At 62.8% G+C, this 113285-nt stretch carries 110 protein-coding genes, 1 tRNA gene and 2 rRNA genes (2 of these 113 only partly in view); 57 read left to right on the top strand and 56 right to left on the bottom strand.

Annotated features, from left to right (window positions below; all coding sequences use genetic code 11):
- On the bottom strand, nt 1-279 hold the start of the coding sequence (gene lptC, locus NKI16_RS05965) for an LPS export ABC transporter periplasmic protein LptC (RefSeq protein ID WP_352568226.1). The gene continues 435 nt to the left of window position 1, outside the view; only the first 279 of its 714 coding nucleotides appear in the window; it begins with the start codon at nt 277-279; its stop codon lies off the left edge, out of view.
- 308 nt (nt 280-587) lie between these two features.
- Here lptC and sppA point away from each other — a divergent pair, with 308 nt between their 5' ends.
- From sppA to lhpI, 4 genes are all read left to right on the top strand, one after another.
- Nucleotides 588-1544 carry a signal peptide peptidase SppA gene (sppA, locus tag NKI16_RS05960; RefSeq protein ID WP_352568227.1) on the top strand — a complete coding sequence of 319 codons (957 nt, stop codon included), beginning with the start codon at nt 588-590 and terminating at the stop codon, nt 1542-1544.
- Between the two features lie 81 nt (nt 1545-1625).
- Nucleotides 1626-1910 carry an integration host factor subunit beta gene (locus NKI16_RS05955; protein WP_023675261.1) on the top strand — a complete coding sequence of 95 codons (285 nt, stop codon included), beginning with the start codon at nt 1626-1628 and terminating at the stop codon, nt 1908-1910.
- A gap of 47 nt (nt 1911-1957) precedes the next feature.
- Nucleotides 1958-2290 (top strand): LapA family protein, encoded by a 333-nt coding sequence (locus NKI16_RS05950; protein ID WP_023675260.1) that lies wholly within the window; start codon nt 1958-1960, stop codon nt 2288-2290.
- 52 nt (nt 2291-2342) lie between these two features.
- On the top strand, nt 2343-3311 hold the full coding sequence (lhpI, locus tag NKI16_RS05945) for a bifunctional Delta(1)-pyrroline-2-carboxylate/Delta(1)-piperideine-2-carboxylate reductase (protein ID WP_352568228.1): 969 nt from the start codon (nt 2343-2345) through the stop codon (nt 3309-3311).
- A gap of 136 nt (nt 3312-3447) precedes the next feature.
- On the opposite strand, the gene NKI16_RS05940 is transcribed toward lhpI, so the two are convergent.
- Nucleotides 3448-3816 carry a VOC family protein gene (locus tag NKI16_RS05940; RefSeq protein ID WP_352620272.1) on the bottom strand — a complete coding sequence of 123 codons (369 nt, stop codon included), beginning with the start codon at nt 3814-3816 and terminating at the stop codon, nt 3448-3450.
- 86 nt (nt 3817-3902) lie between these two features.
- Nucleotides 3903-4586 (bottom strand): helix-turn-helix transcriptional regulator, encoded by a 684-nt coding sequence (locus tag NKI16_RS05935; protein WP_352468341.1) that lies wholly within the window; start codon nt 4584-4586, stop codon nt 3903-3905.
- Between the two features lie 106 nt (nt 4587-4692).
- Here NKI16_RS05935 and NKI16_RS05930 point away from each other — a divergent pair, with 106 nt between their 5' ends.
- The 7 genes from NKI16_RS05930 (at nt 4693) to olsB (ending at nt 12138) form a co-directional block, all read left to right on the top strand.
- Nucleotides 4693-5178: a DUF1772 domain-containing protein gene (locus NKI16_RS05930; RefSeq protein WP_352577451.1), complete on the top strand. Its 486-nt coding sequence runs from the start codon at nt 4693-4695 to the stop codon at nt 5176-5178.
- Nucleotides 5179-5266: 88 nt separating this feature from the next.
- Nucleotides 5267-6328 carry an RsmD family RNA methyltransferase gene (locus NKI16_RS05925; RefSeq protein WP_352453977.1) on the top strand — a complete coding sequence of 354 codons (1062 nt, stop codon included), beginning with the start codon at nt 5267-5269 and terminating at the stop codon, nt 6326-6328.
- A complete protein-coding gene (locus tag NKI16_RS05920; RefSeq protein WP_023675255.1) occupies nt 6329-7192 on the top strand; it encodes a TrmH family RNA methyltransferase in 864 nt (287 codons plus the stop codon).
- Between the two features lie 26 nt (nt 7193-7218).
- Nucleotides 7219-7695 (top strand): signal peptidase II, encoded by a 477-nt coding sequence (gene lspA, locus NKI16_RS05915; protein WP_352577458.1) that lies wholly within the window; start codon nt 7219-7221, stop codon nt 7693-7695.
- Between the two features lie 51 nt (nt 7696-7746).
- Nucleotides 7747-8736 carry an acrylyl-CoA reductase (NADPH) gene (gene acuI, locus NKI16_RS05910; protein WP_352577450.1) on the top strand — a complete coding sequence of 330 codons (990 nt, stop codon included), beginning with the start codon at nt 7747-7749 and terminating at the stop codon, nt 8734-8736.
- An 88-nt stretch (nt 8737-8824) separates the two neighbouring features.
- Nucleotides 8825-11113, top strand: a complete 2289-nt coding sequence (locus NKI16_RS05905) for a PAS domain-containing hybrid sensor histidine kinase/response regulator (protein WP_352620267.1) — start codon at nt 8825-8827, stop codon at nt 11111-11113.
- 149 nt (nt 11114-11262) lie between these two features.
- The gene (gene olsB, locus NKI16_RS05900; protein WP_023675251.1) at nt 11263-12138 is read left to right on the top strand and encodes a l-ornithine N(alpha)-acyltransferase; all 876 of its coding nucleotides are present in this window, start codon (nt 11263-11265) and stop codon (nt 12136-12138) included.
- A 142-nt stretch (nt 12139-12280) separates the two neighbouring features.
- Here the strand turns inward: olsB and grpE are convergent, their stop codons facing one another.
- A complete protein-coding gene (gene grpE / locus NKI16_RS05895; RefSeq protein WP_023675250.1) occupies nt 12281-12916 on the bottom strand; it encodes a nucleotide exchange factor GrpE in 636 nt (211 codons plus the stop codon).
- A 236-nt stretch (nt 12917-13152) separates the two neighbouring features.
- Here grpE and NKI16_RS05890 point away from each other — a divergent pair, with 236 nt between their 5' ends.
- The gene (locus NKI16_RS05890; RefSeq protein ID WP_023675249.1) at nt 13153-13356 is read left to right on the top strand and encodes a hypothetical protein; all 204 of its coding nucleotides are present in this window, start codon (nt 13153-13155) and stop codon (nt 13354-13356) included.
- A gap of 127 nt (nt 13357-13483) precedes the next feature.
- A complete protein-coding gene (locus NKI16_RS05885; RefSeq protein ID WP_352620263.1) occupies nt 13484-14506 on the top strand; it encodes a fatty acid desaturase in 1023 nt (340 codons plus the stop codon).
- Between the two features lie 148 nt (nt 14507-14654).
- Here the strand turns inward: NKI16_RS05885 and NKI16_RS05880 are convergent, their stop codons facing one another.
- From NKI16_RS05880 to cysG, 6 genes are all read right to left on the bottom strand, one after another.
- Entirely contained in the window at nt 14655-15275 is a 621-nt protein-coding gene (locus NKI16_RS05880; protein WP_352620261.1) for a DJ-1/PfpI family protein, read from the bottom strand.
- Nucleotides 15276-15412: 137 nt separating this feature from the next.
- Nucleotides 15413-15949 (bottom strand): DUF934 domain-containing protein, encoded by a 537-nt coding sequence (locus NKI16_RS05875; RefSeq protein ID WP_352453969.1) that lies wholly within the window; start codon nt 15947-15949, stop codon nt 15413-15415.
- A 208-nt stretch (nt 15950-16157) separates the two neighbouring features.
- On the bottom strand, nt 16158-16922 hold the full coding sequence (locus tag NKI16_RS05870; RefSeq protein WP_352620259.1) for a phosphoadenylyl-sulfate reductase: 765 nt from the start codon (nt 16920-16922) through the stop codon (nt 16158-16160).
- The gene (locus NKI16_RS05865; protein ID WP_023675244.1) at nt 16897-18567 is read right to left on the bottom strand and encodes a nitrite/sulfite reductase; all 1671 of its coding nucleotides are present in this window, start codon (nt 18565-18567) and stop codon (nt 16897-16899) included. The genes NKI16_RS05870 and NKI16_RS05865 overlap by 26 nt, the downstream gene beginning before the upstream one ends.
- Before the next feature lie 73 nt (nt 18568-18640).
- Entirely contained in the window at nt 18641-18946 is a 306-nt protein-coding gene (locus NKI16_RS05860) for a DUF2849 domain-containing protein (protein WP_023675243.1), read from the bottom strand.
- Nucleotides 18943-20394 carry a siroheme synthase CysG gene (gene cysG / locus NKI16_RS05855; protein ID WP_352620255.1) on the bottom strand — a complete coding sequence of 484 codons (1452 nt, stop codon included), beginning with the start codon at nt 20392-20394 and terminating at the stop codon, nt 18943-18945. Before cysG ends, NKI16_RS05860 begins: the two co-directional genes overlap by 4 nt.
- Before the next feature lie 439 nt (nt 20395-20833).
- Between cysG and NKI16_RS05850 the strand changes: the two genes are divergently transcribed.
- On the top strand, nt 20834-21283 hold the full coding sequence (locus tag NKI16_RS05850; RefSeq protein WP_023675241.1) for a baeRF12 domain-containing protein: 450 nt from the start codon (nt 20834-20836) through the stop codon (nt 21281-21283).
- 90 nt (nt 21284-21373) lie between these two features.
- Here the strand turns inward: NKI16_RS05850 and NKI16_RS05845 are convergent, their stop codons facing one another.
- From NKI16_RS05845 to NKI16_RS05810, 8 genes are all read right to left on the bottom strand, one after another.
- On the bottom strand, nt 21374-22126 hold the full coding sequence (locus NKI16_RS05845; protein WP_352620253.1) for an SDR family NAD(P)-dependent oxidoreductase: 753 nt from the start codon (nt 22124-22126) through the stop codon (nt 21374-21376).
- A gap of 277 nt (nt 22127-22403) precedes the next feature.
- Nucleotides 22404-22952, bottom strand: coding sequence for a hypothetical protein (locus tag NKI16_RS05840; protein WP_352620251.1), 549 nt, complete (start codon nt 22950-22952; stop codon nt 22404-22406).
- Between the two features lie 74 nt (nt 22953-23026).
- Nucleotides 23027-23857 carry a hypothetical protein gene (locus NKI16_RS05835; RefSeq protein WP_352620249.1) on the bottom strand — a complete coding sequence of 277 codons (831 nt, stop codon included), beginning with the start codon at nt 23855-23857 and terminating at the stop codon, nt 23027-23029.
- A 188-nt stretch (nt 23858-24045) separates the two neighbouring features.
- Nucleotides 24046-24297, bottom strand: a complete 252-nt coding sequence (locus NKI16_RS05830) for a hypothetical protein (protein WP_156932376.1) — start codon at nt 24295-24297, stop codon at nt 24046-24048.
- A 499-nt stretch (nt 24298-24796) separates the two neighbouring features.
- The gene (locus tag NKI16_RS05825; protein ID WP_352620247.1) at nt 24797-27049 is read right to left on the bottom strand and encodes a transglycosylase domain-containing protein; all 2253 of its coding nucleotides are present in this window, start codon (nt 27047-27049) and stop codon (nt 24797-24799) included.
- A gap of 488 nt (nt 27050-27537) precedes the next feature.
- Complete coding sequence (locus NKI16_RS05820; protein ID WP_352568247.1) at nt 27538-27789, bottom strand: hypothetical protein; 252 nt, start codon at nt 27787-27789, stop codon at nt 27538-27540.
- 43 nt (nt 27790-27832) lie between these two features.
- Nucleotides 27833-28453: a ribonuclease D gene (locus NKI16_RS05815; protein ID WP_254816792.1), complete on the bottom strand. Its 621-nt coding sequence runs from the start codon at nt 28451-28453 to the stop codon at nt 27833-27835.
- A gap of 103 nt (nt 28454-28556) precedes the next feature.
- Nucleotides 28557-29942, bottom strand: coding sequence for a M20/M25/M40 family metallo-hydrolase (locus tag NKI16_RS05810; protein WP_352922333.1), 1386 nt, complete (start codon nt 29940-29942; stop codon nt 28557-28559).
- Between the two features lie 449 nt (nt 29943-30391).
- On the opposite strand from NKI16_RS05810, the gene polA reads away from it, so the two are divergent.
- From polA to NKI16_RS05795, 3 genes are all read left to right on the top strand, one after another.
- Nucleotides 30392-33340, top strand: coding sequence for a DNA polymerase I (polA, locus tag NKI16_RS05805; RefSeq protein ID WP_352620519.1), 2949 nt, complete (start codon nt 30392-30394; stop codon nt 33338-33340).
- 360 nt (nt 33341-33700) lie between these two features.
- Nucleotides 33701-33979 carry a type II toxin-antitoxin system RelE/ParE family toxin gene (locus tag NKI16_RS05800; protein WP_352577441.1) on the top strand — a complete coding sequence of 93 codons (279 nt, stop codon included), beginning with the start codon at nt 33701-33703 and terminating at the stop codon, nt 33977-33979.
- A 94-nt stretch (nt 33980-34073) separates the two neighbouring features.
- The gene (locus NKI16_RS05795; RefSeq protein WP_352568251.1) at nt 34074-34526 is read left to right on the top strand and encodes a hypothetical protein; all 453 of its coding nucleotides are present in this window, start codon (nt 34074-34076) and stop codon (nt 34524-34526) included.
- A gap of 141 nt (nt 34527-34667) precedes the next feature.
- Here the strand turns inward: NKI16_RS05795 and NKI16_RS05790 are convergent, their stop codons facing one another.
- Complete coding sequence (locus NKI16_RS05790; protein WP_023675234.1) at nt 34668-35072, bottom strand: Fur family transcriptional regulator; 405 nt, start codon at nt 35070-35072, stop codon at nt 34668-34670.
- Between the two features lie 211 nt (nt 35073-35283).
- On the opposite strand from NKI16_RS05790, the gene NKI16_RS05785 reads away from it, so the two are divergent.
- The 3 genes from NKI16_RS05785 (at nt 35284) to NKI16_RS05775 (ending at nt 38669) form a co-directional block, all read left to right on the top strand.
- The gene (locus tag NKI16_RS05785; protein ID WP_352922329.1) at nt 35284-37485 is read left to right on the top strand and encodes a caspase family protein; all 2202 of its coding nucleotides are present in this window, start codon (nt 35284-35286) and stop codon (nt 37483-37485) included.
- A gap of 102 nt (nt 37486-37587) precedes the next feature.
- Complete coding sequence (locus NKI16_RS05780; protein WP_352568253.1) at nt 37588-37968, top strand: hypothetical protein; 381 nt, start codon at nt 37588-37590, stop codon at nt 37966-37968.
- A complete protein-coding gene (locus NKI16_RS05775) occupies nt 37965-38669 on the top strand; it encodes a DUF4760 domain-containing protein (RefSeq protein ID WP_352448354.1) in 705 nt (234 codons plus the stop codon). Before NKI16_RS05780 ends, NKI16_RS05775 begins: the two co-directional genes overlap by 4 nt.
- Nucleotides 38670-38753: 84 nt before the next feature.
- On the opposite strand, the gene NKI16_RS05770 is transcribed toward NKI16_RS05775, so the two are convergent.
- Nucleotides 38754-39836 carry a trypsin-like serine peptidase gene (locus NKI16_RS05770; protein WP_352568254.1) on the bottom strand — a complete coding sequence of 361 codons (1083 nt, stop codon included), beginning with the start codon at nt 39834-39836 and terminating at the stop codon, nt 38754-38756.
- A gap of 391 nt (nt 39837-40227) precedes the next feature.
- Here NKI16_RS05770 and NKI16_RS05765 point away from each other — a divergent pair, with 391 nt between their 5' ends.
- Nucleotides 40228-41325, top strand: coding sequence for a S1 family serine peptidase (locus NKI16_RS05765; protein ID WP_352620238.1), 1098 nt, complete (start codon nt 40228-40230; stop codon nt 41323-41325).
- 67 nt (nt 41326-41392) lie between these two features.
- Here the strand turns inward: NKI16_RS05765 and NKI16_RS05760 are convergent, their stop codons facing one another.
- Complete coding sequence (locus tag NKI16_RS05760; RefSeq protein WP_023675228.1) at nt 41393-41743, bottom strand: hypothetical protein; 351 nt, start codon at nt 41741-41743, stop codon at nt 41393-41395.
- 190 nt (nt 41744-41933) lie between these two features.
- Between NKI16_RS05760 and NKI16_RS05755 the strand changes: the two genes are divergently transcribed.
- A complete protein-coding gene (locus NKI16_RS05755) occupies nt 41934-42263 on the top strand; it encodes a DUF2934 domain-containing protein (RefSeq protein ID WP_352568256.1) in 330 nt (109 codons plus the stop codon).
- Nucleotides 42264-42310: 47 nt separating this feature from the next.
- Here the strand turns inward: NKI16_RS05755 and NKI16_RS05750 are convergent, their stop codons facing one another.
- The 8 genes from NKI16_RS05750 to NKI16_RS05715 all read right to left on the bottom strand — a co-directional run bounded on the left by NKI16_RS05750 (nt 42311) and on the right by NKI16_RS05715 (nt 50561).
- Nucleotides 42311-43003 (bottom strand): molybdate ABC transporter substrate-binding protein, encoded by a 693-nt coding sequence (locus NKI16_RS05750; protein ID WP_352620236.1) that lies wholly within the window; start codon nt 43001-43003, stop codon nt 42311-42313.
- An 82-nt stretch (nt 43004-43085) separates the two neighbouring features.
- A complete protein-coding gene (mgrA, locus tag NKI16_RS05745; protein WP_352588394.1) occupies nt 43086-44132 on the bottom strand; it encodes an L-glyceraldehyde 3-phosphate reductase in 1047 nt (348 codons plus the stop codon).
- 129 nt (nt 44133-44261) lie between these two features.
- Nucleotides 44262-45410, bottom strand: coding sequence for a Gfo/Idh/MocA family protein (locus NKI16_RS05740; RefSeq protein ID WP_352620234.1), 1149 nt, complete (start codon nt 45408-45410; stop codon nt 44262-44264).
- A 12-nt stretch (nt 45411-45422) separates the two neighbouring features.
- Nucleotides 45423-46169 (bottom strand): sugar phosphate isomerase/epimerase family protein, encoded by a 747-nt coding sequence (locus tag NKI16_RS05735; protein WP_352620232.1) that lies wholly within the window; start codon nt 46167-46169, stop codon nt 45423-45425.
- Nucleotides 46170-46275: 106 nt separating this feature from the next.
- The gene (locus NKI16_RS05730; RefSeq protein WP_352539434.1) at nt 46276-47388 is read right to left on the bottom strand and encodes an ABC transporter ATP-binding protein; all 1113 of its coding nucleotides are present in this window, start codon (nt 47386-47388) and stop codon (nt 46276-46278) included.
- Nucleotides 47389-47393: 5 nt separating this feature from the next.
- Nucleotides 47394-48329 carry a carbohydrate ABC transporter permease gene (locus tag NKI16_RS05725; RefSeq protein WP_352620230.1) on the bottom strand — a complete coding sequence of 312 codons (936 nt, stop codon included), beginning with the start codon at nt 48327-48329 and terminating at the stop codon, nt 47394-47396.
- Entirely contained in the window at nt 48322-49215 is an 894-nt protein-coding gene (locus tag NKI16_RS05720) for a carbohydrate ABC transporter permease (protein ID WP_352620228.1), read from the bottom strand. The genes NKI16_RS05725 and NKI16_RS05720 overlap by 8 nt, the downstream gene beginning before the upstream one ends.
- Nucleotides 49216-49322: 107 nt before the next feature.
- Entirely contained in the window at nt 49323-50561 is a 1239-nt protein-coding gene (locus NKI16_RS05715) for an ABC transporter substrate-binding protein (RefSeq protein ID WP_292663281.1), read from the bottom strand.
- 393 nt (nt 50562-50954) lie between these two features.
- Between NKI16_RS05715 and NKI16_RS05710 the strand changes: the two genes are divergently transcribed.
- Nucleotides 50955-52004, top strand: coding sequence for a LacI family transcriptional regulator (locus NKI16_RS05710; RefSeq protein ID WP_254816774.1), 1050 nt, complete (start codon nt 50955-50957; stop codon nt 52002-52004).
- A gap of 327 nt (nt 52005-52331) precedes the next feature.
- On the opposite strand, the gene NKI16_RS05705 is transcribed toward NKI16_RS05710, so the two are convergent.
- Complete coding sequence (locus NKI16_RS05705) at nt 52332-53174, bottom strand: hypothetical protein (protein ID WP_352922325.1); 843 nt, start codon at nt 53172-53174, stop codon at nt 52332-52334.
- Between the two features lie 356 nt (nt 53175-53530).
- Here NKI16_RS05705 and NKI16_RS05700 point away from each other — a divergent pair, with 356 nt between their 5' ends.
- Together NKI16_RS05700 and NKI16_RS05695 are read left to right on the top strand one after the other, a co-directional pair.
- Nucleotides 53531-54295 (top strand): hypothetical protein, encoded by a 765-nt coding sequence (locus NKI16_RS05700; RefSeq protein ID WP_352620222.1) that lies wholly within the window; start codon nt 53531-53533, stop codon nt 54293-54295.
- 148 nt (nt 54296-54443) lie between these two features.
- Entirely contained in the window at nt 54444-55520 is a 1077-nt protein-coding gene (locus tag NKI16_RS05695) for an SIR2 family protein (RefSeq protein WP_352620220.1), read from the top strand.
- A 252-nt stretch (nt 55521-55772) separates the two neighbouring features.
- Here the strand turns inward: NKI16_RS05695 and NKI16_RS05690 are convergent, their stop codons facing one another.
- The 7 genes from NKI16_RS05690 to NKI16_RS05660 form a co-directional block, all read right to left on the bottom strand.
- The gene (locus NKI16_RS05690) at nt 55773-56003 is read right to left on the bottom strand and encodes a hypothetical protein (protein WP_095488311.1); all 231 of its coding nucleotides are present in this window, start codon (nt 56001-56003) and stop codon (nt 55773-55775) included.
- A 187-nt stretch (nt 56004-56190) separates the two neighbouring features.
- Entirely contained in the window at nt 56191-57615 is a 1425-nt protein-coding gene (gnd, locus tag NKI16_RS05685; RefSeq protein WP_352620218.1) for an NADP-dependent phosphogluconate dehydrogenase, read from the bottom strand.
- A gap of 140 nt (nt 57616-57755) precedes the next feature.
- On the bottom strand, nt 57756-59381 hold the full coding sequence (locus tag NKI16_RS05680; protein WP_023675214.1) for a copper resistance CopC/CopD family protein: 1626 nt from the start codon (nt 59379-59381) through the stop codon (nt 57756-57758).
- A 56-nt stretch (nt 59382-59437) separates the two neighbouring features.
- Nucleotides 59438-59956 carry a YcnI family copper-binding membrane protein gene (locus NKI16_RS05675; protein ID WP_023675213.1) on the bottom strand — a complete coding sequence of 173 codons (519 nt, stop codon included), beginning with the start codon at nt 59954-59956 and terminating at the stop codon, nt 59438-59440.
- Nucleotides 59957-59981: 25 nt separating this feature from the next.
- The gene (locus NKI16_RS05670; protein ID WP_023675212.1) at nt 59982-60518 is read right to left on the bottom strand and encodes a copper chaperone PCu(A)C; all 537 of its coding nucleotides are present in this window, start codon (nt 60516-60518) and stop codon (nt 59982-59984) included.
- A 101-nt stretch (nt 60519-60619) separates the two neighbouring features.
- Complete coding sequence (locus tag NKI16_RS05665) at nt 60620-60976, bottom strand: DUF2946 family protein (protein ID WP_023675211.1); 357 nt, start codon at nt 60974-60976, stop codon at nt 60620-60622.
- A 119-nt stretch (nt 60977-61095) separates the two neighbouring features.
- The gene (locus tag NKI16_RS05660; RefSeq protein ID WP_023675210.1) at nt 61096-61998 is read right to left on the bottom strand and encodes a GntR family transcriptional regulator; all 903 of its coding nucleotides are present in this window, start codon (nt 61996-61998) and stop codon (nt 61096-61098) included.
- A gap of 256 nt (nt 61999-62254) precedes the next feature.
- Here NKI16_RS05660 and NKI16_RS05655 point away from each other — a divergent pair, with 256 nt between their 5' ends.
- The 5 genes from NKI16_RS05655 (at nt 62255) to NKI16_RS05635 (ending at nt 68791) form a co-directional block, all read left to right on the top strand.
- The gene (locus tag NKI16_RS05655) at nt 62255-63760 is read left to right on the top strand and encodes a UxaA family hydrolase (RefSeq protein WP_023675209.1); all 1506 of its coding nucleotides are present in this window, start codon (nt 62255-62257) and stop codon (nt 63758-63760) included.
- A 329-nt stretch (nt 63761-64089) separates the two neighbouring features.
- Nucleotides 64090-65085, top strand: coding sequence for an ABC transporter substrate-binding protein (locus tag NKI16_RS05650; protein WP_023675208.1), 996 nt, complete (start codon nt 64090-64092; stop codon nt 65083-65085).
- Nucleotides 65086-65188: 103 nt separating this feature from the next.
- On the top strand, nt 65189-66742 hold the full coding sequence (locus NKI16_RS05645) for a sugar ABC transporter ATP-binding protein (protein WP_352620216.1): 1554 nt from the start codon (nt 65189-65191) through the stop codon (nt 66740-66742).
- Nucleotides 66739-67704, top strand: a complete 966-nt coding sequence (locus NKI16_RS05640; protein WP_352448376.1) for an ABC transporter permease — start codon at nt 66739-66741, stop codon at nt 67702-67704. Before NKI16_RS05645 ends, NKI16_RS05640 begins: the two co-directional genes overlap by 4 nt.
- 70 nt (nt 67705-67774) lie before the next feature.
- Nucleotides 67775-68791, top strand: coding sequence for a zinc-binding alcohol dehydrogenase family protein (locus NKI16_RS05635; protein ID WP_352620214.1), 1017 nt, complete (start codon nt 67775-67777; stop codon nt 68789-68791).
- A gap of 18 nt (nt 68792-68809) precedes the next feature.
- Here NKI16_RS05635 and phnF read toward each other — a convergent pair whose 3' ends face one another.
- Entirely contained in the window at nt 68810-69553 is a 744-nt protein-coding gene (phnF, locus tag NKI16_RS05630; RefSeq protein WP_352620212.1) for a phosphonate metabolism transcriptional regulator PhnF, read from the bottom strand.
- A gap of 135 nt (nt 69554-69688) precedes the next feature.
- Between phnF and phnG the strand changes: the two genes are divergently transcribed.
- From phnG to phnE (NKI16_RS05575), 11 genes are all read left to right on the top strand, one after another.
- Complete coding sequence (gene phnG, locus NKI16_RS05625; protein ID WP_352613115.1) at nt 69689-70150, top strand: phosphonate C-P lyase system protein PhnG; 462 nt, start codon at nt 69689-69691, stop codon at nt 70148-70150.
- Complete coding sequence (gene phnH, locus NKI16_RS05620; RefSeq protein ID WP_352922322.1) at nt 70150-70758, top strand: phosphonate C-P lyase system protein PhnH; 609 nt, start codon at nt 70150-70152, stop codon at nt 70756-70758. The genes phnG and phnH overlap by 1 nt, the downstream gene beginning before the upstream one ends.
- Before the next feature lies 1 nt (nt 70759).
- Complete coding sequence (locus NKI16_RS05615) at nt 70760-71872, top strand: carbon-phosphorus lyase complex subunit (RefSeq protein ID WP_352620208.1); 1113 nt, start codon at nt 70760-70762, stop codon at nt 71870-71872.
- Nucleotides 71873-72137: 265 nt separating this feature from the next.
- Complete coding sequence (locus NKI16_RS05610; protein ID WP_352642452.1) at nt 72138-73037, top strand: alpha-D-ribose 1-methylphosphonate 5-phosphate C-P-lyase PhnJ; 900 nt, start codon at nt 72138-72140, stop codon at nt 73035-73037.
- Nucleotides 73034-73810: a phosphonate C-P lyase system protein PhnK gene (gene phnK / locus NKI16_RS05605; RefSeq protein ID WP_140536281.1), complete on the top strand. Its 777-nt coding sequence runs from the start codon at nt 73034-73036 to the stop codon at nt 73808-73810. The genes NKI16_RS05610 and phnK overlap by 4 nt, the downstream gene beginning before the upstream one ends.
- Before the next feature lie 226 nt (nt 73811-74036).
- Nucleotides 74037-74744 (top strand): phosphonate C-P lyase system protein PhnL, encoded by a 708-nt coding sequence (gene phnL / locus NKI16_RS05600; RefSeq protein WP_352620204.1) that lies wholly within the window; start codon nt 74037-74039, stop codon nt 74742-74744.
- A complete protein-coding gene (locus NKI16_RS05595; protein ID WP_352620202.1) occupies nt 74741-75358 on the top strand; it encodes a DapH/DapD/GlmU-related protein in 618 nt (205 codons plus the stop codon). Before phnL ends, NKI16_RS05595 begins: the two co-directional genes overlap by 4 nt.
- Nucleotides 75359-75635: 277 nt before the next feature.
- On the top strand, nt 75636-76484 hold the full coding sequence (phnC, locus tag NKI16_RS05590; protein WP_352620200.1) for a phosphonate ABC transporter ATP-binding protein: 849 nt from the start codon (nt 75636-75638) through the stop codon (nt 76482-76484).
- Nucleotides 76485-76574: 90 nt separating this feature from the next.
- Entirely contained in the window at nt 76575-77483 is a 909-nt protein-coding gene (gene phnD, locus NKI16_RS05585) for a phosphonate ABC transporter substrate-binding protein (protein ID WP_352620198.1), read from the top strand.
- A 159-nt stretch (nt 77484-77642) separates the two neighbouring features.
- Nucleotides 77643-78599, top strand: coding sequence for a phosphonate ABC transporter, permease protein PhnE (phnE, locus tag NKI16_RS05580; protein WP_352620196.1), 957 nt, complete (start codon nt 77643-77645; stop codon nt 78597-78599).
- A 67-nt stretch (nt 78600-78666) separates the two neighbouring features.
- A complete protein-coding gene (gene phnE / locus NKI16_RS05575) occupies nt 78667-80034 on the top strand; it encodes a phosphonate ABC transporter, permease protein PhnE (protein WP_352620194.1) in 1368 nt (455 codons plus the stop codon).
- 230 nt (nt 80035-80264) lie between these two features.
- On the opposite strand, the gene NKI16_RS05570 is transcribed toward phnE (NKI16_RS05575), so the two are convergent.
- From NKI16_RS05570 to NKI16_RS05560, 3 genes are all read right to left on the bottom strand, one after another.
- Complete coding sequence (locus NKI16_RS05570) at nt 80265-81119, bottom strand: sugar phosphate isomerase/epimerase family protein (protein WP_352620192.1); 855 nt, start codon at nt 81117-81119, stop codon at nt 80265-80267.
- 176 nt (nt 81120-81295) lie between these two features.
- The gene (locus NKI16_RS05565; protein WP_352620190.1) at nt 81296-82483 is read right to left on the bottom strand and encodes a Gfo/Idh/MocA family protein; all 1188 of its coding nucleotides are present in this window, start codon (nt 82481-82483) and stop codon (nt 81296-81298) included.
- Nucleotides 82484-82638: 155 nt separating this feature from the next.
- A complete protein-coding gene (locus tag NKI16_RS05560; protein WP_352620188.1) occupies nt 82639-83694 on the bottom strand; it encodes a sugar phosphate isomerase/epimerase family protein in 1056 nt (351 codons plus the stop codon).
- A gap of 392 nt (nt 83695-84086) precedes the next feature.
- Between NKI16_RS05560 and NKI16_RS05555 the strand changes: the two genes are divergently transcribed.
- The 5 genes from NKI16_RS05555 to NKI16_RS05535 are packed head-to-tail and all read left to right on the top strand — an operon-like array spanning nt 84087 to nt 88324.
- Entirely contained in the window at nt 84087-84974 is an 888-nt protein-coding gene (locus tag NKI16_RS05555; protein WP_352620186.1) for a sugar phosphate isomerase/epimerase family protein, read from the top strand.
- A 54-nt stretch (nt 84975-85028) separates the two neighbouring features.
- Nucleotides 85029-86198: a mandelate racemase/muconate lactonizing enzyme family protein gene (locus tag NKI16_RS05550; RefSeq protein WP_352474076.1), complete on the top strand. Its 1170-nt coding sequence runs from the start codon at nt 85029-85031 to the stop codon at nt 86196-86198.
- Nucleotide 86199: 1 nt separating this feature from the next.
- Nucleotides 86200-86916 (top strand): FadR/GntR family transcriptional regulator, encoded by a 717-nt coding sequence (locus NKI16_RS05545; protein ID WP_292661187.1) that lies wholly within the window; start codon nt 86200-86202, stop codon nt 86914-86916.
- A 1-nt stretch (nt 86917) separates the two neighbouring features.
- Entirely contained in the window at nt 86918-87898 is a 981-nt protein-coding gene (locus NKI16_RS05540; RefSeq protein WP_352783367.1) for a hydroxyacid dehydrogenase, read from the top strand.
- Nucleotides 87899-87940: 42 nt separating this feature from the next.
- Nucleotides 87941-88324: a DUF6748 domain-containing protein gene (locus tag NKI16_RS05535; protein ID WP_352783369.1), complete on the top strand. Its 384-nt coding sequence runs from the start codon at nt 87941-87943 to the stop codon at nt 88322-88324.
- A 14-nt stretch (nt 88325-88338) separates the two neighbouring features.
- Here NKI16_RS05535 and NKI16_RS05530 read toward each other — a convergent pair whose 3' ends face one another.
- Nucleotides 88339-89634: an amidase gene (locus NKI16_RS05530; RefSeq protein ID WP_352783370.1), complete on the bottom strand. Its 1296-nt coding sequence runs from the start codon at nt 89632-89634 to the stop codon at nt 88339-88341.
- A 120-nt stretch (nt 89635-89754) separates the two neighbouring features.
- On the opposite strand from NKI16_RS05530, the gene NKI16_RS05525 reads away from it, so the two are divergent.
- On the top strand, nt 89755-90102 hold the full coding sequence (locus NKI16_RS05525; RefSeq protein ID WP_352783372.1) for a GFA family protein: 348 nt from the start codon (nt 89755-89757) through the stop codon (nt 90100-90102).
- On the opposite strand, the gene NKI16_RS05520 is transcribed toward NKI16_RS05525, so the two are convergent.
- The gene (locus NKI16_RS05520; protein ID WP_352448398.1) at nt 90099-91322 is read right to left on the bottom strand and encodes an MFS transporter; all 1224 of its coding nucleotides are present in this window, start codon (nt 91320-91322) and stop codon (nt 90099-90101) included. The two genes, NKI16_RS05525 and NKI16_RS05520, sit on opposite strands and share 4 nt — an antisense overlap.
- Before the next feature lie 91 nt (nt 91323-91413).
- Here NKI16_RS05520 and NKI16_RS05515 point away from each other — a divergent pair, with 91 nt between their 5' ends.
- Nucleotides 91414-92394 carry an AraC family transcriptional regulator gene (locus tag NKI16_RS05515; protein WP_352783374.1) on the top strand — a complete coding sequence of 327 codons (981 nt, stop codon included), beginning with the start codon at nt 91414-91416 and terminating at the stop codon, nt 92392-92394.
- Between the two features lie 12 nt (nt 92395-92406).
- Here the strand turns inward: NKI16_RS05515 and NKI16_RS05510 are convergent, their stop codons facing one another.
- From NKI16_RS05510 to NKI16_RS05475, 8 genes are all read right to left on the bottom strand, one after another.
- Nucleotides 92407-92688 (bottom strand): hypothetical protein, encoded by a 282-nt coding sequence (locus tag NKI16_RS05510; protein ID WP_352783376.1) that lies wholly within the window; start codon nt 92686-92688, stop codon nt 92407-92409.
- A gap of 246 nt (nt 92689-92934) precedes the next feature.
- A complete protein-coding gene (locus NKI16_RS05505; protein ID WP_352783377.1) occupies nt 92935-94038 on the bottom strand; it encodes an ABC transporter ATP-binding protein in 1104 nt (367 codons plus the stop codon).
- Nucleotides 94038-95141 (bottom strand): ABC transporter ATP-binding protein, encoded by a 1104-nt coding sequence (locus tag NKI16_RS05500; RefSeq protein ID WP_352568289.1) that lies wholly within the window; start codon nt 95139-95141, stop codon nt 94038-94040. Before NKI16_RS05500 ends, NKI16_RS05505 begins: the two co-directional genes overlap by 1 nt.
- The gene (locus NKI16_RS05495) at nt 95138-95359 is read right to left on the bottom strand and encodes a hypothetical protein (RefSeq protein WP_023675179.1); all 222 of its coding nucleotides are present in this window, start codon (nt 95357-95359) and stop codon (nt 95138-95140) included. Before NKI16_RS05495 ends, NKI16_RS05500 begins: the two co-directional genes overlap by 4 nt.
- Nucleotides 95356-96315 carry a carbohydrate ABC transporter permease gene (locus tag NKI16_RS05490; protein ID WP_292661213.1) on the bottom strand — a complete coding sequence of 320 codons (960 nt, stop codon included), beginning with the start codon at nt 96313-96315 and terminating at the stop codon, nt 95356-95358. The genes NKI16_RS05495 and NKI16_RS05490 overlap by 4 nt, the downstream gene beginning before the upstream one ends.
- A gap of 1 nt (nt 96316) precedes the next feature.
- A complete protein-coding gene (locus NKI16_RS05485) occupies nt 96317-97222 on the bottom strand; it encodes a carbohydrate ABC transporter permease (protein WP_254816733.1) in 906 nt (301 codons plus the stop codon).
- Nucleotides 97223-97296: 74 nt separating this feature from the next.
- Entirely contained in the window at nt 97297-98613 is a 1317-nt protein-coding gene (locus tag NKI16_RS05480) for an ABC transporter substrate-binding protein (protein ID WP_352448404.1), read from the bottom strand.
- A gap of 357 nt (nt 98614-98970) precedes the next feature.
- Complete coding sequence (locus NKI16_RS05475; protein ID WP_352620517.1) at nt 98971-99639, bottom strand: TetR/AcrR family transcriptional regulator; 669 nt, start codon at nt 99637-99639, stop codon at nt 98971-98973.
- A gap of 136 nt (nt 99640-99775) precedes the next feature.
- Here NKI16_RS05475 and NKI16_RS05470 point away from each other — a divergent pair, with 136 nt between their 5' ends.
- The 3 genes from NKI16_RS05470 to NKI16_RS05460 are packed head-to-tail and all read left to right on the top strand — an operon-like array spanning nt 99776 to nt 102266.
- A complete protein-coding gene (locus NKI16_RS05470; RefSeq protein ID WP_352456828.1) occupies nt 99776-100972 on the top strand; it encodes a Tm-1-like ATP-binding domain-containing protein in 1197 nt (398 codons plus the stop codon).
- Between the two features lie 11 nt (nt 100973-100983).
- On the top strand, nt 100984-101823 hold the full coding sequence (locus tag NKI16_RS05465) for a phosphoenolpyruvate hydrolase family protein (protein WP_352456829.1): 840 nt from the start codon (nt 100984-100986) through the stop codon (nt 101821-101823).
- Between the two features lie 26 nt (nt 101824-101849).
- Nucleotides 101850-102266 (top strand): cupin domain-containing protein, encoded by a 417-nt coding sequence (locus NKI16_RS05460; protein WP_352620180.1) that lies wholly within the window; start codon nt 101850-101852, stop codon nt 102264-102266.
- A gap of 2 nt (nt 102267-102268) precedes the next feature.
- On the opposite strand, the gene NKI16_RS05455 is transcribed toward NKI16_RS05460, so the two are convergent.
- The gene (locus NKI16_RS05455; protein ID WP_352754559.1) at nt 102269-102949 is read right to left on the bottom strand and encodes a DUF4304 domain-containing protein; all 681 of its coding nucleotides are present in this window, start codon (nt 102947-102949) and stop codon (nt 102269-102271) included.
- A 51-nt stretch (nt 102950-103000) separates the two neighbouring features.
- Nucleotides 103001-104218, bottom strand: coding sequence for a M24 family metallopeptidase (locus NKI16_RS05450; protein ID WP_352783380.1), 1218 nt, complete (start codon nt 104216-104218; stop codon nt 103001-103003).
- A 362-nt stretch (nt 104219-104580) separates the two neighbouring features.
- On the opposite strand from NKI16_RS05450, the gene NKI16_RS05445 reads away from it, so the two are divergent.
- The 6 genes from NKI16_RS05445 to NKI16_RS05420 all read left to right on the top strand — a co-directional run bounded on the left by NKI16_RS05445 (nt 104581) and on the right by NKI16_RS05420 (nt 110447).
- Complete coding sequence (locus NKI16_RS05445) at nt 104581-106191, top strand: ABC transporter substrate-binding protein (RefSeq protein WP_023675170.1); 1611 nt, start codon at nt 104581-104583, stop codon at nt 106189-106191.
- A gap of 156 nt (nt 106192-106347) precedes the next feature.
- The gene (locus NKI16_RS05440) at nt 106348-107334 is read left to right on the top strand and encodes an ABC transporter permease (protein WP_023675169.1); all 987 of its coding nucleotides are present in this window, start codon (nt 106348-106350) and stop codon (nt 107332-107334) included.
- Nucleotides 107331-108161: an ABC transporter permease gene (locus NKI16_RS05435; protein ID WP_023675168.1), complete on the top strand. Its 831-nt coding sequence runs from the start codon at nt 107331-107333 to the stop codon at nt 108159-108161. The genes NKI16_RS05440 and NKI16_RS05435 overlap by 4 nt, the downstream gene beginning before the upstream one ends.
- Nucleotides 108158-109156 (top strand): ABC transporter ATP-binding protein, encoded by a 999-nt coding sequence (locus tag NKI16_RS05430; RefSeq protein WP_352568297.1) that lies wholly within the window; start codon nt 108158-108160, stop codon nt 109154-109156. The genes NKI16_RS05435 and NKI16_RS05430 overlap by 4 nt, the downstream gene beginning before the upstream one ends.
- Nucleotides 109153-109944: an ATP-binding cassette domain-containing protein gene (locus tag NKI16_RS05425; protein ID WP_352783382.1), complete on the top strand. Its 792-nt coding sequence runs from the start codon at nt 109153-109155 to the stop codon at nt 109942-109944. The genes NKI16_RS05430 and NKI16_RS05425 overlap by 4 nt, the downstream gene beginning before the upstream one ends.
- Nucleotides 109941-110447 carry an L-2-amino-thiazoline-4-carboxylic acid hydrolase gene (locus NKI16_RS05420; RefSeq protein ID WP_352568299.1) on the top strand — a complete coding sequence of 169 codons (507 nt, stop codon included), beginning with the start codon at nt 109941-109943 and terminating at the stop codon, nt 110445-110447. Before NKI16_RS05425 ends, NKI16_RS05420 begins: the two co-directional genes overlap by 4 nt.
- A 250-nt stretch (nt 110448-110697) precedes the next feature.
- Here the strand turns inward: NKI16_RS05420 and NKI16_RS05415 are convergent.
- The 3 genes from NKI16_RS05415 to NKI16_RS05405 all read right to left on the bottom strand — a co-directional run.
- Nucleotides 110698-110774 (bottom strand) — tRNA-Met (locus tag NKI16_RS05415).
- A 130-nt stretch (nt 110775-110904) separates the two neighbouring features.
- Nucleotides 110905-111019 (bottom strand): 5S ribosomal RNA (gene rrf, locus NKI16_RS05410).
- A 96-nt stretch (nt 111020-111115) separates the two neighbouring features.
- Nucleotides 111116-113285, bottom strand: a 23S ribosomal RNA gene (locus NKI16_RS05405) (it continues 629 nt past the right edge of the window).

Raw genomic sequence — 113285 nt, 5'->3', positions numbered from 1 at the left:
GGTGAAGCCGTTGAGCTTGGGATTGGCCATCACCAGCTTGCCATCGGCAAAGGCGCCGCCGTCGGCCTGCACCTCGATTGCAGCGGGAGCCATGAGATAGGAATAGACCGGAAACGCGACCGCAATCACGGCAGCGACCAGCGGCACGGCCAGCTTGAGGATACGGACCCGGCGCGAATGACGCTGCGCAACGTCAAACGCGTCGACCCGCGCCCGGCCTGCGGCCTTGGGAGCCAACTCCGTCTCGGTGTTGGTCGGTTCGATTGGTCCCGCTAACATGACTGCTTCTTCTAAACCCCTGCCCGCCAGGCCGCCCTATAGGTGGGGTGCCGGCGCCCTCAAGCAAGCACAAGCCGAGGAAAACCGCAAAAATGTGACAGCCGCCCCTGTACAATGAAAATGGCCCCAGCGCAGCCTGTACCTCATACCAGATATGGGCGCACAGTGTTAGAGCCTGTAGAACGTGACAGGTTGAGGCTTGCCGCGAATGCCTAAGACGGCCTTTGGCGCAAGGCCGTCAGGAAACGGTAGCCGGGCGCGAATGGTTGCTTTAAAAGCATCTGCTCCCACCGACTACGAGGCTGACCATGGCATTGAGAGCCGACGACCTGATCGACCGCCGCCGCTTGCGCCGCAAGCTGACATTCTGGCGTGTTGCGGCGATTATCGTCGCAGCAGCCGGACTGATCGCCTTCTCGGCATGGATCTATGGTGACGACTTCACCGGCGCGGCTGTCGACCACATCGCCAAGGTCAAGATCGAAGGTACCATCACCGAAGACGAAGAACTGATCAAGCGGCTGGAGGCAATCCGTCAGTCGCCGCGCGTCAAGGCTGTGATCCTGTCGATCGATTCACCCGGCGGCACCACCGTCGGTGGCGAGTCGATCTATGAGGCAGTGCGCAAGCTCGCCGCCGACAAGCCGGTGGTGGCCGAGGTCGGCACGCTCGCGGCTTCGGCGGGCTATATGATCGCCACCGCGGCCGACCATATTGTCGCACGCAAATCCTCGATCGTCGGCTCGATCGGCGTGCTGATCCAGTACCCGGACGTCAGCGGCCTCATGGACAAGCTCGGCGTCAAGCTGGAGGAGGTGAAATCCTCGCCCTTGAAGGCCTCGCCTTCTCCCTTCAAGCCGACCAATGACGATGAGCGCGCCATGGTCCGCAAGCTCATCCTCGACAGCTACGACTGGTTCGTCGGCATCGTCGCCGAGCGCCGCAACATGACCAAGCCGGAGGCGCTGGCGCTCGCAGACGGGTCGATCTTCACCGGCCGGCAGGCGGTCACCAACAGATTGATCGACGCGGTCGGCGGCGAGGCCGAAGCAATCGACTGGCTTGCAGGCAAGGGTGTCGATGCCAAGCTCAAGGTGGTGGAATGGAAGGACACGGAAAAACGTGGTGGTTTCCTGTTCTCCAAGGCGATGGCGCAGACCGTCGGTGCTGCGCTTGGCCTGCCCGGCCATGGCGGCGACGTCCTTCACGAAATTGGAGCGGACCGCTTGTTTCTTGACGGTCTCGTTTCCGTCTGGCACCCTTGAGGAACCGCTTGGGACGAGTGAAAAACCAAATAAAATCATTCTGATAATTTCGGCGGCACTGCTTTTACGGGGAGCCTTTTCATGATCAAATCCGAACTTGTGCAGATCATCGCCACGCGTAATCCGCATCTTTTCCTGCGCGACGTCGAAAACATTGTCAGCGCCATCTTCGATGAAATCACCGACGCGCTTGCCGAGGGCAACCGGGTCGAGTTGCGCGGCTTCGGCGCGTTTTCGGTGAAAAACCGCCCTGCCCGTACCGGCCGCAACCCGCGCACCGGCGAATCCGTAGAGGTCGAGGAGAAATGGGTACCGTTCTTCAAGACCGGCAAGGAATTGCGTGAAAGGCTGAACGGAGGCAAATAGGCGCGGCGCCCGCCACCGCTCCCGCCTTTTCTTCCGAACGGAAAAACATGTTCAATCGCTTTCTCCTCATCGTGGTTTTCGTGCCGCTGGCCGTCATCCTGATTGCGTTGGCCGTCGCCAACCGCGAACCGGTCGCCTTCACGCTCGATCCGTTCAACCCCGGCAATCCGGCGCTGACGCTGACCATGCCGCTCTTCATTTTCCTATTCCTGGCGCTGGCCATCGGCATGATCGTCGGCAGCCTGGCTACCTGGACCAAGCAGGGCCGCTACCGCAAGCTGGCGCGCCAGCGCGGCGCCGAGGCAGAGAACCTGCGCCAGGCGGTCAGCCGCGCGCCCACCGCGTCGCAGGGCCCAGCCTTGCCGAAGCCGACGAACTGAGCCGCGGCTCGGGCCTGAAGCACAACCGGCCTAGTTCTCCACGGAGCCTTTCATGCTGACCATTTCCGCCGCCGAGGTCGACCGCGCGCTGACCTTTTCCGGGCTGGTCGAGACGTTGCGCGCCGCTTTTCGCGATGGCGCCGTGCAGCCGGTCAGGCACCATCACACGGTTGAGCGGCCCGATGGCGCCGCCTCGACGCTGCTTTTGATGCCGGCCTGGACCGACTTCAACGCAGCCGGCACCTCGGCCGATGGCCATATCGGCGTCAAGATCGTCACCGTGTCGCCCGACAACAATGCCGTCGGCAAGCCCGCGGTGATGGGGCTTTACCTGTTGCTCGACGGCGCCACCGGCGAGCCTCAGGCCTTGATCGATGGCCAGCGGCTGACACAGTGGCGCACGGCCTGTGCGTCGGCGCTGGCCGCCTCCTATCTGGCCCGCGCGGACGCATCGCGGCTGCTGATAGTGGGCGCCGGCGCGCTGTCGCCGTTCCTTGCAAAGGCGCATTCGGCGGTACGTCCGATCAAGAACATCCGCATCTGGAACCGCACGCCGGCCAACGCCGAAAAGGTCGCGGCAAGATTGCGTGCCGAGGGTTTTGCGGCCGAAGCAGCAGGCGATCTCGACGCCGAACTCGGAAAGGCCGATATCGTGTCGTCGGCGACCATCACCACCATGCCACTGATCAAGGGCGCACTCTTGAATCCCGGCGCCCATGTCGATCTGGTTGGCGGCTTCACGCCGGCGATGCGCGAAAGCGACGACGACGCGATTGCACGCGCCCGGGTCTATGTCGACACCCGCGCCGGCGCCACCAAGGAGGCAGGCGATATCGTCCAGCCGCTGGCCTCCGGCGTTCTGAAGCCGGAAGCCATCGTCGCCGATCTCTATGAACTGGCGCGCGGCCAGAAAAAAGGCCGGCAGAACGACGATGACATCACGCTGTTCAAGTCGGTCGGCGCGGCCCTCGAGGACCTCGCCGCCGGCATTGCCGTGTATCGGGCAAGTGTAGGGCAGTAGGGCAGTAGGGCAGTAGGGCAGTAGGGCAGTAGGGCAGTAGGGCAGTAGGGCAGTAGGAAACTGTACTGATCGTGCGGCGCCGCGCCAGCTATATTTCCTGTCACATACTCCCCTACTGCCCTACTCCCCTACTGCCTTACTCCCTTTGCCAATAAACCCGCAGCCGGTGGCTGTCGGGATCAAGCGCGACGAAGGTGCGGCCGAAATCCATGTCGGTCGGCGTCTGCAGAATTTTCAGCCCGCGGCCGGCCCACTCGGCATGGGTGGCGTCGACGGCACCCGGCGTGTCCAGCGCAAAGACGATCTCGGCGCCACCGCCTGCTGCCGCGGCGGCCGGTTCCACGGTGTGACGCGACCAGAGGCCGAGCTTGAAGCCGTTGTCGAGCACGAACAGCACGAAGGTCGGCGAGGTCTCGACCGGCTGCCGCCCAAGCAGCGCGCTGTAGAAGGCGCCGCTTTGCTCAGGCTTGTCGACAAAGAGGATGACGAAATTGGGCGGTGTCATGAATTGCTCTCCAGATGGTTTCGACTGGAGGAGCATACCGTACGCCACTGCCAGATTCTGGCAGCAGTCTCAACTGAGCAGCAGCCTTAGCTTGGCGTGTCGAGCGTCGCCCGCCATTCTTTGAGCAGCACCTGACGGCGACGCGGATAGCGCATCTCGGTGGCATTGAGGCCGGATATCCGGTCGGCGCGAAAGTGCCTGAAATCCTGGCGCATCTCGCACCAGGCCGCGACGACGCGCACCTTGTCGAAGAAGCCGAGTGCGAACGGCCAGACGGTGCGCTCGGAGGCAGCGCCGCCGGCGTCGCGATAGACAAAGCTCAGCTTGCGCTCCTCGCGGATGGCCTGCCGCACCACGCCGAGATCGATGCCTTCGGTGACCTCGGTGCGCGACCCGACCAACAGCGTCGAGGCGTCGAGCTCTTCGCGCAAATCGTCCGGCAGCACCGCGGCGATCTTGGCCAGCGCGTCGGTGGCGGCGTTCGCAAGCCGCCAGTCCGGCTGCTTGGCCACCCAGCGCGAACCGAGCACGATCGCCTCGATCTCCTCATCGGTGAACATCAAGGGCGGCAGCATGAAACCGGGCCTGAGCACGTAACCCAACCCCGCCTCGCCCTCGATCGGCGCGCCCTGCCCCTGCAGCGTGGCGATATCGCGATAGAGCGTGCGGATCGACACACCCATTTCGCCCGCAAGGCTGCGGCCGCTGACCGGCCGGCGATGCCGGCGCAGGATCTGGATCAGGTCGAGCAGGCGTTCAGCACGGGACATGAATCATGACCTAGTTTCAATCACGATAGAGCCCCAGCACTTTCGGCGGCAAGCGACATGGTGGCGGACGGGAACGTCTGCGCCCTGACGCCGTTGTCTGGCCATTATGGATATACGCGGGTTGCTGTTGTTCTGGTCGGTTTTGACCGCCATCGTCGCTGCGCTCAGCCTCGGACCATCCTTCGCCCATGTGCTGGAATCGGTGCCGCGGCTGACCAGTTGGCCGCCTTCGCTCTGGCGTGAAACCACTGTCTTCAACGCTCAGTTCCAATTCTTCGCGATTGTCGGCGCACCGCTGGACGTGGCCGCGATCGCCTGTCCGGGGCTTCTCGCCTGGATGCTGCGCAGCGACCGCCCGGCATTCTGGTGGATTTTGGCCGCCATCGTGCTTTATCTGATGGCCCTCGTGGCGTGGTTTACCCTGGTCAAACCGGCAAACGATGTCCTGGCCACCTGGGTGCCTGGACCGATCCCGGACAATTTCGAAAGTATCCGGAGCAGCTGGGAAACCGGCCATATGGTCGTCACCGGCTTCAAGGCCGTTGGTTTCATAACGCTCGCAGTCGGCCTGCTGTCGATCAGGCGCGGCTGATCCGGTTGCACACGTCGGCAGCCCTTTTGTTGCGCCGGTCAATGTGCTGTGGCAGAAGCGGCGAGCCGCCGTCCGGAGATGCGCCTTCTTGAAACCTTTTCGCGACAAACGCCGCGACAGCCGCCCGCCCGCGAAGGGCGGGGCGGAGCAGCCGCGACGGCGCGACGCCGGCCTGACCGCCGGTTCGGAGCCTAAACTGCAGGACCGGTCCGAGCCGAAAGCCGCGCCGCGCCCTCTATCCCGCCGCGATGGCGCGCTGCCTGCCGAACATCTGCCGCTGATCCTCGAGGTCGGCCCCAATCAGGACTACGCGCTGCTCGACAGCGGCGCCGGAGAAAAACTCGAGCAATACGGCCCCTACCGCATCGTTCGGCCGGAGGGCCAGGCGATCTGGCAAAAGGCTTTGCCGGCCAGGGACTGGGAGCGCGCCGACGCCATTTTCACCGGCGATACCGACGAGGAAGGCATCGGCCGCTGGCGCTTCCCCAAGACGCCGCTCGGCGAGACCTGGCCGATGAAGCATGACGGCATAGATTATCTCGGCCGCTTCACTTCGTTTCGCCATGTCGGCGTCTTTCCCGAGCAGGCCTCGCACTGGGACCACATGGCCGGACTGATCGCGGCGGCAAAACGGCCGGTGAAGGTGTTGAACCTGTTCGGTTACACCGGCCTTGCCTCCTTGGTGGCGGCGCGCGCCGGCGCCGAGGTCACCCACGTCGATGCTTCCAAGAAGGCGATCGGCTGGGCGCGCGAAAACCAAGAAATGGCGGGCTTGTCGCAAAAGCCGATCCGCTGGATCGTCGACGATGCCGTGAAATTCGCCGAACGCGAGGAGCGCCGCGGCAGCCGCTACGACATCATCCTGTTCGACCCGCCCGCCTATGGCCGCGGACCGAAAGGCGAGGTCTGGCAGCTGTTCGAGGACCTGCCGGCGCTGACCGATATCTGCCGCGCGATCCTGACGCCGAAGCCGCTCGCCGTGGTACTGACCGCCTATTCGATCCGCGCCTCTTTTTTCGCCATCCATGCCCTGATGCGCGACACCTTCGCCGGCATGGGCGGCACGGTCGAGTCGGGTGAATTGATCATCCGCGAGAAATCTGCCGGTCGGGCGCTTTCGACCTCGCTGTTCTCACGCTGGGTGGCCTGAATGAGTGCGTACGAACGGCACGCGGGCGCGCCAGGGCAGGTGAAGGAAGTCACCAGCCTCGCCAACCCGCTGGTCAAGGACATCAAGGCGCTCGCGCTGAAGAAATTCCGTGACCAGCAGAATGCCTTCATGGCCGAAGGCCTGAAGCTGGTCATCGACGCGCTCGATCTCGGCTGGTCGATCAGGACATTGGTCTTCGCCAAGGCCGGACGTGGCAATACGGCGGTTGAAAAGATCGCGGCGCGCACGGTCGCTGCCGGCGGCACCGTCCTTGAAGTTTCGGAAAAAGTGCTGGTCGCCATCACCCGCCGCGACAATCCGCAAATGGTCGTCGGCGTGTTCTCGCAGAAATTCCTGCCGTTGAAGGACATCCGCGCCCGTGACGGCGACGTCTGGGTGGCGCTCGACCGCGTCCGCGACCCCGGCAATCTCGGCACCGTCATCCGCACGGTCGACGCTGTCGGGGCCAGGGGCGTCATCTTGGTCGGCGAGACCACCGATCCCTTTTCGGTCGAAACGGTGCGCGCCACCATGGGCTCGATTTTCGCCGTGCCGGTCGCCAAGGCGTCGCCCGAAGCTTTTCTCGCCTGGCGAACGAGCTTTCCCGGCCTCGTCGCCGGCACCCATCTGAAGGGTGCGGTCGACTACCGCTCGGTCGATTTTTCAAAAGGCCCGGTGCTTTTGATGATGGGTAACGAGCAGCAAGGCCTGCCTGACGAGCTTGCCGCAAGCTGCGATAAACTGCTGCGGATACCGCAGGCCGGCCGCGCCGATTCGCTCAACCTTGCGGTGGCCACCGGCGTCATGCTGTTCGAGATCCGGCGCGGCGCGCTGAAGCTCGGCCCGGAGGACGCCAGATCGTGACATCTCAAACCGTGAAACTGCAAACCATGAAGTCCTGGAGGCCGTATGCTCTTCTGGTCGTCGCCGCGATAGCGCTCGACCAGTGGGTGAAATACCTAGTCGAAACCGGTCTTGCCTTTCAGGAACGGCTCGACCTGCTTCCGTTCCTGGCGCTGTACCGCACCTACAACACCGGCATCGCGTTCTCGCTGTTTTCGTCCTTCGGCGACACCGGCCTGGTGGTCGTCGCGGTTCTGGTGGTCGCTTTCGTGCTCTATCTTGCGGCCCGCACGCCGCCCGGCCACCTGCTTGCCCGCATCGGCTTCGCACTGATCGTCGGCGGCGCGCTCGGCAACCTGATCGATCGCGCAATCTACGGTCATGTCATCGACTATGTCCTGTTCCATACGCCGGTCTGGTCCTTCGCCGTCTTCAACCTCGCCGACGCCTTCATTTCGGTTGGTGCGGTGCTGGTCGTCTTCGACGAACTCATTGGCTGGCGGCGCGGAGCGTCGAGCGATTGACCTCACTCGCCTGGCGCCGCACATTCTGATCTGCAAGCCCGAGGAGAAAAAATGCCCGAAACCTTCAAAGCCATCCTCGTTTCGCGTGACGCCGAGAAAAACCAGTCAGTCGCGGTGACCGAGCTTACCGAGGCAGACCTGATGGAGGGCGACGTCACCGTCGCGGTCGAGGCGACGACGGTGAACTACAAGGACGGTCTTGCAATTACCGGCAAGGCGCCGATAATCCGCCGCTGGCCGCTGGTGCCGGGCATCGATTTCGCCGGCACCGTCATCTCGTCTTCCAATCCCGACTGGCGCGAAGGTGACAAGGTCATATTGAACGGCTGGGGCGTCGGTGAGACGCATTTCGGCGCCTTTGCAGGGCGCGCCCGCGTCAAGGGCGACTGGCTGGTGCCGTTGCCGGACGGCATGAGCCCGCATGATGCGATGGCGGTCGGCACCGCCGGCTACACCGCCATGCTTTGCGTCATCGCGCTGGAGCGCCACGGCATCGTGCCCGATCGCGGCCCGGTGGTGGTGACCGGCGCTGCCGGTGGCGTCGGCTCGGTCGCGGTCTCGATCCTGTCCAGCCTCGGCTATCACGTCATCGCCTCGACCGGCCGCGCTGCCGAAAGCCCCTATCTGATCGACCTCGGCGCCGCGGAAGTGATTTCACGCGACGAGCTCACCCAGCCGGCAAAACCGCTCGCCAAGGAACGCTGGGCCGGCGGCGTCGATGCGGTCGGCAGTCACACGCTAGCCAACGTTCTGTCGATGACCTCCTATGGCGGCGCCGTTGCCGCTTGCGGCCTCGCCGGCGGCATGGACCTGCCGGCAAGCGTCGCCCCCTTCATCCTGCGCGGTGTCTCGCTGCTCGGCATCGATTCGGTGATGGCGCCGAAGGCGGTCCGCCTCGAGGCCTGGCGCCGCATCGGCGCCGATCTCGACCACGCGAAGCTTGCCAGCCTGTCGACGAGCATCGGCTTCGACGGCATCATCGGCGCCGCGCATGACATCGTCGAGGGCAAGATCCGCGGCCGCGTGGTGGTGGATATGTGAGCCCCCAAGGGATAAAAAAGAGCGCGACCGCTAAAATTCGAGCGATCAACCACAACCTTCGATAAGCTCTGTCTGGCAGGATTTCCGTATGATTGCGGAACCCGGCATCAGAGAGGCGGAACCAACCGAACGGGCCGACGGGACGGCCCCCGCGGCGCCAGGACGGCAGCTTGTCGCCGCGCCACCGCTGGCGCCGGAACTGCCGGCCTCCAACCGCGAAGGCCTGCCCTTCCTGACGCTCGTCGCCATCGTGGTGCTGGCAGGCTTTTCGCATCTGACCGGGGCACCGATCTTCATCACTATCGGCCTTTTGGCGACAGCCATCGCCGGGCTCGCCATGCATCTGCGCAACAGGCGCACCGAGCGCCGCGCGGTGGCCCTGCTCGATGCCACGACCGCCCGCAGCCGCGCCGAAATCGAGACGCTGGCCGACCGCATGTGGGAGATGCAGGAGAGCGAGGAGCGCTTTCGCGGGCTGATCGATGCACTCGGCGATCTCGTCGTCCATCGTGACCGCGACGGCCACATTGTCTACGCCAACAAGGTTTTCGCCGACCTTGTCGAGACCGACCAGCGCGACCTTGCCGGCAAGACCCTGGCCGAATTAGGGATCGATGTCGGCATCGTCCCCGACGCCGCGTTTTCCGACCATGAATGCCTGAGTTCCACCGACGTCGCCATTCGCACGCCGGACGGCCCACGCTGGTTCTCTTGGATCGAGCTGTCGGTGCGCGACAAGGACAGCGGCGCCGTTTCGCATCGCGCCATCGCCCGCGACATCACCGCTCGCAAGCGCGCCGAATCCTCGCTGATCACCGCCCGCGAGCGGGCCGAATATGCGAGCCAGGCCAAATCGCGCTTCCTCGCCACCGTCAGCCACGAGATCCGCACGCCGATGAACGGCATCATGGGCATGGCCCGGCTTCTCGCCGACACCAGCCTTTCGCCCGAGCAGCGGACCTATGTCGGCGCCATCTCGACCTCGGCCAGCGCGCTGCTGGCGCTGATCGAGGACCTGCTCGACTACTCCAAGATCGAGGCCGGCCGCTTCGATCCCGAACCGCAGCCAATGTCGGTGCGCGAGATCGCCGACAATGTCATCGAGCTTTTGGCGGCGCGGGCTTTTGCCAAGGATATCGGCCTCGGCTGTCATGTCGAACCCGACGTGCCGCAGCTGATCACCGCCGACCCCGGCAGGGTCAGGCAGGTGCTGCTCAATCTCATCGGCAACGCCGTCAAGTTCACCGACAGCGGCGGCGTCCTGGCAAGCATCGCCCGCGTCCGCACCGAAACCACCGACCGCATCCGCTTCACCATCGCTGATACCGGCCCCGGTCTGCGCGAGGAGGACATGGAGCGCATCTTCGAGGACTTCGAACAGGCTGACGGCACCTCGACCCGTGCGCATGGCGGTGCCGGCCTCGGTCTCGCCATTTCCAAGCGCCTGGTGACCGCCATGGGCGGCACTATCTCTGTGTCGAGCCGGCTTGGCCAGGGGTCCGAATTCGTCTTCGAGATTCCCGCTATTTCCGCCGTCGAGGCGCCGCAGATCCGCCAGGACGCGCTGTCGGGCCGGCATGCGGTGATCGTGTCGAAGAACCTGGTCGAGGCCGAAGCCCTCGCCCGCACCATTCGCGCCAATGGCGGCACGGTCGATCTGGCCACCGCCGCCGCCCAGGCCACCCCTTTCGCCGAGAGCTGCGACGTGCTGCTGATCGATGCTGCCCTGGAGCAAAGCGACGGCAGGCTGCTCAGGCGCCTGCGCCAGAGCGGATTTGCCGATTGCGAGGCAGTGACGCTGATCGCACCGACCGACCGTGGCATGCTTGGCGAGTTCCGTGCCAATGGTTACGCCACCTTCCTTGCGAGGCCGGTGCGCGGCGAGACATTGCTGCGCGTGCTTTTGACCAGCCACGCGCCGGTCATCGCCGAGCCGCAACTGCAAAGGCGCGGCGCGCAGGCGGGGCACGCCATTGGCGCCCGCCAGCAGGGCCTGTCGGTGCTGATCGCCGAGGACAACGACATCAACGCCATGCTGGCCCGCGCCACGCTGCTGAAGGCCGGGCATCGCGTGAAAGTGGTCGGCAACGGCAAGGCCGCCGTCGAGGCGGTCATCAGCACCGGCCACAAGCACCGTTACGACGTGGTGCTGATGGACTTGCATATGCCTGTCATGGACGGCCTGGACGCCATCGCCGCCATCCGCCGCCATGAGGAGGAGACCGCGGTGCCGCCGGTGCCGATCATGGTGCTGTCGGCCGACAGCCAGGAAAAGACCCGCCACGCCGTGCTCGCTCACGGTGCCAGCGGCTTCGTCACCAAGCCGCTCGACCCCGATGCCCTGGTTCATGCGGTCGAAGGGCAAGCGGCCGCCTGAGGCACAACATAGACGGTTGATAGATTACCCAGCCGACGAAGTATTGCCCGCAGAGCCGTATCACGGTACTGTCACAATCCTGTTGCACCTACACCGTATCCCCGTGCCAAGAGGGATGGCTCGAAGGAGAATCACTCGTGCATACAGTCATGCCGGAATGTGATGCTCGGCCGAACGCCAGCGGGCCTTTGCTCGTCGGCCGGAACGCCGATGCCGTCATAAAAGGCGCATCGCTCGGCCGCATCGGCAATCTCGAAGTGCGGCTCGCCCGCAACGAGGCCGAGATCGCTGCCGCGCAGGAAGTGCGCTACCGGGTGTTCTACGACGAGCTTGGTGCCAGGAAGGACCTGTTCCAGATGCAGGACCGCCGCGATGCCGATCGCTTCGATCCCCTCTGCGATCATCTGCTGGTCTTCGATACTTCGCTTTCCGGCCCCGAGCATCGCCGCATCGTCGGCACCTACCGCCTGCTGCGGCAGGAGATTGCCGCGGCCGCCGGCGGCTTCTATTCCGAAGGTGAATTCGAGCTGACCAAGCTGATCGCGCGGCATCCCGGCCAGCGCTTCCTCGAGCTCGGCCGCTCCTGCGTTCTGCCGGAATACCGCTCGAAGCGCACCATCGAGGCGCTGTGGCAAGGCATCTGGGCCTACATCAACCATTACGGCATCGGCGTGATGACCGGCTGCGCGTCGTTCCACGGCACCGTGCCGGCGGCACATGCGGAGGCGCTGACCTATCTTGCCCACCACTGCCGGACGAATTCATCCTGGGACGTGCGCGCCGTCGCCGGGCGCTATTGTTCCATGGATCTGATGCCGATCGAGGCCGTCAATACCAAGGCGGCGATCGCCGCGATGCCGCCGCTGGTCAAGGGCTATCTGCGCGTCGGCGCGCGCATCGGCGACGGTTGCGTCATTGATCGTGAATTCTCGACGGTCGACGTGTTCGTGGTTATGCCGGTCAAGGAGATCGGCGCCCGCTACGTCAATTATTATGGCGGAGAAGCGCAGCGGTTTGCGGCCTGAGTAGTGAATAGTGAGTGAATAGTGAATAGTGAATAGTGAATAGAACCTAGCACTGACTGCTGGAGCAGCAATTGACTACTCACTACTCACTACTCACTACTCACCATTCACTACTAACCATTCACTATTCACCATTCACCATTCACGCATCCTTCTCAGCCTGCTCGTTGACCGGCCCCGGCTCCACTGGCGCTTCGCTTGCGACATGCTTGGGGCCGCCCTTGGCGACGCCGACCATGGCCGGCCGCAGAACACGCTCGCCGATCGAATAGCCGGGCTGCACGACCTGCACGACCGTGTTGGCCGGTACGTCGGGATTGGGCACCTCGAACATCGCCTGGTGGAAATTCGGATCGAATTTCTCGCCCTCGGGCTCGAGCTTCTTCACGCCGTGGCGTTCCAGCGCCGACAGCATGGCGCGCTCGGTGATCTCGACGCCGTCGATCAGCGCCTTGAAGCCGGCATCGCCCGAAGCCTTGGCCTCCTCCGGGATGGCATCCAGCGCACGGCGCAGATTGTCTGACACCGAAAGCATGTCGCGGGCAAAATTGGCAACCGCATAGGCGCGCGCATCGTGGACGTCGCGGGCGGTGCGGCGACGCAAGTTCTCCATGTCGGCCGCGACGCGCAGCGCGCGATCCTTCAGCTCTTCGTTTTCCTTCAGAAGCCGCACAAGCGCTTCATAGTCGCCGTCGACGCCGCCTTCCCTTGGCTCCGCGGCAGCCTCGGTCTTCTCGGCTTCATCGGGCGCGCGTTCGTCTTTTGCCTGGTCGCTCATCGCCGTTTCCCGTCATTTTCGAATGGTGTGGATTTGCGCCCGATATCGAGGTTTAGCGGCCAAAAATCAAGGGGCAAGCGATACTGCAGCCGCTGTCGCTGCTTGATGGCGGACGGCGCAGACCTCTCGATTTTAATTCAAACTTTACCGTACCCGACGGCTTTGCTTGCCAGCATACTACAATGCGGGAACCATTCCTCCCTTGGAAGAGTTTCGAAGCCGACACAGGATTTTGGATGATGCCCCGCAGGAATGGCGAAAAACGCGACGGGCTCGCCGCCGATATCCGGCGCCAGCTCGGCACCGAGGCGACCAAGCGCTTTCTGCGCACCTTGCCGGCCTTCCGCACGGAGTCCGATATTCCCGACCGTCTGAAGGAATTGCTCGACCGCCTGGACGGCGTGGAAGCCAAGGTGGTCGCAGGCGGGCGCCGTCGGTAGACACCATTGCAGGCCGTGCGCCCGGCGACTGCGGCCACCAATTCCTCGCCATCGCGCGACATTTACCCGCAGTAACTTTGCGTGATCGCCGCCTTGCGGCAGCGCCCTGCTCCGCCTATGTTTCATGATGAACATGATTTCCCCCGAAGCTGTGGCAAACAGCAAGCGCGCCTGGTTGAAAATCCTGTCGCGCTATAAAAAGCCCGACAGGCGTCGCAGCGCCGTCGAACTCGCCATCACCCTCATTCCTTTCGCCACGCTGTGGGGATTGTCCTCGGCCGCTTATGCCTATGGCCATTGGTGGGGTCTGGTCCTCATCCTTCCGGCCGCCGGCTTTCTGGTGCGGATCTTCATGATCCAGCACGATTGCGGCCACGGCTCCTTCTTTGCCAATCGCTATGCCGACGACTGGATCGGCCGCGTCCTTGGCGTGCTGACGCTGACGCCCTACGATTGCTGGCGCCGCGCCCACGCAACCCATCACGCCAGCGCCGGCAATCTCGACGAGCGCGGCACCGGCGACATCAAGACACTGACCGTCGCCGAATACCGGCAACTGTCGTGGCGGGGCCGGCTCGCCTATCGCCTCTATCGCCATCCGCTGGTGATGTTCGGCCTTGGCCCGATCTGGATTTTCATTTTCGAGCAGAGACTGCCCTTGGGCATGATGCGGGGCGGCCTCACCCCTTGGGTGTCGTCGATGTCCACCAACCTAGCCATCACGGTCATAGCCGCTCTGCTCATCTGGTTCGTTGGCCCCGGCGCGTTTCTGGTCGTGCATTTGCCGATCGTCATCCTCGCCGGATCGGCCGGCATCTGGCTGTTCTATGTCCAGCATCAGTTCGAAGAGACGGAGTGGACAAAGGACTCCGAGTGGGAATTCCAGCACGCTGCCCTGCACGGTTCGTCCTATTACGACCTGCCGCCGGTGCTGAACTGGATCACCGGCAATATCGGCGTCCACCACGTGCACCACCTCTCGGCCAAGGTGCCATGCTACCGGCTTCCGGAAGTGCTGAGGGACTATCCGGAGCTGCGTGAGATCGGCCGCGTCACACTCCTCGACAGCTTGCGCTGCGTCAAGCTGGCGCTGTGGGACGAGAGCCGCAGCAAGCTGGTATCGTTCCGCGAAGCGCGGATGGCCGTGTAGACGCACCGCCGCACCTAAAGCGCGTCGCGCTCGACCGGCCTCATGCGACGCGCTTTAGGTTCTTGTTTATGCATGCCGTTATCGCAAAACCGCTGAACACTTTTGCGCGACATGCGTTAGGGGTGCGGCGGGGCTCCACATTCCGAGCTTAAGCCGCCTGGCGCTGGTCGCGCATCAGGACATCGCCCTGGCGGATCTCGGTGCCCAGCACTTTCAGGCATTCGCGCATGAACGCGGCAAGGCCCGGCCAGCCCTTGGCCGACACCAGATTGCCGTCGACATGGGCGCCGGTCGGCGCAACATCGATATAGATGCCGCCGGCCAGCGTGACTTCCGGCTCGCAATATTGCAGCGCCGCGACTTCGCGGCCGCGCACCACGCCGTCGACCGCGATCAGGATCTGCACGCCGTGGCAGATGGTGAAGACCGGTTTTCCCGTCTCATGGAAATGCCGCACCAGCGCCTGCACGCGCTTGTCGATGCGGATATATTCCGGCCCGCGCCCGCCCGCCGCGTAGACGGCATCGTAGTCGGCCGGATTGACCTCAGAAAACGTCTTGTTGAGGATGTAGTCGTGGCCGAGCTTTTCCGTATAGGTCTGGTGGCCCTCGAAGTCGTGCAGCGAGGTCTTCAGGATATCGCCGGCCTTCTTGTCGGGGCAAACGACATGGACGGTGTGGCCCACCGCATGCATGGCCTGTTCAAAGACGAAAATCTCGTACTCCTCGCTGAACTCGCCAACGAGCATCAATATCTTCTTGCCAGCCATACCCGGTTCCTCCCTTGTGGCCACATTTATTCGGATCACGAAATAATGGGCCTATCCTAAGGCGGAGAGGCGCAAAATAAAAGGCTGAATCGGGAATGTGGTCCGACCAGATAGGGCTTCTGGTCCCCTGGAGCAGATCAGCCGGCGCGCACCCGCCGCCACGAATATTTCGGGCCTTTGGCCTCCGGCTTCACCGCCGGCTGGTAGGACAGCGGCAGTCCGCCGGTCCGACCTTGCTCGAGCCGCTTCAGCAGCACCGGGTGCGATATCTCGAATTCATCGAAGCCGAGGCGCAGCATATGCGGCAGTTGATCAATCAGCACCTGCCCGGTGGCGCGCATAGCGCCTGCAAAATGATAACGGCTGCGCAGCAATTCGCCCTTGGAGAACGAGCGGCCGTCATTGAACGCCGGAAACGCCAGCGCCACCAGCGACAGCTGATCGAGCAGGCCTGCGATCTTTTCGAGCTGATCGCCGGGCTGCAGCAGCACACCGATGCGCTCCTTCGCCGACCGCCGCACCTCCGGATCGAGGCCGAGAAACGCCTGCAACGGCAGGATGAAACGGCCATTGCCGACCAGCGCCTCGGCGCTTTCGGCATGAACCCACTCGTCCTCGCGGAACCCATCCGGTGTCCACAGCCTCATGGCGTTTTCGGCTATCAAGTCGCTCATCAAGAAAATTCCCAAGTCCAAAGATTCTAAAGTGCAAAACACCTCAGGGTGCGTTGAGATTCAGGTCAGGCCGAGCCGAAGCCGACGGCGGGCGCGAAGCGACCAAACTGGGTGGCTTCCGAGAACCGGAGCGGAGCGTACTTTGGGTACGTGAGCGCCGGAAGCGCAGGAAGCCGCCGTTTGCAGGCCGGCTGAATATCAACATATCCTAAAGCGAGGCGTCGGTCAGCGACCTTTCCAGCCCCGACAAGTGGATGCCGCATTCGGTCTTGGCGTGCCCGGCCCAGCGGCCGCTGCGCGCGTCGTCGCCCGGTTGCACCGGCTGCGTGCATGGGAAACAGCCGATCGACAGATAGCCATAGGCGACCAGCGGGTTCTCACGCAGCGCATGCGCGCGCATGTAGCCGGCCTGGTCCGATGTCGTCCAGTGCGCCAGCGGATTGATGCGGATGCGCGAGCCGACCGCCTCGAACACCGGCAGCGCTGCCCGGGTCGCCGCCTGGAAGCGCTTGCGGCCGGTGAACCAGGCGCGGAACGGCTCGACGCCGCGCGCCAGCGGCTCGACCTTGCGGACGTCGCAGCAGGCGTCGGTGTCGGTCTCGTTCAGATTGCCGGTCGGGTCGATCCTTGCCAGCGCCGCATCGTCGGGCCTGATCACCCGGATATCGCTCAGCCCGAAATCGGCAACCAGCGCGTCACGATAGCCGAGCGTCTCCTCGAAATGCTTGCCGGTGTCGAGAAAGATCACCGGCAGCGTGCGGTCGATCTCGGCGATCATGTGCAGCAGCACCGCCGAATCCGCGCCGAAGGACGAGACGGCGGCGATTTCGCCGTGAAAGAACTCCCGGGCCGACCGCTCGATGATCTCCAGCGGCTTCAGATGGCCGTAGAGCGCGTCGAGACCCGCCGCTTGGGCGGCGATGCCGGCCTCGACGTCGACGATCCGGTCAAGCGGCCTTGGCTTCGCCAGCATAGAGCGCCTCCTTGAACGGCGCGGGACCGACACGGCGGTAGGCGTCGATGAATCTTTCGTTTCTGTCCAGCCGAAGCCCGAGATAGGTCTCGACGATCTGCTCGATGGCGTCGGTGATCTCTTCCGAACTGAAGCCGCGGCCGATGATCTCGCCGACCGAGGTGTTCTCGTCGGCCGAGCCGCCGAGCGTCACCTGGTAGAGCTCGGCGCCTTTCTTCTCGACCCCGAGGATGCCGATATGGCCGACATGGTGATGGCCGCAGGCATTGATGCAGCCGGAAATCTTCAGCTTCAATTCGCCGATCTCGCGCTGGCGCTCCAGTGAGGCGAAGCGCCGCGAGATTTCCTGCGCCACGGGAATCGAGCGCGCCGTTGCCAGCGCGCAATAATCGAGGCCGGGGCAGGAGATGATGTCGCTGATCAGGTTGGAATTGGCCGTCGCCAGCCCGATATCGACAAGCGCGTCATAGACCGCCTTGAGGTCGGCCCGCGCGACATGCGGCAGGATCAGGTTCTGCTCGTGGCTGACGCGCAGCTCGTCGAAGGAATATTTTTCGGCAATGTCGGCGACCGCTTCCATCTGGCTGTCGGAGGCATCGCCCGGCGTCTCGCCGATGCCCTTGAGCGAGATGGTCACCGCCGCGTAGTCGGGATGGCGATGGGTGACCACATTCTGGTCCAGCCATTCGGAAAAGCTCTTCGAGTCGAGGCGGGCAAGCTTGACCGCCTCATCGCCTTCCGGCCGGTCGACAAGCGCCGGCGGCGCGAAATAGGCGTCGATGGCGCGGATGTCTTCTTCCGGCAGCCTCAGCTCGGCGTCCTTCAACTCCTGCCATTCGGCCTCGACCTGGCGGGTGATCTCCTCGACGCCGGTCTCATGGACCAGGATCTTGATGCGCGCCTTGAACTTGTTGTCGCGACGGCCGTAGAGGTTGTAAACGCGCAGGATCGCCGTGCAGTAGGACAACAGATCCGCTTCGGGCAGGAAATCGCGGATCTTCTTGGCCACCATCGGCGTGCGGCCCTGGCCGCCGCCGACATAGACGGCGAAACCGAGCTCGCCGGCGGCGTTCTTCTTCAGATGCAGGCCGATGTCGTGCGTCTGGATGGCGGCGCGGTCGCGCTCGGCGCCGGTCACCGCGATCTTGAATTTTCGCGGCAGGAACGAGAACTCCGGATGCACCGAGGACCATTGCCGCAGGATTTCGGCATAGGGGCGCGGATCGGCAACCTCGTCAGCGGCGGCGCCGGCGAAGTGGTCGGCGGTGACGTTGCGGATGCAATTGCCGCTGGTCTGGATGGCGTGCATCTCGACGCTTGCCAGATCGGCCAGGATCGCCGGGATGTCCGACAGCGCCGGCCAGTTGAACTGGATGTTCTGGCGCGTCGTGAAATGGCCGTAACCTTTGTCGTATTTGCGGGCGATGTGGCCGAGCATGCGCAGCTGCTTGCTGTTCAGCGTGCCGTACGGCACCGCGATGCGCAGCATATAGGCATGCAGCTGCAGATAGACGCCGTTCATCAGCCGCAGCGGCCGGAACTGGTCCTCGGTGATCTCGCCGGCAAGGCGCCGCGCGACCTGGTCGCTGAACTCGGCGACGCGGGCCTTGACGAAATCGTGGTCGAACTCATCGTAACGGTACATATTCAGGTCTTTCCGGGCGCGTCCGCCCGTTATTTTCTTCGTTCGAGCATGATCGGGATCATGCTTGGGTCATCTATGCCGCGCGTGCGGCTTGCGGACGGGCCTGCTTGCCCAGGTCGTTGCGGGTGGTCGGGCCGGCGGCACGGATCTTTTCACGCAGCCGGACCGCTTCGACCGTGCCGTTGGCCACGGTCACGTCTATCAGGTTGACGTCGACCACTTCGTTGGCGGCGGAGGCCTTGGCGCCGATCGCCTCCAGCCGGTCCTCGGCCGCCTTGTCATGGGCGATGTCGGCATGGTCGATGGTCTCGGCCCAGCCGCCATTGGCGTACCAGACGGCTATGCCGTCGGCGAGGCGGTTCGCGGTCAGGACTTTCATTGGTTCACTCCTTGCGCGGCAGCACGGGCCACGCTTTCCTGCCTGTGTGCCGCCAGTGGCTCGGACCGTTCGAAATTGGCGCCGGCGACCGCGTCGCCGATGATGGTCATCACCGGGCCGCTGAGGTCGGCACGCGCCTCCAGCGATGGCAGGTCGGCGAGCGTGCCGTGGAAACGGCGGCGGTTGGCAAGGCTGGCATTCTCGACCACGGCGACGGCCGTATCCGGCGACAGGCCGGCTTCGATCAGCCGGCCGGCGACCTCGGCGGCGACCGAGCGCCCCATATAGACGGCGACCGTCGCGCCGGAAATGGCGAGCTTTGCCCAGTCTGGCAGCGAATTTCCCTTGAGGTCGTGGCCGGTGGTGAACACCATCGACGACGACACGCCGCGCAGCGTCAGCGGCAGTTCGAAATCGGCGGCGGCGGCGAAGGCCGCGGTGACGCCCGGAACCACTTCGTAGGCGACGCCGGCATCGCGAAGTGCCGCCATCTCCTCGCCGGCCCGGCCGAACACCAGCGGGTCGCCGGACTTCAGCCGCACGACCCGCTTGCCGGCGTGGCCAAGCTCGACCAGCAGCGCATTGATCTCGGCCTGGCTCTTGGAATGGCAGCCCTTGCGCTTGCCGACCGGCAGGCGCTCGGCGTCGCGACGGCCCATGGCGACGATCGCCTCCGGCACCAGCGCGTCATGGACGATCACGTCGGCTTCCATCAGCAGGCGATGGGCGCGCAGCGTCAAAAGGTCCTCGGCGCCCGGACCGGCGCCGACAAGCGCGATATGGCCCGATGCCGGTTCTTTCGAAAGCAGCAGGCCGACGGCCGCATCATGCGCCTGCGAAAGCTCGCCGGCCTCGACAGCGCGGGCCGGTGCACCGCCAAAGAAATCGCTCCAGAAGCGGCGGCGGGCATTGCCCTTCGGCAGCAGTCTTTCGGCGGTGTCGCGAAACGATGCGGCGAGAGTTGCGAGCGGACCGAGCGAGGGCGACAGCATGCGGTCGATGCGGCTGCGCAGCATCTGCGCCAGCACCGGGCCGGCACCTTCCGTGCCGATGGCAATGGCGACCGGCGCGCGGTTGACCAGTGCCGGCGTGAAGAAATCGCATAGCTCCGGCCGGTCGACGGCATTGACCGGAATGCCCAGCCGGCGCGCATCCCCGGCAACGCGGCGATCGAGCGCCTCGTCGCCGCTGGCGGCAAACACCATCACCGCACCATTGAGATGTGCTGCATCATAGGCCTCGGCGATGTGGGCGGCCCCCGTCTCGGCGATAAAGGCCAGCAGCTCCGGGCTTGTTTCATCGCTGACGATGCGCAGCACAGCGCTCGACTGCGCGAGCAGCCGCGCCTTGGCCAGCGCTTCCTCTGCGCCGCCGACGATGGCTATGGCTTCGCCCTCGACCCGCATGAAGACGGGAAAGGCATTGAGCTTGGGCGTGGCTTGCGGCATGACGAGCGGAATCCTGGAACCGTTTGTCAGTTCTACGCGGGGGCGCGAAAAACCAGAAGGCACCCACTCGCGCATCGCTTCGTAGCAGGCAATCTCTTTTCTGCAAGCATGAAGGCCAAGAGAAAAATATTCCACATTCAAATGCGGAGCAGATTGAAGCTGCTGTTGCAGCCCTTGATCCGCTGCCTTTTCAGCGGCCGGAGGAGCTAACCACAAAACAGATTTTTCTAAATTCTATCAATTTAGTAGATTAAGCCGCCGGATGCCGACCGAGCCATCAAAGGCAGCCCGGCGCTCTCGCCGGCCCTTGTCGGAATACCGGGTCCGAGTACCGGAACATTCCCGCCTCGGCACGCGTTTGCACTAGGGCCCAAGCCCGGTCATGCCCCTACGGCAAAGGCTTGGCGATGGGCTTGAAAAATCAAAAAAGGAGCGCCCCATGAGCAACGTCAGACTGAAACGCGGACTGTGGATCGTGGTGGCAGATGGCGAAAAGGCGCTGTTTCTCGAGAACCGTGGAGACGTCCAATATCCCGACCTTCAGGTCGTGCACGAGATGGAGCAGGAAAATCCGGCAACCCGAGAACAGGGCACCGACCGCCCCGGCCGCTACAGCGACGGCCCTTCCGTCCACCGCAGTGCGGTCGAGGACACCGACTGGCACCGTCTCGGCAAGGAGCGTTTTGCCGAAGAGATTGCCGACAGGCTCTACAAGCTCGCGCATCGCGGCAGCTTCAAGGAGATCGTGCTGATCGCGCCGCCGCCGGTGCTGGGCGACATGCGCAGGAAACTGCACAAGGAGGTTACCGACAAGATAACGGCCGAAATTCCAAAGACGCTGACCAACCACAGCATACCCGATATCGAGAACCTGCTGCAGGCGACCTGATCGGCATCGGCGGCGTCAACCGCCGCCAGACTTGAACACGCCGCCCGCGATGCTGACAAATCCTGCCGGCTCGCTCGCCTGGAAAGCCTTCTACACGTGCTGGCCGCCATTGATGTGGATTTCGGACCCCGTCACGTAGGACGCCTGCTGCGAGCACAGGAAGAAGATGATGTCGGCGACTTCCGCCGTGGTGCCCAATCTTCTCAGCGGAATCGTCTCGACGATCTTTTCCGTGCCCGGCGACAGGATCGCTGTGTCGATCTCGCCCGGCGCAATGGCATTGACGCGAATGCCGTGCGGGCCGAAATCATGCGCCATCTCGCGGGTCAGCGAACCGAGTGCCGCCTTCGACGTTGCATAGGCGGTGCCGGCGAAGGGGTGCACGCGGGTGCCGGCGATCGAGGTGACGTTGACGATCGAGCCCTTGGCCGATGCCAATTCCTTGAACAGTCCGCGCGCCAGCATGATCGGGGCGAAGAAATTGACCTGGAAGACGTCGCGCCAGACATGCATCGGCGTGTCGATCGAGTTCATGCGGCTGTTGCCGTCCTTGAGCTTGGGCGAGATGCCGGCATTGTTGACCAGCGCATGCAGCTGGCCGCCATGCGCCTCGAGCCGGTGGCGGATTTCCGAGATGGCGATGCCGACATCCTCCTGGTCGGCGAGATCGACCTTGATGTGGTCTTCCGGTCCGGCCGGCCACGGGCAGTCCTCGGCAAAGGCCTGGCGCGAGCAGGTGATGATGCGCCAGCCTTCGCGTGAAAAGCGCTTGACCGTGGCATGGCCGATGCCACGGCTGGCGCCGGTCAGCACGATGGTTTTTCTGGTGTCGCGTTCAGCCATGTCTGTCACTCCGACGACGACATCTAGCCGAATGTGCGAACGGTGGCGAGGGTCGTTCGGGCTTTGGCGAGGATCGACCGCGCAGGCACCCATCGATCGACGCGCGCTATTGGCTTGTCCTTCCGCAAGAAGCGATCGCTGCTAGACCTTGCTCATAAGCAGGTGCCATGTTTGATATGATTGTGGCTCGTGTTTGATGACCTTGGAGGCTGCTTTTAGAAAGGCAGCCTCTTCAATTGGACCGACGCCAGCCGCCTCTTGCTGGCGGATGAAATCCTCAATGCGCCCGGTCTTGATCGCCTGGCTGAGTGTTAAACGATTTTCCATGCGCCACCACGCCCGCAAGGGTGCCTTGAGCTTGATATGGTTTCTGCCTCGTGAGACCGCAAACCGTCTTGAGCCGTTCTGTTCGCGTAGGCTCTGGGAACCATTCCTCGATCCCTAACAATGGTATGCACTTGCCCTCCCAAGTTTTGCCTTTCCCTTGGTCGAGTGTCTGGAAAACGATATCCTTCACGTCTAGCACATCGCGCGCATAGATGCATGTCATGAGCTGGATTGCATCGGGGGTACTAAAAACCCGGGTGGTTGTTGCCTTCGGGTAGGGATTTGTAGATTGAGAATCGCGCAGCTCGCCTGCCCAAACCATCACGTTTGGATTTGCCTCGATCTGCACAAACCGTGGTCCTAAATCCTCGAAGAAATCTAGTGCGCTCTTGAAGTGCGTACCTTTGAAGTGGCTTGGCCTTATCTCAGCTAGGGCCAAAGACGAGTAGTGAATTGTGGGACCGGCCTTATCCTCGACAAACCGAATGATGTCATCCAAGCATTCTGCATCGCTCGGCCCCGATAGGTATCGGATGAAACAGCAAGAATCCCAGAAAAGGTTCTTCGATTCGCTCAATCGTTATCCCCCGGCCAATCGGGGGTATCAAACGGCTCGAATGACCCTCGCCAACGAGACACGTCACCCGCCTCGCGGGTGAGATCAATTCGAGCTACCTCAACTCGTCTAGGAAGGCCGCTCTTTCCGTCATAGATTGCGCGTCCAGATACCCGGACCCTCCGGTTCAGCGCCTCTTTGATTTCTTCAAAATGCTCAGCCCGGCAAATACAATCTATGTCCTTGCCGCCAGCCTTTAGCGTTAGCTTGATTTGCGGAACCGCTCCACGGAGATCGACTGCCTTTAGAGTCCCGTCAAAACTGGCAAACACGTTGCCTTTGAACCAACGAGCCTTGACTGGCGCCGCCAGTTCTCGCTCGAACGCGATTGCTGCGTCGGCACGCTCACGCAAAAATGGATCCACCCGGACAACGCTGTCGTTGTCTGTCCAAATCTCGGCATAGCCAAACGAGTTGCTAGCTCCGGTGGCGAGGGACTTTATTTTCTGGACCGTGCCTCCAAAAATCTCAAGGTCGGGGCGCTCGCCTAAGGCTAACGTGTCGGCGCAACTGTCAAAGGCGGAAATGCCAGATAATAGCGGGTAAGGCACTGCCAGCGCCAAGCGTTCGTTGAGGATTGCGGTTGGCGAGGAAGTATGAAGCTTGGCTATTGTGTATTGATGGGCGGACAGCCCCTTGTTGACTGCCCTGTCAGCCGCCTTTAGCGCCTTAATGAGAGTGGTAAGCTTGGCGGCGAAGACACCTGCATCAACCTCCCCGTCCACCGCTTGCGCATGGACGCGGAAAAGCACCTGTCCCGCTCGCAACGAGTCGACTTTGTGTGCCATGCCACCTTGCCCTCCCGACTTCCTATAGCAGGATATGAGCGGTCAGTGAATCGAGTAATCGATACAGGGTAAAAGAAACGCCGCTCAACCCGAAGGGAGCGGCGTTTGATGAAGGCCAGTGTCCTAACCGCTAGACGACCGCCCCGTGGTAGGGCGTACGGGGATCGAACCCGTGTTTCTGGCTTGTTCTAAGCTACTCTCGCACGAAACCCTAGGTCCCATTCACCGGGTTCATGTTCAGCGTCAAGGATGACTGTCCATGCCGGACGCATCTTATCATATTTTTCTTCCCACTGGGTTTTCTCCAGCACCAAGCACTCGTCGCGCCTCAAGTGGCCCGCTGCGAACATGGCAAGTTCACGATTTATGGCTGACTTCCCTACGTTGGTCGGATCGTTCACTGAGCCAACGCGGTATGTGACGTTCGTATCGTCTTCCATCTTATGTCTGTCCTTGTGTGTGTCGAGGCTGCTGTTGCAGCGTCAACAAGCTATCGAAGGACTGAGACCCTTTCAAGGCTCACTTGTTTGAAGGGGATAATGCCCAACATTATGGTCGCCAGCGACCATAGAACCCACAGGAAGCCGCCACGCGATCTACCCGCGACGCGCCCAATACCCCACGCAATCCCATACGGCACGACGAGCATCAAAATGACTGAAGCTACTATCGCGCCCAGTCTCTCATTGAACAGATAGGCCGGATCGGAAAAATGCAGGTACGGCAAATGCCTCAACACCACGACGCACACTAGCATCGACAGCAAGAGGAGCCATTGCCACCAGCTTAAGCTATTGAATCTGCGTCTGTTTAAACCATCCATTCCGACCTGTCCGTCCACGACAAGATTGAACTTGGTCAAAGCGGAAGGCAAGTGAGTAATGCGCTCCGCGACTGTCGACATTGGACTAGCGTGTTGCGCCGTCAAATACGAGTGCGTCAGCCGCCTGTCAGAATATCGAGGATCGAGGTCTGCCGTTTCTTGACCGGGCCGCCGACATTGCCGGGCGGCACCGGATGCTTGATCGATCCGGTGGCGCTGTCGACGCCCGGCATGGCCAGGCCGCCGGCATCGACCGTCTCGGCAGGACGCACGGGACGCGAAGCCGACTGGGTAGCTGCCGCAGGCGGCGCCGATTGGCCGACGGAAGCGACCGGCGCCGGCGGCGCCGTGTCGGACGGTATGTCGTCCGGGACGATGGTGTCGGGCGGCGTCGACTTCCAGGTTCCAGGCAGCGGCCGCACCGGCACGCCCTCATGCGCGGCGACCATGAATTCGTGCCAGGCCTGCGCCGGCAGTGCGCCGCCGGTGACCTTCTTCATCGCGCTGCCGTCATCATTGCCGAACCAGACGCCGGTGGTCAGATTGGCGGTATAGCCGATGAACCAGGCGTCGCGCGAGTTCTGGCTGGTGCCGGTCTTGCCGGCCGCCGGCCAGGCGAACGCCGCCTTCCTGGCTGTGCCGATCTCGACCGTGCCGGTCATCATCGAGTTCATCATGCCGACGACATCGGGATTGACGACCCGCGGCGCACCGCCGCCATTGTTTTCGTAGAGCACCTTGCCGTCGCTCGTCGTGACGCGGCGGATGAAATGGATGTCGGGCTTATAACCGCCATTGGCGAAGGGGACATAGGCCGAGGTCAGTTCCAGCGGCGTCACTTCCGAGGTGCCCAGCGCGATCGAGGTGTTGGCCGTCAGCTCGGACTGGATGCCCATGCGGTGCGCCGCCTCGACCACCGCATTCGGCCCGACTTCCATGGTCAGCTGCGCGGCCACCGAGTTCAGCGATTTTGCCAGCGCCGTCGCCAGCGTCACCTTGCCGAAATATTTGCCGCCGTAATTGTCGGGCGTCCAGTTGCCGATCTTGATCGGCGCGTCGTTGCGCACGCTGTCCGGCGTACGGCCGGATTCCAGCGCCGCCATATAGACGAACGGCTTGAACGCCGAGCCGGGCTGCCGGCGCGCTTCCGAGGCGCGGTCGAACTGGCTGGTCGAATAGTCGTAACCGCCGACCATCGCGCGCACCGCGCCGGAATTGTCGATCGACACCAGCGCGCCCTGGCTGACATTGAGTTTTTTGCCGCTCTGGTCGATCAGCCGGCGGATCGATTGCTCGGCGAGCTTCTGCAGCGTCAGATCGACGGTCGTGTCGACGACGATATCGCGGCGCACGTCGCCGATCAGGTCGGGCAGTTCTTCCATGATCGTATCGGCGACATAGTTTTCCGAGCCGGTCCAGTAGGACGGCGAACGCGTCGCCGGCGCGCTCATCGCCGTTGTCATCTCCTTGGCGCTGATCTTGCCCTCGTCGCGCATCGCGGCGAGCACCAGCTGCGAGCGCTGCTCGGCCGCCTTCGGGTCGCGCGCCGGCGACAGCCGCGACGGCGCCTTGAGCAGGCCGGCGAGAAGTGCCGCCTCCGACAGCGTGACGTCACGCGCGCTCTTGCCGAAATAGCGGCGCGAGGCCGCTTCGACGCCATAGGCGCCCGAGCCGAAATAAACCCGGTTGAGGTACATTTCGAGGATCTGGTCTTTCGTATGCTTGTGCTCCAGCCACAGCGCCAAAAGCACTTCCTGCACCTTGCGTTCCAGCGTGCGGTCCGGCGTCAGGAACAGGTTCTTGGCCAGCTGCTGGGTCAGCGTCGAGCCGCCTTGTGAGAAATGCCCGCCCAGAACATTGGTCACCATGGCCCGGGAAAGGCCGATCGGATCGATGCCGAAATGTGAATAGAAGCGGCGGTCTTCAATGGCGATAACGGCCTCGGGAATATAGGGCGACATTTCGTGCAGGCCGACGGCCTCGCCGCCGCTCATGCCGCGATTGCCAAGCAGCTGGCCGTCGACCGAGACGATCTTGATGTTGGGGGCGCGGTCGGGAATGGCCCAGGTGGTGGCCGCCGGCATTTTCGCGCCGTAATAGACGACGATGCCGGCAGTGGCGATACCGCCCCAGATGGCCAGCACGAAGCACCAGTAGAACAGCCGGGCAAGCACGCCGAACACGCCGCGCCGGCCTTTGCCGCGCCCGCCGCGCGGCGGCTTGGCCTTGGATGATTTGCGCTTTGCAGCGGCTTTTCGGTTGCTCGGCACGACGCGGTCCTCCTCGCTCACTGAAAAACCGGCCGAGGATCTCGCCCCCGGCGATGCCTCGAAGCTGGGCTCGATGCGGCTGTCTTTCCGGTTCGCCATGCGCTGTGCTGTCTTCCCCATGCCTATGGCGTTGGGGTTGAAGACTAGATGCGGCGGTTTAAAGGCGGGTTAAGTCGGGAGAAATCGAAATAAACTGTATTCAGTCGCTTGCCGAACGGCTGCGGCCCGCGACAGCGCCAAAGCCGGAAATGAAAAACCCGCCTCGGCGGGCGGGTCGTTGGAGCCAATGAGCACCATAGCGAAATTAGTAGCATAGCTGCCGGCACAAAGCAAGAACAAAATGCGCGTTGCCTCAGAATAATCACTTCAGGTCGGCGCTGCCCCTCACCCTTACCTCTCCCCGTGAGGGACGGGGAGAGGGGGTCGCCAGCGTCGCGGCCAAGCCCCTTCTCCCCGTTCTTTACGGGGAGAAGGTCCCGGCAGGGGGTTGAGGGGCAGCGCCGAGATCGGATGAAAAACCTATGCAACACAAACTTTGAGGAGGAAAAAATTCGCCACGATCCCGCCGGCCCGAGACCAGCCCCCCCTCAGTCGTCCGCATCCGCATCGTCGGAGGCCGGCCGCCAGCTGATCGGTTCGATCTTCCTTTGCGTATGGCCGTCAGTATAGGCCCACCAGCCGGCATCGCTTTCGTCCCAGTCGCCGCCGGCCGCCTTCAGCCGGTCGAGCGAACGGTATTGCGCGATGCTCTCGTTCATCACGCCGTCGCTGTCCTGCCAGTAGACGGTGACCTTGGAGCCGTCCCTTGGTGCCGTCTCGATTGGTTTTCGCGCAGCCATTTCAGTTCCTCCCGGCCGACGGCGTTAAAGTGCCAGAGGGCCATCAGCTGTGGGCGAAGATGTCCTCTTCATCCCAGCCCATCAGGTCGAGTTTCGCACGCGTCGGCAGGAAGCGGAAGCAGGCATCGGCCTCCCTGGTCCGGTTGTCGCGCGCCAGCCGCGCGCTCAGTACGTCGCGCAGCCGGTGCAGGTAGAGCACGTCGGAGGCGGCATATTCGAGCTGCTCGGGCGACAGCGTCTCGGCGGCCCAGTCCGAGGATTGCTGCGCCTTCGACAGGCCGATCCCGAGAAGCTCGAAGCAGATGTCCTTCAGCCCGTGCCGGTCGGTGTAGGTGCGCGTCAGCCGCGACGCGATCTTGGTGCAGAACACCGGCTCCGGCATGACGCCGAAGGCGTTGTAGAGCACGGCGAGATCGAAGCGGCCGTAATGGAACAGCTTGGTGATGCTGCGGTTCTTGAGCAGGCTGACGAGGTTCGGCGCCTTCTTCTGGCCGGGCGCGATCTGGATGACGTCGGCCGAGCCGTCGCCCGGCGAGATCTGCACGACGCAGAGCCGGTCGCGATGCGGGTTCAGCCCCAGCGTCTCGGTGTCGATGGCGACCGCCCCGACATCGTAATGCAGCAGGCCGGGCAGATCGTTTTTGTGGAAACGTATGTCGCTCATCGTCTTCTCCGGTCGCGGCCCCGTGCAGCGATGCGCGACGGACCGTGCCCGTCCTTGCCGCGATCCGGCGAAAAATCAACAAAAACTTGAGTCTGGCGCAATTTCAGCGTGTCAGCGCCTCGAGAATGCGCGCCCAGGAGCGCTGGCCCTTGTGGAAGGAGCTCATCTCGTACTTCTCGTTCGGCGAGTGGATGCGGTCGTCGTCAAGACCGAAACCGACCAGCAGCGATTCCATGCCGAGATAGGTCTGGAAATCGCCGACCACCGGGATCGAGCCGCCGCTGCCGGTCACCACCGCTGGCTTCGGCCATTCGTCGGACAGCGCCTGCTTGGCCTTGGCGAGGAAGGGCGAGTCGTAGGAAAGCTGGATTGCCGGCGAGCCGCCATGCGGATGAAATTCGACCGAGCAGTCCGCTGGCACGCGCTGCCTGGCAAATGCCTGGAAGGCGGCGCGGATTTTTTCCGGATCCTGTTTGTAGACGAGGCGGAAGGAGACTTTTGCCGAGGCTTGCGCGGCGATCACCGTCTTGAAGCCCTTGCCGGTATAGCCGCCGATAATGCCGTTGAACTCGGCCGTCGGTCGCGCCCAGGTCAGTTCGAGCACCGAGCGGCCCTTCTCGCCGGACGGGATCGACAGGCCAATCGGACCGAGGAAGGTCTCGGCCGTCTCGCCGAGCGACAGCCACGACTGCAATATCTGCGACGGCGTTTCCTCGACGCCGTCATAAAAACCTGGAATGGTGACGTGACCATCCGCATCGTGGATGTCGGCCAGGATCTTTGCCAGGATGCGGATCGGATTGGCGGCCGCACCGCCATAGAGCCCGGAATGCAGGTCGCGGTCGGCGGCAGTCACCGTGATCTCCTCGCCGACCAGCCCGCGCAGCGAGACGCAGATCGACGGCGTATCGCGGTCCCACATGCCGGTGTCGCAGACCAGCGCGAAATCGGCCCTGAGCTCATCCGCGTTCGCCTCGAGAAACGGTTTCAGCGACGGCGATCCGGACTCCTCCTCGCCCTCGAACAGGATTGTGATTCGGCACGGCAATCCGCCATGCACCTGCTTCCAGGCGCGGCAGGCCTCGACGAAGGTCATCAGCTGGCCCTTGTCGTCGGCCGCGCCGCGTCCGGTGATCACCTTGTGGCCGGGCTCGATCTCCTTGACCGCCGGCGCGAACGGGTCGCTTTCCCACAGTTCGATCGGATCGACCGGCTGGACGTCGTAATGGCCGTAAAACAGCAGATGCGGCGCGCCCGCCGGCCCGTCGTGATGCGCGACCACCATCGGATGCCCCGGCGTGTCGCGCACGCTGGCGTCGAAGCCGATCAGCTTGAGCTCGGCGACCAGCCATTCGGCTGCCTTGCGGCAGTCGGCGGCGTAGTCCGGATCGGTGGAGATCGACTTGATGCCGAGCAGGCCGAACAGGCGTTCCAGGCTCTGGTCGAAGTTCTTGTCTAGGCGGTCGAGAACAGGGGAAACTGCGGACATCTGGCGGGGCCTTTCGATTCTGGCGGCGAATCTAGAGCCCATACGGCGAAACGGAAAGCCCGCGACCGTTAGGCCACAAGGCAGGATCTTGTCGAAAGGCAAAAAAATGCCGCCGTGGTGGAGGGGGAACCACGGCGGCCTTACTCGAAACGATGCGGCAGCCCGGAGAGGGGGGATAGGCTGCCGCAAGTGTCCGGGATAGGCGGGGGACGGGCCTTGCTCCGGACTTCGGCGAAAACTGCCGATGGCGTTTATCTGTGTCTGCGAACGTGGCGATTCAAGGGCACAAAAATTACACTTTTGTAACATAGGCGTGAGCGAACAAAGCTCCGGCCAGGCCGGCAGGGCCGGCCAAGCTCGCACGCCATTTGTCAGGGTGTTGCCGGAACCCTTGGCGGAAGCCGCCTTTGGCATGGACCGCGGCGCTGCGCCGCGCTATCCCTCGTGCCATGAAAAAAGGCGATCATCTCTTCCTTGTCGACGGCTCCGGTTACATCTTCCGTGCCTATCACGCGCTGCCGCCGCTGTCCCGCAAGTCCGACGGGCTGCCGACCAGTGCCGTGCTCGGCTTCTGCAACATGGTCTGGAAGCTGACGCAGGACGCCCGCAACACCGATGTCGGCATCGTGCCGACGCATTTCGCCGTGATTTTCGACTATTCGTCGAAGACCTTCCGCAACGACCTCTACCCCGAATACAAGGCCAACCGCTCGGCGCCGCCGGAAGATTTGATTCCGCAATTCGGCCTGATCCGCCAGGCGACCAGGGCCTTCAACCTGCCATGCCTTGAGACGGAAGGCTACGAGGCCGACGATTTGATCGCCACCTATTGCCGGCTTGCCTGCGAAGCCAGCGCCGACACCACCATCATCTCTTCCGACAAGGACTTGATGCAACTGGTCGGCCCAACGGTTGCCATGTACGACCCGATGAAGGACCGCCAGATCGGCGTTCCCGAGGTGATCGAGAAATGGGGCGTGCCGCCACAGAAAATGATCGACCTGCAGGCGCTGACCGGCGATTCGGTCGACAATGTGCCGGGCGTGCCCGGCATCGGGCCGAAGACGGCAGCGCAATTGCTCGAACAGTTCGGCGACCTCGACACGCTGCTCGCCCGCGCCGGCGAGATCAAGCAGGACAAGCGACGCGAATCGATTATCGCCAATGCCGACAAGGCGCGCATTTCGCGTGATCTGGTGACGTTGAAGAACGACGTGCCGGTGACCGAGGGGCTTGACGAATTCGTGTTGCACGCGCCGGACGGCCCCAGGCTGATCGGCTTTCTCAAGACCATGGAATTCTCGACGCTGACCCGCCGCGTGGCCGAAGCGACCGGAACCGACGCCGGCGACGTTCCAGCCACCCCCGTCACCATAGAGCGTGCCGATACCGCGCATGGCCCCGATATGGGTTTTGGCGCGCCCGCGGCCGCCGAGAGCGCACCGCCGTCGGACGAAGCGGCACTCGAAGCCCCGGCCGCAGCCAAGCAAGGCGACACCCCATCCCTGCTTTCGGCGCTTCGCCTGGAGGCTGCCACCGCCCGCAAGATCGACACCAGCGCCTACACCTGCATCCGCGACGCCGCGACGCTGAAGGCCTGGATCGCCGAGGCGATGGAGAGAGGCGTCGTCGCCTTCGACGTTAAAGCCTCCTCGCCCGATCCGATGCGGGCCGAACTGATCGGCCTTGCCATGGCCGTCGCGCCCGGCCACGCCGCCTATGTGCCGCTTGCCCATAAAAACGGCAATGGCGACCTGCTCGGCGGCGGCGCGGTCGAAAACCAGATCCCGGTCCGCGACGCGCTGGCGTTGCTCAAGCCGCTGCTCGAGGACAAATCCGTCCTCAAGATCGTGCACGACATGAAATACCGCCTTGTCGTCATGAGCCGTCACGGCATCGAGATCGGCCCCTATGACGACACCATGCTGATCTCCTACGTGCTCGAGGCCGGCACCCACGGTGGCCACGGCCTGGAGGCGCTGGCCGATAAATGGCTCGGCCACGCGACCATTCCGCTGAAGGAACTGGCCGGTTCGGGAAGAAGCTTCGTCGGCCTCGATCAGGCCGACCTCGGCAAGGCGACGGCTTACGGGGCCGAGCACGCCGACGTCGCGCTCAGGCTCTGGCAGGTGCTGAAGCCACGGCTTGCCGCCAAGGGCCTGGTCTCGGTCTATGAACGGCTGGAACGGCCGCTGGTGCCGGTCCTGGCACGGATGGAGCAGCGCGGCATCTCCGTCGACCGGCAGATCCTGTCGCGGCTCTCCGGAGAACTGGCACAGGGTGCCGCACGGCTCGAGGACGAGATCTACCAGCTGGTCGGCGAACGCATCAACATCGGCTCGCCAAAACAGCTCGGCGACATCCTGTTCGGCAGGATGGGTCTGCCCGGCGGTTCAAAAACCAAGACCGGCCAGTGGTCGACCTCGGCGCAGCTTCTCGAAGACCTCGCCGCCGAAGGCCACGAATTGCCGCGTAAGATCGTCGACTGGCGCCAGCTGACCAAGCTGAAATCGACCTATACCGATGCGCTGCCCGGCTTCATCCATCCCGACACCAAGCGCGTCCACACCTCCTACGCGCTTGCCGCGACGACGACCGGACGGCTGTCGTCCTCGGATCCCAATCTGCAGAACATTCCGGTACGCACCGTGGAGGGGCGAAAGATCAGGACGGCCTTCATCGCCGACAAGGGCAACAAGCTGGTTTCCGCCGACTACAGCCAGATCGAATTGCGCGTGCTCGCCCACGTCGCCGAAATCCCGCAGCTCAAGCAGGCCTTCGCCGACGGCGCCGACATCCACGCCATCACCGCGTCTGAAATGTTCAACGTGCCGGTCGAGGGCATGCCTTCGGAAGTGCGCCGCCGTGCCAAGGCGATCAATTTCGGCATCATCTACGGCATTTCGGCCTTTGGCCTCGCCAACCAGCTGTCGATCGCGCGCGAGGAAGCCGGCGACTACATCAAGAAATATTTCGAGCGCTTCCCCGGCATCCGCGACTATATCGATGCGACCAAGGCCTATGCCCGCGAGCACGGCTTCGTCGAGACCATTTTCGGCCGCCGCATCCACTATCCGGAAATCAGATCGTCAAATCCTTCGGTCCGTGCCTTCAACGAGCGCGCCTCGATCAACGCACGCCTGCAGGGCACCGCGGCCGACATCATCCGCCGCGCCATGATCCGTATGGACGAGGCGCTGGAAAAAGCCAGGCTTTCTGCCCGCATGCTGCTGCAGGTGCATGACGAGCTGGTCTTCGAGACCGTCGAAGCCGAGGTCGAGGCGACGATCCCGGTCGTCTGCCACGTCATGGAGAACGCCGCCATGCCGGCGGTGTCGATGTCGGTGCCGCTGCACGTCGACGCCCGCGCCGCCAACAACTGGGAAGAGGCGCATTAGGGCGGGGACGGATATCGACTTCCTGTTGAGGAGCCCCAATATTCTGATGTGGCCTACCTTCATCAGCCTACGCGCCCGTTGAGCCATCTTTTCTCAAGGTTCACGAAAAGCAGCGGTGTGGTATACTGCCCCCATGATCACGAAGACACTCGAGAACCTGGTAAAGCACGCGGAAGCTTGGCCTCGCGAAGACCAGGAGGAGCTTGCCGACTATGCCCGCGTCATCGAGGCGCGCCGAACCGGAGTGTATGCCACGTCGGAATCAGAGCGCAGCGCCATCACAACGGGACTCGCAGAAGCCGACCACGGCACTTTCGTAGATGAGGATACGGTTCGCGCGGCAGACACCCGCCGCAGACTATGAAGGTCCGATTTACGCGGCAGGCCTTTGCCGAACGCGAGGCGATTTTCAACTACCTCGACGAGCGGGCGCCCCAGGGCGCCCTTTCAGTTGTTTCTCGGATCCAAGCTGGGATTTCGCGACTTGCCGAATTTCCAGAAAGTGGCCACGCGACCGATATTCCTGGCGTTCGCGTTCTCTTCATAGGTCGCTACCCCTACAAGGTTTTCTATCGTGCCCGTTCCGATGCAATCGAAATCCTGCACATCCGGCATACCTCAAAGAAGCCGGTTGGCTAGGCCGTAAACTAGGTGGAAAGCGGACTTGGGATTTGTGGAAAGCACTCATGGCGTATGTCATGCTAGAACCGCAGTCATCAAGAATGGTTCATGCATGAATTGGGAACAGATAGCATCGGATTTCGCTTGGGACGGCTCATGGCGAGACATCTACGTTCTGAACACGTCTGAGGCAGATTGGCAGGGCGTCTGGAACATCCTCCTGGAATGGACCCCGCCTGCTAGTTTCAGTGTCTCCGGCAAGATCGAGTCGATGCCATTGGGCGTCGAAGCGGCCCTGGAAAGCGAAACAGGCAGCTTACTGTCTTTTTACGTCGGGCCAATTCAGCTTGCATGTCACTTCTTCACCGTTATCGAAATTGAGTTCGACTTCGATCCAAGGCAAGTCAGCGGAAAAACCGAGGTTGAGCACCTTGACCGCTTTATGCGATTGCTCGGTGACGCTACTGGGAAGCAGATAATTCTCACGCAGGAAAATGATCAACAGGCTATCATCGCACGCTACTCTCCCGATCTTGAGAGGGTAGTTTGGACTGCACTTTCATAGCCGAATGTCTGCAACGGGTCGTTTGTTGACTGGCGGCTTCCGCCTCATGGAGGCTATCGCCAAACCATAGGAACCATCGTGAGCCCACCAGCGAGGCGTGAATACTGCCCCGCCGCCTTCGAAGTGTTGCCTTCGGGCTTGCTAAGCCGCTTCAGCCAAACACTTCGCACATGTCCCACGAAACTCGATCACCGCCTTCTTGGCGGCGAAGCCGGTCGAACGCACCCATTCGTCGAGCCGGTGTCCGACATCGTGGTCGGAGAACTCGGTCACCTGGCCGCAGGTGTCGCAGATGGCAAACGCCGTCATCGAATGGCTGTGGTCGTGCGGCTCGGCACAGGCGACGAAGGAATTGAGGCTTTCGAGCCTGTGCACGAAGCCGGATTTCACCAGCGTGTCGAGCGCCCGGTAGACCTGCAGCGGCGCGCGAAAACCGCGCTCGCGCAGTTGGTCGAGCAACGTATAGGCGCTGAGCGGGCCGCTGGCGGCCTCGAGCTTCTCGAGAACGCAAAGCTGGTTCTTCGTCAGTACATCCCTTGCCGCCATGATCCTGTTCCAAGCCGCTCCGTGCCGATCGCTGCCATTTCGCAAGCAGTCGGACCTCTTCCACTGAGATAGCGACGAACTGCCATTTTTGCTACTGTTTCTATTCGCAGCCGGTGGTCGGCTGGCCGGCGGCGCCATATTCAAAATACTGACAAAATCCTCGGCCAGGCTGGCCGTGCTTGGAAATTCGATCGGGCTTGGGGAAGCAATCATGATCAAAGTGACGCGGCGGACGCTGCTTGCCGGCACGTCCGCGCTGGCCGCTGCCGGCCTGGTGCCGTTTCGGGCATTCGCAGCGGCGCGCACCTACCATGCGCTGCTTGTTGCCTGCACCGATTACCCGAACCTGCCGAAGAAAAACTGGCTGATCGGACCGAAAAACGATGCCGGCCTGGTGCGCGATTACCTCCTGGGGAACACGCCCGCGCCGGTAAAATTCCTGGCCGAAAACGTCACGCTGCTCGCCAAGGATGTCGAAGGCGCCAACGGACCGCCGACACATGCGGCGATCAAGGCGGCGTTGGCCGATCTTGCCGCCAAGGTCCAGCGCGACGATTTCGTCTACCTGCATTTGTCCGGTCACGGCGCGCAGCAGCCGGCAGCGAACAAGGGCGACGAGACGGACGGCCTCGACGAGATTTTCTTGCCGTCCGACATCGACAAATGGGTGAACCGCGAAAAGGGCGTGCCCAATGCGCTGGTCGACAACGAGATCGGCACCGCGCTCGACGCTATTCGCGACAAGGGCGCCTTTATCTGGGCCGTGTTCGACTGCTGCCATTCCGGCACGGCGACGCGCGCCGCCGAGGTCGACGACGAGTTGGAACGCAAGGTCGAGTTCGCCGATCTGGTCGGCGGCGACGACGCTGCCAGGGCGGCTGCGGTGAGAGCCTATGACGAGATTGCGTCGGCCGCGCCGCGCGGCTTTGACGAGGACGGGCAGCGCAAGCCGGCCTTCAAGCTGACGCCGACCGGCGCCGAGCCGACCACCAAGGGCAAATTGGTCGCCTTCTACGCGGCGCAGACGGTGGAGACGACGCCCGAGATGCCGCTGCCCAAGGGCACGGCCGATGCACCGCGTTTCGGGCTGTTCACCTTCACCATCCTGTCGAAACTGGCCGAGAACCCCAACATCACTTATCGCCAGCTCGGCCAGGCCGTGCTGCAGCAATATTCGGCGGACGGCCGCACCCGGCCAACGCCGCTGTTCGAGGGAGAACTCGACGCACGCGTCTTCGGCACCGACAAGACCGAGGCGGTCATGCAATGGCCGATCGTCATCGAGAACGACAAAGCCACGATCGGCGCCGGGTTGCTGCATCGCCTCACCCCCGGCAGCAGGCTCGCAATATTGCCGTCGGCGCTGTCGCCGCTGTCCGAGGCGCTTGGCTATCTCCAGGTTCAGTCGGCGAAAAACCTGGAAAGCCGGGTCAAGCCGGTCGAGTTCGGCGGCAAGCCGGCGCTCAAGCTGGCCGACATCCCCGCCAATGCCTATGCGCGGCTGGCCGAGCTCGCCGTCGACTACAAGCTCGTGGTCGCGCGGCCGGCAGCGGCCAAAGGCCTCGAGAAAGAGGCCGCGCTGGCGAACTCGGTTCTCGACGAACTGGCGGCCAGGGAGAACTCAGGGTTCCACATCGCGCTGGTCGAGCCCGGCAAGAGCGCAGATCTGCGTCTCGCAGTGCTGCGCGAGAACGCCATTGCCGGCGCCGCAGAAGATGCCACCGACACGCCGGCGCTGTGGTTCCTGCCGGCTTCGGGCGACATGACGCTCAAGGACGGCAACAAGCCGCCGTTGATCGTCATTCATCCGGACGGCCGCGAAAAGTTGATCGAGGCCGCCGCAGGGAATCTGACGAAAATCTTCCGCGCCATCGGCCTGTCGAGGCTGGCCGCCGCTTCCGATTATCGGCCGGAAGAGGTCAGCGTCGAGTTCCGGATCAAGCGTTTTGACAGCGACACGCTGCAGCCGATCGAACCGTCGACGGTGCCGCGTGTTTCGCCCGACGATCAGGTCCACGTACTGGCCAGGAACGGTTCGACCAACCTGGTCGACATCAACGTGCTCTACGTCGGCTCCGACTATTCCATCCAGCATTTTCTTGCCGAGCGCCTGACCGAAGGCGCCGTGCTCGAGGAAGGCCTGTTCAAATTCACCGACACCAGCTTCGGCATGGAGCGGATGATCGCCGTCTTGACCGAGGCGCCGCCGCAGAGCGAGAAGCAGGATCTGAGCTTCCTGGCGCAAGAGGGGGTTGTCTCGGCAACGCGCGGACTGGGACAGCCAAGCTTCGCCGACATGCTGGCCGATATCAGCATGGCGCCGGCGACGCGTTCGGCCATGCGGCTCACCGACGACAAGGGATCGAAGGGCGCCGTGATGATCTTCCCGATGGAGACGGTGCCGCGCGCCTGAGGCGGGGTCAGGTGCCCGGCCGGGCCTCTTGCCTAATCGGCTGATAATGAACATTCTTCGACCGCCGCTGCCGGCGGCCGAACGGAACGGATGAGGGCGTTCGTGAACAGGATCGTATTTTCGTGGCGCGCAACAACCGCCGGCCTTGTCGCCGGGCTGTTGCTGGCCGCCAATGCTTCGGCGGACGAGGCTTGCGGCCTCTGCGCCAAGGAGGTCGTCATCAACTCCGAACTGGCGAGCTGCTTTCTCGACCAGTACGACCGGATCGCCAAAACCGGCAACACCGCCGTTGTCGTCGATCTCAGCAGCTGCGCCTCGCGCGGCGTGGTCGAACCATTGCCGTCGCCGAGCAAGGCGCAGGTGGCGCCTGACGTGCAGTTCATCGTTTCGCGCACGCAGCTGGATTGCCTGAAGAAGAAGCTGGAGGCGCCGGGCATCGTGCTCGACCCGTCCGCCACCATAGAACTGGACAGCTGCGGATGACGAAAGCGGGGGGCAACGCAACGCAGCAGGCAGTGACGGCGCCGGTACCGCAAAAGAAGCCGGTGTCGCTGCCGGAAACCGTCGAAGGCCTGCCGTGGGTGAGCAATCACGAGGTCAAGAAGGAGGCGAACCCGTTCACCGATCGCGACTGGCGCATGCTCGTCTATGCCTGGTCCGGATTGCTGGTGCGCCTGGCGATCATCTTCACCTTGATCTTTTCGGTCTACCAGTTCCTGGCGAACCAGGAGCAGAAGCGCGTCGAGCAAACGATGTCGCTGGTCGAGCTCTGGGAAAGCAAGGATTACCAGCAGGCGCAACGGGCCCTCAAGCAACGCCTGGCGGCGCTCAACGCCAAATACGGCAATCTGCTCAGTGCCAATCCGACGCCGACCGAGGAACAGGTGTTCAGACAGCGCATCGGCATCGAAGCGATGAGCGCAACCGGCGGCGACATGCCGCTTGCCGAGTTCAGCGACAATTTCGACCGCATCGTCTATTTCCTCAACCGCCTTTCCTTCTGCGTCGAAGGCAGGCTGTGCTCGCGTGAGGTCGCCGACTCCTATTTCCGCGACTATGCCGCTTCCTTCTGGAGCTATTTTGCCGGCTATATCGACAAGGAGCGCAAGGCCGGTTCACCGACTTTCGCCCAGCCGATCGAGAACTATGTCCGCCAGGCGCCACCCTCGGCCCAGTCCAGATAATTCCCGAAAATGCGAAAGCCGGCGACGGAAATGCTCCGCCGCCGGCCGGTTTTCCGCGACGATCGCGGCGGAAACTCTGCAGGCCTATTTGTACAGGCTGTTGATCCACTGGACGTTGATGGCGTTCAGACGCACGGCTGTGTTGGCATCCGGGCTCTCGGCCACGTTCACGCCGGTGATGACGCGCTGCTTGGAGCCATTGTCGTAGGCATAGACCGAGCTGCCGCTCGATCCTGGATACGTGTCGCAGTCGTACTGGAAATACTCGGTGGCGATGTGTTCGGCGAGCACTTCGCAGGTCGCCTTCCACATCGTGCCCATCGGCTTGTCGCCGGGATAGCCGACGATGTTGGCGGTGAAATCGCCGAGATCCACATAATTGGCATAGCCCAGCCAGCCGAGGTTGGTGCCGACATCCTGCTTCAAGGTGACGATGCCGAGATCCCATGGCACGACCGAGCCGTAAAAGCCCTGGTAATTGTCGATGAAGCCCTGGATGATATAGGCGCTTTCATAGGTGAAGGCGCCGAACGGTGCGTCGTCGGCAGTCTTGCCGTTGAGAGCCGGCACGAACAGGATGTCGTCGAGCCAGGCCTTGTCCTCGTGGCTGTAGAGGCAGTGCGCCGCGGTGAGCACCGTGCGCGGGCCGATCAGTGTTGCCGAACAGCTGCCATAGCTGCCGCTTTTCGATTTGCCTTCGAGGTAGCCGATCGCGGTGAACGGGTAGGTTTTGGTATTCTTGATCTGCTCGCGGTCGTCCGTCCCGAACACCTGGCGGCCGGCCTCTTCGCCTCCGCTCAGCCCGGAATTCTCGGACTTCTGTCCCTCGGCGGGCGCGTTCATTTCCTTGATGACAAGGTCCTTCAGCGTCTCGTTCGGATCGATCTTGATGTCCTTGCCATCGGCGGAGCGGCCGACGATGCCATAGGATTTGACGGCCGTTGCTTCGTCGGTGAGCGGCGCGGCGCGGTTGGCCTCGTCCTCGGTCAGTTTCGGCGGGGCGATCGGTTTCGCCCGGCCGGGCTTGTAATCGCCCGATGTCACATCCCGCATGCTTTCGCCGTTGCCGGCATTGGCGGAACCTGGATCGGCTGCCAAGGCAGGAACCGCCCACATTGCGGTGGAAAGCAACGCGGACGCAATAATGCTATATGTCAGTTTTGTCATGGTGAGACTCTCCCAAAAGTCAGCAAGGACTGGATCAAGATACAGAAATATTGTCGAGATCGTGGTGGCGCAGAAAAATGAAATTGGTTACCGGTGCCTTTACCGGGCCATTATTCAGTGCAGCCAGTTTAGGTCCCCGCCAAAAATGCCTGCAACGGTATACTGCCTAAAATAATCCAACATTGGCAACGACAAATTGCTTCCACATAGCCCGTGGGGGGCTATAGGATTTTGGGCGGGTTTGGCTCGACAGCACGACTAGCAGAAATGGTGCTCGGCTTTGTGACGGATCATGCTTCGCCGTGGAGCATGATCTCACCGGCCGGTTCCATTTCAGTGGATCATGCGTCGGCGACTGACCTGTCGGGAACATCGTCTCAGGGGGTTCGAGGTGAAGATCATCCATAGGTTCAGACCGATTGCCGCCGCCGCACTGCTCGGCATCGCGGCGGCCTTGCCGGCCGTCAATTCCGTTCATGCCGGAGACGCGGCCGCCCGGCCGGAGGCGGCGATCTCGCCGATGAAACGCGTGGCCGAGGCCAGGGCAAAGGCCAGGGTGGAGAATCCCGACGGCGCCGATCGCGTCTACGGCGGCAAAGAGGCCGAGAAGGGCGCTTACCCGTTCCAGGTGGCATTGTTGACCACCAACAGACTGGACAAAAGCCCGGCCTCGCAGGCGAATGCGCAGTTCTGCGGCGGCAGCCTGATCGCGCCGCAATGGGTGCTGACGGCGGCGCACTGCCTCAATGACGACGGCGGGCCGATTTCGCCTGATGTGGTCACCGTGCTCACCGGCGCCACCGATCTCAGCGAGGGCAAGCGCTACAAGGCGGCAGAGATCATCGTCAACGAGGGCTATAGCGAGCAGACGCTGGACAACGATCTCGGCTTGATCCGGCTGGCCGCGCCGGCCGATGCCCCGACCATCAAAATTGCCCGTGAGCCGACACCGGACACCGGTAAGACGACGGTCACCGGTTGGGGCAAGATGCAGGACGGAACGTTTCCCACCGCGCTGATGGTCGCCGACCTGGACCTCCAGCCGAACGCAACCTGCAACAGTGGCATCAAGGCGATTTATGCGCATGATTTGAAGGCAGCGCTCGGCGAGCTCGCCCGCCGCATGCGTTACTCGGAAAGGGGCATCGAGGCGGCCTCCAACGCGATTGCAGCTGACATGGCCGATCCGCTGACCGGCAACATGATCTGCGCCGGCACCGCAAGCGGCGAGCGCGACGCCTGCAACGGCGACAGCGGCGGACCGCTGTTCATGATCGGCGCCGATGGTCCGGTGCAGGTCGGCGTCGTCAGCTGGGGCGAAGGTCCGGCCGACGGCAGCACCGCCTGCGGCCACAAGAACGCCTACGGCATCTACACGCGGCTGGCGAATTACACCGGCTGGATCGAGGAGAAGATGAAGACGGCAGCTCCCGCGCCGGCAGCGCCCAAGGCGGCCCTCGGCACGGCGCAGAAGCCCGCCACGCCCTGACCGGTGTCATTTGCTGAATGACGGCGGGAGCAATCCCGCCGTTTCTGCCCGGAACCTTAGATCGGGACTAGAACCAGCGATCGCGGCGCTGGTCTGTGGCGGCCAAGGCGAGGCCCAGTAGCGCCCCTACGGCCGCTCCGAGTATGAAGGCGGACGATATTGTGCCGGGATTCTCCTGGACAACCCCGGACACTGTCTGCGCCCTGTTGCGCAGGGCTTGTGCCGTCCGCGAGGCGCGCTCAGCAGCGTTGCCATACCAATCGCCGGCGTCCTCAATCGCCTCTTCCGCGCGTTCGGCCAAGGTTCGGTTGATCTTGTTGATCTCGCGCCTCAGCTGCGCGACCTGCTTCTCCAGGGCTTCCTGAGCTTCACGTTGAGTCATCTTCGGTGCTGCGGATTCGTTCGGTTCGTCGGCCATTGTAATCTCCTTTGCTCAGGCTCGGCTCAACGGCCGGCCCACTGTGCAGGTTCCTCCGCAAAACGCGTATGTCCGGTGTTTGTTCGGTGAGAAACCGGCTTTTGTCCGGCATGTCTGCGAATTCGGCATCAACATCGGATCGTTCCGGCGCTCCCCGCGTTGGTGAAAACGCCACAAGGGAGGAACCGCCATGGACGACGATCGGCATGAAAAAATTCGGCAGCGAGCCTATGAAATCTGGGTGCGCGAGGGCCGCCCGCACGGCGCACATGAGCGTCATTGGCAGCAGGCGAAACATGAGCTTGACCTCGACGACGCGACAACGGTGCCGGCAGATGATGGCGCGGCCGAGCACGGTCCCACTGGAACGATCGCCAGTTCCGACGTTCTGACGGTCGAGGCACTGGCGATGCGCACCGGGATAACCGGTGATCAGGCGCAAGAGCTGATCGACAGGCTTGGCAACGACAGAGCGACGCTCGAGGAAGCCGCGCGGAACCTCAAGGCAGCCGAAAGTTAGAGCGTGTTTGAGAAGGGGATTCCCAGCGCTGCTTATCAAGCACGCTTTTAGCGGCGCTCGACACCCTTTGCCGCCAGGATGTCATCAACGGCTGCCGACATCAGAAATTCCGACAGCTGCTTGGCCGCTTCTGCGTCCGTCGAATCGGCGCTGATGCCAATGGCGAAGTCGACGTAACTTTGGAGTTCTTCCGGAAACCGACCGACAAGCATGACCTCGGGAGCGGCCGCGAGAATCGAAGTCACGGGAACGACCCCCAACTCGGCTTCCCCACGGCCTACTGCCGACGCTGTCTGCCCTCCTGGTATGGCCACCAGCTTGGGCTTCACCTCATCCGCTATCCCCAAACGTTCCAGCAAACCGGAGAAGTAGCCACCGCTGGTTCCTTCACTGGCGTAGGCGATCGATCTGGCGCTCTTCAACGCCTGTTCGAATGCATCCACGGACCCGATGTCGAGCGGTCGACTGCCTGCCTTGGCTGCCACCCCCATTGCTATCCGGCCAAACGCCACCTGGGTCCCCGCCTTGACCTTTCCCGAGGCAGTCAGATCCTGAACCAGGTCCGGATTGGTGATGACGAGGTCAAAACCTTCCCCAGCTTCAATCTGCTTCTTTACTGTCGGATTGAGCTCCCACCTGACCACAACTGTGAATCCCGTGGCCGCTTCGAACCGAGGTATGAGCGCAACGACGGCGGGGCGGACCGCAATGGCGCCAAAAAGCCGGATTTCCTGATTCATGGCCTAACCCCGAATCGATCGTAACGACCATCCTTAGAATGCGTATCTAAGCCTTCATTCGGCGACCAGATGCCGTCGTCGCCTACTTCCTCGGCGGCCCCTTGCGCTCGGCCGATGCCGCCCAGAGATTGATGTCCGACTCGCGGGCAAAGGTGTCGATCTCGGCGAGCTCGGCATCGCTGAAGTCGAGCGCCTCAAGCGCGCCGACGCAATCCTCGACCTGTTCCGGCCGGCTGGCGCCGATCAGCGCCGACGTCACCCTGCCCCGGCGCAGCACCCAGGCCAGCGCCATCTGCGCCAGCGTCTGGCCGCGGCGACGGGCGATGACGTTCAGCGCCTCGATATTGGCGATCGACTTGTCGTTGATGAATGCCGGGCGCAGCGACTTGCCCTGGCTGGCGCGGCTGCCATCGGGGATGCCGCCGAGATATTTGTCGGTCAGCATGCCTTGCGCCAGCGGCGAGAACACGATCGAGCCGACACCAAGCCCCTCCAGCGTATCGAGCAGGCCATCATCCTCGACCCAGCGGTTGAGCATCGAATAGCTCGGCTGATGGATCACGCAAGGCGTGCCGAGCTGCTTCAATATGTCGGCGGCCTCGCGGGTGCGCTGCGAATTATAGGAGGAAATGCCGGCATAGAGCGCCTTGCCCGAGCGCACCGCGTGATCGAGCGCGCCCATCGTTTCCTCCAGCGGGGTGTCGGGGTCGAAGCGGTGCGAATAGAAGATGTCGACATAGTCGAGCCCCATCCGCTTCAGGCTCTGGTCGAGGCTGGCCAGGACATATTTGCGGCCGCCCCATTCGCCATAAGGTCCTGCCCACATTTCGTAGCCGGCCTTGGTCGAGATGATCAGCTCGTCGCGATAACCGGCAAAGTCCGTCCGCAGGATCTCGCCGAACGCCCGCTCCGCCGAGCCGGGCGGCGGGCCGTAATTGTTGGCGAGGTCGAAATGCGTGATGCCGAGATCGAACGCCCTGCGCGCGATCGCCTGCTTGGTTCTATGCGGCGTGTCGTCGCCGAAATTGTGCCACAGCCCAAGCGAGATCGCCGGCAGCTTCAGGCCGGACCGCCCGCAGCGATTGTAGACCATCTTCTCGTAGCGGTTTTCGGCGGGGACATTCGGCATGGGAAATCCTCAAATCGAAACGAGCCCGACGGCTGCCGCAGCGACAGTGGGGCAGTCGAACTTGCCACCCTTAGCCTCTCCCCGCGCAAACGGGGAGAGGCTTTTTGCGGTGCTTGGGAGGCGCGCCGCCTACTTGGTTTTCTTCTTCGCCAGCAGCTCCTTCGCCGCCTTGACGCCGAGTGCCGCGGGCCGCTCGCAGCTGGTCTGCATGGCGACGAACTTTCCGGTCTCGCCCGAACGCAACAGGCCGGTCATGACGTCGACGGCATGCAGCGCCAGTTCCATCGAGCAGCGGTGCGGCCGACCTTCCCTGATCGCGATCGCCATGTCGGCCAAACCGGCGGTGCGGTAGTTGGCCATCATGCCTTGCGAATGCATCTCGTTAGGCACGCCGAACGGATGCGGCCATTTCCGCAGCTTCTTCACCGGTTTGGCGGCTTCGGTGTAGCGCACTTCGCCGCCGAAGAAGTTCGGATCCGGCACGAACACCGTGCCCGCCTCGCCATAGAGTTCCATCGGCGCGTGGCCATGGCTCCAGACATCCCAGCTGGTGTTGAGCGTCACCATGGCGCCGTTCTCGAATTCCAGCACGCCGTGGATCGTCGTCGGCGTGGAGACCGGGATCTTTTCACCGGCGCGCGGCTTCGAGCTGATGATGCGTTCCGTCATCGGGATCGAAGCGAAGGCGGCGACCCGCTTCACCGCCCCGATCAGCTGGATCAGGTTGGTGATGTAATAGGGTCCGATGTCGAGCACCGGCCCGGCGCCCGGCTGGAAGAAGAAGTCCGGATTGGGATGCCAGTGCTCCATGCCATGGCTCATCACATGACAGGTGCCGCTGGTGATTCTGCCGAGCCTGCCGGTGTCGATCAGGTCGCGGACAAGCTGGTGCGCGCCGCCGAGGAAGGTGTCGGGGGCCGAACCGATGCGCAGCCCCTTGTTTTCCGCGCGTTTCTTCAGGTCGAGCCCTTCCTTGACCGACAGCACGAAGGGCTTCTCCGAATAGACGTGCTTGCCGGCGTCGAGGATCTGTTTCGACACCTCGTAATGCACCGCCGGAATGGTCAGGTTGACGATGATGTCGATATCGTCGGCCTTGAGCAGCCCCTCGACGGTCTCGGCGCGCAGCTTGAACTCTTTTGCCCGCGCTTTCGCCGCTTCCATGTTGATGTCGGCGCAGGCGCGCATCTCGATGCCGCGAAACAGCGGCGCCAGCGAGAAATACGCCTTCGAGATGTTGCCGCAGCCGATGACGCCGATGCCAAGTTTTGTTGCCATGCTGGTGTGCTCCTAATAGGTCTTGGCGGCTGCGATCGAGCGGCGGGCGAAGCGCTCGATATCGTTGGGATTGTCCTGTTCCATGACGTAGTATTTTGCGGCGCTTTTGGCGCGCAGCGCCTTGATCAGGCCGGGCCAGTCGATGGTGCCGTGGCCGACATCCGACCAGCCGTCCTCGTCGAGGCCCTCGCCCGGCTTGGCCAAGTCCTTGACATGGACGGCGACGATGCGATTGCCGTGCTTCTCGATCCAGGGCAGCGGATCGACGCCGCCGCGCACCACCCAGGCGACGTCCATCTCCCAGCCGATGTCGGGCGCGGAGGACAGGATGTGGTCCTGCGGCACCGAGCCGTCGGCAAGCGCCTTGAACTCGAAATCATGGTTGTGCCAGGCAAAGCCGTAGCCGGCTTTCCTGGCCGTCTCGCCGACCTTGGCCAGGCGTTCGCCGAAGCCGCGCCAGCCGGCTGTGTCGGCCGGCCTGAACTCGGCGTTCAGGAACGGGCAGATGAGCAGCGTGATGCCGAGCGCGTCGGCCGTCCTGCGCACGCCGTCGAAATCCTTCTCGAGCGCGTCGATCGAGAAATGCCCGGTCGGCATGGCGAGCCCGTTCTTGTCGAGCTCGGCACGGAACGCCTTGGGATCGTCATAGACGCCGCCGAACCCTTCGACTTGGCTGTAACCAAGCTCCCCCAGCATCTTGAGCACGCCCTCCCAGGGCTGGAAATTGCGGGCGCTGTAAAGTTGGAATGACCAGTTCATCGTCTCTGTCCGTTTTCTCGTGGATGGTTAGTTTTGGGGGGATGAGTCTTGGGGGAGTGGAAGATTCTTGGGGGAGTGGAAGAGTCTTGGGAGGCTAAATCATGCTCTAGAGGCGGTTACCTGTGACGGCGTCGAAAAGCGAGGCGCGCATCGGGTCAAAACCGATGCCGACCGCCTCGGCGTTGTTTGGCGTGCGCTCGGCTGTCACCCGCACCGTGAAATTCTGGCCGGCGAGCTTCAGCCAGACCAGCGTGTCGGAACCCATGGGCTCGACGACCTCGACATTTGCCGTGGCTGCGAACGGCCATCCCGTGCCGCTGTTGAACGCCACGTGCTCGGGGCGGATGCCGAACACGGCCGGCCCTGGCACCGGGTCCTTCTCGAAAGCATAGGTGGCAAGCGGTATCCGCACATCCTCGGCGACGAAGTGCCAGTCGCCTGCAGCTTGCTCCAGTCTGCCGTCGAGGAAGTTCATTGCCGGCGAGCCGAGGAAGCCGGCGACAAACCGGTTGACCGGCCGGTTATAGATGGTCTGCGGCGCATCGAGCTGCTGGATGACGCCGCCCTTCATCACCGCGATACGGTCGGCCAGCGTCATCGCCTCGATCTGGTCGTGGGTGACGTAGATCATGGTGTTCTCGAGCTTGCGATGCAGCAGCTTGATTTCGACGCGCAATTCCGCGCGCAGCTTGGCGTCGAGGTTGGAGAGCGGTTCGTCGAACAGAAAGACATCGACGTCACGCACAAGTGCGCGCCCGATCGCCACGCGCTGGCGCTGGCCGCCGGACAGCGCCGCCGGCTTGCGATGCAAAAGCGGTTCGATCTGCAGGATCTCGGCGGCCCGGGCGATGCGCTTGGCGATCTCGTCCTTGGCGAGGCCGGCAACGCGCAGCCCGAACGACAGGTTCTTCTCCACCGTCATCTGCGGATAGAGCGCGTAGGACTGGAACACCATGCCGATGCCGCGATCCTTGGGCTCTTCCCAGGTGACGTTCTTGCCCTTGATGAAGATGCGGCCTTCGGAAACGTCGAGCAGCCCGGCAATGCAGTTGAGCAAGGTCGACTTGCCGCAGCCGGACGGGCCGAGCAGCACGATGAATTCGCCTTCGGCAACATCGAGGTTGAGCGTCTGCAGCACCGATATCGCACCGAAATTCAGCGACAGGTTCTGGATCGAGACGCTGGTGCCGTTTGCCGCAATGCTGCCGTTTGCGTTCATCGCCATCATCCTTTCACCGCGCCGGCGGCGATGCCGCGCACAAACAATTTTCCGGACAGGAAATAGACGATCAGCGGCACCAGGCCGGTCAGGATGGTGGCTGCCATGTTGACGTTGTATTCCTTCACGCCTTGCACCGAGTTGACGATGTTGTTGAGCTGCACCGTCATCGGATAGGTGTCGGGGCGGGTGTAGACGACGCCGAACAGGAAGTCGTTCCAGATGCCGGTCACCTGCAGGATGATGGCGACGACGAAGATCGGCAGCGACATCGGCAGCATGATGCGGAAATAAATGCCCCAGAAGCCGGCGCCGTCGACACGCGCTGCCCGGAACAGCTCCTCCGGCATGGAGGTAAAGTAGTTGCGGAACAACAGTGTGAGGATCGGCATGCCGAAGATGGAATGGACGATCACCAGGCCGCTGAGGCTGCCGTAAAGGCCGACTTCGCGCAGGATGATGACGATCGGATAGATCATCACCTGATAGGGGATGAAGGCGCCGACGATCAGGATGATGAAGAAGGTGTCAGCACCTTTGAAGCGCCAGTTGGCAAGCGCATAGCCGTTCACCGAGGCGAGCGCGATCGACAAGATCACCGACGGGATGGTGATGCGCACCGAATTCCAGAAGCCACGCGACAGCCCGTCGCAGTTGAGCCCGGTGCAGGCGCTCGACCAGGCCTTGACCCAGGGCTCGAAGGTGATCTCCATCGGCGGCGAGAAGATGTTGCCGAGGCGTATCTCGGGCATGCCCTTGAGCGATGTCACCACCATCACGTAGAGCGGCAAAAGATAGTAGAGCGCCACCACGATGAGCGTGCCGTAAAGGAAGATGTTGCGGCGCGAGAACATATGCCGCGGCTTCGGCCCGCTCGGCCCGTAGGCTTCGAGCCCGCCGGCGCCGGCAATAGCGGGCAATGAAACGGTATGGTCAGACACGCTTCTTGCCTCCGAACTCGAGATAGGCCCACGGCACGATGACAATGATCACCGACACCAGCATCATCGTCGAAGCGGCGAACCCTTGGCCGAGGTTCTGGGCAAAGAACATGTAGTCATAGACATATTTGGCCGGGACTTCGGAGGCGATGCCGGGTCCGCCGCTGGTCTGGGCGACGACAAGGTCATAGATCTTGACGATACCGGCAGCGATGATGACGAGCGTGGTGATGAAGACCGGCCGCATCATCGGTATGATGATGAACAGATAGGTTTTCCAGGTCGGTATCCCGTCGACCCGCGCTGCCTTCCAGATATCCTCGTCGATCCCGCGCAGGCCGGCCAGCATCAGGCACATGATGAGCCCGGTGCCCTGCCAGAGAGCGGCGATCAATATGCCGTAGATGACGATGCTGGAATCATAGAGCGGATTGAAGCTGAAGCTCGTCCAGCCGAGGCTGCGCACCACTGCCTGGACACCGAACTCGGGGTTGAGCAGCCACTGCCAGACGAGACCGGTGACGATGAAGGAGAGGGCGAAGGGATAGAGGAAAATGGTCCGGAACGTGTCCTCGAACCGGATCTTCTGGTCGAGCAGGGCGGCAAGCAGGAAGCCGATCACCAGCGAGAACAGCAGCGACAGCACGCCGTAGATCAGCAGGTTCTCGATCGAGACCAGCCAGCGCGGCACCGACCACAGCCGGTAGTACTGGTCGAGCCCGACGAAATTCAGCCGTGGCAGGAGCTTCGAACTGGTGAAGGAATAAAGCACCGTCCACGCGCTGCCGCCGACAAAGATCACCAGCGCGGTGAGGATCATTGGGATCGAGGCGATCTTCGCATTGAGGTTGCGAAAGAGTTGGCTAGGGCGTTCGCTCTTGCTCATCTGCACAGCCGCGCTGGATCGGGTAAGGGCCGGAGGGTCAAGAGGCCTTGACCCGAGCTCCCGACCCTGCGTTTGCAGGGGCGGGAGTGAGGTGGTTGGTCGATCGCTCAATCGGCCGAACCGACGATGGCGGCGAAGCGCTTCTGCGCATCTTCCACGGTCATGTCCTGCTTGGCGAAGAACTCGGAGAAAAGATCCTCCTTCTGCTTCTGCGTATCCTGCGAAAGCAGCTGGTCGGTCCAGGGCATGACATTGCCCTTGGCGAGAATTTCGAGCCCCTTCTTCATGCAGTCGTTCGCCGCCTTGAGGTCGACGTCGCCGCGCACCGGCAGCGAACCTTTCTTGAGATTAAAGGCGACCTGCGTCTTGGGATCGAGCAGCGTGTGGGCCAGCACTTCCTGTGCCTTCGATTTTTCGGGGTCCTTCAGCAGCGGGAAGTAGAAAGCGTCGCCGCCGGTAGCGATCATCTCGTTGAGACCGAGGCCCGGAAGGCAAGTATAGTCCTTGCCGGCGACCTGACCGGCAACCTGGAACTCGCCCTGCGCCCAGTCACCCATGATCTGGCCGCCCGCCTTGCCGGTGATGACCAGGTTGGTGGCCTGGTTCCAGTCCTGCACATTGGTGTTCTTCGCCATCTTGCGAGCGTCGTCCGCGGCCTTGAAGACCTTGGCGACCTCGGGCCCGGCGGCGAATTCCGCGTCCTTGTCCTTGTAGACCTTGAGGAAGGCGTCGGTGCCGCCGACCGCCGCAAGCAGCACGTCGAAAGCGCCGGAGGCCTGCCAGGGCTGGCCGCCGACCGCGAGCGGCTGGATGCCTGCTTTTTCAAGCGCGGGCGCCGCAGCGACATATTCATTCCAGTTCTTCGGCACCGGCACGCCGGCTTTTTCGAAGGCGGCGTTCGACAGCCACAGCCACTGCCAGGAGTGGATATTGACCGGCACGCAATAGATCTTGCCGTCGAGGGTACAGCCGTCGAGCAGGCTCTTCGGCTGCACGATTTCCGTCCACTTTTCCTTGGTGGCGAGATCGGTGAGGTCGCGCATCAGCCCGGCCTGCACCAATTCTTCCGCCTGCCGGCCGTGATTGAACTGGGTCGCGCCCATCGGGTCGCCGCCGGTGATGCGGCTGATCATGATCGGCCGCGCCGTGCCGCCGGAGCCGGCGATGGCGCCGTCAACCCAGTGATTGCCGGTTGCGTCGAAAGCCTTGGCGAGTTCGGCGACCGCTGCCGCCTCGCCGCCGGAGGTCCACCAATGGGTGACTTCCAGATCCGTCGCGGCCGCCGGGCCGGCAAATTGCAGCGCGACCGTCGCAGCCAGCGCAGCAGTCATGAGTTGGTATCGCATTTCGTTCCTCCCAGAATCTGAAACGTTACAGATTTTCGATACGGCAATTGCTTGAGGCGCGCAACCCCTCAGGCGAAGGTGGCATCAAGTTTTTTCGAAGCGCGAATAAAATCGCGCGGCTCGCCGGCCTACCGCATCGCAACAAGAGGGGTTGCACTGCAAAATGGAATGCTGCGACGCCAAAAAATCGGAAAAGCCCGTTCGAATCACGGTTTTGCACCGACTGCAGCACCGCTCGTTCTGCATCTGTCACCAGTGATATGGCGATGGTCGTGACAATCTGTAACGTTTCAGTATATAGCGGTTTCATTCGGTGAGAGCCCGCGGCGAACCCGCGGCCGGCCGATTGCCGGCCTGTCCGGCAACTGTTATGCGCCTGACGGGGCGGGATGAATGAACAGGCATCAAAAAGAGAAGGCCGACGAAGCGTCGGGCCAGGGCCGGCCGACACTGAAGACGCTCGCCTTCATGACCGGGCTGGGCGTCACCACCGTGTCGCGCGCGCTGAAGGATGCGCCCGAGATCGGCGCCGAGACCAGGCGGCGCGTCCAGCTTGTCGCCAAGCAGATCGGTTATCGGCCCAACCGTGCCGGCGTCCGCCTGCGCACCGGCAAGACCAATGTCATCAGCCTGGTGCTCAACACCGAGCACGAGATCATGAGCTTTGTCTCGGATATCATCTACGGCGTTTCCGAAGTCATTGCCGACACGCCCTACCATTTGATCGTGACACCCTACTCGCGCTCGCAGGATCCGCTCGACCCGATCCGCTACCTCGTGGAAACCGGTTCAGCCGACGGCGTCATCATTTCGCGCACGCAGCCGAACGATCCGAGGGCCCGTTATATGCTGGAGCGCGGCATCCCCTTTGCCACGCATGGCCGCACCGATATGGGGCTGATCCATCCCTACCATGATTTCGACAATTACGCTTTCGCAGCCGAGGCAGTGCGCCATCTGGCCGGCCTCGGCCGCCGCCGCCTGGCTCTGTTGGCGCCGCCGGTCGAGCTGACCTATCACGGCCACACGCTCGCAGGCTTTGCCGATGCGCTGAGCGAGGTCGGCGCCAGCGAGATTCCGTTCAACACCGTTTCGATCGATCATTCGATCGAGCAGATCAGAATGCGGACCGCACAGCTGATGCGCCGCGAAAGCCGCCCCGACGGTTTCATCAGCAGCGCCGCCGCCGCGACGCTCGCCATCGTCGCCGGCATCGAAGACGCCGGCCTCAAGCTTGGCCGCGATGTCGATGTGGTGTCCAAACAATCGTCGGAGCTTCTGCACCTGTTTCGCAGCGAATTGCTGGTCGTCAACGAGAACTTCCGACTGGCCGGCGCCGAACTCGCCCGCTCGGTGCTGGGCTGGATCGGCGGCGCCGCACCCGGCACCCTGCAAAGCCTGAGCGAGCCGGGCGAAGTGCAGGCCTATCGCCGTCCCGACTAGAGCGGGATACGTTCAAATTGAACTGGCATCCGGCTCGTTGAAACTGGCATCCGCATTTCTGCGACGCCAGTGATTCCACTTGGCTGCAAAATGCGCGCTGCTGACTGGCAGCCTTGGGCCGTATGGAGAAAGTCCGCTTTGGGAACCAGCGGTGTGGTTAGCTGTCCTTCAGCTTTCGACCCACAACGGAAGTCTGCGCCAAGAACTCAGATCGATGAAGCAGTCGCTCGAAGGCGGCCGGCAAGGGCGCGGTTAAGATCGGGGCCGATGTGGCCACCACGGTGATCCCCGAGACTGTGAAGCGCTATTTGGGACTAACCTGACCGATCAGCCGTAGGTGGCCGACAGCTTTTTCAGAGCACCCCGCAGGCGCTCGAGGAGAGCCGTGAGGATCGCCTCGAAGTCGGTGAGGTCGGTTATGCCCAGCTTCGCGCAAACGCCCTGCAGCAGCTTGTCTCCCATGTCATGGTCAGCCCACAGGCGCACGTCGTAGAGCATGAAAAACGGCTCGATGAGGTTGGTCGTATCGCCGAGCACGTCGCGATAGACGACTTCGAGGAGCTTGTTGCCCTTCGATCCGTCCTTGAAGGCGACGTTCTTCCCTTTGAGGAGTTTCCGGATCTCATCGGTGTTGACGTTCTCGTTGATGATCTCGTTCAGCTCGCTGATGAAACGGATGAAATCGTCCTCTGACTGGATGATGATGCGACGGCAGCGCCGCACCGCCTCGATGCGATCCTTGAAGGAAGTGGGCTTGTAGAGCCGCAGGCCGTGCTTACCGGCGAAAGCGGCGTTCCATTTCTCCAGCTCGTTAATCGTCTGGATGGCGATCGGGGATTGTGTGAACTGAGCATCGATCTGCGCGTCGTAGAACTCCGACTTCATGTCATGCTGTGCTGGGATGTTATGCTCTCGCCAATGGTGCTGCTCGGCCGCAGGTTGATCTTGCAGATCCCCGAGCCACGCGATCACCGCCCCCTGGGCATTGATCCCGAACGACATGTAGTGGTCCGGCCAATAGATGGTGCCGTAAGTCTCGCTCGCGAACTCCACCGCGTTCGTCTTGCTGTAGAGGTGCTTCACCAGCACCTCGTTGTCGAAATAGACCGGCGTGAGGAAGCCGTCGCCCAGGCCTTCCTTGGGGTCAAAAACGAACGTGACGCTGCTCATCCAGTCGTTCCTATATCGGCCGCCGTTAGGTGCCGCTCTATATAGGCAAGTTCTTCGCCGACTGCCCTTTTTTTCACAAAGCCTGTCGCAATCATCCTGCAAATGCCAGTCTCCACGATATGTCTGCTTCGGGGCGCAGCCGCGGGGCAGAAGGCCGACTGTCCGGTCTTGGGTCGGGTCCATCAGAAACCGAAGTTCCGCTACGCGCGCTCCCGTGCAGAGCGCTGCAGAAGTTCCGCGCTAATATTGCGGTGGCAAAATCTTCACTCCGCGGGCACAAGCCATTATACATAACGTGAGTTCGGTCCGAAGGCGCACTACATGCTAAAGGCAACGGGCCGAAGGGGACAAGACAGATGGAGAGCAGCCCCGACTGGCAACCGACACTCATCCACATTGAACCCGAATTTACCAAATTCGTGCCGACCTTTCGCAACGGTCAGATCGTGCGTGACCTGATGCCCGACCAGCCGGAAATGGTCCTGAATGCAGACTTCTATTTTCCTGACGACCGTGTGATCGTGGAACTGAAGTGCATGGAAACGGACTCTCGCGATGCCTATCCCGAGCGCGTCGCGCGGGCGTTTACGCATTTCGGGCACACGGGCAGCGAATTGATGGGCTTTCTGTTTCGCGGCGAGCCCATGCCGGAGCGAGTCGCGGCCCGCCTCCGCCAGCAGATCGCCAATCCTCTGCGGCAGGCCCTTCGCAAGGCAAACAAGCAAATTGCGGCCACCAAACTTCACCTAAAAATTCCAGATGCCTTTGGCCTGGCGATGTTCGCAAATGACAATAATTTCGGGCTCAGCCCTGCGGACGCACTTGCTATTCTCAGCAATGCCGCTTTGGGGCTTTCGGAATGCCATGTCGATGGCTTCGTCTATATGACACCGAACGTCTATCACCACACAGGAGACGATATCGCCAGGTCCGTATGGGTCCCGCTTTATGCGGAAGGCAAAGAGTCCCTGGCTGATTTCGTCAATCCTTTCGGTACCGCCTGGATCGACTGTGCGGAACAATTCGGCGAGCCGTATTTGGAGCGCTGGAAAGGCGACGAGTACGATGTTGGCTTCCTGACCGGAAAGCCCATCGAACGCTTCCGCCGGAGCCGCAAGTAATCGAGCGTCCGCAAAGTCATACAGCATGACCGGCAGTACGTTTCGGGGTATACTTTTTGAAGGGGGCGCCGATGCCGGACAAGTATAGACTCATTATCCTTGGAGCGGGGTTCTCGCGGCCTGCTCAACTGCCGCTGGCATATGATCTATGGAAGAAATCCGCGAAACGGCTGCGGCCTTTCCTTCCGACCGGCGGGCTTCGAAATTCAACAACGATCTTGAGCACTACATTGAATTTCGCAGAGATGCGGCTGGCGAAAGTCTGACGCCGGAGACGGTGGATTTCGAGGACTTCATGCGCTTCCTCGACGTCGAACATTATCTTGGCCTCCGGGGTGGTGATACGTGGAGTCAGGACGGCAATGAGGGAACCATCGTCACGAAATATCTGATCGGCAGCATTCTGGCGCGGCACGTCAACGCGCTCAACACTGTGCCCGATCTCTACATCGAATTCGCAAAACGCCTCGAGCCGGACGATTACGTCATTACCTTCAACTACGACACGCTTCTGGAACGCGCGCTTGATGCTATCGGCAAACCTTACCGCCTGTTTTCGACCCGGTTCAAGGAAGTGACTCAGTTTGGCGGTACGATCGATAACGACCGGGATGAGGTCGTCATCCTCAAAATGCACGGCTCCATTGACTGGTTCGACCGCACCGGCTTTGAGCGCAGAATTGCCAACCATGCAAAGATGGGCGCGCCGCCTCCAAAAGACATCATATTTTCCGATGAGGCTGGCCTCGGCCTTGAGCGACTGACCGATGGTCCCCGCCAAGAGTCGGACCCGCTGAAAAATATCTATCGCGCGAAGAACCTGAAGGCGCTTTACGATAAAGATCTTCTGTTCATGGCGACGCCGCGCATATTGCCACCATCGGCCACAAAGCTGCTTTATGCCACGCGTCTCAATGATTTTTGGGAGGGGATGGGCAATGGCGGCTACTACAATTTCGGCATGGCGATCGTCGGCTTCTCTCTGCCCGGCCATGATGATTACGCCAGGCAGATCCTCTACAGCCTCGTGACAAACTACCAGCGGCACAAGTGGGAAACCGACGAGCTGGGCCGAAAAAAGACGCCGCTTGCCATCGTCGATTATTTCCCCGATGCCGCATCCGAAGCGAACTTCCGAGAGCGCTATCGCTTCGTGGATTGGTCGCGCGCCGATCTGAGCGGAAACGGCTTCAATCTTGGATCACTCGACAAGATATTCGTATGAGCCCGTTGAGGACGCAGCATTTCAGACTCCGAAGTCAGAATAATGTTTAATAGCGAAGAAGCTATTGCATCCTGATCAATGCGGTTCCGGTTCCGGATGGCGAAGGCATTTTCGCAACGACGGCTTTCGGGCTGTTCGCGCCACGGGTCGAAAGACTGATATGAGGCGCAGTCCCGACGTCCAGATGGCGAACCGCCGGACCGGCCCGAGAACTCCCAACGGCGCGCTTGAGATCACCCGCGCGCGGCTCTACTAGTCCGAAAACCTCACGCTCACGCCGCGCTGCCGAAAATAGGCCTGCATCAACTTGCGCCCCGAGCGGTTGTTCTGCGCCAACTTGGTCGGATCGAACACCGCCTGTTTTATCCCTTCTCGTGTCAGCGCCGCTTTAAGCGTCGCGATATGTGCGTCGATGTCGGCATTATCCGCCCGCAGCGAGGCATAGATACTTTCGGTCGCCTGGGCCACGGTCGGTTCGCTCACAGGTGTCGTCCTTTGGTTGGTTGAGCGGCGGCTTACCACAGATTCGCGGCTCCGCCGATACCGATGAGACCGTCAATCGTCTCTACCGGCATAGCAGGTTCCTGGCGCGACCCGACACCCAGTTGGTCGCTGGAGATATCTGCCTTCTGACAACCGCAAAATTGGACTCTAGGTCCAAGTCGCGACGCTAACCCGCCGCGCCGCTTCCCCAAGGACCATGGAAAGCGCCCTGCCCATCGATGCGCTCGAAGCCGTGCGCGCCGAAGAAATCGCGCTGCGCCTGGATCAGGTTCGAGGTGCCCCGGCCCTGCCGGTAACTGTCGAAATAGGCAAGTGCAGATGACAGGGCCGGCACCGGCGAGCCGGCTTCGGCCGCCCTTGCGACGACACGGCGAAGCGACGGATGTGCCTCCTGCATCAATGAGACGAAAGCCGGCGCCATCAACAGGTTGGTGGCTGCACCGCCGGCGCCGAAGGCCTCCGCCATCGTATCCAGCAATTGCGAGCGGATAATGCAGCCGGCCCGCCAGATCTTGGCGATGACCGGCATCGGCAGGTTCCAGTTGAATTCCTTCGACGCGCCGCTCATCACCGCGAAGCCTTGCGCGTAGGCGGCGATCTTGCCAGCAAACAGAGCCAGCTCGAGATCGGCGAGCAGGGCGTCCCTGTCTCCGGAAATCTTGCTCACGCCGCCGGCATAGACCTTTTCGGCGGCAAGCCGCTCGTCCTTGATCGACGACAGTACGCGTGCCGCCACAGCCGCCTCGATCGCGGTGGCCGGGATGCCGAGCTGCTGCGCCTCGATCACCGACCATTTGCCGGTGCCTTTCTGGCCGGCGCGGTCGAGGATGATGTCGACCACCGGTTTGCCGGTCTTGGGATCGTCGGCGGCCAGCACCTTGGCGGTGATCTCGATCAGGTACGAATTGAGCCTGCCCGTGTTCCACTGGGAAAACACCTCAGCGATCTCTTTCGGCCCCATGCCGAGCCCGTCGCGCAAGATGCCGTAGATCTCGGCGATCATCTGCATGTCGGCATATTCGATGCCGTTGTGGATGGTCTTGACGAAATGGCCGGCGCCGTCGGTGCCAAGCCACGCCGCGCAAGGCTCGCCCTTGAACTTGGCCGAGATCGCGGTCAGCACCTTTTCGACGCGCTTCCAGGACTCTTCGGTGCCGCCGACCATGATAGAGGGACCGTGGCGTGCGCCCTCCTCGCCGCCGGACACGCCCATGCCGATGAAGGTCAGGCCCGAATCGGTAAGTTCGGAGAAGCGCCGCATCGTATCGCGGAAATTGGCATTGCCGGCGTCGATGACGATATCGTTGGCCGACAGCACACCGCGCAATGCCGCGATCTGCTCGTCGACCGGCTTGCCGGCCAGCACCATGATGATGATCGGCCGCGGCGGCCGGATCGCGGCGGCCAGTTCTTCGAGGCTGTAGCAGGGCACCACCCTATCCCGAAGCGCGCCGGCATTTTCGACAAAGGCATCGGTGCGCGCCGCGGTGCGATTGAAGACGGCGATGCGGTGCCCCTTCTCGGCGATATTGAGCGCCAGGTTGGAGCCCATCGTGCCAAGGCCGATCAGGCCTATTTCGGCTTTTTCCATCGTTTCTTCCCTGCTTTCGGATCTTGTTGGTTTGAGCCCGCGATTGGGTTGGACGCCCATTCTTGATGGCGATGATTGACGGGGGTTCGCGGCCGCGTCAACCGCCTCGCCGAATTGTGTTGCGCGGACCAGCGCCGTCTTCACGGCCTGATGTCGATCGGCGCCTCTATCTTCACCATCTCGAAATCCGAGACCAGGATGTCGAGCCGCGCCGTCCACCGGCCGGCGACCGGGATGACGAGATCGTCGACGCGCCAGGTACCGTCGCCGGGCTTCGTCGCCGGGCGCTTGATGGGTTCGATGCCGGAATCGGGCTTTGACAGCACCAGCGTTACCTGCTTGGCGTCGAGCGGGCCGAAATCGCCGGTCATGATGAAGATCGAAGCGGCAACAGCTCCGGCATGGCCGGGCGCAATGCTGAGGTCGGCCATCGCTTGCAGCGTGTGGATATGCACCGACGCCGGCTGTGCCGCGGCGATCGCCAGCGCGCGCGGCGGCGGCGTGAAGCGCCAGCCGGCGGCAACGCCGAAGATCGCCAGCACGATCAGCAGCTCGATGGCGATCGAGCGGGCCAGCCGCCGCTGGACTTCTGTTTCGCCCGCCTCAGCCGGGGCCGTAAGCTTGAAGCGATTGACGGCGGCGAGTGTGAACAGAAAGACGAGCAGCACCAGCTTGAGCAGCAGCAGCCGGCCGTAAGCGGTATGGACCAGCACCGACGTCGTTTGCACCTGGATGACGGTGAGCACGATGCCGGCTGCCGCAAGCACCGCCACGACGAACAGGATCGCTCGTGAAAACCGGCGCAGCAACGGCCCGGCTTTGTCCGGCTGCCGTTTCAAGGCAAGACCGAGCGGCGCCAGCGCCCCGGCCCAGACGGCGATACCAGTGGCGTGCAGAAACACCATCGGCCGGGTCAGCCATTGCGGCTCGGCGGCACTGGCATGCCCGCTGGCGGCAAGTGCTGCGCCAACGCCAACCAGTCCGGCCAAGGCCAGCGGCTTTGCGTCGGCGGGCGGCACGACCAGCGATAGCAGGCCAAGGCCGAGCGCCATCAGCGCGATCAGCACCGTCCAGCCGAAGCTGGTGCCAAGCCCGGTCTGCCAGATGACCGGCTGCGCCAGCCGGGCAAGCGGCGCGCCGAGTGCATCCAGCCCCTGGAAACCGAGCGACAAGAGTGCGGCGGCCAGCCCGCACAGGATCGCGGCGACGATCATGTTCTGGCCGGATCGGCCGCCTTGCGCCAGCCAGGCCTGCGCAAAGGCACCGCCGACGCCGAAAAACAGGCCGATGTATAGAAAAACCTTGCCGATCCAGATCGCCGTTCGAAGCGCCCGGTCGACAGCTTCGGAGGCGGCCGGCGCAGCACTCGGCGCACCGACCGAGAACAGCACCGAGCCGCCGACCGGATGCCCGTCGGCGGAGATTACCCGCCAGCTCAGCACATGCGTGCCCGACGTCAGCGCCTGCGGATTGTCAATCTCGACGGTCTGGCCGCTGAGCCGGAAAGAGCTCAGCGGGATCGACGTCCCGTCGGGCCGCACCAGCGTCAGCACCAGCGGCGAAACCGGCTCGCTGAAGGTCAGCGACATCTGCGACGGGCTCTGCGCCAGCACCGCACCGTCAGCCGGCTCGGCCTTGATCAGCGCCGCATGGGCGAAGGCTGCGTTTGGCGCGGCAATGGTGGCAAGCAGCACAATCGCAGCCAGCAGGCCTATGGCAAGCCGGCCGGTTGTGCAGGCCGTTCGCAGGATCGATGCCGCGCTCATGTCACCGCCACAAAGACAGCGGCGCGCTCTTTCGGATAGAGCGCGCCGCGTAAGGATCACTTCTTCGGCAGCAGCTTGAGGCCGGGCGCCGGAAATTCCAGCGCGTCCTCAGCCTGCCCGGCCGCCGGAATCTCGATCCAGCGATCGGCAACCCCGTCACATTCCTGCACCACCGGGAAATGCAGCGTCTGGCCTGCCGGCAGGTCGGACGCCAGCGTCGCGCGAAAGACGAATTCGTCGTAGAACTCGTCCGGCAGGCTGCCGGCGCTCCAGTCGATCTCCTTGACGCCGCTGGTCACTGCCTGGCCGTAGAGCTGGTAGGACTTTTCGTATTTGCCGTTCTTGACCTGCAGTGTCCAACCCGGCTTCGGCATCGGTTTGACCGAGAGCACCCCTTCCGGGATCTGCACGCGCAGCGCGGTCGTCGCCTTGCCCTCGCAGCCATGCGGCACCCGAAGAACCGCCTTGTAGGTCGAGCCCACCGCCGCCTCCGGCGTTTCGAGCGTGATGTGGGCAAAGGCCGCGCTGGTCCCGAGGGCAAGAAGCACGCAGCCGGGCAAAAGAGATTTCTTCATGATGCTACCTCTCGAAGCGGCCAAGTCAGTCGTCGTCCTGGGGCGCCGCGCTGCCGATGCCTTGCACGGCGAATTCAATCTGCACGGGCCCGGCTTTCTCGAAGGTCAGCGTGGCGGAGAACGTTTCGCCCTCCTTGGGCTGCCGCTTCAAATCCATGAACATCAAATGATAGCCGTTAGGCGCCAGCGCGACCTTGCCGCCAGCCGGGATTTCGAGGCCGCCGGTGACCGGCCGCATGGTCATGACGCCATTGCTGACGCCCATCTCGTGCAGTTCGGCCTTGGCCGAAATGTCGGAGGTGATCGACAGCAGGCGATCCGGCGCACTGCCGGTGTTGGTGATGGTGAAGTAGCCGCCGGCCACCTTGGCGCCGGCTGGCGTGGCGCGCGACCAGGGGTGCCCGATCTCGAGATCGCCAAGCTTGAACTCGTGTGCCAACACCGTCTGGGCGCTGGCGAACAGGAGGGCAAGAACGCAAAGGGCGATGCCGAGACGCTGCTCGAAACTACCCAGTGCGAAGCGCCTGCGGCTGGATGCGGCAGCGCGAAAAGAGTGAGACATGATTGCTCCGTGGACTTTAAGGGGGATCGCGCCGATTGCCGGTCGCGAACGATGTCGATAAACGCGCCGGCAAAGCGCTGCGCGGCGCGAACCAGAACGGATCAGGCCGTCGCCGGTGGTGCACGCGGATTGGACGGAGTGCGGGCGCGGGCGAAATCGCGATGCCGGAAGGCCGGCAGGAAAAAGGCGATGGTTTCGATGGAAAGGCTGCGAGCCAGGCTCCCGGCTGCATCCAGCGGCGCGTAGACCGCCGAAACGAGATTGCAGCCAAGCATGCAGCAAGCCGGCATGTGCTGCTGATGCGGATCGCCGGCGGGGAGTTGCGCCGCACCGTCATGGGTGCAGATCGTGTTGCCGAAAGCATCGAATTGCGAGGCGTTCGGCGCGACGCCGGAAGCAAACGCGCCGAATATCGACTGGAGCATGAAAAGCCACGCCGCGGCGAACGCGACCGGCATGCTCCATCGTCTCCGGCGTATGGTCAAGAACCAGCCTCTTCACGCAGCAACGTCAGCTCTCTAGCACGGAGCCGGCGGCCGGAAAATCGCCAAAACGTTGCTGCGGCAACGCAACACAATCACGCGCGTTGCGGCTGCCTGCCCTCGGGAATGGACGTCAGCAGCGTGTGGCGGGCCGATTTCAGGTGCTTGCGGCAGGCGGCGTCGACCTTGGCGAGATCGCGCGATTTGAGCGCGGCGATATAGGCGAGATGCTCCTGGACCGCGACTTCGTTGCGCTCGCGCTCCTGCGCCTTGTTCCACTGGTAGTGGTAGTGGAAGATCATGGCGATGACGTCGTAGAAATCGACGATGAAGCGGTTGTGCGACGCCCGATGGATCAGCCGGTGAAAGCGCTCGTCAAGCTCGGAGAATTCGTTGAAGCGCACGGCGATCTCGCGCTCCAGCCGGTGATGCTCGTCTTCCAGGCGGTCGAGGTCGGTCCACACCGGGCTGTCCTCGGGCAGAGCGGCAAAGGCTGCGGCCGAGCGCAGTTCGAACATCTCGCGGATTTCGGTCAACTCCAGCGCGAAGGCGCGGGTAAAGCCTTTCAGCACCCAGTGGCTGTTGCGGCGCTTCTCGATCAGCCCGAAGCGCGAGAAGCGGATCAGGAATTCGCGCACGCTGGTGGTGCCGACGCCGATCTCACGCGCCAGTTCGAGCTCGTTGATCTGCATGCCGGCTTCGGCACCGCTGGCAAGCAGCCGCCGCATGAAGGAGCGCTCGATGATCTCGGCCAGCGTGTCGGTTTCTTCCTCGGGGAAGAAATCGTCCGGTCGCGGTTCGCGCAGGACCGTCTTGCTGCGCTTGTTCCAGTCGATCAGCCCGGTTTCTTCCATGCGCGCAAGGATAGTGCGGACCGTCGTGCGGCTGACGCCGAGCAGCGTACCCAGCTCCGGCTCCGAAGGCAGGCTCCTGGTTTCGTCGAGCAGCCTCAGACCGCGATTATAGGCGTCCTTGTAAACGTTGTTGCTCTTCGACATCCCCTGCCCCGTGGCGCATCTGCGTTTGCGGCCAGTGTGAAGCGTTTCTCGCGCATGAAACCGGTACCTTTTCGGAAAACATCATGCGCAACGCTAGTTTTGGTTGTAGAGCCTACTTCTCGCATCCAAAAGACGCGTCGCGCTCTGGCGAAAAAACAATTGACGCAAAAATGTTTTTTCACGATAAAAGACATTATATGTTAAGAGCCGCGTGTCAATCCGCTCGCGCACCCAGGAACACACCCAGGAAGCTCCCGTGAACGCCGCAAACAGCATTCTTCTGTCTCCCGCCGACAATGTCGCGGTCGCCAATGGCCGCATCGAGATCGGCACCGTGCTGCCGGGCGGCGCCGTCGCCGCCGCAGTGATCGAGCCGGGCCACAAAGTGGCGATCAAGCCGATTGCGGCCGGCGAGGCCGTGGTCAAATACGCCCAGGCGATCGGCCGCGCCACGCAAGACATCGCGCCCGGCGAGCATGTCCATTCGCACAATCTGGTCTTCGAAAGCGGGCGTTTGCCGGTGGTGCCGCCGAGCGAGGCAGTGCATGCGACTGAGGCCGACCGCGCCCGCACCTTCATGGGCTACCGCCGCGCCGACGGCCGCGCCGGCACGCGCAACTTCATCGGCATTCTCGCCAGCGTCAATTGCTCGGCCACCGTCTGCCACGCCATCGCTGACGCGGCGAACCGCACGCTTCTGCCGCAATATCCCGGCATCGACGGCTTCGTCCCGATCGTCCACGGCCAGGGCTGCGGCATGAGCGCCACCGGCGACGGCATGATGGTGCTGCATCGCACGCTGGCCGGCTACGCCCGTCATCCGAATTTTGGTGGTGTGCTGATGGTCGGGCTCGGCTGCGAGGTCAACCAGCTCACCCTCTACGGCCAGAAGGGCGTTGCCGCGGGAAAACGTCATTTCAACATCCAGGAAGCCGGCGGCTCGCGCAAATCGGTCGAGAAGGCGTTGGTCGTGCTGGCCGAGATCGCCGAGGAGGTCGGCAAGCTTCAGCGTGAGCCGATCCCGGTCAGCGAGATCGTCGTCGGCCTGCAATGCGGCGGCTCCGACGGTATGTCCGGCATTACCGCCAATCCGGCGCTGGGTGCCGCGGTCGACATTTTGGCCGGCGTCGGCGGTGTCGGCATCCTCTCCGAGACGACGGAGATCTACGGCGCCGAGCACCTGCTCGCCTATCGCGCCGCCACCCCCGAGATCGCCGCCAAGCTCGACGGTTACGTGAAATGGTGGGAAGACCATGTCGCCAAACATGGCGCTTCCATCGACAACAACCCCTCGCCGGGCAACAAGCGCGGCGGCCTGACCACCATCCTGGAAAAGTCGCTCGGCGCGGTCGCCAAGGGCGGCCAGACGCCGCTCAACGGCGTCTTCGGCTATGCCGAAAAGGTCATCGGGCACGGGCTGGTGTTCATGGACACGCCCGGCTACGACCCGGTCTCGGCCACCGGCCAGGTGGCGGGCGGCGCCAACGTCATCGTCTTCACCACAGGCCGCGGCTCCTGCTTCGGCTGCCGGCCGACGCCGTCGATTAAGGTCGCCAGCAACTCGACCATGTATCACACGATGGAAGAGGACATGGACGTGAATTGCGGCGTCATCGCCTCGGGCGAAAAGACCATCGCCGGCATGGGCCGCGAGATCTTCGAACTGATCGTCGAGACGGCTTCGGGCCGCAAGACCAAGAGCGAAGAGTTCGGCTACGGCGACAACGAGTTCGTGCCTTGGCATCTCGGAGCGACGCTCTAAGCCGGACATGCGCAATAGTCGCGAACACCGGACGTGATCGCCAGGCGTCACAGTTCCAACGCTCCCGAAAAAGAATGAACATTCCATATTGACTGGATGATGGAATTAATATTCCATGCGACGTATTGGAGGAGATTGGCAGCGGAGTTCCGAGGGAGCAAGCTTTCCCGCCCAGCCATTCGAGCGGCCATCAAACATCGCTTGCGCCGACCGAGGTGATGCACTATCAAAATGCGGTAAATGTTTTTTATTGATAAAGTTCCGTTTGGGCCGCGCCATCCGAATGGAGCTTCCGTAACATTCACCGGGCGACTTAGGGAGGACTCCTAATGAAATTCGTGACCAGCATTCTCAATCGCCGCGCCTTCGTGGCACTCGCAGCCGCCTCGATGCTTGCCGGCGTGATGCATTCGGCGCCGGCATCCGCGGCCGACGCGACCATTCCGATCATCGTCAAGGACACCACGTCCTTCTACTGGCAGATCGTTCTGGCCGGCGCCCGCAAGGCCGGCAAGGATCTCGGCGTCAACGTGCCGGAGCTCGGCGCCCAGGCCGAGACCGACGTCAACGGCCAGATCTCGATCCTCGAAAATGCCGTCGCCGGCAACCCGGCGGCCGTCGTCATTGCGCCGACCGAAGCCAAGGCGCTCGGCAAGCCGATCGACGAGGCCGCCACCAAGGTCAAGATCATCGGCATCGACTCCGGCGCCGACTCCAAGGCCTTCACCTCGTTCCTGACCACCGACAACATCCAGGGCGGCCGCGTCGCCGCTGACGGCCTTGCCGCAGCCATCGGCGAAGCCAATGGCGGCAAGGTCGAGGGCGACGTCGCCCTGATCACCGCGCTTCCGGGTGCCGGCTCGCTCGAACAGCGCGCCCAGGGTTTCAAGGAACAGCTCGCCGCCAAATATCCCGGCCTCAAGCTGGTCGCCGACAAATACGCCGACGGCCAGGCCACCACCGGCCTCAACATCGCCACCGACCTGATCACCGCCAACCCCAACCTCAAGGGCATCTTCGCCTCCAACCTGATCATGGCGCAGGGCGTCGGTCAGGCGATCGCCGAGAACAGTCTTGCCGGCAAGGTCGGGCTGGTCGGTTTCGACAGCGACGAGAAGCTGATCAAGTTCCTCAATGACGGCGTCATTTCGGCTCTCGTCGTTCAGGATCCGTACCGGATGGGCTATGACGGCATCAAGACGGCGCTCGCCGCCTCGAAGGGCGAGAAGGTCGAGGCCAATGTCGATACCGGCGCCAATTTGGTTACCAAGGCCAACATGAAGGATCCGAAGATCGACGCGCTGCTCAACCCGAAGCTCGACTGAGCATAGCCGCAAGTGAACTGTTTCCGGGGCCTTTCGCCCCGGAAACATCCCACTCGTGCCAATCGCGAGGCCAATCTTTGGGGGCCAATCTGGGAGGATTGTCATGATGTCGACGGCGCAGGAACTCCATCCGGCCCCAACGCTGGAACCGGGCAGGACCATCCTCGAACTCCGCGGGCTGGAAAAGCGCTATCCCGGCACCCATGCGCTGAAGCCGGTCGATCTCGCCTTCAAGGCCGGCGAGATCCACGCCATCGTTGGCGAGAACGGCGCCGGCAAATCCACCCTGATCAAGCTTCTTACCGGCGTCATGCCGCGCACCTCCGGCGACGTCATCTGGGAGGGCAAGCCTGCCGCATTGGCAACGCCGCATGAGGCGATGGCGCTCGGCATCAATGCCGTGCATCAGGAAGTCGTCCTGTGCCGCCATCTCACCGTCGCCGCCAACATGTTCCTCGGCGAAGAGGATTCCCGCTTCGGCATCCTGCAGCAGCGGGCGATGATCAGGCAGGCGCAGAAGATCATCGACGATCTCGGCTTCGACCTGCCGGCGCATGTCATGCTGGGTGACCTGACCATCGGCCAGCAGCAGTTGATCGCCGCCGCCCGCGCCACCGTGCGCGGCACCAAATTCCTGATCTTCGACGAGCCGACCGCCTATCTTACCCGCAAGGAGGCCGACCAGCTGTTCACGCTGATCCGCCGGCTGAAGGGCGAAGGCGTCACCATCATCTACATCAGCCATCGCATGGAAGAAGTGTTCGAGCTCGCCGACCGCGTCTCGGTGCTGCGCGACGGCACGCTGGTCGGCACCAGGAACATTGCCGAGACCAATGACGCCGAGCTGGTCAAGATGATGATCAACCGCTCGATCGAGCAGGTCTACCACAAGGAGCATTTCACCCCCGGCGCGACCATCGTCGAAACCAGGAACCTGTCCGGCAAGGGTTTCGAAAATGTCTCGATGTCCGTCCGTGCCGGCGAGATCGTCGGCCTCTATGGCCTGATCGGCGCCGGGCGCAGCGAGTTCGTCACCACGCTCTATGGCCGGCACCGCAAATCGGCCGGCCAGATCCTGTGGGAGGGCAAGGAGGTCAAGGTCAATTCCGAACATGACGCGATCAGGCTCGGCATGGCGCTGGCCCCGGAAAGCCGCCGCGACCAGGGCCTCTGCCTCAACCTGCCGGTCGGACTCAACCTCAATCTGCCGATCTACAAGCGCATCTCGAGCAATCTGCTGATCTCCCGCGCGCAGGAAAAGGCGCAAGCCGATCGCCAGATCGCCGACCTGCGCATCAAGACGCCGACGCGCGGCGCGCTGGCCTCCAGCCTGTCCGGCGGCAACCAGCAGAAGATCGTCATCGGCAAATGGCTCGCCCACGGCGCCAAGCTATTCATCTTCGATGAGCCGACTGTCGGCGTCGATGTCGGCACCAAGGCCGAGATCTACCGCCTGTTCGGCGCGCTGTTGTCCAAGGGAGCCGGCATCATCCTGATCTCGTCCTACCTGCCCGAGGTCTATGAACTCGCGGACACGCTGCACGTGTTCCGGCGCGGCAAGCTGGTGGCCACGCACGGCTTTCGTACCGCTGACCACGAGGAGATCCTCACCCAGGCGCTGGCCGAGAAACAAGAAAGACCGGGAGGACGGATATGAGCACCGAGGCGATCGCTGCCGAAAGGCCGAAACGCAACTACAACGCCCTGTTCGGGCTGACACTGCTGGCGCTGCTGGTTCTTTTATGGATCATCCTGTCGGTGGCGACGCCGAGCTTCGCCTCCGCCAACAACATCTCCAACCTGTTGCGGCAAGGGTCGATGATCGCCATCCTGGCGGTCGGCCAGACCTTCGTCATCATCACCGGCGGCATCGACCTTTCCGTCGGCGCCGTGGTCGGCTTCGCCACCGTCATCGTCGCGATGCTGATCAACGCCGGCACACCGGTTTTCCTCGCCATCCTGATCACCTTGCTGGTCGGCGTCGCCATCGGCATGTTCCATGGGTTCGGCATCGTCAAGATGGGCCTGCCGCCCTTCATCATCACCCTGGCAACGCTGACCTCGCTGCGCGGCATCGGTCTGTTGATGACCAATGGCAACTCGATCTCGATCAACAACGACGCCTTCCAGACGTTCTCGCGCAGTTCCTTCGCCGGCGTCCCCAATCTGTTCTGGATGGTGATCCTGGTCGGCATCCCAGCCTACATCTTCCTGCACCACAGCCGCTGGGGCCGCTATCTGTTCTCGGTCGGCTCCAACGCCGAGGCGTCGCGCCTGTCAGGCGTCAACGTCCAGCGCACCATCTACATGGCCTACACGCTGTCGGGCCTGTGTGCGGCCTTCGTCGGCGTGCTGCTTGCCTCGCGCATCGGCATCGGCAATCCGACGCAGGCCGAGGGCTGGGAATTGCAGGCGATCGCCTCCTCGGTGATCGGCGGCACCTCGCTGTTCGGCGCTGTCGGCTCCGTGCACGGACCGCTGCTCGGCGCCTTCATCCTTGCCACCATCAACAACGGCGCCAATCTGCTCAACGTCAACGCCTTCTGGCAGCGCATCATCACCGGCGTGCTGATCATCGTCATCGTCTATTTCGACGGGCTGCGCCGCCGCGGCAAATAGACTGCCTCCCAACAACCGCCGGCCTCGCGACAGCAGGGCCGGCGGTGCCATGAACCGACTGGATTGAAGCATGAAAGCCGTCGTCTGCCGCTCGCCCGGCGAACTTGTCCTCGAAGACCGTCCGGCGCCTGGCGCGCCCCCCGCCGGCTGGGCGCTGGTCGCCGTCAGCCATGTCGGCATCTGCGGCACCGACTATCACATCTTCGAAGGCAAGCACCCGTTCCTCGCCTATCCCCGCATCATGGGCCACGAGGTTTCCGGCACCGTGATCGAGGTTAGCGAGGACGTCGATCTCGCCGTCGGCGAAGCGGTGATCGTCAATCCCTATCTCGCCTGCGGCAAATGCATCGCCTGCCGGCAAGGCAAGCCGAATTGCTGCGTCAGGATCGAGGTGCTCGGCGTCCACCGCGACGGCGCCATGTGCGAGCAGATCCTGGTGCCGGCGCAAAATCTTTATCCGGCAAACGGCCTGTCGCTGGCCGATGCCGCCGCCGTCGAATTCCTGGCGATCGGCGCCCATGCCGTGCGGCGCTCGCTCGCTGATCCAGGTGCGCGCACACTGGTCATCGGTGCCGGCCCGATCGGGCTCGGCACGGCGCTGTTCGCCCGCATCGCCGGGCTCGACGTGACGCTGCTCGACATGAGTGCGGAGAGGCTGGGTTTCGCCGAAAGCGAACTCGGCTTCGCGACCCTCGACGGCTCGCGGGGCGCTGCTGCCGACCTGGTGCGGGAAGCAACCGGCGGCGACGGCTTCGACGTGGTTTTCGATGCCACCGGCAACACCCGGTCGGTGCAGTCGGCCTTCGCCCATGTCGCGCACGGCGGGGCGCTGGTCCTGGTTAGCGTCGTCAAGGACGACATCGCCTTTTCCGATCCCGAATTCCACAAGCGCGAGATGATGCTGATCGGCAGCCGCAACGCCCTGCGTGTCGATTTCGACCATGTCGCCGCCTCGATCCGCAACGGCGCGCTGCCGCTGGCAAAGCTGGTCACCCACCGCACCACGCTTGGCGAGACGCCGCACGACCTCGCCCGCTGGGCGCATGAGAAGTCCGGCCTGATCAAGGCCGTCATTCAAGTCGGATGATGCCAGGGCTGCCGCATCTCAGAGCGCCGACAGTTTGAGCTCGATCCGCTCGGCCGGGAAGCGCGACTCCGAAAACTGTATCGGCTGACCGTCGGGCGTGACGTTGACGGCGACCGTCACCAGCACGATGGCGCCGGGCTGCAGCTGGAGGTCCGCAAGGTCGGCGGCATCGGCATGGCGCGCCGACAGCACGGTCGATTGCCTGAGGTAGTCGTCGATGCCGAAACGTGCCAGCGATGCGGTGATCGAACCGGTTTCCGCCATGGCGGCATCGATGCCGGCAAAGCGCCTGGCATCGAACCAGCCGGCCGCGCGAGACACCGGCATTCCATCGGCTTCGCCGCGCGTTTCCAGGCGTATCACATCGGCCCCCGTCGCCAGGCCTAAGCCCTCTGCGACACGACGGTTGGCCGGCTCGATCGATGACGCGAGCAAGGTGATATGCCGCTCGGACGCCTGTCCTTGCAATCCCTCGGAAAAGCGGGTGCGGGCGCCGATCGGATAAGACAGCCGTTTGCGCGACAGCACGAAGGTGCCGCGCCCCTGCTCCGCCCTGAGCACACCCTCCTGCACCAGCGCTGCGATAGCGCTACGCACCGTGTGGCGGTTGACGCCATAGCGTCCGGCCAACGCGATCTCCGGCGGCAGCGCGGCATTCTCGGGAAAATCGCCGGCGGCGATCGAATGCAGGATCTGGTCGGCGATCTGCCGCCACAGCGCGACACCGCTGCGCCGCTCGATGCTGTTGGCTTGTCCGATCATCTCCCGCCCCAATTCCTCGCGCCGATCTTTTGGCCCGTGTCACGTGCCCGTCATGGACACGCGCTAGATAATGGATATAATTTGTATAGTTGTCTATATCAATAGACAAATGAACGCAGACGAGGAGCACCGGCCATGCGAGGACGGGAAGCGCGAGAGCAGGCCGAGCGCAAGGCCGTGATGGCGACGCTGGCGCAATCGGCCGGCGACGACATCGTCCGCCTCTGGGACGAAGCCGGCCTGCCTTGCGAAGCGGAACTTCTGCGTGGCCCCGAAACCGGCCTGGTTACGGTACGCGGCCGCATCGGCGGCGGCGGCGCGCCCTTCAATGTCGGCGAGGCGACGGTCACCCGTGCCACGGTGCGGCTTGCGTCCGGCCATGTCGGCCACTGCTACGCGCTTGGCCGCGACAAGCAGAAGGCAAGGCTGGCTGCAATCGCCGACGCGCTCTGGCAGGATCCTGCCCACCGCAACGAGGTCGAGACCAGGATCGTTGCGCCCTTGCAGGCGGCACTGGCCAAGGCGCGTGAACAGCGCCGCGCCGAGACGGCGGCGACCAAGGTCGATTTCTTCACCATGGTGCGCGGAGAAGACTGATGGATATCGCCACTCAATCCATTGAAGGCGGCTTCGCCGATCCGGTATTCAATGCCCAGACCGTATTCCATGCCGTGATGGACGCGATGGCGCGGCCGGGCAGCGTCCAGCCCTTGCCGGCCCTTGCCCACCCACCGGCGCCGCTGTCGGCCACCGCCGGCGCCGTTGCGCTGGCGCTGTGCGACAACGACACGCCGCTCTGGCTCGACCCGGCTTTGCAGGTGTCGGCGGTGAAATCCTGGCTTGGCTTCCATACCGGCGCGCCGCTGGCCAACACCCCGGCCGACGCGCATTTCGCGCTGATCGCCACGCCGGCCGAGATGATGGCGCTCGACGGGTTTTCGCAAGGCACCCAGGATTATCCCGATCGCTCCACGACGCTGATCCTCGAGGTCGGCGATCTCATCTCCGGCGCTGCGCTGGTGCTCGAAGGCCCGGGCATCGAGAAGACGGCGACGATCGCGCCGGCGCAAATGCCGCGCCATTTCGTCGAGCAATGGAAGCAGAACAACCAGCGCTTTCCCCGCGGTGTCGACATCGTCCTCGCCACCCCTGACAGCGTTGCCTGCCTGCCGCGCACGACGCGCATCAAGATGATGGAGGCGTAGCATGTATGTTGCGGTAAAGGGTGGCGAAGCGGCCATTCGCAACGCCCACAAACTGCTCGCCGACCGCCGGCGCGGCGATCGTTCGGTGCCCGCACTTCGCCTCGACCAGATCGTCGAGCAGCTGGCGCTCGGCGTCGACCGGGTGATGAGCGAAGGTTCGCTCTACGACAGGGAATTGGCGGCACTCGCCATCGTCCAGGCGCGCGGCGACATGATCGAGGCGATCTTCCTGGTTCGCGCCTATCGCACCACGCTGCCGCGTTTCGGCTACACCAGGGCGATCGACACCGGCACGATGCTGGTCGAGCGGCGGGTGTCGGCCACCTACAAGGACCTGCCCGGCGGCCAGTTGCTCGGCCCGACTTTCGACTACACCCACCGGCTGCTCGATCCCGAACTTGCCGCCGGCGGCGATGTCGCCGAGCCGGAGCAGCGTGCAGGCGAGGCGGAAGCCATGCCGCGCGTCTCGGCCATCCTCGCCCGCGAAGGCCTGATCGAGCCCGACGGCGACATGCCTGGGGATCATGTCCCCGGCGACATCACCCGCGAGCCGCTCGAATTCCCGATGGCGCGCGACATCCGCCTGCAGGCGCTGTCGCGCGGCGACGAGGGGTTTCTGCTGGCGCTCGGCTATTCCACCCAGCGCGGCTACGCGCGCAACCATCCCTTCGTCGGCGAGGTTCGCATCGGCGAGGTCGAACTGGAACTGGACGTGCCGGAACTGCCCTTTGCCGTGCCGCTCGGCAGCATCCGCGTCACCGAATGCCAGATGGTCAACCAGTTCAAGGGCTCGGCCAAGGCGCCGCCGCAATTCACCCGCGGCTACGGCCTCGTCTTCGGCCAGAGCGAGCGCAAGGCGATGGCCATGGCACTATGCGACCGCGCGCTGCGCGCCTCGGAGTTGGGCGAGGATGTCATCGCCGCAGCGCAGGACGAGGAGTTCGTCATCTCGCATTCCGACAATGTCCAGGCGACCGGCTTCGTCGAGCATCTGAAGCTGCCGCATTATGTCGACTTCCAGGCCGAACTCGACCTCGTGCGCCGCATGCGCGCCGAGCATGATGCCCGCGAAAATGCCGGCAAGGCCGAAGAAAAGAGGCAGGCAGCGGAATGACTTCAGTTAGCTCCACCACCGTGACCTCCCCCGTCTGGGGAATGGCCTCCGGATCCGCCGTAACCGCTACTGCCGCCAATGGTCTCGCCTTGCGCGCCTTCCCTCGGCTCAGGAAGAACCATTCTTCGAAGCACAAAGGCAACCACCCCGACGAACACCAGCAACAGGATTCCGAGGCGCATCCATCCGGTCGGGGTCATCGGAGCCCAGCCCCTTTTCCGTGTCTTGGAACTCAATTCGGTAGCACAGAGCGGAAGCGATCGCCATGACCGACATCGCCACCTACAACTTCGCCTATCTTGACGAACAGACCAAGCGGATGATCCGTCGGGCGATCCTCAAGGGCATCGCCATTCCTGGCTATCAGGTGCCGTTCGCCTCGCGCGAAATGCCGATGCCCTATGGTTGGGGCACCGGCGGCGTCCAGGTCACCGCTTCGATCATTGGCCCGGACGATGTGCTCAAGGTCATTGACCAGGGCGCCGACGACACCACCAATGCCGTCTCGATCCGCGCCTTCTTCAAGAAGGTCGCCAATGTCGCGGTCACCACCGAGACGGCGAAGGCGACCATCATCCAGACGCGCCACCGCATCCCTGAATATCCGCTGAGTGCCGGTCAGGTGCTGGTCTACCAGGTGCCCATCCCCGAGCCGCTGCGCTTCCTCGAGCCGCGGGAAACGGAGACGCGCAAAATGCATGCGCTGGAGGAATACGGCCTTATGCATGTGAAGCTCTATGAGGACATCGCCAGGCACGGCCGCATCGCCACCACTTATGCCTATCCGGTAAGGGTGGAGGGCCGTTATGTGATGGACCCGTCGCCGACGCCGAAATTCGACAATCCCAAGATGCACCGTTCGCCGGCTTTGCAATTGTTCGGCGCCGGCCGCGAAAAGCGCATCTACGCGCTGCCGCCCTTCACCGATGTGGTCAGCCTCGATTTCGAGGACCATCCGTTCGAGGTGCAGACCTTCGACCAGCCCTGCGCGCTGTGCGCGGCCGAGAACGTCTATCTCGACGAGGTCATCCTCGACGACCATGGCGGCCACATGTTCGTCTGCTCCGACACCGATCATTGCGAGAAGCGGCGCGCGGAAGGCCACCGCGGCCATCTCGCGCCCGAGACCCATCTTGCCCCAGGAAAAACGGAGCCGGCGCAATGACAGACGAACCGCTGCTGCGCGTTTCGGCGCTGTCCAAATTCTACGGCTCGCGCGTCGGCTGCGAGAACGTCACTTTTGACCTCTGGCCGGGCGAAGTGCTGGCGGTGGTCGGCGAATCCGGCTCCGGCAAGACGACTTTGCTCAACTGCCTGTCAACTCGACTGCTGCCCAGCTCCGGCACCGCCAGCTACCGGATGCGCGACGGCCAGTTTCGCGAACTTTACCGCATGAGCGAGGCCGAGCGCCGCTTCCTGATGCGCACCGATTGGGGTTTTGTCCATCAGAACCCGGCCGACGGGCTGCGCATGACGGTGTCGGCCGGCGCCAATGTCGGTGAGCGGCTGATGGCGGTCGGCGACCGTCACTATGGCAGGATCCGCGCAACGGCGGTCGACTGGTTGTCTCGTGTCGAGATCGACGAAGACCGCATCGACGACGAGCCGCGCGCCTTTTCCGGAGGCATGCGCCAGCGCCTGCAGATCGCCCGCAACCTCGTCACCGGGCCGCGGCTGGTGTTCATGGACGAGCCAACCGGCGGCCTCGACGTCTCGGTGCAGGCGCGCCTGCTCGATCTGTTGCGCGGCCTGGTCACCGATCTCGGCCTGGCCGCCATCGTCGTCACCCACGATCTCGCCGTGGCGCGGCTGTTGTCGCAGCGCATGATGGTGATGAAGGACGGCCGCGTCGTCGAAAGCGGCCTCACCGACCGCGTCCTCGACGATCCGCGCGCGCCTTATACCCAGTTGCTTGTCTCCTCGATTCTGCAGGTGTGACGATGATTGTTCCGGCGTACCCCCCTCTGGCCTTCCGGCCATCTCCCCCTCAAGGGGGGAGATTAGCTGCCGCGTACGGTTTCGCCACTCTCCAACGTTGCAGAACGAGCGAGACGGGGAGGCTGCCAATCTCCCCCCTTGAGGGGGAGATGGCCGGCAGGCCAGAGGGGGGTGCTCAGGCGAAGACATTGCGGGCCGGCGAAGCGCCGAACGGGAGAACCCTCTGATGGCAACCCCGCTCGTTGTCTCCGATGTCGCGAAGAGCTTCACCATGCACCTGCGCGACGGCATCAAACTGCCGGTGGTCGCCGGTGTCTCATTCGCGATCAGGGCCAGCGAATGCGCCGTGCTCGGCGGCCCGTCCGGCGCCGGCAAGAGCTCGATCCTGAAAATGCTCTACGGAAATTATGCCGCCGATGAAGGCCAGATCATCGTCCAGCACGAGGGCGGGCTCATCGATCTCGCCTCGGCCAGCCCGCGCACCGTGCTTGCCGTGCGCCGGCTTACCATCGGCTATGTCAGCCAGTTCCTGCGCACCGTGCCGCGTGTCTCCGCGCTCGACGTCGTGGCCGAACCGCTGGTCGAGCGCGGCGAGGAGCGCGAGGTCGCGCACGGCAAGGCACGCGCCTTGCTGGCGCAGCTCAACCTGCCGGAGAAGCTCTGGGCGCTGCCGCCGGCGACGTTCTCCGGCGGTGAACAGCAGCGCGTCAACATCGCGCGCGGCTTCAGCACCGAGCACCCGATCCTGCTGCTCGACGAGCCGACCGCTTCGCTCGACGCCAGGAACCGCGATGTGGTGATTTCCCTGATCGCCGCCAAGAAGGCAGCGGGGGTCGCTTTGCTCGGCATCTTCCACGATCACGACGTGCGTGAGGCGGTCGCCGATCGCGTCATCGACGTGACCGCCTTCGCCGCCGGGAAAATCGCCGCATGACCAGGAAACTGTCGGAGGCGCCGCTGATCCACGAGACGGCGGAAGTCGAGAACTCGACGCTTGGCCGCTGGACCGAGATCGCCGAGCGCTGCCGGGTTTCCGAAAGCACGCTCGGCGACTATTCCTACATGATGCAGGACTGCGGCGTCTGGTGCGCAACGATCGGCAAATTCGCCAACATCGCCGCAAGCGTGCGCATCAACGCTACCAACCATCCGACCTGGCGGCCGACGCTGCACCATTTCACCTATCGCGCCTCCGACTATTGGGATGACGCCGAGCACGAGAGCGAATTCTTCGCCAAGCGCCGCGCCAAACGCGTCACCATCGGCCACGACACCTGGCTCGGCCACGGCTCGACCATCCTGCCGGGCGTCACCGTCGGCGATGGCGCGGCGGTCGGTGCCGGCGCGGTGGTGTCGAAGGACGTCGCGCCCTACACCGTCGTCGCCGGCGTACCGGCCAAGCCGATCCGCGAACGCTTCGACCGCCGCACCGCGGAGCGCTACCAGGCGCTCGCCTGGTGGGACTGGGACCATGCAAGGCTGCGCGCCGCGCTCGACGATTTTCGGGAATTGTCGGCGGAGGCGTTTCTGGAGAAATATGGCGTCTAAGGGATCGTGAACGGTGAATGGTGAATAGTGAATGGCGGGACGGATAGGTTTCGAGGCTTAGGGAAGCCTCTCTTGCCACCATTCACTATTCACTATTCACTATTCACCATTCACCATTCACCATTCACCATTCGAGCTTCTCGCGCCGAGTTGATCCCGCCCCGCTCCAGGCTGTGGGCAGTAACAAAACTGACATCGTTCCGACACTGCAGGTTCATGCGGCTGCGCTAGCCAGGGTAAACAGACCTTCAATTGCGATTGGACTGGAGCCTGCACCATGTCAGCTACGCTCGAAATCCGCGGCGTCACCCGCCGGTTCGGCAAGAACACCGCCGTCAGCAATGTTCACATCGCGATCCCGCAAGGCCAGATGGTCGGCATCATTGGCCGCTCCGGCGCCGGCAAATCGACGCTGCTGCGCATGATTAACCGCCTCATCGATCCCAGCCAGGGATCCATCCTGTTCAACGGCGTCGAGGTCTCCGGGTTGCGCGGCTCGCCGCTCCGGCGATGGCAGCGCGACTGCGCCATGATCTTCCAGCAGTTCAATCTGGTGCCGCGCCTCGATGTGCTGACCAATGTGCTGCTCGGCCGGCTCAACCACCGCTCGACGCTGTCCAACCTGTTTGGCATGTTCTCCCGCGGTGAATGCGCCGAGGCGGTTGCAGCCCTCGAGCGCCTCGACATCGCCCGCACCGCCCTGCAGCCGGCCGGCACGCTTTCCGGCGGCCAGCAGCAGCGCGTTGCGATTGCGCGCGCCATGATGCAGCAGCCGAAGGTGTTGCTGGCGGATGAGCCGATTGCCTCGCTCGATCCGCTCAACGCCAAGGTGGTGATGGATTCGCTGCAGGACATCAATTTGCGCGAGGGCATCACCGTCATCACAAATCTGCATACGCTGGATACGGCCCGCACCTACTGCAACCGCATCATCGGCATGGCCGCCGGCAAGGTCGTCTTCGACGGCCCGCCCGAAGCCCTCAACCGCGAGGCCGTGCGCATGGTCTACGGCGCCGACAGCAATGGCGGCGAAATCTCCGAGGCCATCACCTCCACCAGTGTCACCATCAAACAGAAAATCGCTGCATCCGCCGGACCGCTCGAGCCCGCATTCCCGGGATATTGAGAACGGCCTGATCGCCCGCCCGCGTCAAAGGCACCTGTCAAAAAATTCGAACGCTACCGGCGCGAGGCCGGGACCAACAGGAGAGAGATAATGTTCAGGAAGATGGTTTTTGGCGCCGTTTCATTGCTCGCCATCGCGGCAAGCGCCGCTCACGCCCAGGATATCAAGGAATTCCGCATCGGCATCCTTGGCGGTGAAAACGAAGCGGACCGGCTGCGCAACTTTCAGTGCCTCGCCGATCACCTGAAGTCCGAATTCGGCTTCGAGAAGGTCTCGCTGTTCCCGGCCGCCGACTATGACGGCGTTATCCAGGGCCTGCTCGGCGGCACGCTCGATTTCGCAGAGCTTGGCGCGTCGGGCTATGCCAGCGTCTACCTCAAGGATCCGAACGCCGTGACCCCGATCCTCACCACCCAGCAGACCGACGGCGCGACCGGCTATTATTCGATCGGCCTTGCGCTGAAGTCGTCCGGCATCACCGACATCAAGTCGGCCAAGGGCAAGAAGCTCGGCTATGCCGACCCGGATTCGACCTCCGGCTACCTGATCCCGCTGACCCAGATCCCGAAAGACACCGGCGCTTCGAACGAAACCTTCTTCGCCTCGACACAGTTCAATGGCGGCCACGAGAACAACCTCCTCGCGGTTCGCGACGGCAAGGTCGATGTTGCGGTTGACGATTCCTCTGGCATCGGCGACTTCAAGAACGGCTACACCTCCGGCACCTTCCACAAGGAAGTCGCCAAGGGCGCCGTGGACCCCAACGATTTCGTTGAAGTCTGGCGCTCCGGCTTGATCCCGAACGGCCCGCTGGTCGTGCGCACCGCACTCGGCGGCGACATGAGCGCCAAGCTCGCCAACTTCTTCACCAGCCTGCCGGCCAAGGACAAGCCTTGCTTCGAGGCCATCGAAGGCGGCGATTTCACCGGCTACGTTCCGGTGAAGCCGGACTTCTACAGCGTCATCGTCGAAGCCCGCAAAGCCGCGATCGGCGGCTGACGACAATTGCGGAAAGGGCGGCGTCCAGTAGAGCGACGTGCGTCCACTTGGACGCACAAAGTACGCTCTAACACTTAGATGCCGCATCGTGCTTTCCGAAAGTCGACTTTCGGGCCGATGCGGTCGCCGCCCTTTTTGCGTGTCCGCTCGTGACCCCGTATGACCTTCGCCGCTACAATTCGTTCAGACGCGGTCCGGCAGGCAGCAGACGCCTGGCGACGCCAGACGTCCTTGCGCCGGTTCTACACGGCGCTCGGCATCGGCTCACTGCTTGTCGCCATGTGCACAGCCATGTGGTTCGCCGACGAGGCCAATGCCGGACATTTCTTCGATCGGCTGCCGCACATACTGGATTTCCTTGGTTGGCTTGTTCCCAAGGACTGGAACGACGTCTGGCGGGCGCTGTTCGACATCGCATCGCCGCACGACAAGGGCAGCCAAGAGTTCAACTTCCCGCTTGGCCGCGTCTATCTCTGGGGCGGCTTTTATCTACCCGAATATTTCGAGCTGATGCTCACCACGCTTAACGTGGCGCTGGTTTCCACTTTCATCGGCTTTGTCTTTGCGGTGCCCTTTTCCTTCATCGCCGCGCGCAACTTGACGCCCAGTCCGATGCTCAGGCTCGTCGTCAAGCGCTTCATGGAACTGCTTCGCGCCTTCCCCGAGATCGTCATTGCCGGCCTGTTCGCAGCCATCCTCTCGACCGGCCCGGTCGCAGCCATCATCGCCATCGGCCTGCATTCCATCGGCGCCCTCGGCAAGCTCTTCTACGAGATCAACGAAAACATCGACATGCGCGCCGAAGAAGGCCTGCGCGCCGTCGGCGCCAACTGGTTCGAGCGCGTGCGCTTTGCCGGCCTGCCGCAAGTGCTGCCCAATTTCATGTCCTACACGCTGCTCAGGATCGAGATCAATGTGCGTATCTCGACCATTATCGGCGCGGTCGGCGGTGGCGGCATCGGCGAGGAACTGAAGCTCTCCATCTCGCGCGGCTTCGGCGCCAAGACGCTGGCATTGGTGCTGCTGCTGTTCACGACGATCTTCCTCGTCGACCAGTTTTCCGCCTGGCTACGCCGCAAGCTCGTCGGCGAGCAGGCATTCATGATGGGTGCCTGACCATGATCCCAAAAAGTGGATTCCGGTTTTTGGAAAAGATCATGGCAAATCAACAAGAAGACTGCCCATGGCCGCAATGACCGCCGATCAGATGCGGTCGATCGAGGAGCGCTTTCCCCAAGCGTTCCGGCGGCCCTTGTACAAACGCTTCGGCCCGCTGGTCCTGTTCACCGGCATCCTGCTCTATCTCCTCTACGCCTTGTGGTTCTTCAGCCTGCCGCAAGTGCTGAGGGAATCGCACTGGGAGCGCCTGCCGCTCTTCCTGACGCAATGGATCAGCTACGATCTGCAGCCGGAATTCCGTCTCGACCAGCCTCAGATCACACCCAGATATCCGCGTTTTTCGGCGCTCGGCGAAGACCCGCATCCCGATTGGGTCATCACCAACGCCAACGGCTCCTACACCATCCTGATCGACGGCCGGGCCAAATCGGTCACCTTCGACAAGACCGAAGCGACGCTGGTCGCCAATGGCCAGACGGTGCCGGTGTCCTTGGCCAGCGGCAAACCGGTAATATCCGGCCCGGTGCCGGAGTGGATCACCGTGCATGACGATGAGATCGTCGCCAGGATGGGCTTTGCCGGCGAGGTCCGTATAACCGTCGATCGCGTCAAGGTCCGCAAACGCTTTCTCGGCTGGGCGAATTTCGTCTTCGACACACGCTCGCCCTTCTTCGGCAAGTCGCCCGGCGAGGTGGTCTCGTTGCTGATGTCCGGACCCCAGCTCAAGCCGGGCACATCAAACATTGCGCTGGCCGCCGACAATATCTGGAACAACGCCCAATGGCAGCATGGCGACGTCTGGACGAAGCTGTTCCAGACCATCGTCATGGCGTTTCTCGGCACCTTGCTCGGCGGCATCGTTGCCTTCCCGCTCGCCTTCTTCGCCGCCCGCAACATCACCCCGAGCGGCCTGCTTAGCCAGGTGCTAAAGCGGTTCTTCGATTTCATGCGTTCGGTCGACATGCTGATCTGGGCGCTGTTCTTCACCCGCGCCTTCGGCCCGGGCCCGCTTGCCGGCAGCGCCGCGATTTTCTTCACCGAGATCGGCACGCTCGGCAAAGTCTATTCGGAAGGCCTCGAGAACATCGACGACAAGCCACGCGAGGGCATCCAGTCGACCGGCGCCAATGGCTTGCTGGTGCAGCGCTATGGCGTGCTGCCGGAAGTGATCCCGGTCTTCATCAGCCAGACACTCTATCAGTGGGAATCCAACACCAGGGGCGCGACGATCATCGGCGCCGTCGGTGCCGGTGGCATCGGCCTGAAGCTCTGGGAGGCGATGCGCACCAATTCCAACTGGGCCAATGTCTTCTACATGGTGCTCTTGGTCCTGCTCGTCGTTTTCATCTTCGACAGCATTTCCAATTTCCTGCGCCGCCGCTTGAGCAGGACGATCCACGACTACAACCGGATCCAGGCCGGCCAGAGGTGATCCCTCGCCAGAAGCCGGCGGGACAGCGCCCCCCTCTGCCCTGCCGGGCATCTCCCCCACGAGGGGGGAGATTGGCAGCTTCGCCGTCGGCACCTCTTTTGCAACGTTGGAGATCGGCTAAAGCGGAGATGACGACCGATCTCCCCCCAAGTGGGGGAGATGTCCGGCAGGACAGAGGGGGGCGCGAAGGATCGCCGACACTCGTCGGTCGAAAGGCGCCAACCTGCGGCCTACGTGGCCGCCTTCCTCCATCCGTTCCTGATATGCCTGTACCCCTCCCGATAAACCGCTTCCGGGCTCTCGGAAAAGTCGCGCCACACCTTGGTGGCCGCGGCCAAATCCTTCAGCGAACGCCCGAACGCCTCGATCGTCAGCCAATCGTCGTAGCCGCTCTTGCGAATGGCGGAGAAAGTCTCCTTCCAGGGGACGTGGCCGCGGCCCGGCACGCCGCGATCGTTCTCCGAAATATGGATATGGACGATGTTCTTGCGGTTGCGCGTATAGGCGCCGATCGGGTCGGTCTCTTCGATGTTGGCGTGGAAGGTGTCGTACATCGCCTTGATGTGCGGCCGGTCGATCGCGTCGATATGCGCCGACAAATCGTCCATCGTGTTGAGCAGATAGCATTCGAAGCGGTTGAGCGCCTCCAGCCCGATGGTGACACCCTTGTTGCCGGCATGGTCACCGATGGCGCGCTGCGAAGCGATCGAACGTTTTTTCTCGGCCGCCGTCGGCCCGCTGCCGGAGAAGGCCCCGAGTGTCGAATGCAGCGGGCCGCTCAACGTGTTCGCGCCAAGCGCCTGAGCGCAGTCGATCGCCGATTTCATGTAGTCGATCCCGGCCTTGCGCGTCGAGGCGTCGGCCGAGATCAGGTTCATCGCCGGATCGCCCATCGCCGAGACGGCGGTGCGTTGCAGCCCGATGCGGTCGAGCAGCTCACCGAGCTTCTTGTAGTCGTCCGGCGTGCCGGAGAAGACCGGTATCTCGACGCCGTCGAAGCCGGTCGCCTTGATATCCCTCAACAACGGCTCGTGTTTTTTCGTGACACTGGTCGTCCACAACAACATGCACATGCCGATTTTCATCGACGCCCCTCCCCTTCATTCGCTCGATCGCCGGAGGGGTGGTGAGATTCAGGTCAGGCCGAGCCGAAAATGGTGGGTTCCGAGAACCGGAGCGGAGCGTACTTTTGGTACATGAGCACCGGAAGCGCAGGAAACTGCCATTTGCAGGCCGGTCTCACCTGAATATCACCACCCCTTCAGAGCTTCGTCCACGCTCCATTCTTCTTCGCCGATTTCACGCAGGCCTCGATGAAGGCCATGCCTTCGACGCCGTCTTGCACAGTTGGGAAAACGACATCCTTAGCCGGCTTGCCGCCCTTCCTCCGTGCCGCGCGAATGGCCCGCGCTGCCTCCTGGTAGATATTGGCGAAGCCTTCGAGATAGCCTTCCGGATGGCCTGGCGGAACGCGGCTGACGCGACTGGCGACGGGCAGCGCGCCGGCGCCATTGCGGGTGATCAATTGCTTCGGCTGGCCGAACGGCGTGTACCAGAGATAGTTCGGGTCGGCCTGCACCCATTCGAGGCCGCCCTTCGAGCCGTAGATGCGCAATTTCAACCCGTTCTCGTGGCCGGGCGCCACCTGGCTTGCCCAGATCATTCCCTTGGCCGGGTGCGACCCGCCGACCGGCTTGAAGCGCAGCAGCACATTGATGTTGTCGTCGAGCAGCCTCCCCGGCACGAAGGCATCGAGATCGGCCGACAACGAATCGAGCTCCAGCCCGGAGACGAAACGGGCCAGGTTGTAGGCATGCGTGCCGATATCGCCCAGCGCACCGCCGGCACCCGCCTGCTTCGGGTCAGAGCGCCATGCTGCCTGCTTCTGGCCGGTGGCGGCCAGGTCTTCGGTCAGCCAGTCCTGCGGATATTCCGACTGCACGATGCGGATATCGCCGAGCTGTCCCTTGGCCACCATCTCGCGTGCCTGCCGCACCATCGGATAGGCGGTGTAGTTATGCGTCAGCACGAACACCTTGCCGGTCTTTTCGACCAGCGCCGCCAGCCTCTTTGCCTCGGCCAGCGTCGTCGCCAGTGGCTTGTCGCAGATGACGTGGATGCCGGCCTCGAGAAAAGCTTTGGCGGCCGGCACGTGCACATTGTTCGGCGTGACGATGGCCACCACCTCGATGCCATCCGGCCGCTTGGCCTCCGCCTTGGCCATCTCGGCATAGGAGCCGTAGCTGCGCGCCGGATCGAGCCCAAGCTCGGCCGCCGAGGCCTTGGCGCGCTCCGGATTCGACGACAAGGCGCCGGCAACCAGCACGAACTCGTTATCAATGCGCGCCGCGATGCGGTGCACCGCGCCGATAAAGGCGCCTTGTCCGCCGCCAACCATGCCGTAGCGGATCGGACCGCCTCCCGTTTCCGTCTTCGATGCGCCAACCATGATTTTCTCCCTCGTCACTGAAATACCCCTCTCTTGAGGGGAAGGTGGCCCGCAGGGCCGGGTGGAGTCGATTCATGCCGAGCTCTACGCCCAGCGACCCCACCCCGATCCGCTGCGCGGATCGACCCTCCCCTCGAGGGGGAGGGATATCTGTGCTAGATCCCCATCATGCCGCGCAGCACCTTTTTATCGGTCGTGCCGCCGGCGAAGTCGTCGAATGCTTTTTCCGTCACCCTGATGATGTGGTGCTGGATGAAGGGGGCGCCTTCGGCAGCACCATCCTCCGGGTGCTTGAGGCAGCATTCCCATTCCAGCACCGCCCATGAATCATAATTGTATTGGGTGAGCTTGGAGAAGATGCCGCCGAAATCCACCTGCCCGTCGCCGAGCGAGCGGAAACGCCCGGCACGGTTGGTCCAGCTCTGGTAACCGGAATAGACGCCTTGCCGGCCGGTCGGATTGAACTCGGCATCCTTGACGTGGAACGCCTTGATCCGCTCGTGGTAGATGTCGATGAATTCGAGATAGTCGAGCTGCTGCAGCAGGAAGTGCGATGGGTCGTAGTTGATGTTGCAGCGTCTGTGGCCGCCGACTGCCTCGAGGAACATCTCGAACGTCGCGCCGTCGAACACGTCCTCGCACGGATGGATTTCGTAGCCGACATCGACGCCGTTCTCGTCATAGACGTCGAGGATCGGCTTCCAGCGCTTGCCGAGTTCGGCAAACGCTTCCTCGATCAACCCCGCCGGCCGCTGCGGCCACGGGTAGACATAAGGGAAAACCAGGGCACCACAAAACGACACCGACGCCTTGAGCCCGAGGTTATTCGACGCCTTGGCGCCGAGCTTCATCTGCTCGACCGCCCATTGCTGCCTGGCTTTCGGGTTGTTGTGCACCGCAGCCGGCGCGAAACCATCGAACTGCGCGTCGTAGGCCGGATGCACCGCCACCAGTTGCCCCTGCAGGTGCGTCGACAGTTCGGTGATCTCGACGCCGGCATCGGCGCAGATGCCCTTCACCTCGTCGCAATAGGCCTTGGAGGAGGCTGCCTTCTCGAGATCGAACAATCGGGCGTCCCATGTCGGGATCTGCACGCCCTTGTAGCCCAGACCAGCCGCCCATTTGGTGATCGAGGCCAGCGAATTGAACGGCGCGGCGTCGCCCGCAAACTGCGCCAGGAACAGACCAGGCCCCTTCATCGTCGTCGGCATCGGCATCTCCCTATGTTTCACGACCAAGCATAGCGCCGATTGAAAACAGGGCCAGCGTCTTTGGTCTCTTTGCACAGCGCGCTCAGCGCCGCTATTCTGGTATTACCAAATGACGAAATCTGGTCAAGCCATTTGACGCGCTGCCGCAGTCTTGCAACCATGCCGAGTTAAGCCACATATTTAAGCATAATCAATAGTCTAGCTAGGAGCTAACGCTTGATGGCAGCACTTCTTGCCGTCCAGATGAAATTACTGTAGACCTCCCATCAAGCCCAATTGGTCGAACCAGTTTGCAAAAAATGCTGGGACGCCTTGGGGAGGAATCATGCGGCACGCCTCGGCAGAGTGCGCCGCAGGCGAACTGGTACAGGCGATTCTGGGAAGGATAGACCATGCATCTTTCGACGCACAATTGGATGCGGGCGGAGCCGCTGGAAACGACGCTCAAGCGCATCAAGAAATTCGGCTACGAGTCGATCGAGATCTCCGGCGAACCCGAACAGTACAAGCCCAAGGAGACGCGCGCACTGTTGAACGAGTACGGCATTCGCTGCTGGGGAGCGGTGACGCTGATGCTGGGCGAGCGCAATCTCGCCGCCAAGGACCAGGGCCAGCGCGAGCGCTCGGTGCAGTATGTCAAGGACGTGCTGACCATGGTCAGCGAACTTGATGGCGAGATCATCACGCTGGTTCCGGCCACCGTCGGCAAGGTGGTGCCGGACGGCACCGAGGAAGAGGAGTGGAAATGGGTGGTCGACGCCACCCGGGAATGCTTCACCCACGCCAAGAAGGTCGGCGTCAAGATCGCGGTCGAGCCGCTCAACCGCTTCGAGACCTATCTGTTCAACCGCGGCGCCCAGGCACTGGCGCTGGCCGATGCGGTCAGTCCCGAATGCGGCGTCTGCCTCGACGCCTACCACATCCACATGGAAGAATTTAACGTCTACGACGCCATCCGGCAGGTCGGCAAGCGCCTGTACGACTTCCATGTCGCCGAAAACAACCGCTTCGCCGCCGGCCTCGGGCAGATCGACTGGCCGAAGATCGTCGGCACGCTGAAGGAGATCGGCTATGACGGCGCGCTGACCAATGAATTCGTCGCCCCCGTCGACCGCACGCCGGCTGCCCCCTATCCCGACATGGTCGAACGCAACCCCGTCGACATCTCGCCGGAGCAGCTGAAGTTCATTCAGGACCACGGCTCCAGCGTGCTCACGGAGAAATTCTACACCGACCAGATGCGCATCAACGCGGAAACGCTGCTGCCGCTGATCAAGTAGCCGAGCCGTTTGGAAAAGCCCTTCCGCCTCACCGCGGCCGGGCCGAGGATGAACATGCGCATCAAGACGGTCCAAGCCTGGTGGGTCCGCATACCGATCGAAGCCGCGAAGCAGCACCGCAGCGACTTCGGTCAGGTGGCGACGTTCGACGCCGCCATCCTGCGCATCGAAACCGACGACGGGCTGGTCGGCTGGGGCGAAGGCAAGAATGCCGCCGGCAGCGCCGGCAGTTACGGCGCCCTTGTCCATTTGCTGAACTACGAAGTCGGCCCGCAGCTGGTCGGCCGCGACCCGGCTGACATCGGCGTCATCTGGGAGATGCTCTATAATGGCACGCGCCACGACAGCGCCGCTCGCGCCGGCCACGCCATGCCGCAATTGGCGCGACGCGGCATGAGCATCGCGGCTATCAGCGCCGTCGACATCGCATTGTGGGACATTCTCGGCAAATCACTCGGCGTTCCGGTCTGGCGACTGCTCGGCGGCCGCAAGCTGGACCGCATGCCGGCCTATGCTTCCGGCGGCTGGGCCACTGCGGAAGCCATCGGCGACCAGCTGCAGTCCTACATCGCCAAGGGCGGTTTCAAGGCGCTGAAGATGCGCGTCGGCGCCATGGACGGCGCCCCACATATCTCGGCCGCTCGCGTCCGTGCCGCCAGACGAGCGCTCGGTCCCGATATCGACCTGATGGTCGACGCGCACGGCACCTACACGGTGGCCGAAGCCAAGCGCTTTATCCATCTCGCCGGCGACCTCGATCTCGCCTGGTTCGAGGAGCCGGTGATCGCCGACGACAAGCCCGGCATGGCCGAGGTGCGCGCCTGCGGTTCGATCCCGATCGCCACCGGCGAAAGCGAGGCGACACGCTATGCCTTCCGCGACCTCGCCGTGCTCAAATCCGCCGATATCTTCCAGCCGGATCCGGCCTTTTGCGGTGGCATCAGCGAGGCGATGAAGATCGGCACCATCGCCAGCGCCTTCAATCTGCGCTTTGCGCCGCATCTTTGGGCCGGCGCGCCCTGCTTCTTTGCCGGCCTGCATGTCTGCGCCGCTTCGCCGGCGAGCTTCACCGTCGAATATTCGCTCGGCGCCAACCCGATGATCCACGATCTGATCGAAGAGACTGTCGAAGCAAAGGACGGTATGGTAGCGATCCCTGATAGACCCGGGCTGGGATTCACCATTTCGGAGCGGTTCCTGGAGGCGCACGCGCAACACGGCTGACATGAAAGAAAAGAACCTTCTCGCGGAACTCGCCGCCTATCTGTTCTCCCATTCGGACAAGGAGACGGGCCGCACGCCGTCGGAGCGCGAACTGGCAGAGCATTTCAGCGTCAGCCGCGGCCAGATCCGCGAGGCGCTGGCCATTCTCGAGGCCATGCGCATCGTCGAGCGACGGGCGAAATCCGGCATCTACATCGATACGAAGCAGGCGAGCGTCGAGGCGATGGCGCTGTTCGCCCGCGCCGGCCTGCCGCTCGATCCCGTCCAGATCTACGAGACGGTCGAGTTGCGCAAGATCCACGAGATCAAGGCCGCCGAACTTGCCTGTTCACGCGCCACCGAGGAGAATTTCGAGCGGCTGCGCGAGATCCTGAAGGCCTCCGAGGATCGCATCGCCGCCGGTGAAGGGCTTGCCCGGGAAGACCGCGAGTTCCACCTCGAGATCGTGCGGGCGACCAAGAACAGCGTCTTCCACAATATCTGCAGCGTCTACTACATGATGGGTGAGCTGCGCCTGCCGATCTATTTCAACGATCCCGAACGCAGCGTGCGCTCCCATGCCGAGCATATCCAGATCTACGAGGCGCTGCTGCGCCGCGACGGCAATCTCGCCCAGGCGCTGATGAGCGCCCACCTGCAAGGCGCGGAAAGCTACTGGAAGGGGCTGATCGAGGGGCGTGGGGCGGAACCGGAAAGCCCTGCGCTCGAAAAGGCCTGAAATGCCCAAGATCCTGTCAACACACAGACTGCACCCTCGTGCCGCTTCCATGCTGACTGGGGCCGGCGAACTCGTCGTTGCTTCCGCCCTCGATGCGGCCACGCTGGCCGCCGAGGCGAGGAACGCCGATGTCATCATCGTTCGCGCTCCCTTGCCTGCGGCGCTTTTCGAAGGCGCGAAGAGGCTCAGGGCCGCGATCCGCCACGGCGCCGGGCTGGACATGGTACCGATGGAAGCGGCCAATGCGGCCGGCGTGCTGGTGGCGAACGTGCCGGGGGTGAACGCGCGATCTGTCGCCGAATATGTGATGTTCGCGGCGCTGGCGCTGCTTAGGCGCTTCCGTGTGTTGGACCGCGACTTGCGTGCGAAGGGCTGGCTGGCGGGCCGCGAACACACGGTGGTGGCCAGCGAGCTAGCGGGCAAGACGATCGGCATTGTCGGCCTCGGCGCGATCGGTCAGGCGGTTGGCCACATCGCCGCCCATGGGTTCGATCTGAATGTGGTGGCGACGACGCGCAGCATGCGGCCGGCGCCGGACAGGGTCGGCTTCCTGTCGATCGATGCACTCATCGAGCAGAGCGACATCATCGTTCTGTGCTGCCCGCTGACGCCCGAAACACGGGGGCTGATCAGCCGCGAGCGCATTGAGCGGATGAAGCCGGATGCGCTGCTGATCAATGTTTCGCGCGGGCCGGTGATCGATGACGACGCGCTGATCGAGGCCTTGCAGAAGGGCCGCATCGGCGGCGCTGCGCTCGATGTTTTTGCTACACAACCGCTACCGCCCAACCATCCTTATTTCGGCTTCGACAACGTCATCGTCACCCCGCACATGGCTGGGATTACCGAGCAGTCGATGATGCGCATGGGCGTCGGCGCGGCTGGCGAAGCCTTGCTGGTGCTGGCCAACAGATTGCCGGTCAATCTGCGCAACCCCGAAGTGGTCGAGCACTACCGGCGGCGGTTCCCTGCCGATTTCTGAAAGCGCCCCAATTTTCCCGAATTCGCCGGCGATGGTGCCGGCATGGCAAGCGTAACAAAATTCCTGCTGACCGCCGGCTTCTGCGTGGCGACGGCGCAAGCCTTCGCCAACGAACAGGGCAGCTACGTGTTCTGCGACAACGGCATACGCTGCGTGGCGGCACCCTGTCCATCGAACAGCGCACTCGACCTCGCTGCTGGGAAGCTCATCAAAGGCGTTTCAATCGACATCGATCGCCTGCCGCAGCAAGACAAGGCGCTCGATCTTTCAGACAAGCTCTATGCCGGCAAGGTCGTTGTTGTCGGCTCGATTGAGAACCGCACCCGGACCTTCAACGGCAAGCGGTACACCCTGCCTTGGCTGGTCGCCACCAGCATCGAACGCGCCGCCAAGGACAGCGAACGCGGCCACTGCTCGTCGCCCTGACACGCGCTATCCGATCAATTTGCAAGCAGCCCCTCCACGCCGGCTGCGATGCGCAGCAGGTGGTGGTCATGGCCATTGCGCGCCACCAGCATCAGCCCGGCAGGACGCGTCATTCCCGGCATCGGCAGCGAGATGGCTGATAGATCGAACTGGTTGGCGACCTGCGTGTTGCGCAGCAGAAGGCCTTCCGTCCTGTTGCACAGCGCCTCGTCGCTGGCCATCGACACGATTGTCGGCGCCGTCACCGGTGTGGTCGGCAGGGCCAGCACGTCGACCGACGCCAGCCGGTCATCCATCGCGGCGGCCAGCGCCGTGCGGCGGCGCATTGCCCTGATATAGACCGCGGCCGGAATGGCGGCGGCGCGCGACAATGGCCCGCTTACCCGCGGGTCGACCGGCCTCGTCGCTCCCGTCGCCAGCCAGTCGGCATGGATCTCCGCCCCTTCCATCGCCGCGATCGACGCGCGTTGGGTTGCCACGCGCAGATCGGCAAGCAGGTCGTCGATCGACAGCTCCACAAGCCGTGCGCCGCTAAGCTCTATCTTGCGCAGACACCGGTCGAACGTCGTCGCGACCTCTCCCTGCGTATCATCGAACAGCACGCCGCGCGCAATACCGATGCGCAGGCCGTCCAGCGGCAGCGGCAACAGTGCCGCCAAGTTTTCGCCCGACATCACTGCATCGGCCGCCGCACATTCGGCGACGGTGCGGGCCAGCGGACCGATCGAGTCCAGCGTGGCTGACAGCGGAAACGCACCCGCAAGCGGCACGCGCCGCGCAGTCGGCTTGAAACCGACGACGCCATTCAGCGATGCCGGAATGCGCACCGAACCACCGGTATCGGAACCGATGGAGATTTCGCTGGTGCCTTCGCCCACCGAAACGCCGGCGCCTGAGGAGGAGCCGCCCGGAATACGGCTGGCATCGCTAGCATTGCCGGGCGTGCCATAATGTGGATTGACGCCGATCGCAGTAAAGGCGAACTCGGTCATGTTGGTCTTGCCTAGGATGATTGCACCGGCCTGGCGCAACTGTTGTACGACAATGGCATCCCGCAGCGCCGGCGCTGCGTTGGCGAGCAGCAGAGAGCCGGCCGTGGTCGGCTCGCCGGCGACATCGAACAGATCCTTGATCGAGACGATCGCCCCATCGAGCGGCCCGAGCGTGACGCCGGCTTTTCGCCGCGCATCGGTAGCGTCCGCCGCCGCCCGTGCGGCTTCCGGGTAGAGCTTTACGAAAACCCTCTCATCGTCGACGCGAGCGGCAAGAGGCGAAAGAATTGCTTCGAGGTGATCGCGGGCTGATTGCATTTTTCGGTGTCGGACTCCGCGCGCTTGCAACGTCTTAAGGTAGCAGCCAGAAACGGGCCGCAGGAGACATAGCCCGGCACGGTCCGATTTGCACCTGTCGAACCGAAGGAGGAAGGCCCGATGCTCTACCAAGGCAGCTGCCACTGCGGCAAGGTCGCGTTCGAGGTCGAAGGCGAGCTGACCGGAGCCGTACGGTGCAATTGCTCGATCTGCTCGCGCAAGGGTGCACTGCTATGGGCAGTTCCGCATGAGAGCGTGCGGGTGCTTGCCTGGGGCGATGATCTCGGCCGCTACAGCTTCGGCAACCATGTCATCGCCCACCGCTTCTGCCGCAGCTGCGGCATTCACCCCTTCGCCGAGGATGTCGGCGAAGGGAGCGGGCGAAATGCCTATATCAATATTAATTGCATCGAGGCGTTGGACGTCGCCGCCGTGCCGGTCTTCGACTTCGACGGCCGTTCCGTTTAGGCCTTGGGGTCGTCGATCGGCTTGGGGCCAAGGAAGAACGCCGCCAGTGCCGCAAGCAACGTCGCCGCCGCGCAATAGGCGAAGGCGGTGGCAACGCCGGTATTGTCGACCAGCAGGCCGCCGAAGACGGCGCCCAACGCGATGGCGACCTGGAACGTCATAACCATGAGCCCACCGGCGCTTTCCGCCTGATCGGGGGCGGCCCGCACCAGCCAGGTCTGCAGCCCGACTGGGACGGCGCCGAAGGCAAAGCCCCAGCTGGCCACTGCTATTGCAGCCACGACGGGTGAACCTCCGACCACCAGCAGCAGGAGCGCCGAAAACGCGATCAGCAGGGGCGCCAGGCTGACGGCTGCCTTGAGGCTGCGTTCGGCAATGAAGCCGCCGGCAAAATTGCCGAAGAAGCCACCAATGCCGTAGGCGAGCAGCACAAGCGAGATCGTCTCGATGTCCAGCGCGGGCACCTTCTCGAGAAACGGGCGGACATAGGTGAAGCCGGCAAAATGTCCCGAGGCGACCAGCAGCACCACCAGCAGTGCCACCCTGATCATCGGCCGCTTCATCACCTCCAGCAGCGTGCGAAAACCTGCCGTACCTGCTGGCGGCAGCTTCGGAATGGTAGCCACCTGCACCAGCAGCGCCAGCGCACCGACCACGGCGGCGATCATGAACGCCGTCCGCCAGCCCCAGATGTCGCCGACATAGGCGCCGACCGGAGCCGCGCAGACCGTCGCCACCGAAACGCCGGTGAGAATGATCGACATGGCGCGCGGCATCAGCCGCATCGGAACGAGCCGCATCGCCATGGCTGCCGACATCGACCAGAAGCCGCCAAGACTGATCCCGAGCATGATGCGGGCAATCAGAAGAACGGGAAGCGAGGACGCAAACGCGGCCACCAGGTTTGACAGCACAAGCAGCACCGTCAGCGCCCACATGACCAGCCTGCGGTCCAGCCGCTTGGTGACAATAGCCATGGTCGGCGCCGCAATCGCGCCAATGACGGCGGTGGCCGTTACCGCCTGCCCGGCGGCGCCTTCGGTGATGCCGAGATCCTGCGCAAGCGGCGTCAGCAGGCTGGCAGGCAGAAATTCCGCGGTCACCAGGCCAAAGACTCCGAGCGCCAGGGAGACCACCGCCCCCCATGCGGGCTCGGATCGTTCGCCGGTTTCCGATGGGTCGAGAACGGCGTCCATGACGCCTGTCGCGGGTTCGGTCATGAGGGATCTCCGATCTGGTTGCAGCGCAGCATCTGGCTGCAGTGCAACATAGGGAGTGACTGTCTGGAGTTTCCATGCTAGAAACACCATTATGCTTGACCGTTCGTCCAAAATCCCCGTCACCGGTGATCCGCTGACAGACATATTGCGCGGATTGCGCCTCGAAGGCGTCGATTACGGCCGTTGCGAGATGAAGGAACCCTGGGGCATCCATTTTCCGGCTCAGGCGGCGGCACGGTTTCATTTCATCGGCCGCAAAGGCTGCTGGTTGCTGCAGCCGTCCGGCGAATGGGTGGAACTGAAGGCGGGCGACGCGGTATTGTTGCCGCGCGGCTCAGCCCACACGCTGGCAAGTGAGCCGGGCACCGAGGCGGCGCCGATCCACGGCTATGAGGTCGAGGAAATCTGCAAGAATGTCTATTGCATGTCGAATGACGGCGTGCCCGGCTGCCGTCCGGGGACCTTGCTGTTTTTCGGCAGCATGTATTTCAATCTCGATGGCTTGCACCCCTTGCTCGGCATGATGCCGGACGTGATGCGCGCGCATGAGTTGGAAGCCTATGAGCCAGGCATCCCGCATTTGCTGGAGGCGATGGCTCGCGAGGTGACGATGGAGCGCGTCGGCTCCGGCGGCATCCTGGCGCGGCTGGCCGATGTGCTCGCCGCGACCGTCATCCGCTCATGGGTCGAGCGCGGCTGCGGCGACTCTTCCGGATGGATCGCGGCGGTGAGGGACCGCGAGATCGGCCGGGTGCTGGCCGCGATCCATCTGGAACCGAGCCGCGACTGGACGGTAGACGCTCTGGCAAAGATGATGGGCGCCTCACGATCAGGTTTCGCCGAGCGCTTCGCAACCATTGTCGGCGAAACACCGGCAAAGTACGTCACGCAGGTGCGGATGCACCAGGCGCGGCAATGGCTGGTCCGCGACCGGCTGAAGATTTCCGTCGTCGCGGCGCGCCTCGGCTACGAATCCGACGCCTCCTTCAGCCGCGCCTTCAAACGGGTCATCGGATCGCCGCCCAGCCATTTCCGGGCCGAGGAACAGGCGGAGATCCGCCAGGCCGGCTAAACGTTGGCCGGCTTATTGCTCGGTGATGCAGGCCGAGCCGGCGCTGCTCTTGCAATATTTGCCGGAGGCCCCGCACCTGCCATCCGAGACTTCCACGACGGTGCCGCTCAACAACAGCTTGCAGTCGCTGGTGGACAGATTGACCGTGCCGTTGAGGTCCTTGATCTTCTTGGCGTCGACCTTCGCGCCGGCTACAACTTTCTTGGCTGCCTGCGCCTCGCTTAGATGCGCGGCCGACAATCCCATACTGGCGACGAGCAGGATCGTCGCAAAACTGCGGAACAGATTTCCCATAGCCAACCCTCCGTTTTGGGCCTCCAAATTGGGCTTGCAAAGCCCGTTTGGGACCAAAGGATCAGCCTATTCGACAAATCGGAGCATCCGCATCCCCCGTACGGGGGATGACGGGAAGACTCGAGCATTTCGCAGCCAAGTGGAATCAAGTGGCGTCGCACAAATGCGGCTAAAACACATGGATAGAGCGGGATGCACGGTTCACTTTGAACGCATCCCGCTCTAGCGCAGTAAAGACGCTTGTACTTAGCCGGCGTGACGCAGGCTTATTCCGCTGCCCTTGTCGAACAGCACCACCTTGTCCGGGTTCCAGGCAAAGCGCACCGGCTGCTCTATCTGGACGTCGGTCCTGGCAGGCACGGTGGCGCGCAGCATGGCGTCGCCGACCCGCAGCGTCAGGATCTTCTCGACGCCATGGTTCTCGACGTCATGGACCCGCGCCTCGACCGGCGCGCCGGTCTCGAGATAGACATCCTCGGGACGAATACCGAAGACGAGCGGGCGACCGTCGGTCGCCGCGCCCGTCTTTAGCCCCCACGAAGTCTTGGCACCCCCCGCAAACGGCAATTCGAAATTGAGCGGCGCCATCACCGCACGTCCGTTGACGAGCTTGCCGTCGATGAGGTTCATCGGCGGCGAGCCGACGAAGCTTGCCACGTAGGTGTCGCGCGGATTGTTATAGATCTCGTACGGCGTGCCGGTCTGGACGATGCGGCCATGGTTGAGCACGCCGACCTTGTCACCCATCGACATCGCCTCGATCTGATCATGCGTCACGAACAGGAAGGTGGCGCCAAGCTGCATCTGCAGGTTCTTCAATTCGGTGCGCAGCGCCTCGCGCAATTTGGCGTCGAGCGCCGACAACGGCTCGTCCATCAGGAATACCCGCGGCTTGCGCACGATGGCGCGACCGATCGAGACGCGCTGCATCTCGCCGCCTGAAAGCCTGTCGGTCTTGCGGTCGAGCAGATGCTCGATCCTCAACGTCCTGGCCGCGCGGTCGACACGATCCTTGATCTCGGCATCGGGCAGCCGGCGGATCTTCGGCTTCAGTGGAAATTCGAGGTTCTGGCGCACCGTATAGCGCGGGTACAGCGAATATTGCTGCAGCACCAGCGCCACGTCACGCTCGGCCGCGCCCCAGTCGGCGACATCGACGCCGTCGATGAAGACCTGGCCTTCGCTCGGTTTTTCCAGGCCGGCAATCATGCGCAGCGTCGTCGTCTTGCCGGCGCCGGTCTCGCCAAGCAGAACGAAGAACTCGCCATCGGCGATGTCGAGATCGAGCCCGGTCAAGGCGGTGTGATTGCCGAATTTCTTCGAGATGTTCTTGAGCTGGATGTGGGCCATCAGAGTCTCACTCCCAGCGATTTGCCGCTCGCCGTGTCGAAGAAATGCGCCTGGCTGGGATCGATTCTGACGAAGACTCTTTCGCCAGGGCCGCCGATGAAGCCGCTCTTGGTGCGCGCACGCAGCATCTTGGAGCCGACCTTGAGGTCGACGATGTCGAAGGACCCGAGCGGCTCGACGATCTGCGTCTCCACCGGCAAGAATCCCTCGGCGGCTTCGCGGCGGACGAGGACGCCTTCCGGCCGGATGCCGAGCGCGAGTTGGCTGCCGGCATGGCCGTTGAGCTTCGACAGCAAGGCGCGCGGGAATTCGAAACCGGCGGCCGCATCGCCGACCGTGACCGAGGCCGATGAGGCTTTCTCGGTCACCGAAGTGTCGGCGACGTTCATCACCGGGCTGCCTACAAATTGCGCGACGAAAAGATTCGCCGGATGCGAATAGACCTCGTCCGGCGAGCCGACCTGCTGCAGCACACCTTCATGCATGATGACGATGCGGTCGGCGAGGCTCATCGCCTCGATCTGGTCGTGGGTGACGTAGATGCTGGTCGAGCCCTGCTTGATGTGCAGCCGCTTGATCTCGGCCCGCATCTCCTCGCGCAGCTTGGCATCGAGCGCCCCGATCGGCTCGTCCATCAGCATCGCCTTCGGCCGCCGCACCAAGGCTCGGCCGATCGCCACGCGCTGCATGTCGCCGCCCGACAGCGCCGACGGTTTCTTGGCGAGGAGATCGCTGATCTGCAGCGTCTTGGCGACCGAGCGCACCTCGCTGTCGATCTCGGCCTTGCTCTTGCGCGTCGCCCTGAGCGGAAAGGCGATGTTCTCATAGACGCTCATATGCGGATAGAGCGAGAACGACTGGAAGACCATGGCGATATCGCGATCGGCGGCCTTGAGGTGCTGGACCGGCTTGCCGTCGATGAGGATGTCGCCGCCGTCGATCGTCTCCAGCCCGGCAATCGCCCTGAGCGTCGTCGTCTTCCCGCAGCCCGACTGGCCGAGCAGCACGATGAACTCGTTGTCGTCGATCTTCAGGTTGAGGTCCTTGATGACCTGGACGGCGCCGAAATATTTCTGGATGCCTCGAAGCTCGATCTGGGTCAATGCTGTGCCCCCGGATTTGCCCCTTGCCCGGTGCCGGCCTTCTCCTCCGGCGCGATCTTGGAGGTGATGTTGAAGCCGATCAGGCCGATCAGGATGATGGTCACGCCATAGCTGTGCAGCAGCATGTTCCACGGCTGGCAGAGCGCGATGATACCGAGCACCATCAGCACCTGGCTGCCCGGTTCGAGATATTTCTGGTTGATGTCGCGAAAGCTCATTTGCGGATCGCTCCAAACGACATGCCGCGCAACAGGTGGTTGCGGAGCAGGAAGGTGAAGATCGCGACCGGCAGCAGGAACAGGAAGGTTCCGGCGGCAATCACCGTCCAGTCCGGCAGGCCGGAACCGACCTGGCTGGGGATGAAGGGCGGTGCTGTCTGGGCACGGCGGCTGGTCATGATCAGTGCGAAGGCATATTCGTTCCACGCCGTGATAAAGCAGAACACGGCGGTGGCGGCGATGCCGGTGGCGGCCTCGGGCAGCACGATCTTGAAGAAGGCCTCCATGCGCGTATAGCCGTCGACGAGGGCCGCCTCCTCATACTCCTTGGGGATCTCGTCCATGAAGCCTTTCATCAGCCACACCGAGAAGGACAGGTTGAAGGCGGTGTAAAGGATGATCAGGCCGATATGGGAATCGTTGAGGCCGACCGCCCGGTACATCAGGAACATCGGAATGGCGACGACCACCGGCGGCAGCATGCGTGTCGACAGGATGAAGAACAGTAGGTCCGCCTCGCCTTTTACCTTGAAGCGCGAGAACCCATAGGCGGTGAAGGTGCCCATGCCGACGGCCAGGACGGTCGAGGTTATGGCAACGATCAGTGAGTTCATGAAACGGCTCGGATAGCCCGACCACTGCACCTGGCCCTTGCCGTCGCGCACGATCTTTTCGCCCCCATTGAAGACGACGCGCTCCCACCACGGCGCAGCCGCGTACTCCTCCGGCGACGGCGGGCTGCGCAGCTGCGAACGCTTGGTGAACAACTTGACGAAGGGCGATATCTCCGGCTGGAAAACCACCGTCGGCGGAATGGTGGTGGCGAGGTTGCGCGGCTTGAACGCCGTCGAGGCGATCCAGTAGATCGGCGCCAGGAAGATGATCGTCACCAGCAGGACAGCGACGATGGCGACCCGGTTGAAGGTGATTTCGGAAGAAGTGCGGACTGCGGCCATCTCAGCGCTCCTTCACCTTGTTGAGGTATTTGACATAGATGTTGGTGATCGCCAGGACCATGATCAGCACGATGTAGGCGAGCGCGCAGGAACGCCCGGTCTGCCATTCCTGGAACGCCATCTTGTAGAGCCGGATCGAGATCAGCTCGGCCGTCGGCTGGCTGGTCAGGATATAGGCGAGGTCGAAGGTCTTGAACGCCTCCATGGTGCGGAAGATGACCGCGATCATCAGGATCGGTGCAACCAGCGGCAGCGTTATGCGGAAGAAGGTGTAGAACGGCCCGGCCCTGTCGATCGCGGCTGCCTCGTAGAGATGCTTGGGCACGGCCGACAGGCCGGCCAGCGACAACAGCATGACGAAGGGCGACCACATCCAGATGTCGGTCAGCGCGACCGCATAGAGCGCCATTTTCGGATTCGACAGCCATTCGAAGGTGCCGAGGCCCAGCGCATAATTGATGATGCCGAAGGACGGATCGTAGAGCAGCTTCCAGAACAGGCCGACGACGGCCATCGACAGCATCATCGGCAACAACAGGAGCGTCGTCAGCAGGCCCTTGAGCGGAATGTCGCGATTGAGCAGCATGGCCACGCCGAAGCCGACGAGCAGCTGGCCGGCGACCGAGATGATGACGTATTTTGCGGTGATGGCGAAGTTGGACCAGACATAGGGATCGCTGAGCAGGTCGCGGTAGTTTTGCAGCCCGACGAAATTCGCCGCCGCGCTGGTCGAGGCGCGGAAATCGGTGAACGAATAGCCCAGCGAATAGATCAGCGGGAAGATGTTGAAGACGATCAGAAACAGGATCGTCGGGATGATGAAGAGATTGCGGATCGAAATGTCGCTTAGACCGCGAGCGGCGGCCCGCGAGGACCTGTCCAGCGTGGTGATCATCGTGGTCGCCAAGACTCTGCTCCCGGTTCAAAAATCAGAAAAAGAAACGGAGGAGGCACGAACGCCCCCTCCGTGAAACTTCATAGTTATTGGCCGCGGCCGTATTTCTTGAAGGTCGCGTTCCAGTCGGCTGCCAGTGCGTCCAGCGTCTCCTTGGCGGTGCCTTCGCCGCCGATCATGTAAGGATAGATGCGCTGATTGAGCTGCTGCAGCAGTTCCGCATATTCCGGAACCGCCCAGAAGTCCTTGACCTTGAACATGGTCTCGTAGAACGCCTTGTTGTAGGGCGTGGCGTTCTGGAATTCGGGCGACTTGAGCACGGCGGCACTGCAGGTGTAGCCGCCAAGCGCTGCCCATTTCTTCTGGGTCTCGTCCTTGATGAACCATTCCAGGAACTTCGTCGCCTCTTCCTGCTTCTGCGAGTAGGAAACGATGGAGATGCCCTGACCGCCGAGTGCGGCGAACTGGTCGCCGCCAGGTCCGGCTGGATTGGCGAAGAAGCCGGTGTTCTTGGCGTTCGGGTTCGACGCCTCGTTGATCAGCGAGGGGAAGAACGCGAAGTAGTTCATGCTCATCGCGGCCAGGTTTTCAGTGATCGCCTGGTTGTCCTCGACGAAGAACGACTTGGCCCAGCCCGGAGGCGTGAACTTGTAGAGTTCCTTGTAGGCGTCAAGCGCCGCGATCGCCTTGTCGGAGTTGATGAAGCCATCGACCTTGTAGGTCTTATAGTCACCCAACTCGCCGCCAAAGGAGAACAGCGCGTTTTCGAAGCCCATCGCCATCGCGTCATACGAATTGTCGGTGTAGATGGCGATGCCGTATTTTTTCTGGTCCGGCCGGTAGAAGAATTCGGCGATGTCGCGTAGCGCCTTGAAATCCTTCGGCACGTCGAGGTCGTAGCCATACTTGGCCTTGAAGGCCTCCTTTTCCTTGGGGTCTTCGAACCAGTCCTTGCGATAGGACCAGCCGACGGCGTCGCCTTCGAGCGGAATGGCCCAGTACTTGCTGCTGCCGCCCGGATATTCGGCATAGTATTTCACCGTGGCCGGTGCCATCACTTCACCGACCTTGTGCTTGTTGAAGAAGTCGGTCAGGTCGACATAGTGGCCACCGGTCGAGCCGGCACCGAGCCATTGCGAGTCGCCGACGACCATATCGTAGGCGTCGCCATGGGCGTTGAACTCGGTGAAGGCCTTGGTCTGGAAGTCGGGCCACGGTGTGGTTTCCACCGTGATCTTGACGCCGGTTTCCTTCTCGTACTCGTTGCCGAGTTCCTGCAGGTAATTGGCCGGATCCCATTCCGCCCAGAAGATTGTAAGTTCCTTTTCCTGCGCGTAGACGGACGTTCCGCAGGCGAGCACTAGGCCGATACCAGCAAGCAAGCTGGTCATTGTCTTGCGCATAATGATTTCCTCCCTTGTGCGCATTCTACCGTTCATGAGAACCGGCATAGAGGCCGGCCCTGGTAGTCCTCCCGTGACGGCACCGTTTCGGTCTGTGAGCCTCCTCGCTCGACCGAAACGGATCTCAGCCTTCACCTTTGATCCGCTTTATTTGTCCTGATCTGGTATTACCAATTTAAGAGGAACGTCAAGCCCTTTCTTGGACGGTGGCGGACACGCAGACAAGTTGGCTTCTGCGATATCTGCCTGTTTTCCCTGAATTTTCCTACTCCTTGATACATGAATGCCTTAGTTGGGCCGCTGCATCGCTAGTAGCATGAATAGCCAGGTTGAAAATCTGGTCGAACCAGATTGGCGTCATCTCACGGCGGTCGTCGGCGCGATCCCATCTCCTTCAATCATCGATTCGGTCATAGCCGCGCGCACAAGAGCGCCGGCCGCCCATTGCGCAACCGACATCATACTGCGGCTATCCAATCCCCATATATCCTTCAATACGATCAGCATCTCAACACCGAAGATCAATGACAGCGCCTGCGCGAGCCGCTTGAATTCGCGCGGCGGCAACCGGCCTTTGAGTGGCGCGATCGCATCTTTCAAAAGATCGACGCGATGGCCGCGCGTGAAGGCAGGTTCGCCGTCAAGCGTGCCTGCCTGTCGCTGCGCCCACTGGTCGAGCGACAGTTTCAGCGCCGCCTTGAACGTCGCTTCGAAGACCTCGATGCGCGGCATGGCGGTCTCGAACAGCTCGGCGACCCGGCGCTCGGGATCGGCAGAGCTCGATTTCCACGTAAGGATCGGCCCAAGCCCCTCATCGACCACCGCCTGCACCAACGCCGCCTGGCTCGGAAAATACCGATAGGCGGTGGCGCGCGAGACCTCCGCTGCCTCCGCCACCTCGCTGACGGAGGGCGTGGCGCCCGCCTGCATCAGCTTTGTCGCCGTCTCCAGCATGAGACGCCTGGTGCGCGCGCGGGCCCCGCGCTCTACTTGGGGGTTCGGCCCTTGGCTGGCATCGTCGTCCATTGCCGCTTGTTGACGTGAGACATTCATGTCAATATGATACGCGTGTCTCAAAAAATTGCAATGGCCCTTCGCGCCGTCGAACGGCCGGGCAAAAAGGGGCGGCAGCGCCGAGCACGCCCAAGACCGGGGAAACGCGATGAAGCGCATCTATGTGGTGGGCACCGCCGACACCAAGGGCGAGGAACTCGCATTTCTGGCCGATGCGGTCGCGGCTACCGGCGCTTCGATTGCCCGTGTCGACATCGGAACACGCGGCGCGACCGTGCCGGTCGATGTTTCGGCAGACGAGGTCGCCAGCCACCATTCCGAGGGTCGCAATGCCGTGCTCGGCGTCGACGATCGCGGCACCGCGGTGGCGGCGATGGCTGCCGCCTTTGCCCGGTTTGTCCAGTCGCGCAGCGATATTGCCGGGATTATCGGCATTGGCGGCGGTGGCGGCACCTCGATCATCACCGCAGGCATGCGCACGCTGCCGCTCGGTCTGCCCAAGATCATGGTTTCGACGTTGGCCTCGGGTGACACCGCGCCTTACGTCGACGTCTCCGACATCGTCATGATGCCGTCGGTGACCGACATGGCCGGCCTCAACCGGCTTTCGCGTGTCGTGCTGCACAATGCCGCCCAGGCGATATCGGGCATGGCGACAAAGCCGGCGCCGCCGCCCGAGGGCAAACCGTCGCTCGGCCTCACCATGTTCGGCGTCACCACGCCATGCGTGACCGCGATCGCCGATGAGCTTCGTTCGACTTATGACTGCATGGTCTTTCATGCCACCGGCACCGGCGGCCGCACCATGGAAAAATTGGCCGACAGCGGCCTGTTGTCAGGCGTCATCGACATCACAACGACCGAAGTCTGCGACTTGGTGCTTGGCGGCGTGCTGCCGGCGACCGAAGATCGCTTTGGCGCCATCGCCCGCACCGGGCTGCCTTATGTCGGCTCGGTCGGCGCGCTCGACATGGTCAATTTCTGGGCGCCGCCGACAATTCCGGAACGCTATCGCGGCCGGCTGTTCTATGAGCACAATCCAAACGTCACACTGATGCGCACCACTGCCGACGAAAGCAGAACGATCGGCGAATGGATCGGTACAAGGCTGAGCCTCTGCCAGGGTCCGGTTCGTTTCCTCATTCCGGAGAAAGGCGTGTCGGCGCTCGACATTGAAGGCGGCGCCTTCTTCGACCCTGAAGCCGATGCCGCTTTGTTCGAGGCGATCGAGCGTACCATCAAACCCGCCAAAACGCGGCGCGTGCTGCGCCTGCCGCTTCATATCAACGACCCCGAATTCGCCTGGGCTGCCACAACGGCCTTCCTCGACATCGCCAGACAGTGAGACACCAAGACATGGCCGCCATACCGCGCAAGAAAATCCTGGAGAAATTCCGCAAGATGATCGCGGACGGCGTGCCGATCGTCGGCGGCGGTGCCGGCACCGGCCTGTCGGCCAAGGCAGAGGAAGCCGGCGGCATCGACCTGATCATCATCTACAATTCCGGCCGCTACCGCATGGCCGGGCGCGGCTCGGCCGCCGGCCTGCTCGCCTATGGCAACGCCAACGAGATCGTCAAGGAAATGGCCTACGAAGTGCTGCCGGTAGTGAAGAAGACGCCGGTGCTGGCCGGCGTCAACGGCACCGATCCCTTCGTCATCATGCCGCTGCTTTTGGCCGAGTTGAAGACGATGGGCTTTTCCGGTGTGCAGAACTTTCCGACCATCGGACTGTTCGACGGCCAGATGCGGCAGAGTTTTGAAGAAACCGGCATGGGCTTCGGGCTCGAGGTCGACATGATCGCCGAGGCTCACAAACTCGACCTGTTGACCACGCCCTATGTCTTCAACCCAGACGAGGCGCGCGCCATGACAACAGCTGGCGCCGACATCGTCGTCGCCCATATGGGGGTGACCACCGGCGGCTCGATTGGCGCGACATCGGCTAAATCGCTGGACGACTGTGTGAGCGAGATCGACGCCATCGCCAAAGCGGCACGCTCAGTGCGCGAGGATATGATCCTGCTTTGCCATGGCGGGCCGATCTCGATGCCGGACGACGCCAGATATATTCTCGAGCGCTGCAAGGGCCTGCACGGGTTCTATGGCGCCAGTTCGATGGAGCGGCTGCCGGCGGAAGCCTCGATCGCCAGGCAGACGGCGGATTTCAAGGCCGTTACGTTCGGCGCTGCGTAGAGACCAGCAAAAAGAAGGGTGGGACGATGACCGACAACAGCAAGGTATTCGTATATCCAAAAGACGTCAGCGCCTTCGGCTTCGACTGGGGCAGGCTGTCGCTGACGGTCGCTCCCGAAGTGAACGGCGCAAAGCGATTTTCCGGTGGTGTCGTCGACCTACCGTCAGGCAAAGGCCATACGCGTCATAACCATCCGGGTGCGGAGGAGATCATCTTTGTCATCTCAGGCCATGGCGAGCAGATGGTCGAAGACGAGAAAGGCAACCCGGTCGTCGAGAAAGTCGGCCCCGGCTGCACCATCTATGTGCCGGAAAGCCGCTTCCACTCGACGCTCAATACCGGCGACGGGCCGATGCAGCTTTTCGTCGTCTATTCGCCGGCCGGGCCGGAACTGGCGTTGCGGGAGTTGCCGGATTTCAGGTTGATCCCGCCGGGCAGATAATGTCACAGGCTGAGGCCAATCTTCATCGCACGAGCGACCCTTGCTAGGTTGTTAGTATCGCTCCCCAGAGCGAGCCTATCCGGCAAAGTGGGGACATCGCGCTCTGATCGGAAAGCATCCGGCGAAGGTAAGCGCGCCACCCAATAGGACAAACAGTTTTCCGCTGCCTCTGGACCAAGCTGCCAGAGTACAAATCGAACAGCATTTTCAGGGAACATGAAGCCCGGAACTTCAGAACATGCGACCTGTTCGGCTAGTTTGCGCGGAACGTCGAAACGTTCGAAGAGCGGCAGGACAGTCGTTTGGATGTTGGCAACGATGTTCGCGATTTCAGCCTGGCGGGTATGCGGGTTTGCGATGTTCCATGTCCGCCAATGATGCGGGGTTCGCAAATTGCCAAGCTGTCCACCGGCGACCCAATCGCTGGCACTGGCGGGCCAAGCGCTTCGCTCGTCCCACTCCTTTATTGCCTTGCTGTAGACCGACGCATGCACGACGAGTTCGACGTACTCGCCGCCGACGTTCAGATAGTTTGATTGAAAGGAGATTTTGAATACCCAGTCGCCGGCCCGACGACTCGCATGAGGACCGCTTTTCGCAAAGCGGAACCCAATCGGTTCGAACTCCATGGAGATCTGCTCGCACCCGTCGATAAAGACCTGCTTGGGCAGTTCGGGTTCCATATCGGCAAATGCTCGCTGGCGTGACCAATTATTTGCTCGGACGAGGTAATCTCAAGAACGGGCTAGGTAACCAGCGCCTAAGCCGCCCCCGCCCCTGTTCCAGCCCCGGCCCCGATCGCCGAACATGACGTAACCGGCATCGGTCACCGCCACCGTGTCCTCCAGCTTGATGAAGCCGCGCGTCGGGTGGAGCATGGTCGTCTCGACCGAAAGCACCATGTTCTTCTCCAGCGGCTTTGCGGCATAGGTGCCTTCATAGGTCACCGGATGGTTGGTCATCAGGAACGGCGCTTCATGCGTGATCAGCCCCATGCCATGCGCGAAGAAATCAGTATAGGCCGCAACCTTGGATTTCTTCAGAACGCCTTCGGCACGAGAAATCATGTCACCGCCCAGCGTGCCCGCCTTGACCTTGGAGAAGGCCGCCTGCTGCACTGCCTCGATCTCGGCCAGCAGATCCTCGAGTTCGGCGTCAGGGTCGCCCAGCACGCCCATGCGGCAAAGATCGCCGATATAGCCGTGGTAGTTGCCGCCGGAATCGATCGACATCACCTCGCCCTTCCTCCACGCCTGCGGCGAGGCGGCGCGGTTGTGGCTGGAGCCTAGCGTCAACAGGCAATATTCGAAATGCGCGCCGCGATTGGTCTCCTCGCGCCTGAGCTGTTCGATGATCTCGCTCTTGGTCGTGCCTTCGCGTGCCCAGCCGATGGTCGCCAGCATGGAATCGGTGATCAGCTCCGAAGCGATGCGCAGCTCTTCCAGCTCCGCCTCGGTTTTGATTGCCCGCATGCGCTCCAGCATATCAGTCGCATCGATCAGCTTGGCATCCGGCAGCGCGTTGCGGATCAGCATATAGGCGTCGGACGGCAGGAAGGCGGGCTCGATGCCGATGCGGGCATTGCCCTTGCCGATCTTTCGCAAATGCTCGACCGCCAGATTGGCGGCATCGAGCGTACCCCAGCAGGCGGCATGCAGTGTCGGCGTCCAGAACGGATGATTCTGGTGCTCGCCGCCTTCCATGCGGTTGCCGATATAGGCGGCATGCTCCGGGCCGCCTTTCTCATAGACGACAACAGGCAAATAGCGGCTGTGGCCGATCGCATCCATGGCGGCGAAGAAGATGAACTTGTAGCCGCCAAGCAGATATTGCGTGTTGTGCTTGGATGTGGCGAGCAGCACGTCGATGCCGTCCTCCTCCATCAGCCCGTCCACCCTGGCCTGGTCGAACGGCACGCTGCCGACGGCATTCTTGCCCGGGGCAATGTTCATGTCTCTCTCCCTGAAATCCCTTAGCCAGCCGCTCGGCGGTGCCGGCTTTTCTGGCTCTGATCCTCGGCTATGCTTAAAACTGCATCATTTTGCCCGATCTGGTCCAGCCAGAATGGCGAACGAGCCCCAAAAGCTCCTTCACCTGCTGCACTCCCTCCAGTCTGGTCCTGCCAGAATCCGCGCATCGAACCGTTTCTGTACAACTGGTCCAGCGGACGGAAATTTCAAAGCCACGCGAGGATGCGCCAATTCCGTCTCTGGCGAAACCCCCGACAAGGCTCATAATCACGTTGTGGAACGCTTATGAGCGTCCGAGGGGTACGGCGGACCCGGCCGGGTCGCGGAGAGGACGGAGTTCGATCATGTCAGAGTTCACCATTTCCAGACGCACGATGCTGGCCGGTTCGGCATTGCTGCTGGCTTCCACGGCCATGCCGACGATCGGCTGGGCGCAAACGCCGAAAAAGGGCGGACGACTGGTCGTTGCCGCCGATTCCGAGCCGCGCAATCTCAATCCGGCGATCGTCGCCTCGAACGGTGTCTTCTTCATTTCTAGCAAGATCGTGGAAACCTTGGCCGAGGCATCCTTTGACGGCAAGGACGGGCTCGATCCACGCCTGGCGCTGAGCTGGGAAGGCGACGCCGACGGCCTGTCGGTGACATTTAAGCTACGCGAGGGCGTCAAATGGCATGACGGCAAGCCCTTTACCTCCGCCGACGTCGCCTTCTCGGCGCTGCAGGTCTGGAAACCGCTGCAGAATCTCGGCCGCACCGTGTTCAAGGATCTTGAGGCCGTCGACACGCCGGACGAGGCCACCGCCGTGTTCAAATTCGCCAAGCCGACACCGTTCCAGCTGATCCGCAATGCCTTGCCGGCTCTCACCAGCGTGGTGCCGAAGCACATCTATGAGACCGGAAAGATTGAGGACAACCCGGCCAACAACGCACCGGTCGGCACCGGCCCATTCAAATTCGCCGAATACAAGCCCGGCGAATATTACCGGCTGGAGAAGAACACCGATTATTGGGGCAAGGACCAGCCCTATCTCGACGAGATCATCTATCAGGTGCTGCCCGACCGCACCTCCGCCGCAAGCGCGCTCGAAGCGGAGGAAATCCAGCTCGCCGCCTTTTCCGCCGTGCCGTTGGCCGATCTCGACCGCATCTCCAAGGTGCCTGGCCTCAAGGTTATCACCAAAGGCTACGAAGCGCTGACCTACCAACTGATCGTCGAGATCAACCATCGCCGCAAGGAGCTGGCCGACCTGAAAGTGCGCCAGGCGATCGCTCACGCCATCGACAAGGATTTCGTCGTCAAGACGGTATTTCTCGGCTATGCCGCGACCGCCACCGGCCCGGTGCCGAAAAACGATCCGCAATTCTACACCGCCGACGTGCCGACCTATGACTTCGACGTTGCCAAGGCCAATGCCTTGCTTGACGAGGCCGGCTACAGCCGAGGCGATGACGGCAAGCGCTTTTCGCTGAAACTGCTGCCGGCGCCCTACTTCAACGAGACCAAGCAGTTCGGCGACTATCTGCGCCAGGCGCTCGCCGCCATCGGCATCGACGCCCAGCTGGTCAACAACGACTCGGCCGCGCACATCAAGGCGGTCTACACCGACCACGCCTTCGACCTTGCGGTCGGGCCGCCGGTGTTTCGCGGCGATCCGGCGATCTCGACCACCATCCTGGTGCAGAGCGGCATTCCCGACGGCGTGCCCTTCTCCAACCAGGGCGGCTACAAGAACGCTGAACTCGATGCCCTGATCGCCAAGGCATCGGAGACGCTCGACACCGCCGCCCGCACCGAACTCTACAAGGAGTTCCAGAGAAAAGTTGCCGCCGACCTGCCGCTCATCAACGTCGCCGAATGGAGTTTCATCAGCGTCGCCCGCGACACGGTCAAGAACATCGCCAACAACCCGCGCTGGGCGGTATCGAACTGGGCGGACACTTGGCTGGAGGCTTAGGCAGGTCGGCTCAAGGCTTGCACATCGCCTATGTGGGTGCTCAGCTTCGGCTATGAGAGTTCCTTCGCGCCCCCCTCTGTCCTGCCGGACATCTCCCCCACGAGGGGGGTGCCGAACGCAGCGCCGAAGACTTGGCTCTCCTGTCAGTGCTGCGCCATGACCCGCGCCCTCATCCTTCTTCGCCGCCGTCTCGTTGGCAGCATCTTCGTGCTGCTGATCGTCGTCGTCGGCACCTTCCTTTTGCTCGAAGCAGCGCCCGGCGACGCGGTCGATGCCTATATCGTCTCGACCGGCGGCGACGCCGGCATGATCGAGCTGTTGCGTCACCGCTGGGGTCTCGACCAATCGGAGCTGACGCGGCTGGCCAACTATCTCTGGGCGCTGCTGCATCTCGACCTTGGCCAGTCGGTCACCTTCTCGCGGCCGATCCGCGACGTCATCCTCGAGCGCCTGCCTACCACGCTGCTGTTGATGGGCAGCGCCACCGCGCTCTCCTTCGGCCTCGGCTCGGCGCTCGGCATCTATGCCGGCGCCAGACCCGGCAGCTTCCGTGATCGCTTCCTGTCCATCGGCTCGCTGGCGCTCTATGCCGTACCGGGATTCTGGCTCGGGCTGGTGCTGATCATCGTCTTCGCCGTCGACCTGCGCTGGTTTCCGATCGGCGGCATCGAGAGCATCGCCTCGGGCAAGACCGGCCTCGATCGCGCCGCCGACATCGCCCGCCATCTCGTCCTGCCGGTGTCCGCGCTCGGCTTCATCTATCTCGCGCTTTACCTGCGCATGATGCGCGCCGGCATGGCCGAAGTCTGGCGACAGGATTTTGTCCTCGCCGCCCGCGCCAGGGGACTTTCCCGCCAGCGCATCGTGCTCGCCCACGTCGCCCGCAACGCATTGTTGCCGCTGGTCACCATGCTTGGCCTGCAGTCCGCGCAAATGCTGGGCGGCAGCGTCGTCATCGAAAGCGTCTTTTCCGTGCCCGGCCTTGGCCGGCTGGCGCAGGAAGCGGTGGCCGCGCGCGACACGCCGTTGCTGCTCGGCATCATTCTCGTCAGCGCCGTTCTGGTCGTCATCGTCAACCTTCTCGTCGACATCGCTTACGCCTTCCTCGATCCGCGCGTCGGCGCCAGTGAGGCCGGTGCGTGAGCCCGCTTCGCCGCTTTCTTCGCACGCCGGAAGCGATCGCCGGCGCGGTCTTCCTGGCGGCACTGTTTGCCGTGGCGCTTGCCGCACCTTTGTTCTTTCCCGGCGATCCGCAGGCGATTGCCGGGCCGGCATTGCTGCCGCCATTCCAGGACTGGTCGCTGCCACTGGGCACCGACCGCCTAGGCCGCGACGTGCTTGCCGAGCTTTTCCATGGCGCCCGTACCTCCCTGGCGGTCGGGCTGGCAGCAGCAGCCGCCGCCCTTGCCGTCGGCGCCGTGATCGGCACGTTGGCCGGCTTTGCCGGCGGCCTCGTCGACGAAGTGCTGATGCGCATCACCGACGCTTTCCAGACCGTGCCGGCCTTCCTGCTAGCTTTGGCTTTCGTCAGCATCGTCGGGCCATCGCTCGGCGTCGTCGTCGTGGCGATAGCGCTTGGCGCCTGGACAGGACCGGCACGCGTGGCGCGGGCCGAAGTGCTGTCGATCCGCGAGCGCGATTTTGTTGCCGGCGCCCGCGTCATCGGCATGCATCCGCTGGAGATCGCCTTTCGCGAGGTGCTCCCCAATGCGCTGCCGCCGGTAATGGCTTTGTCGTCGGTGATCGTCGCCGCGGCGATTCTCACCGAAGCGGCATTGTCCTTTCTCGGCCTCGGCGATCCCAACCGGGTTACCTGGGGCGGCATGATCGCCGAAGGCCGCGCCGTGCTGCGCACCGCGCCCTTCCTGTCGATCATTCCGGGCGTAGCGCTCGTGCTCACCGTGCTCGGCGTCTATCTCGCCGGCGAAGGCGTCGTCGAGACCACGGCGATGAGGAGGAGCCTGTCGTGACGGCGCTTGCTTCGATCCGCAATCTGACGGTGACCTATCGCCGTGACGGCGCCGAGGTAGCGGCGCTGAAGAATGTCGGCTTCGACATCACCGCCGGCGAGCGCTTTGCCATCATCGGTGAAAGCGGTTCGGGCAAGAGCACGCTGGCGCTGGCCATTGCCGACCTGCTGCCGGCCACCGCCAGGATCGAAGGCCGCATCGATTGGCTCTTGCGCCCGCCACCAATGTTTGGTGCCAAGGCACCCCCCTCTGTCCTGCCGGACATCTCCCCCTCAAGGGGGGAGATCGGCAGTTCCGCAGCCGGTTCCTTTCCGCCAGCTTCGGTGATTGGCGAAGGCAGAGATGAAAGTGCAATCTCCCCCCTTGAGGGGGAGATGTCCGGCAGGACAGAGGGGGGTGCGACGGGACGCCAACCTGCAAGCCTTCGCGACCATGCTCCAATCGGTGGCCGTGACATCGGCTTCATTTTCCAGGACCCATCCGCAAGTCTCGACCCGGTGATGCCAATCGGCAAGCAGATCGCGGAAGTCGCGTGCACTCATCTCAGCCTCAGTTGGCGAGACGCCTATGCCAAGGCAAAAACCCTGCTCGAGCGCGTCCGCCTGCCCGATCCGGACGCTGCCCTCTGCGCCTTCCCGCACCAGCTCTCCGGCGGCCAGAAGCAGCGTGTGGCGATCGCCGCGGCGATTGCTGCCGGTCCGAAACTGCTGATCGCCGACGAGGCGACCAGCGCGCTGGATACGATCGTGCAGGCCGAGATCGTCGGGCTGATCCGGCGACTGGTGGCCGAGGACGGTATGACGCTGCTGTTCATCAGCCACGACATTGCGCTGGCCGCTGAGCTTGCGGAGCGCATCGCGGTGTTCCGGCATGGCGAGCTGCTCGAGCTCGGTTCGACAGCCCAAATCGTCAATGCGCCGCGTCACGCATACACTCGTGTGCTGCTTGACGCTCATCTCGGCCTCGACGCCGAGCCGCTGTTGCGGCGAACATGACCGACCCGCTGCTCGCCGTTTCCGGCCTGACCAAACGATACAGTCGCGGCGGCAAGATCATCGCCGCGGTCGACGACGTTTCCTTCCACATCGACCCCGGCGAGACGCTGGCGCTAGCCGGACCTTCCGGCAGCGGCAAGTCGACGATAGCTCGTCTAGTGCTCCGGCTCATCGAATTCGATACCGGCCGTATCGAATTTGAAGGCAGCGATTTCCTGTCGCTGAACGGCGCTGCCTTGCGCGGCCGGCGCGCCCGTCTTCAGATGGTGTTTCAGGATCCGCTCGCCGCCTTGAACCCACGCGCCACAGTCGCGCGTGTGCTCGACGACCCCTTGCGCATCCATCACATTGCCTCTGGCCCCGAGCGCCCGCGCCGTATTGCAGCTCTGCTGGAACGCGTCGGCCTCAGCCCCGGTCTCGCCGGCCGCGCCATTCACGAAATTTCCGGCGGTCAGCGCCAGCGCGTTGCAATCGCCCGCGCCATCGCCACGAAACCGTCGCTGGTCGTGCTCGACGAGGCCGTGTCGGCGCTCGACGTTTCGGTTCGTGCGCAGATCCTGCAACTGCTGCTCGACCTTCAACGCGAGGAGCGCATCGCCTATCTATTCGTTTCGCACGATCTCGGCGTCGTCCGTGCCATCGCCCACCGCATGGCCATTCTGGACGCCGGGCGGATTGCCGAGAGCGGCGATGCCCGCACCGTCATCGACGCGCCGCAATCCGCGATCGGCAAGGCGCTGGTAGCGGCAGCGCCAAGACTGTCAAGGATCGAACAGGACGCATCATGACCGACGCCGAAGCCCGAGCCGAAAAACTGTCGCGCGAACTCGATTCCGCCTTCCGCAACCGCGCCGATCTCTATCGTCTGTTCCTCGACGAGCTAACCGCGGAGTTGGGCGCGGAAAAAGCCGAGGCGATTATGATCCGTATAATCGAACAACGCGGCAAGGAGGTTGCGGCGGCGGCCTTTGCCGATTTCGGCCCGAACGATGCACCGGCGATCGGCGAGGCGTTCCTGGCCGTCAGCCCGGATGGCGGCCGCATGTATCCGACCGACGTCGAACGCAGCCAAGGCCGCATCGCCTTCAAGGTCAAGCGCTGTCCGCTGAAGGACGCCTGGGTCGAAGCCGGCGTCGGCGACGAGAAGCTCGCCACGCTCTGCCGAATCGCCGGCGCCTTCGACCGCGGCCTGTTCGAGGCCACCGGAGTGCGCTTCGACAACGTCACCTGGACGCCGGGCCACGGTTCCGGCTGCTGCCACATCGCCTTGACCAACCGGGATGCCGGCTAGAGCTGCATCCATGCAGCACATTCAGGTGCCGGCAGGACGTGGAACTTCGTCGCGGCGCGCGAGCTTCGGTGTTTGGCAGCACGCCCCAAAACAAAAAAACCCCGGCGCTGTAAGGCTACCGGGGTTTTTGCGGGGGCTGGACCTGCCTTGGTGTCTCGCTGTGTCTGCTTCGTGCGAGTCCCTGACGGGGATCGAACCAATCGGCCAGCAAAACGAAAACGGCCCGCACAAGGCGGGCCGTTTTCGAATTTGGTTGCGGGGACAGGATTTGAACCTGTGACCTTCAGGTTATGAGCCTGACGAGCTACCGGGCTGCTCCACCCCGCGTCAACCCTAGAAGTAAGCCTTGGCTCACTGGATTCAAGCTTCCGCCAAATGAAAAGGCCGCTTGCGCGGCCCGATATCCCGTTGGCGGGCCTGTTCGTAAGGAGAAGATTAAACAACGTGCGCTTGGCAGACCTGGCAGCGACCTACTCTCCCGCGTCTTGAGACGAAGTACCATCAGCGCTGGAGCGTTTCACGGCCGAGTTCGGAATGGGATCGGGTGCAGCCGCTCCGCCATAACCACCAGGTCGGCAAAACGCACGTTGCTCGAGAAGCTGTTTTCTGTGCCATCCATCTCGGCGCAATCCAAGGATTGTCACCAGAAATGGGCATTAGGAATGAGAACGATCAAGCCGATCGAACTATTAGTACCGGTAAGCTTCAAGCGTTGCCGCTCTTCCACACCCGGCCTATCAACGTGGTCGTCTTCCACGGTTCTCAGGGAATACTCGTTTTAAGGTGGGTTTCCCGCTTAGATGCCTTCAGCGGTTATCCCGTCCGGATATAGCTACCCTGCTATGCGGCTGGCGCCACAACAGGTCCACCAGAGATCCGTCCATCCCGGTCCTCTCGTACTAGGGACAGATCCTTTCAATATTCCTACACCCACGGCAGATAGGGACCGAACTGTCTCACGACGTTCTGAACCCAACTCACGTACCGCTTTAAATGGCGAACAGCCATACCCTTGGGACCTGCTCCAGCCCCAGGATGCGATGAGTCGACATCGAGGTGCCAAACAACCCCGTCGATATGGACTCTTGGGGGTCATCAGCCTGTTATCCCCGGCGTACCTTTTATCCGTTGAGCGATGGCCCTTCCACGCGGGACCACCGGATCACTATGACCGACTTTCGTCTCTGCTCGACTTGTCAGTCTCGCAGTCAGGCAGGCTTATGCCATTGCACTCAGCGAACGATTTCCGACCGTTCTGAGCCCACCATCGCGCGCCTCCGTTACTCTTTAGGAGGCGACCGCCCCAGTCAAACTACCCACCATACATTGTCCCGGACCCGGATAACGGGCCGCGGTTAGACATCCATAGTGATAAGGGTGGTATTTCAAGGGTGGCTCCACCTGAGCTGGCGCCCAGGTTTCAAAGCCTACCACCTATCCTACACATGCCACTACGAATGCCAATGTAAAGCTATAGTAAAGGTGCACGGGGTCTTTCCGTCTAACCGCAGGAACCCCGCATCTTCACGGGGAATTCAATTTCACTGAGTCTATGCTGGAGACAGCGGGGAAGTCGTTACGCCATTCGTGCAGGTCGGAACTTACCCGACAAGGAATTTCGCTACCTTAGGACCGTTATAGTTACGGCCGCCGTTTACTGGGGCTTCGATTCAGAGCTTGCACCCCTCCTCTTAACCTTCCAGCACCGGGCAGGCGTCAGACCCTATACGTCGTCTTGCGACTTCGCAGAGCCCTGTGTTTTTGATAAACAGTCGCTACCCCCTGGTCTGTGCCACCCTCCCATGCTTGCGCATGAAAGGGTCACGCTTCTTCCGAAGTTACGCGTGCAATTTGCCGAGTTCCTTCAGCATAGTTCTCTCAAGCGCCTTGGTATACTCTACCAGTCCACCAGTGTCGGTTTCGGGTACGGTCTATAAGGAGGAGCTATTTCCTGGAACCACGCAGCAGCCCTTTCAATCCGATAAGATTGGACTACCTCAATGATCCGTCACTTCCTCCAGGCCCACGAATATTAACGTGGTTCCCATCGTCTACGCATTTCTGCCTCGACTTAGGGGCCGGCTAACCCTGCTCAGATTAGCTTTAAGCAGGAACCCTTGGACTTTCGGCGGGGGAGTCTCTCACTCCCCTTACGTTACTCATGTCAGCATTCGCACTTCTGATACCTCCACCACCCCTCACGGGTATGGCTTCATCAGCTTACAGAACGCTCCGCTACCGCTTGCATTGCTGCAAACCCTAAGCTTCGGTGTATGGCTTTAGCCCCGTTACATTTTCGGCGCAAAGACCCTTATTTAGACCAGTGAGCTGTTACGCTTTCTTTAAATGATGGCTGCTTCTAAGCCAACATCCTGGTTGTTTTGGGATCCTCACATCCTTTCCCACTTAGCCATAACTTGGGGACCTTAGCTGTAGGTCAGGGTTGTTTCCCTTTTCACGACGGACGTTAGCACCCGCCGTGTGTCTGCCGACTATTACTCCCAGGTATTCGGAGTTTGGTTAGGTTTGGTAATCCGGTGAGGACCCCTAGCCCATCCAGTGCTCTACCCCCTGGGGTATTCGGTCGACGCTCTACCTAAATAGATTTCGCGGAGAACCAGCTATTTCCGAGTTTGATTGGCCTTTCACCCCTAGCCACAAGTCATCCCGAACTATTGCAACAGTTATGGGTTCGGTCCTCCAGTAAGTGTTACCTTACCTTCAACCTGCTCATGGCTAGATCACTCGGTTTCGGGTCTAATGCGACGAACTGAACGCCCTGTTCAGACTCGCTTTCGCTGCGCCTACACCTATCGGTTTAAGCTTGCTCGTCACACT

The organism is Mesorhizobium sp. M0698 (genome assembly GCF_040320455.1).
GTDB lineage: Bacteria > Pseudomonadota > Alphaproteobacteria > Rhizobiales > Rhizobiaceae > Mesorhizobium.
The sequence above is the reverse complement of the archived record's forward strand: the minus strand, read 5'-3'. Positions and strand labels throughout refer to the sequence as shown.

Excerpts from the sequence above, each read along its gene's own strand:
- NKI16_RS05885 (WP_352620263.1), top strand. The coding sequence starts at position 13,484 with ATGAACATGATTTCCCCCGAAGCTGTGGCAAACAGCAAGCGCGCCTGG.
- NKI16_RS05420 (WP_352568299.1), top strand. The coding sequence starts at position 109,941 with ATGACCGACGCCGAAGCCCGAGCCGAAAAACTGTCGCGCGAACTCGAT.
- NKI16_RS05495 (WP_023675179.1), bottom strand. The coding sequence starts at position 95,359 with ATGAGCTTTCGCGACATCAACCAGAAATATCTCGAACCGGGCAGCCAG.
- NKI16_RS05710 (WP_254816774.1), top strand. The coding sequence starts at position 50,955 with ATGAACAGGCATCAAAAAGAGAAGGCCGACGAAGCGTCGGGCCAGGGC.
- NKI16_RS05795 (WP_352568251.1), top strand. The coding sequence starts at position 34,074 with ATGAATTGGGAACAGATAGCATCGGATTTCGCTTGGGACGGCTCATGG.
- NKI16_RS05790 (WP_023675234.1), bottom strand. The coding sequence starts at position 35,072 with ATGGCGGCAAGGGATGTACTGACGAAGAACCAGCTTTGCGTTCTCGAG.
- NKI16_RS05455 (WP_352754559.1), bottom strand. The coding sequence starts at position 102,949 with ATGGAACCCGAACTGCCCAAGCAGGTCTTTATCGACGGGTGCGAGCAG.
- NKI16_RS05425 (WP_352783382.1), top strand. The coding sequence starts at position 109,153 with ATGACCGACCCGCTGCTCGCCGTTTCCGGCCTGACCAAACGATACAGT.
- NKI16_RS05610 (WP_352642452.1), top strand. The coding sequence starts at position 72,138 with ATGACCGACATCGCCACCTACAACTTCGCCTATCTTGACGAACAGACC.
- NKI16_RS05825 (WP_352620247.1), bottom strand. The coding sequence starts at position 27,049 with ATGGCGAACCGGAAAGACAGCCGCATCGAGCCCAGCTTCGAGGCATCG.
- mgrA (WP_352588394.1), bottom strand. The coding sequence starts at position 44,132 with ATGCCGAATGTCCCCGCCGAAAACCGCTACGAGAAGATGGTCTACAAT.
- NKI16_RS05595 (WP_352620202.1), top strand. The coding sequence starts at position 74,741 with ATGACCAGGAAACTGTCGGAGGCGCCGCTGATCCACGAGACGGCGGAA.
- NKI16_RS05850 (WP_023675241.1), top strand. The coding sequence starts at position 20,834 with ATGAGCAACGTCAGACTGAAACGCGGACTGTGGATCGTGGTGGCAGAT.
- NKI16_RS05510 (WP_352783376.1), bottom strand. The coding sequence starts at position 92,688 with ATGGGAAATCTGTTCCGCAGTTTTGCGACGATCCTGCTCGTCGCCAGT.
- NKI16_RS05810 (WP_352922333.1), bottom strand. The coding sequence starts at position 29,942 with ATGTCCGCAGTTTCCCCTGTTCTCGACCGCCTAGACAAGAACTTCGAC.
- lspA (WP_352577458.1), top strand. The coding sequence starts at position 7,219 with ATGAAGTCCTGGAGGCCGTATGCTCTTCTGGTCGTCGCCGCGATAGCG.
- NKI16_RS05565 (WP_352620190.1), bottom strand. The coding sequence starts at position 82,483 with ATGGTTGGCGCATCGAAGACGGAAACGGGAGGCGGTCCGATCCGCTAC.
- NKI16_RS05830 (WP_156932376.1), bottom strand. The coding sequence starts at position 24,297 with ATGGAAGACGATACGAACGTCACATACCGCGTTGGCTCAGTGAACGAT.
- NKI16_RS05760 (WP_023675228.1), bottom strand. The coding sequence starts at position 41,743 with ATGGCCGACGAACCGAACGAATCCGCAGCACCGAAGATGACTCAACGT.
- NKI16_RS05950 (WP_023675260.1), top strand. The coding sequence starts at position 1,958 with ATGTTCAATCGCTTTCTCCTCATCGTGGTTTTCGTGCCGCTGGCCGTC.
- NKI16_RS05750 (WP_352620236.1), bottom strand. The coding sequence starts at position 43,003 with ATGAATCAGGAAATCCGGCTTTTTGGCGCCATTGCGGTCCGCCCCGCC.
- NKI16_RS05740 (WP_352620234.1), bottom strand. The coding sequence starts at position 45,410 with ATGGCAACAAAACTTGGCATCGGCGTCATCGGCTGCGGCAACATCTCG.
- olsB (WP_023675251.1), top strand. The coding sequence starts at position 11,263 with ATGCCGGAATGTGATGCTCGGCCGAACGCCAGCGGGCCTTTGCTCGTC.
- NKI16_RS05715 (WP_292663281.1), bottom strand. The coding sequence starts at position 50,561 with ATGCGATACCAACTCATGACTGCTGCGCTGGCTGCGACGGTCGCGCTG.
- NKI16_RS05615 (WP_352620208.1), top strand. The coding sequence starts at position 70,760 with ATGTATGTTGCGGTAAAGGGTGGCGAAGCGGCCATTCGCAACGCCCAC.
- NKI16_RS05550 (WP_352474076.1), top strand. The coding sequence starts at position 85,029 with ATGCGCATCAAGACGGTCCAAGCCTGGTGGGTCCGCATACCGATCGAA.
- grpE (WP_023675250.1), bottom strand. The coding sequence starts at position 12,916 with ATGAGCGACCAGGCAAAAGACGAACGCGCGCCCGATGAAGCCGAGAAG.
- NKI16_RS05835 (WP_352620249.1), bottom strand. The coding sequence starts at position 23,857 with ATGGCACACAAAGTCGACTCGTTGCGAGCGGGACAGGTGCTTTTCCGC.
- NKI16_RS05920 (WP_023675255.1), top strand. The coding sequence starts at position 6,329 with ATGAGTGCGTACGAACGGCACGCGGGCGCGCCAGGGCAGGTGAAGGAA.
- NKI16_RS05640 (WP_352448376.1), top strand. The coding sequence starts at position 66,739 with ATGAGCACCGAGGCGATCGCTGCCGAAAGGCCGAAACGCAACTACAAC.
- NKI16_RS05545 (WP_292661187.1), top strand. The coding sequence starts at position 86,200 with ATGAAAGAAAAGAACCTTCTCGCGGAACTCGCCGCCTATCTGTTCTCC.
- NKI16_RS05555 (WP_352620186.1), top strand. The coding sequence starts at position 84,087 with ATGCATCTTTCGACGCACAATTGGATGCGGGCGGAGCCGCTGGAAACG.
- NKI16_RS05460 (WP_352620180.1), top strand. The coding sequence starts at position 101,850 with ATGACCGACAACAGCAAGGTATTCGTATATCCAAAAGACGTCAGCGCC.
- phnK (WP_140536281.1), top strand. The coding sequence starts at position 73,034 with ATGACAGACGAACCGCTGCTGCGCGTTTCGGCGCTGTCCAAATTCTAC.
- NKI16_RS05935 (WP_352468341.1), bottom strand. The coding sequence starts at position 4,586 with ATGTCCCGTGCTGAACGCCTGCTCGACCTGATCCAGATCCTGCGCCGG.
- NKI16_RS05890 (WP_023675249.1), top strand. The coding sequence starts at position 13,153 with ATGATGCCCCGCAGGAATGGCGAAAAACGCGACGGGCTCGCCGCCGAT.
- NKI16_RS05880 (WP_352620261.1), bottom strand. The coding sequence starts at position 15,275 with ATGGCTGGCAAGAAGATATTGATGCTCGTTGGCGAGTTCAGCGAGGAG.
- NKI16_RS05535 (WP_352783369.1), top strand. The coding sequence starts at position 87,941 with ATGGCAAGCGTAACAAAATTCCTGCTGACCGCCGGCTTCTGCGTGGCG.
- NKI16_RS05735 (WP_352620232.1), bottom strand. The coding sequence starts at position 46,169 with ATGAACTGGTCATTCCAACTTTACAGCGCCCGCAATTTCCAGCCCTGG.
- NKI16_RS05665 (WP_023675211.1), bottom strand. The coding sequence starts at position 60,976 with ATGCCGGTCGCGTTCGCCGCGGCGTGGCTTTTCATGCTCCAGTCGATA.
- NKI16_RS05440 (WP_023675169.1), top strand. The coding sequence starts at position 106,348 with ATGACCCGCGCCCTCATCCTTCTTCGCCGCCGTCTCGTTGGCAGCATC.
- NKI16_RS05865 (WP_023675244.1), bottom strand. The coding sequence starts at position 18,567 with ATGTACCGTTACGATGAGTTCGACCACGATTTCGTCAAGGCCCGCGTC.
- NKI16_RS05860 (WP_023675243.1), bottom strand. The coding sequence starts at position 18,946 with ATGAAAGTCCTGACCGCGAACCGCCTCGCCGACGGCATAGCCGTCTGG.
- NKI16_RS05520 (WP_352448398.1), bottom strand. The coding sequence starts at position 91,322 with ATGACCGAACCCGCGACAGGCGTCATGGACGCCGTTCTCGACCCATCG.
- gnd (WP_352620218.1), bottom strand. The coding sequence starts at position 57,615 with ATGGAAAAAGCCGAAATAGGCCTGATCGGCCTTGGCACGATGGGCTCC.
- NKI16_RS05490 (WP_292661213.1), bottom strand. The coding sequence starts at position 96,315 with ATGGCCGCAGTCCGCACTTCTTCCGAAATCACCTTCAACCGGGTCGCC.
- NKI16_RS05815 (WP_254816792.1), bottom strand. The coding sequence starts at position 28,453 with ATGAGCGACATACGTTTCCACAAAAACGATCTGCCCGGCCTGCTGCAT.
- NKI16_RS05730 (WP_352539434.1), bottom strand. The coding sequence starts at position 47,388 with ATGAACGCAAACGGCAGCATTGCGGCAAACGGCACCAGCGTCTCGATC.
- NKI16_RS05870 (WP_352620259.1), bottom strand. The coding sequence starts at position 16,922 with ATGCTGGCGAAGCCAAGGCCGCTTGACCGGATCGTCGACGTCGAGGCC.
- phnC (WP_352620200.1), top strand. The coding sequence starts at position 75,636 with ATGTCAGCTACGCTCGAAATCCGCGGCGTCACCCGCCGGTTCGGCAAG.
- NKI16_RS05940 (WP_352620272.1), bottom strand. The coding sequence starts at position 3,816 with ATGACACCGCCCAATTTCGTCATCCTCTTTGTCGACAAGCCTGAGCAA.
- NKI16_RS05475 (WP_352620517.1), bottom strand. The coding sequence starts at position 99,639 with ATGGACGACGATGCCAGCCAAGGGCCGAACCCCCAAGTAGAGCGCGGG.
- NKI16_RS05635 (WP_352620214.1), top strand. The coding sequence starts at position 67,775 with ATGAAAGCCGTCGTCTGCCGCTCGCCCGGCGAACTTGTCCTCGAAGAC.
- NKI16_RS05820 (WP_352568247.1), bottom strand. The coding sequence starts at position 27,789 with ATGGCTGCGCGAAAACCAATCGAGACGGCACCAAGGGACGGCTCCAAG.
- NKI16_RS05515 (WP_352783374.1), top strand. The coding sequence starts at position 91,414 with ATGCTTGACCGTTCGTCCAAAATCCCCGTCACCGGTGATCCGCTGACA.
- NKI16_RS05530 (WP_352783370.1), bottom strand. The coding sequence starts at position 89,634 with ATGCAATCAGCCCGCGATCACCTCGAAGCAATTCTTTCGCCTCTTGCC.
- NKI16_RS05905 (WP_352620267.1), top strand. The coding sequence starts at position 8,825 with ATGATTGCGGAACCCGGCATCAGAGAGGCGGAACCAACCGAACGGGCC.
- NKI16_RS05570 (WP_352620192.1), bottom strand. The coding sequence starts at position 81,119 with ATGAAAATCGGCATGTGCATGTTGTTGTGGACGACCAGTGTCACGAAA.
- phnD (WP_352620198.1), top strand. The coding sequence starts at position 76,575 with ATGTTCAGGAAGATGGTTTTTGGCGCCGTTTCATTGCTCGCCATCGCG.
- cysG (WP_352620255.1), bottom strand. The coding sequence starts at position 20,394 with ATGCCGCAAGCCACGCCCAAGCTCAATGCCTTTCCCGTCTTCATGCGG.
- NKI16_RS05525 (WP_352783372.1), top strand. The coding sequence starts at position 89,755 with ATGCTCTACCAAGGCAGCTGCCACTGCGGCAAGGTCGCGTTCGAGGTC.
- NKI16_RS05930 (WP_352577451.1), top strand. The coding sequence starts at position 4,693 with ATGGATATACGCGGGTTGCTGTTGTTCTGGTCGGTTTTGACCGCCATC.
- phnL (WP_352620204.1), top strand. The coding sequence starts at position 74,037 with ATGGCAACCCCGCTCGTTGTCTCCGATGTCGCGAAGAGCTTCACCATG.
- NKI16_RS05680 (WP_023675214.1), bottom strand. The coding sequence starts at position 59,381 with ATGAGCGCGGCATCGATCCTGCGAACGGCCTGCACAACCGGCCGGCTT.
- acuI (WP_352577450.1), top strand. The coding sequence starts at position 7,747 with ATGCCCGAAACCTTCAAAGCCATCCTCGTTTCGCGTGACGCCGAGAAA.
- polA (WP_352620519.1), top strand. The coding sequence starts at position 30,392 with ATGAAAAAAGGCGATCATCTCTTCCTTGTCGACGGCTCCGGTTACATC.
- NKI16_RS05660 (WP_023675210.1), bottom strand. The coding sequence starts at position 61,998 with ATGTCGAAGAGCAACAACGTTTACAAGGACGCCTATAATCGCGGTCTG.
- NKI16_RS05845 (WP_352620253.1), bottom strand. The coding sequence starts at position 22,126 with ATGGCTGAACGCGACACCAGAAAAACCATCGTGCTGACCGGCGCCAGC.
- NKI16_RS05800 (WP_352577441.1), top strand. The coding sequence starts at position 33,701 with ATGAAGGTCCGATTTACGCGGCAGGCCTTTGCCGAACGCGAGGCGATT.
- NKI16_RS05695 (WP_352620220.1), top strand. The coding sequence starts at position 54,444 with ATGGAAGAAATCCGCGAAACGGCTGCGGCCTTTCCTTCCGACCGGCGG.
- NKI16_RS05875 (WP_352453969.1), bottom strand. The coding sequence starts at position 15,949 with ATGAGCGACTTGATAGCCGAAAACGCCATGAGGCTGTGGACACCGGAT.
- NKI16_RS05560 (WP_352620188.1), bottom strand. The coding sequence starts at position 83,694 with ATGCCGACGACGATGAAGGGGCCTGGTCTGTTCCTGGCGCAGTTTGCG.
- NKI16_RS05675 (WP_023675213.1), bottom strand. The coding sequence starts at position 59,956 with ATGAAGAAATCTCTTTTGCCCGGCTGCGTGCTTCTTGCCCTCGGGACC.
- NKI16_RS05450 (WP_352783380.1), bottom strand. The coding sequence starts at position 104,218 with ATGAACATTGCCCCGGGCAAGAATGCCGTCGGCAGCGTGCCGTTCGAC.
- NKI16_RS05785 (WP_352922329.1), top strand. The coding sequence starts at position 35,284 with ATGATCAAAGTGACGCGGCGGACGCTGCTTGCCGGCACGTCCGCGCTG.
- NKI16_RS05480 (WP_352448404.1), bottom strand. The coding sequence starts at position 98,613 with ATGCGCAAGACAATGACCAGCTTGCTTGCTGGTATCGGCCTAGTGCTC.
- NKI16_RS05465 (WP_352456829.1), top strand. The coding sequence starts at position 100,984 with ATGGCCGCCATACCGCGCAAGAAAATCCTGGAGAAATTCCGCAAGATG.
- NKI16_RS05955 (WP_023675261.1), top strand. The coding sequence starts at position 1,626 with ATGATCAAATCCGAACTTGTGCAGATCATCGCCACGCGTAATCCGCAT.
- NKI16_RS05775 (WP_352448354.1), top strand. The coding sequence starts at position 37,965 with ATGACGAAAGCGGGGGGCAACGCAACGCAGCAGGCAGTGACGGCGCCG.
- NKI16_RS05445 (WP_023675170.1), top strand. The coding sequence starts at position 104,581 with ATGTCAGAGTTCACCATTTCCAGACGCACGATGCTGGCCGGTTCGGCA.
- NKI16_RS05770 (WP_352568254.1), bottom strand. The coding sequence starts at position 39,836 with ATGACAAAACTGACATATAGCATTATTGCGTCCGCGTTGCTTTCCACC.
- phnE (WP_352620194.1), top strand. The coding sequence starts at position 78,667 with ATGGCCGCAATGACCGCCGATCAGATGCGGTCGATCGAGGAGCGCTTT.
- NKI16_RS05670 (WP_023675212.1), bottom strand. The coding sequence starts at position 60,518 with ATGTCTCACTCTTTTCGCGCTGCCGCATCCAGCCGCAGGCGCTTCGCA.
- NKI16_RS05645 (WP_352620216.1), top strand. The coding sequence starts at position 65,189 with ATGATGTCGACGGCGCAGGAACTCCATCCGGCCCCAACGCTGGAACCG.
- NKI16_RS05505 (WP_352783377.1), bottom strand. The coding sequence starts at position 94,038 with ATGGCCCACATCCAGCTCAAGAACATCTCGAAGAAATTCGGCAATCAC.
- phnH (WP_352922322.1), top strand. The coding sequence starts at position 70,150 with ATGGATATCGCCACTCAATCCATTGAAGGCGGCTTCGCCGATCCGGTA.
- NKI16_RS05470 (WP_352456828.1), top strand. The coding sequence starts at position 99,776 with ATGAAGCGCATCTATGTGGTGGGCACCGCCGACACCAAGGGCGAGGAA.
- NKI16_RS05540 (WP_352783367.1), top strand. The coding sequence starts at position 86,918 with ATGCCCAAGATCCTGTCAACACACAGACTGCACCCTCGTGCCGCTTCC.
- NKI16_RS05705 (WP_352922325.1), bottom strand. The coding sequence starts at position 53,174 with ATGAGCAGCGTCACGTTCGTTTTTGACCCCAAGGAAGGCCTGGGCGAC.
- NKI16_RS05700 (WP_352620222.1), top strand. The coding sequence starts at position 53,531 with ATGGAGAGCAGCCCCGACTGGCAACCGACACTCATCCACATTGAACCC.
- NKI16_RS05650 (WP_023675208.1), top strand. The coding sequence starts at position 64,090 with ATGAAATTCGTGACCAGCATTCTCAATCGCCGCGCCTTCGTGGCACTC.
- phnG (WP_352613115.1), top strand. The coding sequence starts at position 69,689 with ATGCGAGGACGGGAAGCGCGAGAGCAGGCCGAGCGCAAGGCCGTGATG.
- sppA (WP_352568227.1), top strand. The coding sequence starts at position 588 with ATGGCATTGAGAGCCGACGACCTGATCGACCGCCGCCGCTTGCGCCGC.
- NKI16_RS05755 (WP_352568256.1), top strand. The coding sequence starts at position 41,934 with ATGGACGACGATCGGCATGAAAAAATTCGGCAGCGAGCCTATGAAATC.
- phnF (WP_352620212.1), bottom strand. The coding sequence starts at position 69,553 with ATGATCGGACAAGCCAACAGCATCGAGCGGCGCAGCGGTGTCGCGCTG.
- NKI16_RS05720 (WP_352620228.1), bottom strand. The coding sequence starts at position 49,215 with ATGAGCAAGAGCGAACGCCCTAGCCAACTCTTTCGCAACCTCAATGCG.
- lhpI (WP_352568228.1), top strand. The coding sequence starts at position 2,343 with ATGCTGACCATTTCCGCCGCCGAGGTCGACCGCGCGCTGACCTTTTCC.
- phnE (WP_352620196.1), top strand. The coding sequence starts at position 77,643 with ATGACCTTCGCCGCTACAATTCGTTCAGACGCGGTCCGGCAGGCAGCA.